We start from the raw sequence: 115,343 nt of genomic DNA, 5'->3' as shown, positions 1-115,343 counted from the left end.
ATTTTCAATGCCGTAGCATAGTTTATATCCTTTTCGTCTTCCACATCAGTTTTTCCAAACCATTTGTCAACAAACAAAAGGATAACGCCGCCAACAAAAAGCGTTATACCAACGGTAAGCGCGCTTTCCATCAGCTCATCAATTTTTTTGCTGAACAGTAAACCAAAAACGGCCGCCGGTATAAAGGCAACTATCAGTTTATAATAGAAATCTAACGATTTAAAAAACCGTTTAAAGTATAATACTACTACCGAAAGTATAGCACCTAATTGAATGGCAACAGTAAACAGCTTTACAAAGTCATTACTGGCAATGCCCATGGCCGATGAGGCAATAATCATGTGCCCGGTTGATGACACTGGCAAAAACTCGGTAAGGCCTTCAATAATGGCCAAAATAATAGCTTGTATTATAGTCATGCGTTAGGCAACAGGCTTTTTCATGATGGCATAAAAAGCAAGGCCAAAACCTGCTAATACAACCAGCGGCGCAATCACAATTTTGGTTGTGCTGTATATATCAGTTGTGCCAGACATAAGTATAAAGCCTAAAGTTACAATAAGCACGCTAACTGCCAGTATTTGATAATTGGCTTTGCCAAACACAAACTGAACAGGCGCAGCAGCCGGCTTGCTATTACCTAAAATAGAAGGCCTTACTGGTGTGCCTGCAGGCTTTTCAAATTTTTGAGCCATATTGTACTATCTATATAATTGATAAATTTTTAAACGAAGGAAACGGTTAACTGCCAAAAAGGTACTAAAGCCCGATATGAATATGCCAAGCAGCACAATGGCAACAAATATAATGGCAAACTCATAGTAGTTTTGCAGCACTATTAAATCAGGAATTTGATTATAGGCAAGGTAAAGCGTACCCACTAAAATAATGGTTGCAATTAATGCACCTAACAGCCCGTGCCATATACCGTACAACAAAAATGGCTTACGTATAAAAGCTTTTGTTGCACCCACCAACTGCATTGATTTGATCAAAAACCGCTGTGAGTATATAGCCAAACGGATAGTATTGTTAATTAGCGCTACCGATAGAATAACAAATATGCCTGTAAACGCAAGTATAACCAAGCTAATGTTGGTTATATTTTTATTCATCTGCTCAACCAACGATTGCTGATATTTCACCTCTTTAACCAAAGGGTTTTGACGCAGTTCATTAGCAAAGCGTGTTAAATCGGCATTGTTAGCATAATCGGCCCGCATGTAAACATCTATAGATTGTGAAAGTGGGTTTACACCCAAAAACTTTACAAAATCTTCGCCTAAATCTTTTTGTAGGTTCCGTGCAGCGAGTTCTTTACTTACATACTGCGTGCGTTTTACCAGTGGGTTTCCATCCAGCTGACGCTGAAATTGCAACACATCGGTTTCACGCGCACCTTCATCAACAAAAACGTTCACCACCATATTTTCTTTAATATAGCGTGATAAATTGTTGGCATGTACCAGTATCAACCCCAGCATACCCACCATAAGCAACACCATGGCAATACCAAAAACCGTTGAAATGTAAATGGTTTTGGTTTTTTTGGCGGCCGTACTTGCTTCAAATTCTTCCATATAGTACCTGTTGGGATGCGAAATTAAAAAATCGCTTGGTTAAAGGTAAAACTTTATTAATTATTAATGCCATTTGCAGGCGTTAAGCGTTGGCTTTTAACAAACTTTAACGCTTAACGTTTGCCCTCTATTGGCTCAAATAAACAAACATTAAGGCCGGCTGTTAAGCTTAATATACCAAAAAACTCAATGTTATGATGCCCCAACCAGCAAACGAACACGATAAACCATCTCCATCTGATACACCAACCGACAGGCCGGATGACAACGGTGGCAAAGCCGTAAAAAAGCCCGAAGATGAAGATTATGATAAAGACAACGCCAATTTTGGCAACGTAGCCATAACACGTGAAAACAGCGAAGAGCCGGTTAACCCGATAAAAACTCCGCCCGATGAATTTCAGGACCCGGAGAAGGATAATCCACCGGTGAAAAAATAGAAGCAGGAACCAAGGGCCAAGGATATTGATAGAATTAAAAATATCTCTTGGCTCTTGATTCTTAGCTCCTGGCTCTATTACCCCCTATCTATCCCCGCTGAATTGAACTGCAGGTCGTATAGTTTGCGGTAATAACCATCCTCTATACGCAACAATTCCTGGTGACTGCCCATTTCTTTGATTTCGCCGTGATCGAGAACAATAATTTTATCAGCCTTTTGTATGGTTGACAAACGGTGAGCAATTACAATAGCTGTCCGGTCCTGCATCAACTTATCAATAGCGTTTTGAATGAGTATCTCCGTTTCGGTGTCAACAGATGAGGTGGCTTCATCCAAAACTAAAATAGCAGGATTATACACCAGCGCGCGCACAAAAGATATTAACTGCGCTTGCCCTGCTGATAAGGTTGCCCCGCGCTCCATTACATTATAATCGTACCCGCCTGGCAGGCGTTCAATAAATTCATGTGCGCCTACTTCGGTTGCTGCTTTTACAATTTGCTCGCGTGTTATAGCCGGATTATTTAGGCTTATATTATTAGCAATAGTATCTGAAAACAAAAATACATCCTGTATTACCGTTGCTATTTGTGAGCGCAAAAATCTCAGTTCATAATCCTGAATATCTACCCCGTCAACCTTCACATTACCTTTTCCAATTTCGTAAAACCGGTTTAATATATTTATGGTTGATGATTTACCCGCCCCGGTTGCGCCAACCAAAGCCAGCGTTTCGCCGGGCTTAATGCTGAACGTAAGATTTTTAAGTACCCAATTATCATCATTGTAGGCAAACCAAACGTTGTTAAAATCAATTTGGCCTTTTAAGGTAACGTTGTTGATTTTACCGTTATTAGGTGCTACTTCATCAGTATCAAGCACTTTGAATATTCGATCGGCACCTACCATACCCATTTGCAGGGTGTTAAACTTATCTGCCAGTTGACGTATGGGCCTGAAAAGCAAGTTAAGCAAAGTAATAAATGCCAATATTTTACCAGGCGTAATGCCCTGCCCTTCGGCAGTAATTGAGGCCATAGTTTGATCGCTTAAAATACGTTTGCAACCATACCAAACCAGCAACCCTATTGAGCAGGCCATAAAAATTTCTACTACCGGAAAAAATATAGAGTAATACCAGTTTGACCTGATATTGGCATCACGGTATTTTTCATTCACTGCATTAAACTTACGCATTTCCTGCGCCTCGCGCGAGAAGTATTGAATAATACTGATTCCTGAAATATGCTCCTGTAAAAAAGTATTCAGTTGAGCCACATGCGTACGCACATCCTGAAATGAAGATTTAATAGCTTCTTTGAAAATGTATGTAGCTCCCAGTAAAAAAGGTAATGGAATAAGGGTAATTAACGTAAGCTTCCAGTCTTGCACCAGCATATAAGTAATGATGGATATAACCAAAAGCAAATCGCCTGCTATTGATATTAAACCTTCTGAAAATATATCGGCAATGGTTTCCAGGTCTGACACCGTGCGGGTAATGAGCATGCCAATGGGCGTACGATCAAAATACTTTAACCTCAGGCTCATTACATGGTTAAATACATCTATACGTAAATCGCGGATAACTGACTGCCCCAACGCATTTGTTAAATACGTTTGATAGTACTGCGCAATGGTTTGCACAATTAATTGCGCAATCATTAGGGTTACTATAAAAACTAAACCGTTATAGTTACCTGCTAAAATATATTTGTCTAACCCAATTTCCATCAGCATGGGTTGAGCCAGGGTAATTACGGCTAAAAATATGGTTAAAAATGCAGCAATGACAAACGTGCGGTTATATGGCTTAACGTAAACCATAATACGTTTAAGCAGCTGTACATCAAGTGCCTTTCCTGTTACTTTAGACATGTTTTTTTATTTCGGATTTCGAATGTTCGATTCCAGATTTTTACTTCTTGCAAAAGTAGACATACAATTTCGTATGAATTTAAATCCAAAATCGAACCTCCACAATCCGCTATTTACAAATACGGATACCTTACCTCTGTTAAGTATAAACCACAGGCAGGCACTGATGTTCCGGCGTTACTACGATTTTTACTCTCGATGATGGAACGAATGCCTTCGGGCTCGATTTCGTTGCGGCCAACCATCATACAAGTGCCCACAATAGCGCGCACCATATTGCGCAAAAACCTATCGGCCGATATATGAAACACAAGTCCATTATCATTATGCAGCCATTGCGCCCTTACAACCTTACAGTTGTTGGTAAACACCTGCGTGTTTGATTTGCTGAAGCAACTAAAATCAGTGTACTCCATTATAATCGCTGCTGCGCAGTTCATGGCCTCTACATCTAATTCGCCCTTTACCTGCCACGAATAATTTTGCTTAAACGGATCTTTATGAAAATGCATGTGGTATTCATAAGACCGTTGTGTGGCGTCAAACCGGGCATGTGCGTTGGCATGAACGGGGATTATCTGTTTAACAGCAATATCATGAGGAAGTAAGGCATTCAAACTTTCAATGCGAAGCTTGTGCTGCCCTTTCGCATCATGCTTAAAAACTACCTTTCCAGCCGCTTCTTCGGGCAATTCAAGTACCGGAACATCCAAATGAGCAAATAATTGCTTTGCATGTACGCCCGTATCGGTACGGCCTGCACCAGTAGTTTCAACCGGCTGGCGAAGTAAAACAGTTAAAGCTTCATTTAATTTTTGCTGTACACTTATGGCGTTGGGCTGCACCTGCCACCCGTGATAGCGGGTACCATCATAAGCCAGTTCTAAATAATAGCGTTGTAATTGGGCCACGATGCAAAGGTAGCAAACCTTGCCGCAAGCTTAAGTCATTATTTAAGCAAACAATTTTATATTTGCCTTGCTATAAACACTAATTATGATACAACGCGTACAAAGCATATACTTGTTTTTGGCCAGCCTGGCCATATTTGCCCTTTACTTATTTACACTTGCAAACAACGTTTACATTAACAATATACCAACAAGCATAAAGGTTACCGGCCTTATACAGGATGTTAACGGACAACAGCAGCAAATTCAATCATTCGTGGCCTTAACCGCTGCCACCGCAGTAGTTGGTTTGTTACCTTTAGTCACTATATTTTTGTTTCGCAACCGCAAACAGCAAATTGTGCTTGCATACATAACTATACTTGTGATCATTGGTCATAGCTTTTGGGTGGCTCAAACTGTTAAAGGCGCGGTTGGATCCGTTACACTTAACACCAGCAACTTTGGCATAGGGCTTTTCCTTGCACCAATTGCAATCTTGTTAACGCTGTTGGCAATTAAGGCAATTAAAAGAGATAACGCGCTGGTACGCTCGGCCGACCGTTTACGGTAAGCTAAAAATGAATTTTAGCTCACAGCAGTAAATCACTGTCAGTCAAAAAATTATCTACACATAGTCATTACTGTCTCATTTTAAAACGGGGGTTTGTAAAGGCATTTATTTTTCATACCTTTGCACCCGATTTGGCGATGTTGCCAAATTCGTTATTTTAATTCATGAACAACCCATTTTTAGAACTGGGAATCCGTCATGATATTGTTAATGCCATTAGTGATTTAGGATTTCAAAGTCCTACGCCTATTCAGGAAGCTTCTATTCCTGTACTATTGTCTGGCAGCAACGATTTTGTCGGATTAGCCCAAACCGGGACCGGAAAAACGGCTGCATTCGGACTACCTCTTTTAGAATTAGTCGATTTTACAGAAAACACACCACAGGCTTTAGTGCTTTGCCCAACTCGCGAGTTGTGTTTGCAAATCACCAACGACCTTAAAAACTTCTCGAAAAACGTTAAAAACGTACACGTTGTGGCCGTTTATGGCGGCGCCAGCATTGGCGATCAGTTGCGCCAGATTAAACGCGGTGTGCAAATTGTGGTGGCTACCCCCGGCCGTATGCTTGACATTATTGGCCGCGACGCTATCGACTTCTCAAACATCCGCTACGTGGTGTTAGACGAGGCTGACGAGATGCTGAACATGGGTTTTCAGGAAGATATCAATGAGATTCTTTCTACTACCCCTGACGAGAAAAAAACCTGGTTATTTTCAGCCACCATGCCGCCTGAGGTTAGGCGTATAGCTAAAAACTATATGACCGATCCGCATGAGCTTACCATGGGCAAGCAAAATACCGGTAATGCCAACATTGAGCACGAGTACTATGTAGTACGCGCCCGTGATAAGTATGCGGCATTTAAGCGTATTGTTGATTTTAACCCCGAAATTTTTGGTATTGTATTTTGCCGTACCAAAATTGAAACACAGGAGATTGCCGAGGCTTTAGTAAAAGACGGATATAACGCCGACTCGCTTCACGGTGACCTTTCGCAACAACAACGTGATAAGGTAATGAAACGTTACCGTGAACGCAGCCTGCAATTACTTATTGCTACTGACGTTGCTGCACGTGGCATTGACGTTAATGATGTTACTCACGTAATTAACTACTCACTACCCGACGAAATTGAGAATTACACCCACCGTAGCGGCCGTACTGCCCGTGCAGGTAAAACTGGTGTATCAATTGCAATTGTTAACTCAAAAGAGGTTGGCAAAATCCGTCAGATTGAGCGTGTAATTGGTAAGAAATTTACCAAAGCTGAAATTCCTACAGGATTTGATGTGTGTGAAAAACAGCTGTTTGGTTTAATACATAAAGTTCATAATGTAGAGATAAACGAAGGCCAGATTGAGCCTTATTTACCACGCATTATGGATGAGTTTGCCGATATGACCAAAGAGGAGATCATCAAACGTTTTGCATCTATTGAGTTTAACAGCTTCTTAGAGTATTACAAAAATGCTCCTGATTTGAACGTATCTGAAGAAGTACGTGCAAGCCGTGATAACGGTGAGAAATACCCGCGCACAGGCATGAGAGGCGACTTTACCCGTTTGTTTATCAACCTGGGTTCGGTAGATGGCTTTACCCGCGGCGATTTGTTAGGTTATTTTTGTAACCAAACCGGTATTGTTGGCCGCACTATTGGCAAAATTGATATTAAGGGTGTTTACTCATTCCTTGAAGTTGCTAACGGTGACGTTGACCAGGCTTTCAACGCATTTAAATCGGCCGAGTACAAAGGCCGTCAGGTGCGTATTGAAGTATCTGCTGATGGTGACCGCGAACGCGGTGGTGACCGTGGCGGATATGGTGGCGGTGGCTACAAAAAACGTGAGGGTGGCGGCTATGGCGGCAACCGTCGTGATGGTGGTAACCGCAGCGGTGAGCGTAAAGAAGGTGGCGGTTTCCGCGACTTTTCAGGAAAACGCCGCGAAGACAGAGGTGAACGCCGTAAAAGATATTAGCATTTAGTTTATGCTTTGGTTCAGCAAGTTTGAACGTAAAGCAGTTAGTTTTAGTTTGACAAAGCCTTTCCTTAATTGGGGAGGCTTTTGTTTTTAGCGTACAAATGCAACTGAAAGCGAATCGGGGTAAAGAAGTTTAAGATTCTTGTTATCCAATTGCTGTATCACAAACTTTGTTGGCGCGCTGCCCTCAAACGATGTAAATATGGTATCTCCTTTAACAAAGTAATCTTCTGCAACAGGCTCAGCCTCTTCGCTCAGTATAAACTGCTTACCTGTAATTTGAAGCTGTGTTTTGCCATCGGTAGAACGCCACTTACCTTTTAAGCTGCTATTACCCGTTTCAGAGCAAGCAGCAGAAATAAGAACAAGCGCACATATAACGTGGACTAAAATGAGTAGATAGTTTTTCATGCAGGGAAGGTTGCAAAAGCAAGCATGCCCGCAATGCAGGCATGCTGTAATATATATTAGTTATTTGGTTTAGTCACCAAAGCTGATTCTCTTACATAAACATGGCGGCCTTTTTTGTTTACGTAGTAGTATGCTGAATTTTTATCGATGTAAATAGTTTGTCCTTGTGGGCCAACCTTGCCATCATATTTTTTATCAACCACAGCCGATTTTCCTTTAACGGCTAATTCAGCAGTTTTTTGTCCGGTTTTTTTACCGGCTCTGCCTACGGCTTTGGCACCTTTACCAACTGCACGGCCTGTTTTGGTTGCACCGCTGTCAATGGCTTGGCCTGTTTTTTTTAAGATTTGAGCTTGAGTATCGGCAGCAATAAATATTCCGGCTGCCAGTAAAGCAACTTTAAGTACGTTTTTCATGGTATCAATTAAGTTAATTTAAAAAACTAACTCAATTGTTCGGCCAAACGCTTCATTTCCAGTACGGGAGATTGTTTTTTGTACAAAACGCGGTATACAGCCTCACATATAGGCATACTAACTGTATACTGTTTGTTAACCTGGTGTAGGCAATTTACTGCATAATAACCTTCAGCAACCATATTCATTTCCAACTGCGCTGATGTAACCGTATAACCCTTACCTATCATATTACCAAAGGTACGGTTACGGCTAAACTGCGAGTAAGCTGTTACCAGCAAATCGCCCAGGTAAGCGGTCTCTTTTATATCCCGGTCAATAGGGTGAACGGCATCTACAAAGTCTTTCATCTCGCGCAGGGCGTTAGAGATAAGCACTGCCTGAAAGTTATCACCATAACCAACACCGTGGCAAATACCACTGGCTACGGCGTAAATGTTTTTAAGAACGGCGGCATATTCGGTACCATATATATCGTCTGACACGATGGTTTTAAGGTAGCGAGTACTCAGCATACCGGCAAATTCGGCTGCCAGGTTAGTATCGGCAGAGGCTATGGTAAGATAAGAAAGTTTCTCAAGTGCAACCTCTTCAGCATGGCAAGGGCCGCTGATTACTAAAAAGCGCTCGAAAGGGATGTTATAATATTTATGCAAAAATTCACCTATAATCAGGTTCTCATCAGGCACTATTCCTTTAATAGCCGATATGATGTTTTTACCCTCCAAATCGGCTGGTGCAATACCCGAAAGTGCATTTTTTAAAAATGCAGCCGGCACGTTAAGCAGTATGAAATTGGCTTGCGCAATAAGGCCTTTAAGGTCTGTTGAAATGTTTTGTTCCGGAACCTTAATTTCAACCGAGCTAAGGTAGTTAGGATTGTGCTTAATATTCTGCACATGCTCAACAGCCTGCTGATTACGCATCCACCAAAAAATTTCTTTTTTGGTAGTGTTATCAGTAAGCATCTTTATGTTAGCAGTGGCCCAGCTGCCACCACCAACTACCAGAATTTTATTTGGCTTATGTTGCATTCTAAACTTGCGGCGGTTTATATGTTGAATAACCGGAATTTGCAAAGGTATGTTTTTTTGAACGCTGATTTCAAATGTCACGCTTAAAATTGCTTATCCTCGTCAAAAATAAATTTCGTTTCAATACCTCATTTAGTATCCGACGTTATCAACGGCACCACTATTCATAATGCCGCAAATGATTACAGAATTGAGTCGCTGACATTTATCTGCAGCAACAAATTAACAACAATGCATCACAACAAGAGTTAAAACACGCGAAAGATGCTATACCCGAGGTTTAGTAATTGAGCCACATGCTTGCAGATACTGATTTTTATCAAATTTTTGATTGTTGTAACCTTTTGAAAGCTTAAATAATCAAACAGGTAAATAAAAATTTATACAACATGGAAAAAGCATTAGTAGTATGTGTAGCTACTGTAACCATAACAGTTTGCTTATTTTTAACCTGGTTTTTTTGGCACAGGGCCAATTCGAAAGAACGCTTGTTTTTATTGGAAAAAGGCCTCGACCCTAAAGAAACGGTTGATAAGATGACCAGTGTTTCACTACTCAAAATGGGCATCATCATTATAGGCTTAAGTACTGGCTTATTGCTAATTTACATCATTGATCAATTTACCAATGTAAACGGAACGCTGGCTCTTCCTATATTAGGTCTTTCGGGGGGTATTTCTATGTTGATTGCTAACAAGGCAGGAAAGGAAAATGCTTAACAGCACATTTACAGAAGGCATTTATATTGAAAAGCTTGTTAATGGAGATGAGAGCGCCTATCGCTATTTTATCAGAACTTATAAAGACATGGCCTTTACTTTGGCTGTATCAATTGTGAAGGATAACTTCATGGCTGAGGAAGTGGCACAAGACGCCTTTATTAAAGCTTTCAACAACATCAAATCATTTAACGGTAGGGCTGCGTTTAAAACATGGATTTATCGTATAATCGTTAACGAAGCTTTTTTGCGCCTCAAAAAGGAAAAAAAACACCAGTTGGTTTATTTCGAGGACTATCAAGCAGATATAGCGGATGCTAACGATTTAGAAAACCTGAATGAAAGCGAACGCTTTGAAACCATAAACCGGGCTTTTAAATTAATGCCGCCAAATGAAGCACTTGCTTTGCGCCTGTTTTATTTGGAAGAAAGTAGTATAAAAGAAATTGAGGTGATTACCGGATACACAGAAAGCAATATTAAAGTGTTGTTACACCGTGGCCGTAAACGTATGCTTACTATCATTAAAAACCAAAAGCTAGAAACAGTATGAATGAGTTTAATGACGATGAACTTTGTTTAGGTAAAGCAATTAGCAAAAGCAAATTAACCATGCCTGACAATAACTTTGAGCAGCGGGTTTTAGTGCGTATGGGTCAGCAGGCTGAGTACAAAAAAAATGTCAAGTATATACGCTACTCTATGCTTTGCTTTGCATTTTTCCTGGTTGCAGGGGTTGCAGCCAGCTATTGTTTGCCGGGCTACTTAGCATTATTATCAGGCATCTCGGCTGAGCTGTTGAAGCTTATATTTTTAGCGGTGTTTGTATTTTGCTTGCTTATAGGAACAGACTATTATATAAAATACTTCCAGGCAAAAGAAGCACAAGCAAACTAGGTTTGCTTATTAAGGTATAACAGCTCTCAATAAAAATAGCTTTATTTGTACATGTACCTGGTAAAAACGCCCTGGCTGCTCAAAAAGCTGTACCCGCAATTATGCTGGAATGCTGCGCGCGATAAACCTGTTATTTACCTTACGTTTGATGATGGCCCTATACCTATAGTTACGCCGTTTGTGCTTAAAACACTAAAGGATTTTAACGCCAAGGCTACCTTTTTTTGCATAGGTGATAATGTACGCAAACACCCTGATGTTTTTGAAGAAGTAAAAGCCGGAGGGCACGCAATAGGTAACCATACTTACAATCATCTTAAAGGCTGGAAAACCGACGACGACACGTACATAAACAATTTTTTGCAAGCCGACGAGCAATTAAAAACTACGCTTTTCAGGCCACCTTACGGCCGTATACGCCGCACGCAAATAAGCCGTCTTCAACAGCTTAAACCAGGCATTCAAATTATAATGTGGGATGTACTTAGCGGAGACTTTGATATGAGTTTAAAGCCCGAAGATTGTTTAAAAGGCGTACTGAAGCACACCGAAAATGGATCAATAGTAGTGTTTCATGACAGCCTTAAAGCATTTAACCGTTTAAAGTATACGCTACCACGGGCGTTGGAGATATGGCAAAAGCAGGGTTACTCCTTCGAGGCCTTGGCCTTGTAATTGCATTCACTCCAACAACTATCACTGCTGGAATTAGACCAAGGCTTAGCGTATTTTATATTATATATTTTTAAGCTATCGTAAGTTTTACAAAGCCGGTTATTATAATAACTTAAGTTTGTAACTACTTCTAAACGCTAATTAAACCGGCATTTTATGAAAACTCTGTTCTTCGTTGCCCTGCTCGCTTTAGGTGCGCTACACTTGTCATCATTCAAAGCAAAGCCTGTTGACGCAAATGTTCCTGACAGCGCCTTGGTTGCTTTCCCGGGAGCGGAAGGCTTTGGCAAGTATACAACAGGCGGCCGCGGAGGTAAAATTGCCGAAGTTACAAACCTGAATGATTCAGGTGCCGGTAGTTTTAGGGATGCACTTAATGCCTACCCCAACGAACCACTTACTGTTGTGTTTAAGGTAGGTGGAATAATAGATTTAAAGTCGGAAATTAAGGTGAGCCGCTCAAACCTTACCATTGCCGGGCAAACAGCCCCTGGCGACGGCATTTGTTTAAAAGGCAATTCATTTATACTTAACGGAAGGGGTAAAAACGGCAACATCATTATACGTTACCTGCGCTCAAGGCCCGGCGGTAAGGTAGCGTCGGGCTTATATGGTTTGGATATGGAAAACATGAGTAATGTAATTATAGATCATTGCTCGTTTAGCTGGGCTAACGAAGAGTGTGCCGCTATGTACGATATTAAAAACGTTACGGTGCAATGGTGCATTGTAAGTGAAGGCCTTTATAACGCTGGTCATTTAAAAGGAAAGCGCAGTTACGGCGGTGTTTGGGGAGGCCAACATGTTACTTACCACCATAATCTTATTTCCAACAATTTTAGCCGCACCGTGCGCTTCAATGGGGCCCGGGCCCATGATACCGTTGCCGTAATTGATTACCGCAATAACGTAATTTATAACTGGGGGCGTACCGGATCATGCTATGGCGGCGACATAAAAATACCCGGAGGCAGATCGGAGATTAACATGGTTAACAATTATTACAAGCCCGGGCCAGCCACGCAGGGTTTCAAAAAGATTTTTTGTGAAGCTCTGTATGAAAAAGGCACCGGCCAGTGGTACATAAACGGCAACACCATGGAAGGCGATGCCGCCTTAACCGCTGATAATAACACTGGTTTGGATCTTAATAGGGTACCTCAAGAAAAACGCGCCGCTGTGATTCTAAACGCACCCTTCCCGGTTGAAAAAACAACAACCCAAACTGCGCCCGATGCTTACAAATTAGTTTTGCAAAAAGCCGGGGCAATGCTCCCAAAGCGTGATGTCGTTGATGCACGAATAGTAAGCGAAGTAAAAAATAACAATCCCAAAGGAATGGGATCGCTTCAAAAAGCCGGTATAATTGATGATGCCACTAGTGTAGGTGGTTGGCCGGCCTATCAAACAGGCAAAACGTTAACCGATAGTGATCATGACGGTATCCCCGACGGTTGGGAATTAGCCAATGGTCTTGATAAAAACAATGCGGCCGATGGTAATAAGCTTCATAAAAGCGGTTACACTATGTTGGAGGTTTATTTGAACAGTATTAAATAATACCGTACATCAGGCATTTTTCACAATAATGCTTTCTATAATATCGGTAGTATCTTCACACTTATCAGTTGCTCTTTCGAGTGCGGCTAATATTTCAGTGTATTTAATGAGTTCAATGCAGTTGGTTTCATTGTGAATGAGTGAAGAAAGTGCTTTGTTGTAAACCTGGTCGGCATAGGTTTCCAGCTGGCGTATTTTTTTACAGCATGTGCTTACATCATGTGTTAAAGTTAAATTACCAAGGCTCTGCACCCCTTTCTCCAGCTCAATACTTGCTTCAATAATAAGGCCTGCAATATCTTTCATGGCAGGCTCAACAAATTTTAACTGGTAAAGATTAAGCCTGCGTGCGGCCACATGTATGGTATCACATACCTGGTTTATGCCCGATGCCAAAGCATACATATCATTGCGTTCAAACGGCGATACCAACGCACGTGAAGAAGCCGTATATACCTGGTGCTTTAATTCATTGCCTGTTGATTTAAGGCGTGCAATTTGGTTAAAATGCATTTTTTCCTCGTGTGGCGTATCACTGCTCACGGTTTTGTATAACAGCTCGGCCATGCGTACGTTATTTGTAGCCGATTGATTGAACAGATTAAAGAAAACGGTATTTTTTGGAACAAAGAACTTAAACATAGGCGTGTATCGGTATACTGTAAATCTATGTCCGCATTGTTAAGCCTATGTTGACAAAAGTTTATGCTTTTGCCAGTAATTTATGATGGATTAGTTAATTAATAACGCTTAAAAACATAAAAAGGCGCTCTTGCGCCTTTTTATTAAATATTTATAGTTGGTTAAAACTTATGGATATCGCCACTACCAGCTTTTGACGTTGATATTTGCTTAACAGCACCCGTATAACGTACATCGCCTGAGCCAGCAACAGAGGCGTCAAGCTTTTGACTTACGTTAACTGCAGCATCTCCAGAACCTACAACCCTTACCGCAGTAACAGCCGTAACTAATGAGCGACCGTTATAATCGCCCGAACCTGATACTTTAACGTTTGAGGTTTCGGCATTACCTGTAAGGCTTATATCTCCTGAGCCTACGATAGATACATCAAGCTTTTTAACGTCCAGTTTTCCGCTAATATCGCCAGATCCGCTAAGGCTAACTACCATATCCTGAGTACGGAAGCCATCTTTGAAAAACACATCGCCAGAACCTGCGAGACCTATCTTATTCAAATCTTTGGCCACTACTCTAACTATACGCTTTTTATTGCTCCCTCCCCAGTTCCAGCCCGAATTATTATTGCGTTTGGTGTAGATTTTTAAAACACCGTTTTCAACAACGGTAATAATTTTATCTATCTCATCGGCATCGGCCTCAACTTTAACCGATTCGTTGGCTCCCTGCGTTAAATAAACATCAAAAGAACCGGAAACACTTACCGAAGAGAACCCTGACAGGTGACGGTCCTGCTCATCGGCAAAATTAGTTATGTTAATACTTGGCTTAGCATTACTTTGTGCAACCCCTGTTACAAGGGCAGCAGCTAATAAAATTCTGGCTATAGTTATCATAGTAATAAGTTTGTTGTTCTGAACATAAGATGTTACCAAACGCTCATTGGTTACAGTAAAAATAAATTATTTACTGTAACCATAATATTCAGGGCAAACCCATCACTTTTTACCACACTATTTTTGTTGTAACTGCAGTAACGCGCCGTATTTCTTTTCTTTTATTTCGGTATCAGATAAAATATCAAATTCAAAGGTTTCATTGCCCGATTTAACTCTTAACAACGATCCTTTAATTTCATAACGTCCCGGGTAAACTATATCACCACCGGGCACAACGTTGCCGCTACCATCAGGATTTAGCGTAACCTGCCAGGTACTTATATAATCGGGGGTAGTATCTGATGTAATTTTATTATGCCTCTGCTCGTAAATTTTGGTTTCGTTTACTTCAATTTTATCCTTCTTACAGGAGTTTAAAAGTATCATGCCAAAAACTGTAAGCAGTATGAGTTTTAAATTTTTCATAACAATGGTTTATTAAGGTTTAGAGCCATTACGTGTGCCTTAGCAGTTATGCTACAAATGATAACAAAAAAAGCCCCTGCATAATTCATATGCAGGGGCGTTATATTTTGCTTGGGCAAGTTTAGTATTTACCCATTTTGTAGTAAGCGTCGTTCCAGGCAATTTCTTTCTGGAATTCGCGCAGCTTGGTTTCTTTACCAATAAGCAGGTACTCTATGCCTGCCATTTCGGCAAAGGCATGCAAGTGCTCGTCGGTTAGGTTTTGGCTGTAGCAGGTATGGTGAGCACCACCGGCATAAATCCAGGCAGCACATCCGTCTTTCATGTTCGGGTATGGTTTCCAAAGCACGCGGGCCACAGGCAGTTTAGGCAAGTCGTTAGTTGGCTCAACGGCTTCAACCTCATTTACTATCATACGGAAACGGTTGCCCATGTCTACAATTGAAGCATTTAAGGCAGCACCACCGGCTACGTTGAATACCAAACGAACCGGATCGGCTTTACCACCAATACCTAACGGATGTACTTCTACCTTTGGTTTACCGGTTGCAATGGCAGGGTCAACCTCCAACATGTGCGAACCTAAAACCATTGAGTTAGCACCATCAAAATGGTAAGTATAATCTTCCATAAAGGCGTTACCACCCGGTAGGCCGGCACCCATCACTTTCATGGCACGTACCAACGCAGCAGTTTTCCAGTCACCTTCGCCGGCAAAACCATAACCTTCGGCCATTAAGCGCTGTGCGCCAATACCAGGTAATTGTACCATGCCGTGCAAGTCTTCAAACGTATCGCTGAAGCCTTTAAAGCCTCCCTGTTTTAAGAAGGTGCGTAAACCCACCTCAATTTTAGCAGCTTCAATTAATGACTGATGTTGCGCACCACCTTTTTGCAGGTCGGCAGCTACGTCATATAAATCATGGTATTCAGCAATTTGCTGATCAATCAAAGCATAATCTAATGAATTGATTACCTGCACCAAATCACCAATACCGTATGAGTTAACCGAGAAACCAAATTGCAATTCGGCTTCTACCTTATCGCCATCGGTAACGGCAACATAGCGCATGTTATCGCCAAAGCGGGCAAATTTGGCACCTTGCCAATCATGCCAGCCTGCAGCAGCACGTGCCCAAACGCTAATTTGGTTGGCTACTTCTTCCTCTTGCCAATGACCAACAACCACTTTACGGCGTAGGCGCATACGGCTCATCATAAACCCAAACTCACGGTCGCCATGGGCGCTCTGGTTGAGGTTCATAAAGTCCATATCCATAGTGCTCCATGGAATTTGGGCATTAAACTGGGTATGCAGGTGAAGCACTGGCTTTTTAAGGATGCTCAAACCGCGAATCCACATTTTAGCGGGCGAGAAAGTGTGCATCCAGGTAATTAAGCCAATACAGCTAGGCGTTACGTTAGCCTCCTGAATAAGGCTATATATCTCGTCGGATGATTTTACAGTTGGTTTAAATACCACTTTCACCGGAACGGTTGCGTTGGCATCTAAACCGCGTGCAATTTCCTGCGAGTGCTCGGCAACCTGTTTCAGCGTTTCCTCGCCGTAAAGGTCCTGGCTGCCGGTTACAAACCAAACTTCAAGTTCTTTTAAGTTGATCATAATATCAATGAGTGAATTATTGATTGAGTGAATGTGTGAATTAATATAAACGAATGACAATAAGTAAGAGTATGGACGAGTAAAACATTCACTCATTCATCCCTCACTCATTATTAGCTTTGTCCATAATACGAATCAGGGCCGTGCTTGCGCTCGTAATGTTTGCGTATCAACGCATCTTTTAAGCGTGGTGCCTGCGGATTAATTTGTTCTGTTAGCAGTGCCATTTTAGCGATAGCCTCTAGCACGGCACTATTGTGTACGGCTTTAGCAGCGGTTTTACCCCAGCTAAATGGCGCGTGGTTGCCTACCAATACCATTTCAACTTCTTTATAATCCAAACCTTTGTCCTGGAACACATCCATAATTTGGAAACCGGTTTTGTATTCGTAATCGCCGGCAATGTACTCGTCAATCATTGGCGGAGCACAAGGAATGTCAACCGTATTATAGTCGGCATGTGTGGTACCAAAAATTGGTATATCACGCTGTGATTGCGCCCAGGCGGTGCCGTAGGTAGAGTGCGTGTGGCAAACGCCACCAACCGAACGCCCCCAGTGCTTATATAATACAGCGTGGGTTTTGGTGTCGGATGACGGACGCAGGTCGCCCTCAATGGTGTTGCCTTCAAAGTCAACAATTACCATTTTTTCGGGCGAAAGATCTTCGTAAGGCACGCCGCTTGGTTTAATGGCAAAAACGCCTAAGTCATGATCGGCAGCGCTCACATTGCCAAACGTGAAAATAACCAGCCCCAACTTAGGCAGTTCCATGTTGGCGGCGTAGGCAGCCTGTTTTATATGATCGTATTTCATTTCGGATATTATTTTTGAACCGGAATTTGGATATTTGTGAAAAAACAGAATTCTAAAAATTCTACTAATTACTTAAATTCCGGTTCAATAGATTATACAGTTGTTTCAGTAAACTTACCCAAGGTATTATATTGCGTATAGCGCTTGTTATAAAACTCTGCGTTGCCAGCCTCAGGGAAGTACTCTACGTCAAAGCCGCCTCCCATAGCTTCCATAGCCTCTTCAACTTTAGGGTAGATGCCTGCAACCGTAGCTGCAAACATGGCTGCACCTAAGGCACAAGTATGCTCAAACTGGTGTATGCGGATAGGCATTTGAAGTACATCGGCCATCATTTGCATAATGTACGGCGATTTTTTGGCCACACCACCAATACCAATGATGCCTTCAACAGGTACGCCTTCGCTACGGAAACGCTCTACAATGCTACGAGCGCCAAAGCAAGTGGCCTCGGCCAGTGCACGGAATACGCGCGGAGCATCGCTACCCAAACCTAAACCGGTAATGGTGCCTTTTAACAACTGGTTGGCATCAGGCGTACGGCGTCCGTTAAACCAATCGGTTGCCAGTTCGGCTTTTTCGTCTAAAGGTAAAGCTGCTGCTGCTTTGCTCAGTTCAGGAATGATCTTACCAATCATTTCTTCTTTCAAAGCTTCGGCAGTTTGAACATCAACAACTGTTGAATTGTTGAGCAGGTTTTGAATTGGCCAGGCCACCAGGTTTTTAAACCAGGCGTAAGTATCGCCAAAGGCCGACTGGCCGGCTTCTAAGCCTGCCATACCCGGGATAACCGAACCATCAACCTGTCCGCAAATACCTTTAACCAGTTTACCATCCATATCGCGGTTAGGGGCAACCAAAATGTCGCAGGTTGACGTTCCCATTACCTTGCTCAGGTGATAGGGCTCAATTTGTCCACCTACAGCACCCATATGCGCATCAAAAGCACCAACGCCAATAACCACATCGGTTGAAAGGCCTAAACGCTCTGCCCATTCGGCGCTCAGCTTTCCGGCTGATACGTCTGAAGTGTAAGTATCTTTATATAAACGCTCGGTAAATCCTTTCAAAAGCGGATCGAGTGATGAGAAGAACTCATCGGGCGGCAAACCGCCAAACTCTTCGGCCCAAAGTGCTTTATGGCCTGATGAACAACGGCCGCGCATAATATCATCGGCATTGGTACCACCGGTTAACAAGAACGGAATCCAGTCGCAGTGTTCAACCCATGAGTAGATGTTGTTGCGTACAATTTCGTCTGTACGTAAAATGTGCAGTAATTTTGCCCAAAACCACTCTGATGAGTATATGCCACCTACATACTGCAGATAATTAGTATCAAATTTGGTAGCGTGCTCGTTAATTTCGGCAGCCTCCTTAACCGAGGTATGGTCTTTCCAAAGCACAAACATGGCAGCCGGGTGGTGCTCAAATTCGGGCAGTAAGGCTAGGGGCACACCGGCTTTATTTACCGCAACCGGGGTAGAGCCTGTAGTATCAACCGCAATGGCTTTTACCTGTGCAGCAACTTCAGGTCCGGCTTTGGTTATACAAGCTTTAATGGTACTCTCCAAGCCTTCGATATAATCTAAAGGATGCTGGCGAAACTGGTTTTTGGCAGCATCGCAATACTGTTGTTTTTGCCAGCGCGGGTAATAAAATACCGAAGTAGCAAGCTCTTTACCATCGGCAGCGTTAACAATAACGGAACGCACCGAGTCCGAGCCGTAATCAACGCCAATTACATATTGAGGTTTATCAGTCATGGTTATTTGTTAATTAAACGTAGTTTTGACGTTTAATATTTTAGGATGTAAATGTAGGGGTAATCTTGTGCCTCTGCAAAAATATTTTGTTACAAAAACTGCAGGTGATCGGGGGTAATAATGAGGCTGAAAATCTTGTATAAATTCTCATTGTACTTAGCCTTATCAAGCGTATAATAAAATGCGCCTTTTTTTGAGCCCAGCTTATCTTTTTCGTTCAGTTTTATCAATAAATCAGTTGATAATAACTTACGGCTAAAATTGCGTTTGTCGAAGTTAACCTCGTAAATGGCGTCATACATACTTTGTATTTGCGGGAGAGTAAACTTTTCGGGCAGTAACTCAAATACTACGGGGTGCAGGGCTGCTTTGTATTGCAGACGTTTTTTAGCCATTTCAACCATTTCATTATGATCAAAAATAAGCTTGGGGATGTTGTTCACCGGAAACCATTCTGCATGGTAATCAGCGCTTAGCTGTTGCTTGTATCTGGCAATATCAATGAGCGCAAAGTAGGCAACGCTTATGGTGCGTTCATTAGTATCGCGCTTTACGTTACCAAACGTATGCAATTGCTCCAAATACACCCCGCGTAAACCTGTCAGGCTTTCCAGTATGCGGTTTGAGGCATCGTCTACGCTTTCATCATCATTAACATACCCGCCCATGAGGCTCCACTTGTTACGCTCGGGGTCAAAGCCGCGCTGTATAAGCAAAAGCTTCATATCTGAACCATCAAAACCGAAAACAATACAATCAATTGCTACTGTAATGTGCGGTGCTTTCCTTTTAACCATGCAACGTTTAATACAAAGACAGCGAATGTAACATTTTAGTTAATAAAATTAAATACAAGGTTGTCAAATGTATGTTACAACCTGTTTAGAGGAAATTGCTCTAAAGATTAAACCTAATCCTAATGAATTCTTAATAAGGGATAGATAATTTGGCATGATTTTGCCGTTAATGGGATGATGCAGCCCTAATTGCTCCTGTTATTAAGCGGCTATTGATTGAATATGAAAATTGCGCATTTAGTTCTTACCTATACTAATCCCCAATTAACCGAAAGACTGATTAAGGTATTAAGTCACCCGCAATTTGATTTTTATATTCACGTTGATAAAAAATTCCCAATTGAGCCCTACTTGTACCTGCGTAAATATCCTAATGTTTTCTTTATAAATGACAGGGAAGATGTACGCTGGGCGGGCTACAATACTATTAAGGCAACTTTCAAGTGCATCAAAGAAATTGCCGCCTCAAAAATAAACTACGAGTACATTAACTTTTTAAGCGGACAGGACTACCCTCTTAAACCGGCCGAATACATGCTTGCCTTTTTTGAAAAAAACAAAGGAAAGCAATTTATTGAATTTCAAAGCATTGAACGCGAATGGGTTGAAGCACAGCCCCGTATAACCAAGTATCATTTTACAAACTTCACCTTTAAGGGTCGCCACCGTGTAGAATGGCTGGTAAATTTACTTACCCCCAAACGCAGCTTACCGTTTGAACTTGAGCCTTATGGGAAAGCTATGTTTTGGATGTTGAACCCCGAACGGGCAATGTATGTGGTGAATTATGTAGAAAGCAATCCCCAGCTTGAACGATTTTTTCTACTAACCTGGGGCAGCGACGAATTTGTTTTTCAAACCGTATTAATGAATTCGCCATACAGAGATGAACTGGTGAATAATGACTATCGATACATTGACTGGTCGGCAGGGGGTGCGCACCCAAAGATTTTGACTATAAAAGATTTTGATGCTTTACGCAATACAGATGATCTCTTTGCACGTAAACTTAATGTTGAAAAAAGCGGTAAGCTTTTAGATGCACTTGATAAGCTTATTTTACCAGCGGCGGAGGCAACAACAATTTAATGGCATACCTTATAAACATTCCAACTTTTACCGATGCACGTGGTAACCTTACCGTATTAGACGAAGCTATTCCATTTCAAATTAAACGCCTGTTTTATATTTATGGTGTTGATAATTCGGCCCGGGGCGGTCATCGTCATCATCAAACCGTACAGGCTGCCATATGCATACAAGGAAGCTGCACTATTATCAATGACGATGGTGAGCATACCGAGCACATTGAGTTAGATACACCGCGCAAATGCCTCATTTTAGAAACTAAAGACTGGCATGTAATGACTAATTTTAGCCCCGATGCAATTTTGCTGGTTTTAGCCAGCACCGCATTTGATGCCGCCGATTATATTTTTGATCCTTACCCACACGAACAACAATCCTCATGATAGCATACGAAAACTTGCTGGAATCAAACAAACCCTTTACAGCACGTTTTAAAGAACAATTTGATGAGTTTTTAGCAAGTGGCTGGTATATACTGGGCAACTCAGTTAAAAGGTTTGAACAAGAATATGCAGCATGGAACCAATCAACCTACTGTATTGGATTAGCCAATGGTTTGGATGCACTTACGCTAGCACTTAAGGCTTATAACTTTGAGCCTGGCAGCGAGGTTATTGTTCCTTCAAATACTTACATAGCTACCATTTTAGCCATCCTCAACAATAACTTGAAACCGGTATTAGTTGAGCCGGATATTCGCACCTATAATATAAACCCTCAATTAATTGAAGAGGCCATTACAACGCGGACACGGGCAATTATGGTTGTGCATCTGTATGGCAAATGCTGTGCAATGGATGCTATACTTGCAATTAAAAATAAACACAATCTTGTGCTGATTGAAGATTGTGCACAAGCACATGGTGCAATGTTCAACGGCACTAAAACAGGCACATTTGGCGAGTTCGGAGCATTTAGCTTTTACCCCACCAAAAATCTGGGCGCACTTGGTGATGCCGGAGCAATAACCACAAATGATAATGAATTAGCCGGCATAATAAGGCAGTTGCGTAATTACGGTTCAGACAAAAAATATTATAACGAACGTATTGGCACCAATTCAAGGCTTGACGAATTGCAGGCAGCATTTCTAAGTGTTAAGCTGCAGGCACTAAACGATATTAACGACCACAAACGCAACCTGGCAAATCTTTACCTGCAAAACCTTAAGAGAGATTACATTTTGCCCGTTGTGGAGGATGGCTACCATGACGTTTACCACATTTTTAATGTAAGGCATGAGCGGCGCGATGCGCTTAAAGCTTATCTACTTGAACATGGTATAGGAACTGAAATACACTATCCCATTGCGCCGCATGAGCAAAAGGCAATGCGGGAGGCACTGAAGGGGCAAACGTTCCCTGTTGCAAAGGAAATTCATGACACTACATTAAGTCTGCCATGTTCATACTGGCATACACCAGCGCAGGTAATGCAGGTGGTTGACGTTATGAACAAATTTGTTTAAATACGTTTCACTCGTTTTAACTACTGTAAGATTCTCCCTTACAATTAATGCTTCTTTAATTTTGCCGATTGCAGATTTTTTAAAGAATGCCACTAAAATTTAAACCACTTTAATAATTTTGACGTATAAAGGTATTTTGAGTACTTTTCCCGTTAGAAAGAATTGGGTAGCATATACCAAAACAGATACTGAATGAGCAAAATATATACTCTTGTTATTGTTTTACTGCTTACTGTTGTTGCGGCTCCCAATAGCGCCATAGCCCAAAGTTCTATTATACCTGAAATTTCAGAGCCGTATCTTGAAAAGTTAATAGCTACTGCAAAGGCTAACTATCCGCGGGTAAAATCATTGGATGAACGGCTTAACATTGCTAAAAATAACGTTAGCAGGCAAAGGCTCTCCTATCTTGACGCTTTAACGTTTTCGTACGTGTATCAACCCAACACCACCTTAAACTTAAACGCACTGCAACCCGGTAACACCGATGGTTCGGCCATAGGGAATAACAACCGTACAAGCATATTCAGCGGCACGCAGTTTGGCTTGTTTTTTAACCTGGGTTCATATTTGCAAAAGCCTTTCGCAGTTAAGCAGTCAAAACGAGAGCTAAATATTGCCAATAATGATGTGCAGGAGTATATGCTAACGCTTACCACTCTGGTAAAAAAGAGATATTATACTTACCTGCAACGCTTAGCATCACTTAAATTACAAACACAGGCCTCAACCGATGCCGAAAGTGTAATGAAAGATGTGAAATACCGCTTTGAAAAAGGCGAAGTTACTGTAGAGAGTTACAACCAGGCCCGAATAAGCGTAACGCAACAAACACAAGCAAAAATTACCGCCGAAACAGATCTTTTTACAGCTAAAGCTGACTTAGAAGAGCTTGTGGGCGAAAAATTAGAAAATATCAGATAATGGATTTAGGCAGCTTTTTAAAGGTCTTATTACGGCACAAATACACGCTGATCTTAGTTCCGTTAGTAACTGTAATCATCACCTTTTTCCTGGTACGCAACCAGCCCGACAGCTATCTGTCAGGTACCCAAATTGCCACCGGTATTGTTGACCAAACACAAAAAACGCTTAGCGCAAGTTCTGAATTTTTGCAGGATGCCCAGGTAAGCCAGGAGTTTGGCAATCTCACGGCCATAATGAGGTCAAAAAAGACGTTAGATCAGGTATCATACCTGCTCATGATACATGACCTTACCACTACTAAGCCTTTTAGAAAGCCGAGCAAGGAATTGCAGGGCATGAACGCCAGCGCACGCAAGCATGCGGTTGAAATGTTCAGCAGCTTTTATAAAAGCCGCCGAACGCTGTCATTATTTAACCCCGATCAGCGTGGCCTGCACGACTTGCTTAGCTCAATGAAGTATGATGATCAGTCGTTACTGCAAAAGCTAACCATTTACCGCGACGGTAACAGCGATTTTATTGTCGTTCAATTTGAATCAGAAGACCCAAATCTTTCTGCCAAGGTGGTTAACGACCTGTGCCGTGAGTTTATCAATTATTATAGCCTGCAGGTTAAGCAAAACCAGTTAAAAGCCGTAAACTTTTATGCCGATTTGTTAAAGGCAAAAGAAGACACATTAAATAGTCGTCTTGAACGCCTGAAAGATTATAAAATCAGGAACCGTGTATTGAGCCTTAGCGAACAGGCTAAAGCTTTGTACGCCCAGTTATCTGACTTTGAAACACGCAGGCAACAAGCTTCCAAAGACGCCATTGCTTACAAAGCGGCCATGAACGACATTGACCAGCAGTTTGACCCTGCCGACCGCCGTTATGTAGAAAGCTCTATGATACGCCTTAACCAACGGCTTATAGCAACGCGTTCGCAGTTGGAGAGTGCAAATAATGATTATATACAAAGCGGTTTCAAGCCGGAATACAAGCAACAGGTAGACTCGTTAACTAATGTATTAAGCAGCCAGATCAGCCGGTCGAGCGATAAGTATATTGCTAACCCTATGGTTAGTAAGCAAAACCTTATTGAACAAAAGCTAACCATGCAAATTCAGTATGATTTGGCAAAAAGCAGCAACAAGTCAATTGAAAATGAACTTGCCCGTTTAAACGTAAGACTTACCGAACTGGTACCACATGAGGCCATTGTACAGGCCAATGAAAATGCCATACAAATTGCCCAGGACGAATACATGGATATTTTGGGCAAGTACAATCAAAAGCAACTGGAGTCGAGCTTTTCGGTATTACTGCGCCAAATTGAAACAGCAATGCCAGGTGCAGCGCAACCTTCTAAAAAAATGCTGCTGGTTATTATAAGCGGTGTGGTAAGCTTTATATTTTGCTTGCTGGTACTGTTTGTACTTTTCTATATTGATAATACTATTAAAAACCCGCGTGAGCTGGCCAACGCCACCAAAATTTCCGTTTTGGGGTATCTGTTTAAATTAAGTGGGGCATCATTTGATTTAGGTCAAATTTGGAACGGTAACAACATAACTGATGAGCATCGCAAGTTTCGCAATCTCATACAGGCTTTACGCTTTGAGGTTGATAATGAAATGAACGGCAGTAAGATATTGCTTGTTAACAGTATGGCTCAGGATGAAGGCAAAACCTTTGTAGCGCTTAACCTTGCCTATGCATACGCGCAGGTCAATAAAAAAGTGTTGCTCATTGATGGTGACTTCACCCGTCCTGATATTACAAAAGCGGTTAATTCAACTTACTACCTTGAGGATTTCCTGTCACGCAACATTAATGATTACAACTTTGCGCCCACAGGAAAAATAACAACCATGGGTAACTATGGCGGCGATATGTCACTGCTGCAGGTAGACACTGAAGGAGACATCAGGCATAAGCTTAACCATTTAAAGTCGGTATTTGATATTATTATCATTGAATCGCCGGCGCTTAATTCATTGAATAAAGCAAAAGAATGGGTAGTGGCGTCAGATAAAGTGCTTACCGTTATAAAGGCGGGACAATCTTTAAAAGAACACCGCAGATTACACATCAGCTACTTAAAAAGCTTAAACAACCAGTTTATAGGTTGGGTATTGAATGAGGTGGATAAAAGTCAGCTTACAGCTGAAGAACGGGCATAACGGCAAATTCAATGGTAGTAATTAAGGTGATATGGCTAGCATTTCAGATACTTATAGGGTATAACCTTATATTACCTATACTGCTGTATTTGCTATACAAGCTAAAAAAGAAACCTCAAATATTAGCGTCGGCACCGGCGGAGGCAGATTATGCCATCATTGTTACAGCTTATGAGTGGGTTACCGCTATACCTGACGTAGTTGCTTCTATTTTAAAGCTTAACTATAGTAACTACATAATTTATGTAGTTGCCGATAAGTGCGACATCAGTAGCTTACATTTTACAGACGAGCGCGTGGTTATTTTACGCCCCGAGGAAACTTTGGCAGGCAACGTACGCTCACACTTTTACGCAATAAACCGCTTTAAGCGGGTACACGAGCGCCTTACCATTATTGATAGCGATAACCTTGTTGAACCCGAATACCTGAACGAACTTAACAAGCTTTTTAACCAGGGCTTTGAGGCAGTGCAAGGTATCCGCGAAGCAAAAAATCTGGATAGCACTTATGCCTGCCTGGATGCTGCGCGTGACATTTATTACCATTTTTACGATGGTAAAATTTTATTTCAGGTAGGTTCATCGGCTACACTGGCGGGCTCGGGTATGGCATTTACCACGCAGCTTTACCGCCAGTCGCTTGAGCACCGTGATGTAAGCGGTGCCGGGTTTGACAAAGTATTACAGGCGGCAATAATTGGCGCCAACAAACGCATTGCATTTACTGATAAAGCAATTGTTTGGGACGAGAAAACCACCCACTCTGATCAATTAGTCAAGCAACGCGCCCGGTGGATTAATACCTGGTTTAAATACTTTAAATACGGCTTTACTTTGCTTGGAAAATCGGTAAGCAACTTTAGTTTCAATCAGTTTTTATTTGGGTTGATACTGTTACGTCCGCCGTTGTTTATCTTTCTCATTCTGTCGGCATTTTGTATGCTGGCCAACTTTTTTATAAGCTGGATTGCTGTAGCGTTATGGTTGCTTGCATTCATGTTTTTTGTACTTGGCTTCTATATATCGCTGGCAAAGTCTGACACTGATAAGCGCATATACCAGTCGTTGGTTAACATTCCTAAATTTATTTATTTTCAAATACTTTCATTACTTAAAGCACGCCGTGCAAATCAGCATTCGGTAGCTACACGTGGCACAGGTGCCGAACCTGTTAAAAATGGAAAATCATGAGAATAAATCCATCAGAAAAAGCACTCCGTAACGGCAAGGTTGATCCGGAGGTTCAGCAAAAAATAAATGCTGTTACACGTATTGTGGCAATAGTCGTAGCTTTTGTAAGTACCTTTTTTTTATTTATTAAAATACTGTTTTTATAATAACAATGGCCATGCATTGCGGCAACCCAATAGCAGCAACGTAATGATTATTTATACATGAACAACTTACAGGTAACCATAACCGGCAATAACAAAGGCGGCAGCTTTAAACAGCGCCTGGTTAACCTGTTTTTGATTCAAAAATTAAAAACGCCTGCAGGTATAGTTATGCTGCTTGCCGCCTCGGCAGTTATTGCAGCCGGCACAGTTAAAATGGGTTTGCCCTTCGGCATTTTATTAATGCTTGCAATTGGCGTTTTACCACTATTGCATGCTATTACCAGCTATCCCAAATTTGGCATTACGCTACAGCTAATAATGGCCTACTTTCTATTTATGCTGGGCCGTATTGGTGTACCCGGGCCAATTGGTACGCTTATGGATGGCATACAGTTTTTACTGTTGCTAGGCCTGGCCGTAAGGGTAAAAAACGACGATAATAACTGGGCATATTTCAAAAGCCCTATAACCACCGTACTATTAGTTTGGCTGGGTTACAACATACTTGAATTTGGCAATCCCTTCGCCGAATCGCGCCTGGCCTGGGTATACACCATACGTACTGTTGCCATAGTGCTGTTGGGCTATTTTGTGCACCTATACAGTATACGGTCGGTAACGTTTATACGCTTTATTTTTAAGCTATGGTTGCTTATGGCACTAATTGCTGCCTTATACGCCTATAAGCAAGAATATATCGGGTTTTCAGACGCTGAGGAAGCCTATCTCCATTCTGATCCGGCTATTGCCTCGTTGCTGTTTATAGCCGGCCATTGGCGTAAGTTCTCTACCTTTTCAGACCCGGTTTCGTTTTCTTACAACATGGTAATGCCTACCATTTTATGTATATGTATTATAGCCGGTAAATATAAGCTTTGGAAGAAGCTGGTGCTAGTAGTGTGTGCGTTTTTGTACATGTCATCCATGCTGTTTTCGGGCACACGTGGGGCCAACGTACTGCTACCGGCGGCGCTGCTGTTGTTTGCCATACTAAACTACAGCCAACGGGTATTAATTTTTACTTGTGTAGCTGCAGTATTTTTGCTGGTTCTTATTAACATACCTACGGGTAACGCCAACATTCAACGCTTTCAAACTGCTTTCAGGCCCAATAACGATGATTCGTATAACCTGCGTAAGCAAAATCAAAAGCGTATACAGCCTTACATACTTACCCACCCTATGGGCGGCGGCCTGGGTGCTACCGGTGACTGGGGCAAAAAATTTGCGCCCGGGTCATTCCTTGCCAGTTTCCCGCCCGATAGTGGTTATATACGCGTAGCTGTTGAGGAAGGATGGATTGGCCTGTTGTTATTTTGCCTAATGATGTTTACCATCATGAAAAAGGGCATAAACAACTATTACCAAATGAAAGATCCTGAGCTTAAAACGTACTGTTTGGCCATGACTTTGGTTGTATTTGCCTATAATATTGCTAACTTTCCGCAGGAGGCATTGGTTCAATACCCATCAAACGTGTTCTTTTACCTTGAAGTTGCGCTTATTGAAGTCACCTTCAGACTTGATCAGGCTAAACAAAAAGAAGCGGCAGGCGTATCTTCTTTTGATTCTTTAACTGTATAACACCTTACATTTTATATGAGCAGCGGCGCAATCATCAAAAATAAAGACATCATTATTGTTGGTCAGCAACCATGGGATGTTGAAATTGGCAGCAACTGTAAAAATATTGCGCTTGAATTTGCCAGGCACAACCGCGTGTTATATGTTAACTCACCGCTTGATCGTATTACACTGCTTAAGTATAAGGATAGCCCAAACGTAAAAAAGCGCCGTGAGGTTATAAAGGGCAAAGTAAACGGGCTTATACACCTGCAGGAAAACCTATGGAACTACTATCCTGATGAAATGATAGAATCGGTAAACTGGATTAAGAACGATTCGGTTTATACCTTTTTAAACAAGATAAACAATAAACGATTTGCCCGCTCCATACAAAGAGCTGTAAAGCAACTTGGGTTTAAAGATTACATATTGTTTAATGATAACGATATGTTCAGAAGCTATTATTTAAAAGAGCTTTTAAAGCCGGCCGTTAGCATTTACTACTCACGTGATTTTATGCTGGCTGTTGACTACTGGAAGTTGCACGGCACCACAATGGAGCCTGCCCTCATTGCCAAAAGTGATTTATGCGTAGCCAACTCCACCTACCTGGCCGACTATTGCAAACAGTACAATCCTAACTCGTTTTACGTAGGTCAGGGTTGTGATTTAGATACTTTTACAGGGTATAACCAGGAAAAGCCCGCTCCGAAAGACATTTTACATGTACCCAAACCTGTTATTGGTTACGTTGGAGCGCTGCAGAGTATAAGGCTTGATATGGAAATTTTACGCTATGTAGCCAGGCAACGCCCTCAATGGAACATAGTGCTGGTTGGTCCTGAGGATGGTGAGTTTCAAAAAAGCGATTTACATAAAATACCTAACGTACATTTTTTAGGTGCCAAAAATCCTGATATGCTTCCGGCTTACATAAGTGCATTTGATGTATGCCTTAACCCTCAAATTGTCAATCAGGTAACCATTGGTAATTATCCGCGTAAAATTGACGAGTATTTAGCAATGGGCAAACCAACCGTAGCTACCCGTACCGAAGCCATGAGCGCGTTTGACGGCTATGTTTATCTGGCCGACACCAAGGAAGATTACGTACGTTTAATTGACCAGGCACTTGCCGAAAACACCGTTGATAAGCAGGATGAGCGCATACGCTTTGCAGGCTCACACACCTGGGAAAACAACGTAGCCGAAATTTACAAGGCCATTAAAAAAGTACTTCCCACGTATGCTTAACATTGCGGTATATAGCACGTGCTAATGCAATAAACGGGTTATTGCTTTGGCGCAGGTCGCTGCGTGTCATGGTGCTTGGCTCGTCGCTTGAATTTACCTGGTCAAATACGCCCTTATAATTTTCATAAAACATGGCTTTGCCCTTCTTTTTAATGAATGACAAGTTCATCAAAAACTCCGTTCGGTCACCTTTAATTCCTTCAGCATAACGGCCAAATTTGGCAAAAAATGAGCTTCGGCGCAGGTGCGGATGATCACTGTAAACGTGGAATTTTTTATATCCCGGATACCATATTTTGAAAACCATTTCTGAGAAACCATTGCGGTAAGGTTTCAGGTATGGGTATTTGAAGTAAGCATAAAACCTTACCATGTCTACATCAGGCCGCTCATCCATAATACTTAAAGCGTCAGTTAGCCTTGTAGCATAATCAGCAAACGGATCAAAATCTTCCTGTACGTACAACGTATAAGCAGTGTTGACGGCATCCTGCCCTTTATTAATGTTATTACCTAAACCACCATTCTTAGGTGTAGTAATTAACCTGAAATTGTAAAGTGGGGCTATCTCTTTCAGTTTAGTAAGATGTTCAGGCTTACTACCGTCATCAGAAACAACAATATCTCCAAAAACAATATTTTGCTTTTGAAAGGCAAGCAACAGCCTTTCTAATGATTGGCTACGGTTGTAGTGTGTTATTAAAAGCGTTACAGATGGATATTGATTTGCCATAGCTTTTAGTTGATGCTCTTATATGTAGCGGATTGAAATAGATTCTTAATTAAGAAATCTAAGATTAGTACTTCTAAATTATTTCCGTTTACTTTTTTCCCAGGCAGCGCTTTGTCCACCTGCCATGTACCTGAATATTCCCCTGATTACCGCATAATTCATCATGCAAAAATAATAAGGTATAAAAAGTGCCTTAACTTTTATTTCGCGGCGCTCCAACAACCAGCCTGCTAATGATGCGCCATAAAACAGTACCTGCCCTGCAAGCATTAACTGGTAAATTACTCCTCCACATGCAGCTACAATCACGGCGTTAAATATCAATGAAAGTATCATTAAAAAAGGCACTACCGTCCACCTTAAAACGCGGTGACTGATATACTGAAATGACAAAAGCGGCTGCGGAAACGGGTTGAGTAAGCTTTTTAACCAAACAATGGATTGAATACCCCCGGCGGCAATGCGTATTTTACGTTTAAGTTCTTCCTTTACGTTTTCTGATGAAGTTTCGGTAGCGTAAGCCTCCGGTTCGTATAGTACACGGAACCCTTCTTCGGCCACCAGTAATGATATCATAAAATCGTCCAAAATAGCATTGGGAGATATAGGCCGGTACAGTGCGGTACGTATACTAAATAATTCGCCTGCGGCGCCCACAACAGTAAGCAATTCAGAATCCCAGGTTTTAAGTTTGGATTCGTACTTCCAGTAAAAACCCTCGCCTGCGGTGGCATCGGCAGTAGCGTCAACATGTATGCGCTTTTCGCCGGCAACTGCACCCACTTTAGGGTCGGCGTAGTGGCGGCAAATTTTCAGCAATGCATCGGGGTTTAAAAAAGTATTGGCATCAGTAAACACCACTACATCAGTAGCAATAGTTTCCATAGCACGATGAATGGCAGCAATTTTACCCCTACGCTCGGGCGAGTGCATTAAACGTATTTGTGGATAGGTGGCTATCAAATCCGGTGTGCGGTCGCTTGAGCCATCAGTTATAAAAACCAGTTCGAGTTTACCAGCAGGATATTGCAGTTCAAGGGTGTTCTTTATTTTTTCGATAATAAAACCTTCTTCGTTGTAAGCTGCAATTACCAAACTACAAGTAGGCATATAGGCATCGGCAACTATGGGTGCAACGGGTTTTCCGCGCAGCACACGTTTTATTTTAATGATGATGAACAGCAAAATACCGTACCCAAAAAAGGCATAAAAAACAATGAAGAGGCTAAGCCAAAGTGCAATTTTCATAGGTTAGTTGAGCTTGTAGCCTAAATTGGTAATGTTTTTTGAGTGCGTAAAATTCCACCATATAGCTTTAAGCAGCAGGCTGGTGAAACCTTTATATTCATTGCCTTTACGCATATAGTTAATAATGTTGCGCGGGGTAACCAATAGTATGAAGTATATATAAAATATTATAACCGTTAAGGCAGATGGCGCATTACGCCTGATAAAGAGAATACGGTTGCGGTTCATAAAGTATTCCTTTAGCCCACTAACACGACCTACCGATACAGATTCTTTGTGGTAAATTAATGCCCGCGGCTCAACCCATATTTGGTAACCGGCACGTTTGATATGATCGTTCCAGTCCATCTCCTCATAATACAGGAAGAAGTTCTCGGCCATTACGCCTGCCTTTTCAATGGCCTCGCGACGCACCATCATGGCTGCGCCGTGTATATAACCGGTTGGCCCTGTGGTTTGGTCATACTGCCCTTTATCTTCCTCAAACTGCCCTATGGTACTGTTACGCATAAAATAGTAGTTCATTTGCGTGTAGCCTGCATACTGCAGCATAGTTGGCTCATCAAAGTAGCGTATTTTAGGTGATACCATGCCTATTTGAGGTTGCTCATCAAGCAGCTTCACCAGTGTTTCAACCAGGCCGGGGGTAAACTCAGTGTCGTTGTTTACAAAAAACAGGTAATCGCCTTTGGCTTGTTTTATACCCAAGTTGTTACCACCGGCAAAACCAAGGTTAACTTCCGAACGTATAAAGGTAACATCAGGATATTGCGGTATCCATGCCGGTACAGGGTTGTCTTTGCTGGCATTGTCAACTACAATAATTTCGATAGCCGGATAACTATTATTTGCCGCAATAGAGGCAAGCAATTGCTCGGTGATGTAACTTTGATTGTAATTTACCGTAATGATGGAAACCAATTTCATTATTGCAGTTTACGGTTTTTGAACCGCAAAAGTTTGTGATGAAATTATCACTTTAATTTGAGTAAGCACGAAAATATAAAAAAAGAGGTTGAGCAGCTGCAGCAGGCAGCAGGCAACAATGCTGCTATTGATGCCAAGCTCGATGAATTGCTGGCCTTGCTTGCTCAAAGTGATATTGACAGCGAAAAGGCCAAGCAGGTTAAGCAACGTGTAAACGATGCCCTACCATCTACTATAAACTTCAGAGACAATATTGATGCATTTAAGCATATAAGGGTTAACACATCCAATGACCGCGCTAATATGCTGGATGAATTCAGTGTTATGCTGGCCAGCCACGAGGTTGACAGTACCATGTCAAAAAAATACCTGCGTGGCGAACGTATTGCCAAAACGGTACTTTTTTTAATTGGGCTGGTGCTCATAACACTAGGCTTTGCCATGATTATAATGCCGGCACCGCCATATTTTGAAATGTTCACCATTTTTTACTTTAACCCCGATGATGGAGTTACCTTAATGGATGTTATTTCATTATTAATTATTCTTTCGGGCGTATATTTACTGGTCAAATCTATCTATAAAAAACTCAGTACTGATAAGTAATGGCTGCAGGCGCATCAAAATCTGTTTTCCTGGTTGATGATAACCCTCTGTTTTTAAAACTGTTGGTTAAAGCATTTACCAAATCGGGCTTTACCTGCAGCTCGTCGCCTGATGCTCCGCACGCGCTTGAATACCTTAAAGATAAATCGCCAGACGTCATTGTATCTGATTATGAAATGCCGGGCATGAACGGCCTCGAGTTCAGACAGCAGGTACTAGCCGATGAGCGACTACGCGACATTCCGTTTATGTTTTTAACCGGCTTTGAGGGTGATGATGTAATGTATAAAAGCTTTGGCTTACAAGCTATTGACTACGTATCAAAAGGAACACCGGTTGATGTTATTGTTGCTAAGATAAACAACCTGTTACATACCGTAAGCAAGCAGCGCGAATTATCAGAACTTGAAATTAAGAAGACCGTTGCGGCGTTAAACATTAAGGCTGTGCCCGATAAGGCACCTGTTATTAACGGCCTGCACATTGATTTTTGGCACCGCGATTATCAGGATATACCGGGCGGAGACTTTATAGATTTTATTGATACACCCAATTCTGTGTTCATCATTTTGGGTGATATTATGGGTAAAAAATGGAAAGCCTGGTTTTACACATTCACCTACCTTAGTTATATAAGGGCAGCCGTACGCTTTGGCGTATCAGGGCATGAGGAATCGGGGGCGGCTATTTTAAGTAAAATAAATGAAGTAATTTGCGACGATGACGGCCTGCGCGATATCTTATCGGGCGTATCGCTCATCAAGGTAAATAAACACACCGGTGTGCTCAACTATTCGGGTGCGGGCGATTTGCCTTTGCTCCATTACCATGCTCAAACCCGCCAATTAAGTCAAATTAGCTCATCCGGGTTTTTATTAGGCTTAATGCCGCACAACAGCTACTCCAACACTGAAATTATTTTGGCAGAAGGCGATCAGTTATTTGTTTTTACAGATGGGCTGATTGATTTCGCTACTGATGAAAGCAAAAAAAGCGATTATGCGTTATTTGCTAAAGAACTTGAAACCTTGCTTAACAACGGCAAATCTTTCGGCGATCTGAAAAACCGTTTACAACAATCAACTACATTGGTTGATGATAGCAGCATTATACAAATAAGTAAATCTACCAAATATGTTTAACATTGTTAAAGAAGAGCCAGCCCATGTATTGGTGCAGCTTAACCTTACCGAAGCCAACCTTAGCCATGCCGATGAGTTTAAAGACGAGTTGATAACACTCCTGAACCTCAAAAAAAAGAGCGTGTGGTTTGATTTGGGAAAGGTTACTTATGTTGACAGTTCATTTTTAGGTGCATTGGTTGCTGGCCTTAAGCATGCCATTGCCATGCAGTGTGATGTGGTATTACTTGCACTGCAAAAAGATATTGAAGATTTATTAAAACTCATTAGGCTCGACAAGGTTTTTAAGTTATATAACAACGAGCAGGAAGCCAAAGCTTCACTATTGTAAACCTTTTTATGACAGCCTCGCAGTCGTTCATATTTAATAATCAGGCATCGGGTATAAGTGCTTGCTCAAAGCAAATGCTTGATTACCTTGACAGCCTGCTTGCAACGCATGGTTTATCAAGAGCTGTAAAACTGAGGGCTAAGTTTATCATAGCCGAATTACTCAACAACGCAGTAAAGCATTCAGGTACTGAAGAAAGCGCCTTAGAGGTTGGCTTAAAAGACAATCACTTATACATCAGCAAAAAAGATGATGGCAAGCCGTTTGATTTGGTTACGGAGATTGAAAAGAAGAACACGCAACTTATGGTAAGTTCTGATGCTATGCACTTACTTTATGCCGTAAAAAAAGAGGATCACACGGTAAGCTTTTACTGCAAAGAAAACTTAACATTTCAACTGGATGTAAACCAGCTCGCCGAGCATTTGGGTTTGCTTATAATTACAAAAGCAGCCGATGAGTTTACTTATCATTACCATAAACCCACCAACTTATTTTGTGCCCGTATTAAGCTAAGCTGATATTACTGATAGTTGCTCTCCCTTATTGTCTAACTGAGCATCAATTGCCTGTATAACGTTGCCGTGGTTTGCTACATCAAACTTACGGGCAAACAGCTTATCACAGCAAAGCAGCTTTTCCTTATCAGCAATAGTAAACGTTTTAGGGCTAGGCTTCCCTTCGGACCAATCGATGTAACGCAAATTATCATTTACCATTTGCGCACGGTATGGTGAGTTATATAAAATTGTTTGAAATACAAACTCATCCGGTGCCCAGGTATGTTCAATAAAGCGCTTAAAGCCCGGGGTACTATCCATAAAATCAACTAAATATTTGATACACTCGGCCGGGGCGGTAAACCACTGCGACCTACCCACAGGCACCATACCACCAGGCAGGCGGCGCTTCGGCAAAATTCTGTTTAATATATTTTGGAGCGCATACTTACCCTTAAACTCGTAGTTGGTTAAATGATAACGTTCAATACGGCACAATGCTTCCTTCCAGTTAGAATGCATCAGCTCAAACTCCATAAAAATTTTACCCTTATTGCTTTGCAAAAACTGGTGGTAAAGCTCGGGCGTTTTTAACGGGTAATCGCAGCCGCTAAGCAAATTAACCACATCAAAGTTTAAGTTAGCAGCCAAAATTTCTTTAAATCCACTTAAGGTAGCTTCAACAATACTGTAGGCGCCCCACCCAACTTTGATACGGTTTTTTATAAAAACCACATTGGGGTATGCTTCAAGATGTTTAAAGGCAATTAAATCGGCCTTTTTATCAATATGAATAAAAATAACATCATCGCCATAACTCAACCGCTTAACAAGCAGCTCAAGATGCTGTGGATTGTTATGAGCCAATATCAAATGTGCTATTCTCATGGAACTTTCTGTCCGTTGGTTGATATATCTTACAAACACGATTTATGGGAGTTCAACTAATTATAACAATTGTATTGATCGCTTACTTCCTGTAATTAAACTAATCCAGCTTTTTACCTGCCGGTAACCTGCAGAATAAACACTCCATATATTAAACGGGCAATATTTGTTCAGAGCTTTATAGCCAATTACAGTTCCTACAAGTACAGGCACCACTGTTGCAATAGCAATACCGTATATGCTGCCTAAAAGTCTTACGCCTAACCAGTCGAAAGTTAAGTTTGCTGCAAGCATTACCAATACCTTGTAAAAGTTCACTTTAGGTAAATGAATAACATCAAGTGTAAGCGCAAAAAAGCGATCTAGGGGGTACAACAACGCAAACGTTAAAAAGATTCGGAATACATTTGCAGCATCGGTGCCCATATACTTATGGCCGCCAATAAGGTTTATAGGCCAATCGGCTACTAAACAACCGGCAATAACCAGTGGTACAAGAACCACGCTTATAGTTCCGGTGTATTTCTTCATAGTGCTTATTACGGAAATTGGATTGTTTTGGTTATAAGCAACTGATAATTCGGGCATTGCAGTAGCCGCAAAACTGCGAAGAGGTATTTCAACCAATTGCATAAGCGTTTGGCCAAGGTTATAAATAGCTACCGCCTGTTTGTTAAGCAAAAAGTTAATCACGAAGGTATCTGACGTACGAAAAAGGTTTGAACTAAGCGTTGTACCTAAACTGTATTTGCCAAAATTGGCTATTTGTGAAATTATGGTGTTTGTGCGGTGGGTGATGCTGCGCAGGCGTGTCCACCCCATAGCAAACACATAAACGCTGGTAACCAGGTTTGATGCCAGATATGCATATAACACACCGGTTACCGTTATATTTCCACTCCAGTATAATATGAGTACCCCGGCAACAAAACTAAGCTGGTTAACCAGGCGCAGATACAAAAGCTTATCAAAGCGCTGTTCACCTTGTAACACACATGTTGCCATAAACCAGGGTAATGATAACAGGTAACTTATACCAAACCACTTACAAAATAAAACAATGCTATAGTCACCTATGTAAGGAGCAACGAAGTATGCCGGAACGTTAGCGAGTAATAAAATACCTGTAATGAGTATTCCAATCCACCATGCCGAACCCGCCACCTCCACCTTGCGGCCGGGTGTGGCACCTGCATAAAACTTAATAAACGCAGTGGTAAGAAACCCGGAGCGAAACGTATCAACCAGTATTAATACCGACTGAAAAAACACCCAAATACCTGCATCTGTTACTGATAGGGCATGGTAGATGAGCACCATGGTAACGAGCGCAAGGCCCGACATGATGACATTACCCGCCAGCGACAGGAAGTGTTTGTTTTTAATCAGGGTAATAACTTTTAGCCACATATAACGTACAATGCACTAAGCAAAGCAAACAAAGTGCCTGTAACAACAGAACATTATTAGCATATTAGCTTAATTTATGGATGTAAACGTAAAACACTTCGCGGAAGTTACCTTAATGATTACACATTACAGCCGAAGCCAATCACTTGAGCGGCTGCTCAGCACTTTTCGCAAGCAGCAAATAAGCTTTGGAGGCATAGTGGTATCTGACGATTGCAGCAAGCCCGAACATTTGGAGCGCTTACATCAAATGCAACCCGAGTATGGTTACAACCTGGTAACTACGCCCGTTAACAAAGGGCTGGGTAATAATATTAATAAAGGGCAAGACGCCGTTACTACACCATATACGCTTTACGTTCAGGAAGATTTTGAACCAAAGCCCGGCTTTGCCGACCATTTACGGGATGCATTTAATTATATGGAAGCCGACAAGGGCCTGGATATAGCCCGCTTTTACGCTTACTTTAGTTACCCATACACCAAGCCATATGGTAAGGGATTTGTTGAAATGTTATTTAAACCTCAATTGTGGTTTAATAATCACCTAAAGTTTTACGTTTACAGTGACCACCCACATTTGCGCCGGAGCAGCTTTTTTGAAAAATTTGGCCGCTATGCTGAAGGTGTTAAAGGTGATATAACAGAATACCGTATGGCTAAGTCGTTTATTCAAAACAAGGGGAGAGGCTTGTTTTTTGAAAAGTTCAACGACTTATTTTACCAGAAAAATTCGGCTGATGAGCCAAGCACTATGAACAGGGCTAGCTGGCGTGAAAGCAAAAATCCTGTGGCACTTGCGCTGCGTTACGTATACCTGCAGGTTAAACTTGCCCGGTGGACTTACGATGTGCTTTATAAGAAATAGCCATACCCGTTCATTAAATTAACGCTGATATAAAACGTAAAAAAGCGTATGTCGCTTAAAGATAAAATAAAAGACAATCCATCGCTTAAAAAAGCGGTACACCGCATGCTTATACCTAAAGGAGAAGCCACGCCCAGGTTATGGGTTAAGTGGTTTGTAAATCCGTTTCTGCATAAAAAAGGAAGCGGCTCTAAAATAAGGCGGCGTACCCGTATTGATGTATTGCCTTTTAACAAGTTTGAAATGGGCAAAAACTCAACCATTGAAGATTTTTGCACCATCAACAACGGTGTAGGCGATGTAATTATTGGCGATAACAGCCTGGTAGGTATGAGCAATGTGATAATTGGGCCGGTAAACATCGGCAACAATGTAATTATGGCTCAAAACATAGTTGTAAGCGCACTCAACCACGAGTATAGGGACGTAACCATGCCTATACACGCTCAAAAAATACTTACCAACCCAATAGTTATTGAAGATGATTGCTGGATTGCAGCCAACGCGGTAATTACATCAGGAGTTACCATTGGCAAGCACAGTGTGGTAGCGGCCAACGCTGTGGTTACCAAAAGTGTTCCGCCGTTTTCTGTTGCTGCGGGTAACCCTGCCAAAATCATTAAACAATATGATTTTGAAAAGCAAGACTGGATAAGGGTACCGTAATTGATATACATCCTTATCCTCTCTATTTATACCTTTACTTCCCCTTTGGCTTGTTCAATATAGCCGATGTATCTCTTAGCGCTCTTTTCCTTGTACTATCTGCCGGCGAATTTACCGGTTGAGTTACGGCAGGCTTGCTTTTAATTACCGTATCAGGCACCGACGGTGTGTTTGACGTATCGGCACGCATTGGCCTGCCATTTACGGCAGAAGAATCAGGTATAACTTTCCGGTTTGCAGCTGAATCAGGTTGAGCTGCCTTTTTAGCACTAACAGCTAATGCCGGTTTCTTACCAGCTGGTGATGGTTTAGCGGCACTCTTATTTACAGGTGAAACAGCCTTTACTTTAGGTGGCGATATAATGGCCTCCTTGCTTGCCGGCCGTTCCTTCGGCTTCCATAAAAAGCCTTTTAAGATTTTATCATCTTCAGTGGCTTTCTCAATTGGGTAAATATCCTGGCCAACTTTGGTAAACAGTGTAACGTTTTGTGCCTTATTATCTTTGAAATTAACCCTTATACGGCTGCTTACCGAGCGCATCATTTCGGTAACCTGCTTGGTGCTATCTCGGTTAAAATAAATTGTTTCGGCATTGCCATCCACAAATAGCCGCTGTAGTTTATTGCTTACAAAATAGCCCCTCATCTTCTTACCCGCCACCTGGTTAAAGTAAGCCGAATCAGTGCCTTCCACATTTACAGTTAATGCGCGGGGCCAAACGTCCATATTGTCGAGCTTTTTATTTTTAAGCTGGAAATATATGGTGTCACCCGAAATTTGAGAACCCTGCGTCCATATAATAGGCTCAACAAACATGCGCATGGTCGAGTCGGCATAACTGTAAAACATAGAATCGGCTTTAGCCTGCAAATCGGACTTGAATATTTTTGCGTTATGATGTGCCGTAAGAATGCGTATACGTGCTGTATCCTTCAAATCAAACTTGCGTTGCAGGTAAACCGAATCGAGGCGTACAACCTTTGGCGGTGACGCCACCTTTTTTGCGCTGGTATCTTTAGCGGCTTTCTTTGCTAATGAATCGGCTAAGGCTTTTTTCAGTTTGGCACTGTCAACGCGCGGCGCTTTAGGATTTCCAAAATAGTTAGATCTGAAAAAGCTCGTATCCATCTTCAAACCCGCCGGAGGCATAGGAATAAGATTTTTTACGGTTGATAACTTAAGCGGAGCTTTCCGTACAGCTGCCGGCTTATCTGCGGTTGATGTATCTTTAATTCCGGCCAAACGCATTTTTTCCTGCAACTGCCGCAGCGTTTTGTACGTAACAATTCGTGTTTCCAGGGTGTCTGCTCCCCAGTAAAGTGTATCCCGTTTAATTTTTGGTGCAGGCTTTATGGTTACAGAATCGCCAGCAGCGGTGATGGCAGCACTTCCGCTCTCGGCTTTGGCATCAACAGCTTTGGCTTTCAAAACAACTGTGTCTTTCTTTGCAACTGCCGTTTTATCCTTTTTGGCTACAACGGCCTGTGGGGCAACGGTATCGGTTTTAGAAGTGTCTTTATCTTCCGTAACCATTATTACGTACGGGTTTTGTGTAACTACGGCCCTGTCTTCGGCTCGGTAAAAAGTGCCCAGTTGACCTTTTATGGTTACTTTTTGTTCATTATCATTAAATGTTACCCTGCGTACTGCACGCCCGTAACCTTTTAATCTATCATAAAATAAGCTATCGCCCTTTAAATACTTGGATGTTTGGGTATATATGTTGTTTTTACTAAAAAAGGCCTGTTCGGTAATGGTGTGGTACTCGCCTCGCTCGGTGTACAAGGTATCTTTATCTTTACCGTAAATGTGTGTTGGCCCGTAAAAATAGGATATACGGGTACCCGAGTTATAGCGCAAGGTATCCGTTTTTATCAGCGCATCAACCGTGGTAAGCACCACATCGTACCTAAAGTAAGCATCACGTGATCCTGAAAAATAGTATCCGTTTTTACTGGTAAGCGTATTGTCTTTGTTAACCAGTTTTCCTCCGCCTGTATAGGTGCCTATTTTTGTGGCGGTATTATAAGTAAGATAATTGGTGGTAAGGGTAGCATCACGATCTACCATACGTACGTTGTTGGTAACCAAGGCCACGTGTGTATTACCATTGTAATATAACTTATCGCCGTAAACGTTAAGCGTATCACCCTGGTTAATGTTTACATTACCAAAAGCATCAAACGAGTTACGGGTTTTGTACAGGTAAGAACTATCTGACCTGAGCGTGGTACCTTCATGTAAAAAAACGCCGTTATATATCTTTACTACATCCTCGCCATTAATTTTTACACCAACGGTTCCGGTTGAACTTAATATTCTGACAATTGAAGGTTTAGCTCTTCGCTGTGCAGTTGCAGCAACAGCCAGCAATAAGAGGATGTATGTAAAGAGATATTTTCTCACGCTACAAAATTAGCTGTTTGGATGCGCTTATTAAATTAATAATTTTGGCTATGCTGCCGGTACAACGTTTATGTGCTTTTATTGATCAAAACCAGCTTTTTACCGCCAATAGCCGTATACTGGCTGCTGTAAGCGGCGGTATGGACTCGGTGCTGCTTGTACATATGCTTAAGCAGGCCGGCTTTACGTTTGCTATTGCACATTGCAATTTTCAACTGCGTGGGGCTGAGGCCGAGGCCGATCAGCAATTTTGCAGGCAGCTGGCGTTACACCTTGGCGTGCAATTTCATACCGTAAACTTTGATACGGAGACCTACGCCAATCATCAAAAGCTGTCTATTCAAATGGCAGCCCGCGAGCTTCGTTATCAATGGTTTGAGCAAGTGCGTCAACAGTTTGGCTATGATGCCATTGCGCTGGCACACCACCAAAACGATACAATTGAAACTATATTGTTGAACCTTACACGCGGTACCGGTATTGCCGGCCTCCATGGAATTTTACCGCGGAATAATTACCTGGTAAGGCCTATGTTATTCCTTAACCGGGCCGAAATAACCGCCTTTGTTGGGCAAAATGATTTGCAGTATGTTGAAGACAGTTCAAACGCATCAACCAAGTATGCCCGTAACAAAATAAGGCATGAGGTTGTGCCCAAGTTGCGGGAACTCAACCCCAGCCTCGAACAAACCTTTGAGCGCAATGTGACTTACTTTCGCGAATTAGAACAGCTGCTTAATCAGCAGGTTGATATTTTTAAAAAGCAATACTATGAACTAAACGGAACAGATGTTCATATTGCCATTGATGCTGTAAAGCAATTATTACCTCAAAAGCTTTTGCTATCGGCTTTGTTAAAAGATTACAACTTTAATGACACCGCCGTTGATAACATCATCAGTTCATTGGATAAACATAGCGGGCGCATTTTTGAATCGGCATCTCACTTTATGATTTTAAATCGTAATGAACTGATTATATCGCCTCAAAAAAAGGTGGCAAATGATTTAGTGTTAATTCACGAAGAAGATGAGGAAGTAAGCTATAATACAAATACAGTGAAAATTACTTACGATACTTATAAGGATCGATTTCCATTGAGTAAAACCATTACGCTTACAGATGCCGGGCTTCTCGTTTATCCGCTTATCATAAGACACTGGCATGAGGGTGATTATTTTTATCCGCTGGGTATGAAAGGGCGCAAAAAGCTCAGTGATTTTTTCATCAACCAAAAAGTGCCGCTTCATCAAAAACAGGCTATACCCGTTTTAATTAACGGCAACGGCGATTTGATATGGATAGTCGGTTACAGGCTTGACGACCGTTATAAAGTAACGCCTCAAACTAAAAAAGTTGCTATCTTCGAACTATTATAAAGTAAAATGACAGAAGTAAAACCGGTTTATATTGAAAAGCAGTACCTGGGGCGCGAATGGATACCGGTAAGCATTAGACTGGTATTGGCTATGCTGTGCTTTGCCATTTTCTTTTTTACCGATACCAATGAGCGTAATGCCGATTTACTGGTTGTGGTTGGGTTTGCCATCGTAATTATATCAGTAATTTTAGGCTTTGTTGTACACTTTACTACAAGGGTACAAAACGGCAGTATATTGCTTAACGGCCTATGGACCACCAAACTTGTAAAAATAGACCTCAACAGTATAGTTAAGGCCGAAAAGGGCCAGTACAGTCGCTACCTGGTTAACAACCCGGTTTACAACCTGCACAGCAAAGGCACCATACGCTTTTACACGGCAGGCAGCGAGGCCATCCACTTAACCGATCGTGATGGGCTTATATACATAATAGGCTCACAGCATGGCAATGATTTTTTGCGTGCTATTGATAATGAAATGGCCAAAACAAAGGCAAGGTAAACGGCGCATGCAAAAATCTGAGGCTGTAGTTATTGGTGCGGGCATTGCCGGTATTGGCACGGCTATAAGGCTGGCTTTAAAAGGATTTAACGTAAAGGTGTTTGAAGCTAATGCCTATGCGGGTGGCAAACTATCGGAGTTTGAGCAAAATGGCTACCGCTTTGATGCCGGGCCAAGCTTGTTCACTATGCCACAATATGTTGATGAGCTTTTTAAACTGGCAGGTAAAAACCCGGCCAATTACTTCACGTACCAAAAGCTTGATGCTGTTTGCCGTTACTTTTACCCCGATGGCACGCATATTAACGCATATGCCGATCAGGATAAGTTTGCTGCCGAGATAAATCAAAAAACCGGTGAGCCTAAAGAAGCCGTGTACCGCTACAACCGTAACAGTGCGCGTATATACAAGGTTACAAATCATGTTTTTCTCGAGCAGTCGTTGCACCGTTTGCAAACCTATCTCAACAGCAAAACACTTCAATCAATTTTAAGGCTGTTTCAAATAGATGCGCTGCGCAGTATGAGCAAAGCCAACGAGCATTTTTTTAATGACGAGCGGATGGTGCAATTTTACAACCGCTACGCAACTTATAATGGTTCAAACCCTTACGAGGCACCCGCTACGCTAAACGTAATTCCGCACTTAGAACAGCATTTTGGTGCCTACTTTCCAAAGGGTGGCATGTACAGTATTACGGCAAGCCTTGTGAAATTGGCTCTGGACCTTGGCGTTCAATTCAACTACAACTCTCCTGTTGATGAGATTGTACTTAAGAACAATAAAGCAACAGGCGTAATTATAAATGGCAGCTTTGTTGCCGCAAATATAGTGATATCAAACATGGATGTTTGGTTTACCTACCGTAAGTTGCTTAAACAACACCCTCAGCTGTTTCCATCAAATATTTTAAGTCAGGAACGCAGCAGCTCGGCCTTGATTTTTTATTGGGGCATTCAAAAGAATTTTGAGCAGCTTGATTTGCATAACATTTTTTTCAGTGCCAATTACAAAGCCGAATTTGATGCCATATGGAAACAACAAACCATTTGTAATGATCCTACCGTTTACGTTAACATCAGTTCAAAGTATGAAACCGTTGATGCACCGGCAGGATGCGAAAACTGGTTTGTGATGATCAATGTGCCGGCTAATACGGGCCAGGATTGGGATAAGCTTATTGCTGAGGCGCGCAGCAACATCGTACGAAAACTATCAACACAATTGGGCCAGAATATTGAAGAGCTTATTGCCACCGAAAGCATACTTGATCCACGGCTTATTGAAAGCCGCACATCTTCTTATCAAGGCTCTTTATATGGCACCAGCTCTAATAACCGCTTCGCTGCTTTTTTGCGTCATGCCAATCGTTCATCTAAAATAAGCAACCTGTATTTTTGCGGAGGCAGCGTGCACCCGGGCGGTGGTATACCCCTGGCCTTGCTATCCGCAAAAATTGTAAGTGAATGGGTAAATTAAGGTCCACTTACAAGTTATTGAATTGCTTTAACCAGTAACCGAAAGACAAACAACCAGCAAAATCCAAAATTATATTTAATATTGCCTGTTTATGGCATTTTTAAATCTACCTGGATTAGGGCAAGTTCATTACCACGAGTACGGCACCGGAGCCAAACCAATGCTGGCTTTTCATGGCTATGGCATGACCGGACGGCAGTTCGAAGTGCTACAAAAATCAATTTTAACCGACTACCGTGTTTATAGCTTCGATCATTTTTTTCATGGTAAAACCCAAATAAGCGGTTGGAGCGAACAGCAAATTTTGGCGGGTATGCCCAAAGCCATGATGCGCGCCTATCTTGAGGAGTGGTTTAAACAACATGGTACCCAGCGTATAAGCCTTATGGCCTACTCCATAGGCGCTAATTTGGCATTGGTGCTTATTGAAGAGTTTGCAGAATGGATTGATGAAGTAATACTGATGGCTCCTGACGGCCTTTCGGTATACAAGGGATTTAATTTTTTGATGCATAACGCGGCAGGGAAGCTCCTGTTTAAAACGGTAACTAAAAGCAACTGGCTGGCACCGGGAGTACTTAAAAGTTTACGCAGGATACGTTTTATAGATGACAGCCTTTATAAGATAGCCTATAGTGAAATGGATACGCCCCAAAAAAGGCTTGATGTATATTACACGCTAAACCTTATAAAACAGTTGCAGCCTAACATAGTTAAAGTTACAGATGAAATTAACCGGCATAATATAAAGTGCCACCTGATATTTGGCAAGCACGATATGTTGTTTCCGAAAAGTTCGGCGGCTAACTTTATACAAAGGCTAAACAACCCTTTGGTGCACGAGGTGCCGTTGGGCCACTGGCTGGTTACCTCTCAATTAGACGAATATCTGGTAAATTACAAATTATGATACCTGCAAGGCGCGTAAATTTATTCAGCAACTGGTTTGCCAGGTATATGCGTTACCGTATGCACAAGGCATTTAACCGGGTGGTGGTTTTACCGTTTGAGCCCAAGCCCGGCCACTCTGTTTTACTGCTATGCAACCACTTTAGCTGGTGGGATGGCTTTTTTGGCAACTACCTGGCGTACTATCACCTCAAACGTAAGCTGTACATTATGATGCAGCATGATCATTTAGAGAAACGGATGCTCTTTAATTTTTTTGGTGGTTTTTCCATTGAGAAAGGCACCCGTGAAATGCTTAAATCATTACACTATGCTGCCGATTTACTGAACACGCCCGAAAACCTGGTGGTGGTATTTCCACAAGGCGAGCTTGTATCTAATCATGCCACAAGCATTTCAATTGAAAAGGGGATTGAACGTTTGATAAAGCATGTTAAAGGTCCATGTCAAATTGTATACTCCTGCGTGCTTATTGATTATTTTGAAAGTTTGAAACCATCAGCCTTTATACACCTGTTTGATTGCGGTGTTGCCGGCGAAGTACCGTTTAATCAATTGGTTGAAAACATCAATGCTTTTCATAAACAGGCTTTAGCTAATCAAATAAATGTAGCGCATTAGTACGGCAATCATATTGCATATAAAAACCATGCATAAGTTTGATATGCTGCATGGCGTTGCTATATTGCCGCAACCATGATATATCCTAAGAAAAACAAATTAATAACCGGTTTTTTTCACCGTTATATTGGGCATATCATTAGCCGTAACTTTAATGCATTCAACTTTAACGAGGTTAGTATTGATGCCAACAAATCGGTGCTTTTGCTTGCAAATCACTTTGGTTGGTGGGACGGTTTTTTGCTGTACTGGCTTAATCACCTCCTCATCAAAAAAAAGTTTCACATCATGATACTGGAGGATACGGTAAAAAAGGTTTTCTTTTTAAAGTACATGGGTGCATTTTCAGTTGTTAAAAACTCCAGGTCAATGCTGGAGTCGCTGCAATTTACAGCCGACTTGCTAAATGATCCCGGCAACCTTGTACTGGTATTTCCGCAGGCAAGGCTTTACTCAAACTTTGTAGATGATATTCACTTTGAACGGGGCTTAGGCCGGGTAATAAAGCAGGCAGCAGGTAAGTTTCAGTATGTGTTTGCTGCAACATTTATTGAATATTTTTCGCACAAAAAGCCATCTGTAAACGTTTATGTTCAACGCCATGACGAAGATATTGACCAGATTGATGACTTAAAACAAGTATTTCAACAACATTATCAGCAGGCTAAAGCGCAACAAACTCAAATTATAGTATAAAGTGATTATTGTTCTTTCCATCATCTTCATCTTTTTGATACTGCGCTTTGTTGTTACCTTGTTCAATTTTATTTCCGATCCTAAACTCAGGCGCGTAAACCGTTTACAAACCGACCTTGTCTCAATTTTGATACCTGCCCGGAACGAAGAAAACAACATTATTACGCTATTAAAATCAATTGAGCAGCAGGAGTATACCAACTACGAAGTGATTGTTTTGGATGATGACTCCACCGACCGTACTTTTGAGCTATGCGAGCAGTTTGCAGCCAATCACCCAAAATTCAGGGTAGTAAAAGGGCGAGCTTTACCACAGGGTTGGTTAGGAAAAAACTTTGCATGCCACCAGTTAGCAAAATTGGCCCGCGGCCGCTTTTTGCTTTTTTTAGATGCTGATGAAAAGGTATATGACGATTTAATAAACAGCGCCGTTCACAGGATAAAAGCTAAGAACCTTGCTCTATTCAGCCTGTTTACTAACCAGGAGATGCTATCACTTGGTGAATATTGCACGGTCCCGTTAATGCATTATTTGCTGCTTAACCTGTTGCCGGTACGTTTAATTTATATATCAAAAAACCCGTCGTTTGCAGCCGCAAGCGGACAATTTATGATGTTTAATGCTGATACATACCGCCAAAACCAATGGCATGAAGTTGTAAAAGACCGCGTAGTAGAAGACGTTGAATTAATGAAGTACATTAAGGCTGCCAAATACAAAGGCGAGAGTTTGCTGGCAAACGGCCTGATCACCTGCCGTATGTATACTAATTATACTGATGCGGTTAAAGGCTTCAGCAAAAACTTCCTGGCCCCGTTTAATTACAGTATTATAGGTTTTATATTCTACTTGCTATTCGTAATTGGTGGTCCTTTGGTAATAATATCAACCCTTAACCTGCCATTGATTATTTTTATGTGCGGCTTAATCATTTTGAGCCGCATGATGATCTCCTTATCATCCGGTCAGAATGCCATTTACAACATATTGCTCCACCCTATTCAAATGTTAACGCTGCTCATCATAGGCATTAATGCCATACAAACTCATTTAACCCGAAAAACAGTTTGGAAAGGCCGCAATGTATGAAAATGAGTAAAAGCTCGGCTTCGGTTGCTGTAATCATATTATTTCATGCGGTAGGCTCACTTGGTTTTTTTATTATCCCGTTCAGATCTATGTTTCTGCGGCTTGTGCCGTTCCATTTGCTACTTATGCTGGCTGTAGTAATCATTAACCATGAAAATTGGCGCGACGGCAAATTCTGGGCTTTTGCCGCGCTCATATCTACAGGTGGCTTTACTGCCGAGTGGATTGGCGTACACACCAATATTATTTTCGGAGACTATGATTATGGTCAAACCTTAGGCACTAAGGTTTTCGACATACCGTTAATGATTGGCGTAAACTGGTTTTTGCTGATTTATGCAACCGGGGTTATACTAAAGCATTTAAAAATTCCTACCGTGGCTTTACGTATGCTCATTGGTGCAATTGTACTTGTATGTTTAGACCTGCTCATTGAACCCGTAGCTATTAAATTTGATTACTGGAGCTGGGTAGATCTTAACCCGCCATTAAAAAACTATTTAGGGTGGTTTGGAGTAAGCGCCTTATTCCTGGGTATATTTGAGCTTTTCAAATTTAAACATCAGAACATTACGGCTCCAGCCTTATTAGTTGTACAATTTATTTTCTTTGCCTTGCTACAGCTTGCATAGCTTTTTCAATAAGCAATAGCTCATCGTCAAAAACACCGGCATCAAACTAACTCAACGGTAACGTGTTGTATTTACGCTATGCCATTACTTGAGTTTACAGATAAAGGTATTTACTGTGCTGCCGGAAGGTTCTATGTAGATCCGTGGCTGCCTGTAGACGATGCTGTAATTACCCATGCCCATGCCGACCATGCTTACACCGGGCATAAGCGTTATCTCGCACACCATCTATCGCGCGAGGTGCTCTTATATCGCCTGGGCGATATTACGCTGCAAACAGTTGAGTACGGGGAAACCGTCTTTAAAAACGGCGTAGCAATTACCTTATTTCCGGCCGGACATGTTATCGGGTCGGCACAAATTAAAATTGAGCATAAAGGCGAAATTTGGGTAGTATCGGGTGATTATAAGGTAGAAGATGATGGTGTATGCACACCTTTTGAGCCTGTGCAATGTCATCACTTCATTTCTGAGTGTACCTTTGGTATGCCTGTTTACAAGTGGAAGCCTCAGCCGGAGGTATTTGCCGAAGTAAACTCGTGGTGGCAAAATAATGTTCAAAATAACCTTGCTACTGTTATTGTAGGCTACTCGCTAGGTAAGGCGCAACGCATACTCCAAAACCTTAATCTTGATATTGGCAATGTTTATACTCACGGGGTTATTGAAAACACCAATGAGGCTTTACGCAGAAACGGAATTGTGCTTAACCCAACGCACCGTATTACCCAGGAATCGGTAAAAGAAGAGGTAAGAAAGGGTATCATCATAGCTCCGCCATCATCAGTAGGTACGCCATGGATGCGTAAGTTTGCTCCATACAGCTTTGGGTATTGCTCGGGGTGGATGACCATACGGGGCGCTAAACGTCGCCGGGCTGCCGACCGCGGCTTTGTACTATCAGACCACGCCGACTGGACCGGGTTGATAAGCGCCATAGATGCTACACGCTGCGAATCTGTTTACTTAACTCATGGGTCAACGGCCACTTTTTCGAAATACTTAAGCGAAATTGGTTTTGATGCGCATGAGGTGCATACATTATATGGCACCGATGAAGATGATGCGCCTGCACAAACCACAGAAACCAAAATAGCTGATAATAACTCGCAAGAGCCTGCAGAAAGTATGGCAAATGAAGGAGGCGAGGCATGAAGTCATTTGCTCAACTTTTCACTTCGTTAGATGAAACCAACAAAACCAACGAAAAGGTTAAGGTTTTAAAAGAATACTTTGCCTGTGTGCCAGATACTGATAAAATGCACATGCTGGCCTTATTTACCGGCCGCAGGCCTAAACGGCAAATAAACTCTACCCAGTTCAGGCTTTGGGCTATTGAGGCATCAGGAATACCTGCATGGCTGTTTGAAGAAAGCTACCATGTGGTAGGAGATTTATCTGAAACCGTTGCCTTGCTGTTGCCAGATCATAAGAACACCAGCAGTAAAACCCTAACCGAATGGATTGCCGACATTAACTCTTTGACAACTAAAACTGAAGAAGAAAAACATGCCTGGCTGCTGCAATCATGGGCCGAGCTGAGCGCACAGGAGCGTTTTGTGTTTAACAAAATATTGATGGGAAGCTTCAGAGTAGGTGTTTCCCAAAATTTGGTAATAAAGGCTTTGGCTGATGTTGCCGAACTTGATGCAGCTACGCTTACCCATAGGCTTATGGGCAACTGGACGGCCGAAACTTACCAGTTTGCCGAACTTTCACATGCTGATACCGCTTTGGAAGATGTATCGCGCCCTTACCCATTCTTTTTAGCGTATCCGGTGCAGGAAACATCTGAAAAGCAAAAAACACCGGATGCTATGCAAGACCTGCTTGGTGATGCCAGTGTGTGGCAGGCCGAGTGGAAATGGGACGGTATACGGGCACAACTTATAAAACGCAAAGGAGAAATTTTTATATGGAGCCGCGGCGAAGACCTGGCAACAGACAAATTTCCGGAGCTGCATCCTTTTTTAAACGAATTGCCTGACGGAACCGTTATTGATGGCGAAATACTATCATTCAGGAATGGTTTGCCGTTACCATTTGCTATTTTACAAACACGTATTGGCCGCAAAACGCTTAGCAAGAAGATACTGGAGGATAGTCCGGTTGCGCTTATAGCATATGATTGCCTTGAGTTCAATGGCGAGGATATCAGAAGCAAAACGCAAACAGAGCGCCGGCAGTTACTTCAGCAACTACAAGCAGCTTCATCTTTCCAAACTGTCTTCAATATATCGGCACTTATTAATTTTAGTAGCTGGCAGGAGTTGAGTGAAATACGTGAGCAATCCCGCGCTATGATAGCCGAAGGTATTATGCTCAAACGCAAGGATGCACACTACCAGGTTGGGCGCAGGCGAGGCGATTGGTGGAAATGGAAAATTGATCCGTTATCTGTTGATGCCGTAATGATTTATGCGCAAAAAGGACACGGGCGACGGGCTGACCTGTATACCGATTATACGTTTGCCGTTTGGGACGGCGATAAGCTTGTCCCATTTGCTAAAGCATACTCCGGGTTAACTGATGCAGAAATAAATAAGGTTGATGCCTTTGTAAAACGTAACACACTTGAAAAGTTTGGCCCGGTACGTACCGTTAAGCCACAATTGGTGTTTGAAATTGGCTTTGAAGGAATTAACAAGTCAACACGGCATAAATCGGGAGTAGCGCTGAGGTTTCCACGCATATTGCGCTGGCGACATGATAAGCCAAAAGAAGAGGCAGATACCATTGAAACACTCAAAGCCCTGCTTAACGATAACGAATAAATTTGAATTTATTTGAAAGTGTACTGAACTTAAAAGCCTGTTTATTCATCATAAATCAGAATTGCTTGAGCATATAGTAATATAGATTTTATATTTTTAAGCCACTAAACACACATATGGATATATTACACACTTTATTGGGCGATGACATACAAGCCGGCCTGCTCATTATTTTAAACCTTATAGTTATTGAAAGTTTACTTTCTGTAGATAACGCTGCAGTACTGGCAACTATGGTACTTGATTTACCTAAAGAACAACGCGAGAAAGCTTTGCGCTACGGTATTATAGGTGCTTACGTATTTAGGGGTATATGTTTGTTTTTAGCAGCCTGGCTGGTAAAAATATGGTGGCTTAAACCTTTGGGGGGCTTATACCTGCTTTACCTTGCATTTGATTACTTTAAAGGCAAGGCTAGCAATAAAGATGAAGAAGATGAATCGGTAAACAAAAATGAGAGCTGGATTTATAAATCAACCGTGGGCCTTGTTGGTAACTTTTGGGCTACTGTTGCCTTGGTTGAGGTAATGGACCTTGCTTTTTCTATTGACAACGTTTTTGCGGCAGTTGCCTTTACCGATCATGTGTTTTTGATTTACGTAGGTGTTTTCATAGGCATACTGGCCATGCGCTTTGTAGCACAGGCCTTTGTTAAATTAATGGAAAAATTTACCTTTTTGGAAACCATTGCTTTTATTGTGATTGGCGTTTTAGGCATCAAACTATCATCATCAGTATACACACATTTTGCACCCGAGAGTGAAATAGCCAGGTTTATTGAAGGAGAGAAAATGGATTTGTTCGTATCCATCTTTACTGTTGCCATCTTTATACTACCTGTGCTCAGCTCATTATTGTTTAATTTTCCAAAAAGGCATGTAGTGGAACCTGAAGTATCAGAAAAAGCAGATGATGTTTTAGATAAAAGTTAAACTCTACTAAAATAACAACAAAGCCCGACGTGACTACACATCGGGCTTTGTTGTTAATATGAATATTATTGAAGTTATTTTTTTGATGAACGAGGGTTTCATTCAGCCTTCATCATCATCTTATTTATCCTCCAATTATAAGTATCTTACTTCTCTAGCAATGCAACTGTACACCATAAGTATGGCGCCTGACCATGATAATCTCCCGTATGTCTTGGCCTGTCAAAATAATATTGCTTATCGTTTTTCTTATTGGTTCCAACGCACACTTCGCTAACATTGCCACTTTCATTTACATAAGGTACCATAGCCATCCAGGCTTTACGTGCAACCGGACCATACTCCTTTTCATTCAACCAGCCTTGTTTTACACCAGTTATCATAGCAAATGCAAACATTGCGGTGCCAGATGTTTCGGGCCAAAATGTTGGCTCATCAATTAACTGGTTCCACATGCCCGACTTTGCTTGGTAGTTTTTAAGGCTTTGCATCATAGTACGGTAACCCTTTAATATACGCGGACGATACTGGCTGTTTTTAGGCAAATCATGCAAAAGCTCTGTCATACCGGCGGCCATCCAGCCGTTACCCCGTCCCCAATAAAATGGAACGTCAGGTGCATGATAGAAAAGACCATTGGGTTTTTGCAACGAATCAAGATATAAAACCATCTGTTTGGCGGCCCTGTCAATGTATTTCTTATCACCTGTTTGCCTATAAGCTTGTGTTTGCACAATGGTAATCATGTACATATCGTCAATCCACAGGCGGGTTTGCCAGGAATATCCTTTATCGGCCCAGGCTTTCTCCTGCGGCGAAGCGCTTTCCGGTACCGACCATTGTGTACCAGCATATGGAAGCGCAAGTTCGAGGTAGCGCTTGTCTTTGGTAATTTTGTAGAGTTCAAATGGTAAACTGCCAAACATATTCACGTCAACATGATTCATGATGGGTAGCAGCTGCTTTTCAGTGGTAAATAGCGGCTCAAATCTATCCTGCAGCTTTTTTATCAATACATCATCTTTTGTAAGTGCTGCAAATTTCAAAGCACCCATCCAGTTAAAAACTTCGGGATACCCAATCCATTTGCCCATATGTAGAGCATGCTTACCTACTACAAAGCGTTCAGCTAGCTTTTTGCCAACCGTTTCGGGCTCGTATCCTTTGGGAAAATTTTTTAATTCTTTGGTTTGGCTAAACCCAAATTGTGCTGATAATAAAAAAAGCACAACAACAGCATTTCTTATAAACATGATGCAGGTAATTAAACGTTGATGCAATGAAGCTGTTGATATGGTACAACACGCGCACATATTATTAACACAACTCATCCTATCAACTAATTGGTTATTTAAACCAAAGTAACTCAACCGGCTCTTATTTTTTGTATCAATTGATTGTCGATTCGTATCAGCCTTAAAATTGAACTCCAGGAAGCTATCTCCTCACATGGTAAAAGAATAACGCTGATACATTTGTGCTGCGTTACAAGACTTATATTAACTTTACTAAATGAAGCAATTTTCCGTCTTTATATTTTTCTGCTTTAATGTTATTGTGACTTACGCTCAACTATCTAATCCCAGCTTTGAGACCGTTTCTGACACGCTGAATATTCAGCCAATGTTTTGGGATGTTAATTTGGAGCAAGGTTACAGTGTGAAGGTAACTTCTGAAGAACACAACACCGGCGCTAAATCTTTAAGAATCAGCGGTAAAGAAAGCTTACGGGGACGGCAGTCAATAATGCAAAACACCGTTATTAATGCTAATCAATTAAAGCAAATTTTGCTAAGCTGTTATGTTAAAACCAAAGATGTAAGCGGTAGTGTTCAGCTTTTTTGCCAGGTTAGGGACAGTAAAAATAGAATTATTAGCATTAGAACCTCTCAAATGCAGGATGCGGGCTTAAGCGGCACAAATGATTGGAAACAACTAACGCTAAAGTTTTTGGCAGATACAAACGCAAAGAAAATAACAGTAGGTGCCTATTTAATCGGAAACGGTACGGTTTGGTTGGATGATTATTCTGTACAGGAACTACCTGAAGCAGGTGTTAAACCATCTAAAGAACTAACCAAGTTTTCACAAGAGATTACCAACCTTATAAAAAAACGTGCCATTTATGCCGATTCATTAAACTGGCAGGCTGTTGATCAAGGCATTGCATATTTGACTACCAGTGGACTTACTATGAAAGAAAGTCCGCTTATATTAGACTTTCTTATATCGAGACTCCGTTTGGCAGGTGACAAACATTCGAATTACAAGACTAAAACCAGTGCACAAAATTACGCCACAGCCAAAAATGTCGTTCAGCAGCCGCAAGGCAAACTGCTAAAAGGCGACATTGGTTATATCAATATACCTGGATTTGGATCAATAAATGATACGGCAAGCGTAAACTTTGCCACTCGCATACAAGATATCATCTCAGAAATAGACACCAAAAATGACATTAAAGGGTGGGTGGTTGATATGCGTAAAAACGGTGGCGGCAACATGGCTCCAATGATTGCCGGCTTAGGACCATTAATAGGTGAGGGTACGGTGGGCTACTTTGTGTATCCAGATAGCAAAGCTAGTGCGAAAAATGAATGGACGTATTATAATGGACGTTTCGATGTTGGCGGTCGTAAACAGGTTGCTGCAAAAAGATCATATACCTTACGTAAACAAGATACTAAAGTTGCAGTATTAATAGGGCCAAACACAGGCAGCAGCGGCGAGATGGCCACACTAAGCTTAATAGGCAAACCCAGTACCAAGCTATTTGGCGAGCCTTCAGCCGGCTATATGACGACTAACCAAAGCATCAAGTTATCAACCGGAGCTTATTTATATTTAGCCACTGGCTATGCCGCTGATAGAAACGGAAAGAATTATCTATTGAACATTCAGCCTGATGTAAAGGTTGCGGCTGGTGAAGATAAGCAAACAGATAAAGTACTTGATGCAGCAGTCACCTGGCTGAAAAACTAAGGTTCTAAAAGTAAGGCTAAACTGCAATTATGGTGATTGCTTTACGAATGATGATAAGTAGATTTCAGATTATTGATTACCGTTTTATAGAATCAAGCCATATCATGCATAGTGTAACTGACATGAATTTAATGGTTTGGAGAATTTGTCGTTGAGTTTTTCACTAAAAAACGCAGCCTTCATATAAGAAGGCTGCGTTTTTTGTACCCCCGACGAATATTTAACGTGTATCGCCAAACCCAACCTTGAGCAATAAATCGATTTAATCACTCATTTAAAGTCAGTTTGATATCATTGATTCTTGCCCGGTAATTGCTCCCTCAGACGATAACCTATTTTGACCTTGACAAGTAACTTAAAATACCTAAATTTTATAGTTTTTATTTTATCCACTTAATTTGTCTAATTTGCTTTAAATGAATTCCACCTATGACTTTATTATCTAACTACTTAGAACTTAGAAACTTTTCTCCAACGTTAGTTGATGAAATTGTCTATGTTAAAGGATGTCTTACTTCTGGAGACGGGGGAGAGGGCACGTTCTATTGGAATAGTCTCGACGATTCTTTTGATGACGGCGGAACAATATTTCAAGTATCCGGCGTAAACATAGGGCGCTGGCGTAGAAGCTATTCTGGATTCGCTAGTATCGCTTGGTTTGGAGCTAAGCCAAATTCAACAGTTGATGCAGCGACCAATGTAACGGCGATTATCAATGCCATCACAGCTTGTCATCAAGTAATTATCCCTCAGAATGTATTTTACATTAATAATTTAATAGCCTTAAGTGAATTAAGCGATAGGGTTATTGTTGCCGATGGAGCTACAGTTATTAATCAGAACCACTTAGTGGGAACAATTCAGTTTTTTAGAGGGAGCAATATAACAATACAAGGAGGTCTTTGGACTCGAGAATTGCCCGTTAGTGAGGGAGTGGCAGATGAACATACCTTTAGATTTATCGGTTCTAAATGCGTAAGGGTAGATAGAGTACATATTAAATGGTCCCCAGAGATGGGAATTTGTTTAATGAGTATAATCGATGCAGTAATTAGCAACTGTCGTATAGAAAATTGTTTTAGAGATGGTATTTACTCCCATTATTCCGCAAATCTTACATACATTGGCAATCACTTAGAAAATATAAAGGACGATGCCATGTCAATACATGACTATGGGATTACATCAGAAAAGGCGGAGCTGTTGGCTGCTGGTTTTGAACAGGCGGGGCACTCAATTGTAATTGGAAATACAGTGAGATATGCAATTGAAGGTTTTGCTTCGATAGGTTGTACAGACATTCTTGTATCAAACAATCAAATTGAGCGAACGGTCAATGCTGGAATTAACGTCTTTAACTCCGTCGTTCTTAGCCTTGGAAGTACTGCTACTGTAAAAAGAATCACTATTACTGACAATCTTTTAAATGAGAACGGAGGCTCTCAAATAATTAATGGCCTCAGTTTCTCAAATGGTGGCCAATTGTCAAGTGGCAGAGCAGCCATTTTTATAGGCTCTTTAAATAGTTCAAATCAGATTGATAATCCTGTCCCTACCAAGCGCTTATCAGCTATTACGATATCAAACAATCAGATTACAAATAGTTTTGTAAATGGAATTTTCATTGCCCAAGTTGATAGCTTAACTTTCACATCTAACTCGTTTATTGATTGTGATATTGATAGAAGTCAGTTTTGCGGGCAAATTGTGGAAGTGAGATATAGTTCTGATGTAGCGATCTATAATAATAAAGTTATTGATACGCGTCCTCAAATTAAACATGATCATGGCTATGAGATTAGAGAAGTCACTGGTAGTATGGGAGGCTGGGAGATTCGTGGCTGGAACAATGGACCAAGATTGTTCGCAACCCCACCGTTTCCATCCCAAGCAACTGAACGATTTAAAGAGTACAATTTGCTTATTGACCCTCCAAATTTAGAAGTGGGTAAATTTGCAATAATTTATAACTACATAGATGGCAATGCCTCTGTTGGAGACTTTGTATCAGTCTCACCACCTTATGACACTGTAGGCATATCATTCAATGGATATATATCTAATATTAATCAAATAGCACTGTTGTTAAAAAATGAACGGGACGATCTAGCGATTAACTTACCATCGGGAATTTGGCGATTTAAAATATACAACTCAGTGCCATAGTTTTAAACAAACCGAATTTTAGAAAACTTACATAAATTGTATTAAGTAAGATAGCTAAGCGATATAATCATGAAGCAAAAACGCAGCCCTAATATACGAAAACTGCGTCTTTAATTTCCCAAAGGCATTTAACGTGTATCGATAACTCGGCTTTTGAACATCATATCCACTCAAGTGAAGTCACATGATGGCAATTGATGCCGTTTTTGCTTGCTCGGTTATTCGACCCGAAAATTAACGGTATTTAAGTTTTAGCTTGAGCGTTGCCATCAAATGATTAGCTTATTGACATTTTTACCCTTTTTGAGCCTTAATATAAGCGTCAAAGCACCAGCATGTTCGGCATCAAATTAACTCATTTTTCACCCTTTCGGGTTCATAAAAACTTTCCCTAATAATTTTACCCATCAAGCAAAAAACGCAGCTCTCATATATGAAAACTGCGTTTTTAGTACCCCCGACGAGAATCGAACTCATATCTAAAGTTTAGGAAACTTCTATTCTATCCGTTGAACTACAGGGGCTGGGATTTTCTGCAAATGTGCAAAAATTTTTATGTTCCCTGTAAAATTCGTCAAAATTATTGTACCTGCTCAATTACTTACCCGGATTATCAGATGCGTAAATAGCCAGCCCGGCAACTGCAATTGCACCTACGGTTATACCACCAACAACACCTTGATATTTTGTAGCCTTTTTATTAAAAAAATAGTCGCCGCGCTCATTTTTGAAGAGCAACAGATTTTTGGGATTATCGATGGTAGTATATGTTTTTGAAACAAAAAACTCTTGTGAATACGCTACCGGATGTGCCTCAGTACCATTAACCATATACAGGGTTAAATAGCTTTTGAAGAGTAATGGTGTATTTGATTTATCAAACGTGGCTGCCTTAATACTTATTTGCTTGTAAAGGTAATTATCTTTATAGTCCAGCATTTCCTGTGTGAATTTTTCCTGTGGGATATTTAAAAACGCTTTGGTTAGCACAAGCGCTGTATTAGTGCTTTGTGTATGTGGAGGTAAAAAGCTAACATCTTTGGGCAAGTTCGCAACGGCGTTAATTTGTCCTGTTGTATAGCTAGGGTTAGAAAATATTACGCCACGATTGCCGTAATTATAATTATCAGTACGAGCATCTATAGTTCCGCTTATATCAATTTTACCCGGAGTATAGCTTATAGCTTTATCGCCGATGATTAAAGCAGAACGTTGCCAGTCAACATATATGGGTCTATCAAGTTTGTTATAAACTTTTATAGATACAGGTGCATTTGAACCATAAAAGGAGTAGGAGATTTTAACCGAGTCATTTTCAAAATTAAAAATGCCTGTATCTTCTTCTTTTATTGTGTTGGTGCTACTTATTAAATTGATTTGATAACGGCTGCATGAAGAAAATATAACACAAACAGCTAGTACGGCGGGCAGGATAAGACTTTTCATTGGTTAGCTTGGGTTGAAGTTTACGGATTAGTTAAACCTATGACTTATTCAATAGCACAAGGTTTAACTAATCCGCAATCTTTTACCGCACTACCGAACCGTTGTGCATGCCATCGCTTACAGGCGAAACAAAGCTCAACACACCTTCGGCATTCTCAGCCATCAAGATCATACCTTGCGATGTGATACCTTTTATTTCCCTTGGTTCAAGATTTACCAGTATACTAACCTTTTGTCCAATAATGGTCTCCGGCTCAAAGTATTCTGCAATACCCGATACTACTGTGCGTTCATCCAAACCTGTATCAATGGTAAGCTTTAACAGTTTTTTGGTTTTAGCAACCTTTTCAGCAGTTAAAATGGTGCCGGTACGTATGTCCATAGCAGCAAATTGCTCGTAGTTAATGTTGGACTTAGCAGGCACCAGTGCTGATTCCGCCTCAACTGCAGGTTGCTCTATCGACTGCTTTTTGCTGATGAGCTTTTGCACTTGCCTTTCAATAACTTCATCCTCAATTTTCTCAAATAAAAGTGATGCTGCATGTAACTGATGACCGCTTGTAAATGCTATTTCCTCGTTAAAGTAAATAGTATCTGCAGGCCAGTTAAGCATGGTTAATATTTTGCTAGCAGTGCCCGGTAAAAAGGGTTGTATGCATGTTGCAATGTGACCAATAAGCACCAAACAATTATGTAAGGCTTCGCGTGCGCCTTCCGGGTTAGTTTTTATGGTTTTCCAAGGCTCCTGCTCGGTAAGGTAACGGTTACCCAAACGGGCAATTTCCATAACCGTTTGCTGCGCCTGGCGGAACTTATAGCTTTCAAAACTTTGCTCTAAGTCATCATAGAGCTTACCCAATTCTGTATTTAACGCATTGTCTTTAAGTGTAATTTGGCCTGATGCATCTTCAATTTTGCCATCAAAGAATTTGTGCATCAATATCATCACCCGGTTAACCAGGTTTCCTAAAATGGCAACTAGTTCATTATTAACACGGGCCTGGTAATCTTTCCAGGTAAACTCGCTATCTGCAGTTTCGGGAGCGATGGCAGTAAGGTAATAGCGCAACTCATCAACCTTGGTAGGAAAGTCTTCCAGATAGTCATGCATTTCAATGCTCCAACCACGGCTGGTAGACATTTTATCACCTTCAAGATTCATAAATTCGTTGGCCGGCACATTATCAGGCAAAATGTATTCTCCATGAGCCTTAAGCATAGCCGGGAACACGATACAATGGAAAACAATGTTGTCTTTGCCAATAAAGTGCACCAGCTTGGTTTCATCATCCTGCCAGTATAACTTCCAGTCTTTATTATTATCTAATGCCCATTGTTTTGTGGCCGATATGTAGCCAATAGGCGCATCAAACCAAACGTAAAGCACTTTGCCGTCGGCGCCTTCAACCGGAACTTTAATGCCCCAGTCCAAGTCGCGTGTTACGGCGCGGGGGTGCAGTCCTCCGTCAATCCAGCTTTTGCACTGGCCGTAAACGTTGGTTTTCCAATCGCTGGCATGGCCTTTCAATATCCACTCGCTTAACCAGCTTTCATATTTATTTAAGGGCAGATACCAATGCTTGGTTGGGCGCTTAACCGGTTTATCACCACTTAAGGTTGAACGTGGATCAATCAAATCATCAGGACTTAAAGAGCTTCCACACTTTTCACACTGATCGCCATAGGCATTCTCATTAGCGCATACCGGACAAGTTCCTACAATATAGCGGTCGGCCAAAAAGGCGCCTGCCTGCTCATCATAGTACTGCTCCGATTCCTTAACTTCAAAGTCGCCGTTATCATTCATCACTTTAAAAAACTCCTGAGCTGTTTCATGATGAATGGGCTCACTTGTGCGATGATAGATATCAAAAGAAATGTTCAGCTTATTAAAGCAATATTTAATCAGCTCGTGATACTTGTCAATAATTGCACGTGGTGTGGTGCCTTCCTTCATGGCCTGGTTGGCAATGGCGGTACCGTGCTCGTCTGATCCGCATACAAAAACCACATCGCGCTTTTTTAGGCGCAGGTACCGGGCGTACAAATCGGCCGGAATGTAAGCGCCTGCCAAATGACCAATATGTTTAGGACCATTAGCATAGGGCAATGCCGCAGTAATGGTATAACGTTTATATTTTTGAGCTTCCAAAATTGTAATTCTCTTTCTTTATTTTGCAAAGATAACATTATGAGCATAACTCCCCCATATCTACAAAAAGGCGACCGTGTGGCCATTATTTGTCCGGCTAAAAAGCTACCAAAGCCAATGGACGATGCCGTAAAACTTTTAAAATCATGGGGGCTGGAAGTGGAGCTGGGCCAAACCGTTTCGGCAAGCTATAATCAATTTGCCGGCGATGATAATTTACGTGCTGCCGACCTGCAACAATACATAAACGACACCAGCATTAAAGCCATTTTTGCCGCGCGCGGAGGCTATGGAACTGTACGCATTATTGATATGGTTGATTTCAGCAAATTGTTAATACATCCAAAATGGATTATTGGCTTTAGTGACATTACTGTGCTGCACGCTCACTTATCTCGTCAACTGGGCTTAACAACACTCCACGGGCAAATGCCCATAAATATTCCTGATGCAACAGCAACATCGGTTGAAACGTTAAAAAAAGCGCTTTTTGGTGAAGAGTTAACTTACAATGTAAGCGCGCATACGCTTAACCGCATTGGTGAAGGCAAAGGCAAGCTTATTGGTGGTAATTTGGCCATACTAATTTCGGTGCTCGGATCGGTTTCAGACTATGATTATGAGGGCAAGATTTTGTTTATTGAAGATGTTGGCGAATACCTATATTCCATTGACCGCATGATGTATACGCTAAAGAGGGCCGGTAAACTCAAAAATTTGGCAGGTTTAATAGTGGGCGGGTTTACAGATTTGAAAGATAATGATATTCCATTTGGGCAAACTGCGGCGCAAATAATTAAGGCCACGGTAGAGGAATATGACTTCCCGGTTTGCTTTGACTTTCCGGCAGGGCATGTGAATGACAATTACGCGTTAAAGTTGGAGGCAGATGTTAGCCTTGCAGTTATTTTAGCGGGGGCTTCAATCAGGTTTGATTAAACAAAAAAAGTCGGAAATCTTGCACTTCCGACTTGTGTTTTGAAAACGAATTAACTGAACAATTATAGATTCTTCTTAGTTCGCTACTATTGGCGCCGAACTTGGATCAGGTACATTATAGCTGAATTCTGTAACCGGCACATCCCAATAGTCCATATAGTTGTACTCAATTAAACACGGTAATAATGTCCAGCCGGCAGCAGGCGTTGTACCTATTACGCTGTTAGGTACTACTACGTTTGCATTAGCGCGGCCGCCACCAGCGCTTACCGGTGCAGTAATATTCCATCGGCGGGCGTCATAGAATGCAAGACCTCTGTATGTTAAAGCAATTCTGCGCTCGCTCCTTAACTCTTCCAGCGCCTGTGCCTGGCTCAAACCGGCTCCCGCAACTGCTGATAAGCCTGCACCATTTGCAGTACGTACCTGATCTATAAGCGCTAAACCACCGCTTAAATCGCCAGTGCGTATATTAGCTTCGGCCAACATCAATGCATTTTCTTCATAAGAACCTGCAAATTGAACCTGCCCAGACCTGTTGTTAGTTGACCAATAACCACCATTTTCAATTGCAGTTAAATAGTAACGTGTTCCGTATTGCAAACCACGCGATGAACGGTTTTGAACAACCTCATTAGCAGCAAAGGCTGTTACACCTTTAGTAAACCGTTGATCACCGGCTTTAAAATCCTGAATCCAGCGCTCGCTTGGAAAAACCCAACCCGGATTGTTCTTATTTGAATTCCATCCGTAAGGGTGTTGTTGTGAATTTGGTGTCAAGTCGTTTACACCGCCCGGATCCATTCCCAAAACAAACGTCCTGTCGCCGGCAATTAAACCAGCACTGGTCAGGGTTTTTACAGTGGCCCAATCGGCAGCCGTCATTTGAGAAACTTTCTTATTTACCATCAGGTTGCGGGCCTTCAACGTATTTATACCTCTTACCCACATTGCCGGACTAACCATAGGGTTAGTGCGGTTAAATGTTGGAATAATAATATTCATGGTTGTAGCGTACACTGCATCACTTGCAGCTATTGGCGTTAATGCAGCAGCAGCTTTATCAAAGTTACTGTTAGCTTCGTTGATTATGGCATTACGGTCAACATATACCGGGCTGGTTGATCCGTCAGTGCTGTTAGTAATAACACCTGATACATACATCGAGCCTATTCTTGAGTAAGCAAAACCCTTCCACCAGTAAGCCCAGGCAGTTAACACCGCCTTTTCGGTTGCAGGCAAAGTAACAACGCCCGCATTTAAAGTTTGCAGCAACAAGTTAGCTTGGCCATTAACATAATAAGCCATGTTCCACTCGTAAACAATGGCGTTGGTTGCAGAGCCGTTAGTTGCAGGCAAGGTATTTAAAGCCTTTAACTGCGCAGGCTGACTTAGTTCCAAAGGGTTACGGATTTTGCGGTTGTATGGTGCTGGTATGGTTATATAATCAGTTTGGTTTACGTAGCGCCAGCCAAAGTTTCCAACTGATGAAAACTGCTCGTCGCCCATAATGCTATGCATTACCAAAGTATGCGCCAGCAGGTTGTTACCCACATAAAGCTTATTCCACATACCAAGCGCAAAGTTTTCTATTCCCTTTTGTGCCGTTAATGCTTCTGTAGGCGTAGGCGAGTTAGGGTTATTAAGTTGTAGATCTGATTTTTTGCAACTGCTTATGGTTACAGCAGCTAAAGCAAAAAGTGCGACAATTTTTTTCATTTTCCTGAGATTATTATCTGTTGATAGAACAATTCATTGGTTTAGGCAAACCTATGAGCACGTCAATGACTAAAATCCTATGTTTAAACTAAATTGATATGACTTTACGTTTGGAGCGCCATAACGGTCAACACCTCTAAATGAGCCTAATCCGTTTACAGCACCGCCCTGATTGTTTTGAGAGCTGGTTGCCTCCGGATCCAGGCCTTTGTAATTAGTCCAGGTAGCAAGGTTGCGGCCGGTTAAGGTTACCACAAGGCTTCTCAGCCATTTTTGCTTTACCAAACTGGTTACATCGTAACTTATTGATAAGTCTCTGAAACGAACGAAGCTACCATCTTCTACAAAGTATGAAAGTGCTGAGTTGGTGTTATAGAAGCTGTTGTAGTAAGCTACAAACGCACCCTCCTGACCGTTGATATTTACCGGCTTATCAAAATCGGCATGTAAACGGTCGCGGTATAACCATTGGCGGGTTGAGTTGTAAATACTTGCACCCTTAATCCAGTCAAATTGTAAACCTACGCTCAGATTTTTATACACAGTGAAGCGGTTAATTAATGAGCTGGTAAAATCGGGGTTAACGTTACCTACAACTTTTTGGTCATCGGTTGCTGTTAATACTACGTTGTAATTAGCCAGGTTAACCACATTACCATTTACAATAGTGTAATTACCAACATTTGCAGCAGGAATGTAGCGGGTGCCGTCAGGCCTTAACTGGTCAACGCTGGTAAGTGGGGTTTGCATGTACAATTCGCCTAAATCTCCGCCTGGTGCAATAGTGAAAAAGCTATTGGTGATAGGTAAGTTATTTGATATTTTGGTGATGTATGTATTGGCATTAGCCCACCTTACACCCAAGTTCCAGGTAAAGTTTTCTGAGCGGTATGCTGTTGCGTCTAAAGTAAGGTCAACACCATTACTTTTTAACGATACCAAGTTGTCAATAATGCCCGATGCTCCGGTTGACGTTGCGGCAGGTGCATTTTGTAATACATCTTCTGATGTACGTCTCCAGTAAGTACCGCTTAAGCTGATGCTGCTTAACCAAGGGCTGTCCTTCATAGGTGTTAAAGTAACATCAGTACCAAACTCTAATTCTTTAGTTACCTGAACATTCAAATTTGGGTTAGGCAACGTAGACCGGTTGTACAGTGCAGAACCTTCTGTTCCAAGCGCGCCTGCAACAAGGGTTGGCTGCCTGTCATAAGCGCCGGGCTGTACACCTGCCTCACCATACGCAGCACGTAATTTCCAGTTTGGTACCAACGATTTAGAAGAAAAGAACTCAGACGGGTTGATATACACCGTACCACGAGGGAAAGTGAATGGTTTTGACTGCCCGCCAAAGGCTGAAGAATAATCAGAACGGAAACCTGCCGAAATACCAAATAAGCTACCGTAGTCTATAGTTTGATTTACCAAAATACCATATAGCAATGTTTCGCTATAATCATCGCCCGAGGTTTTGGTTGTAGCTACGTTAATGTTAGCCGGAGGGAATGGCGGCAATATGCTTCCCTGTGCGTAATAGTAGCGGTAATTTGTTTTACGCGCTTCGTAAGTTACCTGAGTTGTGGTTTTTATAGGTAGCTTCGATTTAAAATCGTTTTGAAAATCTGTGCGGAAAAATAAGCTTGCATTTGCAGTTTGCAACCTGGTTTGCTCAAACTCATTAGTAATGCTACCGTTTATATTTCCACCAAAAAATACGGTTTGAGGACGTCCGCTTTGATTGTAGTAGTAGTCATAGTAATCACCGTTTCTTTGGTCAATTGAATACTTGGCATCAAGCTCAACAAACTTTGGAAATTTATAATTGACGTTGAAGTTTTGCAGCAAACGTGGTGTTTTAGCGTTGCGGGTACGTGCCTCGCGCTCTGCAAGCGGGTTGTTGCCGTCAATAAGCGTACTTGGCTTTACTACGTGCATGCCTGTTGCCGGGTTAATGTAGTTAAAGTCAATCCACTGAAATGAATTTACTAGGTTAAACCTGTTGCTAGATAATAAGTTCTCGTAAGTATAAAAGAACTGAGTATTACTTCTTAACGTTAAACCAGCAACCGGGTTAAAGCCAATATTCATATTCATATTGGTACGGCTAAAATCATTACTGTAAACGTCCTGTTGCTTAAGGTTTGAAAAGCCAAATGCATAATCAACCTTTTCAGAACCTCCACGTATGTTTAAAGCATTACTTAGTGTGGTAGCAACCCTGTTACCCTGGTCAATATGATCATATGTAGGTAACAAAAATGGCTTGTTATTTTGAACCGTTTTATCAGTTGCGTATGGCAGCGCAACCGGATCAGGCCAAACACCAATAGCGTTAGGAGCTAAAACTGCACCGCCCGATGCTAATATTGCACCATCAGCGTTAGTAACCCAGTGGTGGTTTGATGCTACCAAGTCATTCTTTTTGATCACCTGGTCTCTGCTGTATCTTGATGATATATCAATGGTAAACCTGCCATTTTTAGCACCTTTTTTAGTAAACACCTGTATAACACCGTTACCACCTACTGCACCGTAAAGCATACCACCGGCGGCACCTTTAACAACCTCAATACGATCAATTATATTAGGATCAATAGATGTTAAGATGTTGTTATCGGCCTGTACACCATCAACTAATATTAATGGTGACGTGCTACCCAGGTTGGTAAAACCGCGTAATTGAATAAGCGGACTAGCACCCGGCTGACCGCTGCGCTGAACAATTTGCGCACCGGCAATTTGCCCCTGTAATGCCTGGGTTGCATTAGTGGTTGCACTTTTAGGGAAGTCTTTTGATGAAAGGGTTGCTACATCAATAGGTACCTGCCTTTTTGATGTTGCAGCACCAACACCCGTAACAACCACCTCATTCAATTGCCCCGAACTTTGTACCAACGCTACATCAACCGCCGCTTTGCCTGCAATAGGAACACTTTGTGATGTAAAGCCGATAAACGAAAATATCAAAGTAGCATTTTCGGGAACTTTAAGGCTGAATTTACCATCGCTTCCGGTTTGGGTACCCACCTGGTTGCCTTCAGCTCTGACACTTACGCCTGGAAGAGGGAGACCATCACTTTTGGCTGTTACCGTTCCGGTTACTGTACGGGTTTGCGCATAGGCTTGGGAACCTACGAATACCAGCAAACCCCACAAAAATCTTTGTAGAATTTTTTTCATCAGTTAATAGTTTAATAGTTGACCGTAAGGTAAGCACAAAAAAATTACAAATCAAAATAGATTTAGCAATTTTTCACTATTAAAACTATTTCTATATGAATTATTCAGAAATTAGGGCAAATTTTTTTACAAATTAGATTATTTCACATATAAAAATCTTAATATCTAGATTTTTATATGTTAATTTTTAAATTCCATGTAAAAACCATTTACTATCTGCATACAAAAACAATCAAACTCAATTTTTACAACGCGTTTAAATACAGAATCACAGTAAATTCGACTAAATCACACACATAAAGGTAAGTTTTAAAGAATTAAATGCATCAATAAAGATTTTCTGATATAAAAATGAAATCTTCATTGAATCTCAAACTGAAGAACCCGTCGTTGGTGGTGAAATAGGTGCCAACGCTTACTTTAGTAAGCCCGGTTAGCTGCAGTTCGCTTTCCGTTAACACAGATATCTCTTCGCCGGCAGGTTTCCATTTAGTAAAACCCGATGTGATAGCGTAAGTCTTTTTCCGGTTGTAAAATATTACGATATTAATTTGTGATGCGAATTTGAAATATTGCACTGCATAAAAATCGTCAGTAACAATATTTACGGCGGGGTAGCCATTTATAATTAAAAAGTTCAGTGCGGTTTCAACAACGTTATCATTAACCATTGCTATTAAACGCGTATTTGCCTGCAATCTCAATTCATCATTTCCCACCACATAATCTACTTTAATACCATAAGCAATTAGTTGTTCGGCTGTGTATGCATCAGCAATAACAGTAGGACTCCATTCCAGCAGTTGCCCTAGTTCATCATCATTAAAATTATTTAAACCCAGTACAAGCAATGCGGGCTCCTGCTTTTCGCGAACTATATGGTGTGATGACATACTTTTTTAACTAAAGGCCAAAGCTTATGTTTGCAAGGCAATTTCTGATGCAAAAATATAAAAATGAATAGTGTGCAAACCCAACCTTTGAATGTTGCCCTTTTGGTTCATACCTGCGACCGGTATGGGTTTTTGTATGAAGGTTTTGGCTATTTTTTTAATAAGTACTGGGACTTTAACATTGATTGCAAGCTATATTTTGCAACAGAAGAGCTGGATGCTGCAGTTCCGGGCTTCACAAATATCAAATCAGGAAAAGGGGAATGGGCCGACCGGCTCCACTATTTACTAACTAACGTGTTACACGAGGAGTACGTTATATACATGCAGGAAGATATGTGGTTAAACAAAGCCGTAAGCGCTCAGTTTATGAACCAACTATTTGTACTGGCTAATAAAAACCATTTGAAGCAGGTTAAGTTAACCAGCTCAAATGTTTACAAAACCCATACTACCGATTTATTCATTGAAGGCTTCCAAATTGCCAGGCTTAATAACAGCGCCTCGGGTTATTTAATGTCGCACCAGGTAACACTTTGGGAGCGGAAGTTTCTGGCCGAACAAATGCGCAAGGGTGAACACCCCTGGCGTAACGAGCGCAAAGGCACCAAACGCCTTAAAAAACTTAACCCTGAGATTTACCAGGTTGATTACTTTGCCGAAAATGGACAACCGGCAATTAACAACAACATGCCGCAAGCGGCATATAGTGAATACCATACGGTATCGGCAAACAGCATGCTTCAGGCTAACACATTACCGTACATTAACGAATTAAACAAAGGGACTGCTGCCGAACGCACTTACGCCAATGAACTACTAAGGCATTATCAACAACAGCTTACGCATGACGGCAAAGCCAAGCCACGCAAAGAAGACTTATTTAAGAAGATAAAAAAGCTGTTTATTAAATAAAGGCTCAAATCATGTACCTTTGAAGCATGGCTACCATACAAGCATTTGCAAACAATCCTTACCAGGAAAATACCTATCTGTTATATGATGATACGGGCGAATGCGCAATTATAGATCCGGGAATGTACACCGCTGCCGAACAAAATGCAGTAGTAAACTTTATTAAGCTTAATAACTTAATACCTGTTCTGTTACTTAACACACATTGCCATATTGACCATGTACTGGGCAATAAATTTGTTTTTGATCAGTATGGTTTAAAGCCACAGTTTCATGAGGGCGAACTTGTAATACTTGAAGCTATGCCGGTATGGAGTCAGCAATCAGGCATACGATATGAGCTTTCTCCCCTGCCTGATACGTTTTTGCCCGAGAGCGGTACGATCACTTTTGGTAACACTACTCTTGAGCTCATATATGCACCCGGCCATTCTCCGGCGCACTTATGCTTTTATAGTGAAGCAGATAGTTTGCTGGTTGGCGGTGATGTGTTATTTAGAGGGAGCATTGGCCGCACTGATTTGCCCGGAGGCAACCATGCGCAACTGATTGATAACATAAAAATCAAGTTATTTACATTACCAGATGAGTGCACGGTTTACCCGGGCCACGGACCTGAAACCACAATTGGTTTCGAAAAAGCAACTAATCCTTTCTTTTAGTAACAATCAGCAGAACTTTTACAACCTGTAAAAGTTTACATTAAACACCCGTAAGTAACTTCACTTCAAATTGAATACATCCATATATATTGCAAAAAGGTATCTCTTCTCCAGAAAGAAGATGCATGCCATCAATATAATTTCGGGCATTTCCATGCTGGGTGTATTTGTTGGCAGTGCTGCATTGATAATTATTTTATCGGTATTTAATGGCTTTGAAAAGGTAATTCTTGCACTCTATAATAACTTTACGCCCGAGCTGAAAATTGAGCCGGCAACAGGCAAAACGTTTGACCCAAACACGCCATACCTGAAACAACTTGCACGTGACCCTGCATTGTTTTCATACACACAGGCACTTGAAGAGAAAGCACTGATAAGATATGGCGACCGCCAGTTCATTGGGACTGTAAGAGGTGTAAGCAATGATTTTTTGAAGAACAAACAGTTAGACAGTACCATACAAAACGGCTCTTTTACGCTGAATGCAGGCACGGTGCCTTATGCTGTAATTGGGGCTACGGTACAAAACAGTCTTGGTGTAAACATTAATGATCAGCTTTCGCATCTGCAAATTTACTCTCCACGCAGAAAAACCGTAAACTCTATAAACCCTGAGGATGAATTCATAAGATTACCTATCAGCGTATCGGGCATATTTGCCATTCAGCAGGATTTTGATGGTTTAGTAATTGCGCCCCTAAGCTTTACCCGTGATTTACTTGACGAGCCGTTAGAAATATCTTCATTGGAGCTCAACTTCAAACCGCGCACAAATATTGACAAACAACAGCAGGAAATACAAAACAAGCTAGGTAAAAACTTTTTGGTTAAAAACCGTTATGAGCAAAATACCGAGCTATACAAAACACTCAATTACGAGCGCTGGTTCACCTTTCTGATACTTACGTTTGTACTCATCATTGCCATTTTTAACATCATTGGTTCGTTAACCATGCTGGTGCTCGATAAAAGGAAAGATATTGCCATACTTACAAGTTTAGGCGCCGGCAAGCCGCTAATACAAGGCATTTTCTTTTTTGAGGGTATGCTTATATCAATTACCGGTTGCATTGCCGGTATAATAGTTGGGCTTGTATTTTGTGTGCTGCAACAGCAATTTGGGCTTATAAAAATGGGCAGTGCCTTAATGGTAATTGATGCCTACCCGGTTGATATAAAGTTTACCGACTTTATTTTGGTTTTTTTAACGGTGACAGGTATAGCCGTTATAGCATCGGGCATTAGCGCACGCTTAAGTGTAAAAGGATTAGACGAAATTAAACAGGATTTATAAATTTGCGTTATGCGGTACAAGCTGTTAATATTTGGATTTGTGGCAATGGCAATAGCGGTATTGTGTTCATGCAATGGTAACAAAGGCAGCCAGGGCAAGCTGCATACCTTTAAGGGATTATACAGTTTTGGACCCGAAGTAAAATCATTTAAAAACTGCGATGATACCCATGAATATTGGGTAACTGATAGTTCAGCACAATTAGAGCTTAAGTATTCGCAAATGAACTTTGAGAAGCCTTACGAGCCCGTTTATGTTGAAGTAGAGGGCGTAAGTATAAAATCGGGCAGCGAAGGTATGGGCTCTGATTATGACAGCACGCTTGTGGTGAAAAAAGTTATCAAAATCACAAAAGAAATACCGCAGGATTTGTGTAATTGAACCAGGCGGATTTAGACATTTTTTCTTTTTAAAACCGCTTCGCCAATCCTATTAAAACTAATTACCTGTTTTTGCCTTTTACATTTAACCTCTATTCTTTCACCTAAATAAAATTATCATGGAATCAAAACGTCAACAAAAATTTGCCGGAGTTTTACAGCAAGACCTGGCAGCAATATTTCAGCGTGAAGGAATGAACTTTTTACCAAACACGCTGGTAACTATTACCAAAGTTAGGGTAACGCCCGATTTGGCTATAGCACGTGTATTTTTAAGCTTTTTTAATAACACCAATACACAACAGGCGCTTCAGCTTGTTAAATCTCACTCGTCTGAAATCCGTTACAAATTAGGTGCACGCATAAAAGACCAAGTAAGGGTAATTCCTCAACTTGAGTTTTTTGTAGATGATACTAATGAATACGTTGAACGTATGGATAAAATTTTTGAGAAGATAAGCAAAGAGCCCCGCCAGCCAGACGACGAACAGCAATAATTAAACTTCACAGTCTAAACTCATGGATAAACATCTGCAATTAGCTGAATATTGCAGCAAGCATCCACACGCCCTATCAAGCGTGGTTGATATTGACTTTTTGCATGACCGCCTGTATAAATTCAATTTCACTAGCAGCAATAAGGACTTATCACCAGCAACCATTGCCAATACTGGTGAATTTAGCCAGTGGATTGTACAGACGCTAAGCCGTAACGATTGCAGGTACGGCATTGGCGGCTACATGGAACACCGCACGCTTTACAGCCGTAGCCCACTGTTTGATACACCCAACCAGGAACCACGTAGGCTACATTTAGGTATTGATATATGGTCACCCGCCGGTACTCCTGTATATGCACCATTAGCCGGAACGGTACATAGCTTTAAAGACAATAACTCCTTTGGCGATTATGGCGCTACCATTATACTTGAGCACAAACTTGATGGCCTGACTTTATATTCATTATACGGGCATTTGAATACCCAAAGCCTCGATGGGTTAGAAAGAAATAAGTGGGTAAACCAAGGTGAGCAGATTGCGTGCTTCGGCTTGGCAGCCGAAAATGGCAACTGGCCGCCACACCTGCATTTTCAATTGATGTTTGACATGCAAGGCCTTGAAGGTGACTATCCCGGAGTTTGCAAGCTGTCAGACAAGGATAGCTACATGCAAAACGTTCCTGATCCTGAAATAATTTTACAACTTAACAGGGCAACCATAATTTGATTTATGCGTTAGTATTATATAAGTAATTGATTTATATAATGCTTAAGTATTTCCTCCCACTCATTTTTATAATGGCTTTAGCACCGGCTAAAGCTCAACCAACTTTTAAAGGCGGCCCGGCTGCGCTTGATGCCTTCTTGCAAAGCAAAATTGTTTACCCTGAGTTTTCGAGCCAAAATTGTATTGCGGCTGCAGTGCAGGTGAGTTTTATGATTCAAACAGACGGGCGGGTTACCGATGCAATGATACAACAAGGACCAGGCATTGACCTTGACGACGAAGCTTTGAGGGTTATTAAGCTAACTTCAGGTAAATGGAATATTCCTGCCGATTACAAGCGCGCTGTAAGGGTTGTGCTGCCTATCAGCTTCAGGCCCGATTATGTACGTTGTCAGCGTAATAACGGAACCTCCGTACCACAAATGAGCATGGGCCAGGCCATAGCAGCTTATCAAAAACGCCAGGAGTTGGAAAACGCTATAACCAATTACTACATCAATAAACGAAGTGGCAAGGCCGATGAGCGAAATGAATCAACCATTGAGCGTTTAAAGCAACAGCTTGGTATTAATGAGGAGCTTTGGAAAGATGTGCTTGATCAGGCTAATGAGAAATTAAAGCAAGGCGACAAAGACGGTGCATGTAAAGACTGGAACTTCATAAAAAATACAGGCAGTAGCCTGGCTGACGATTACCTGGCCAGGTACTGCAAGTAAGTATTATTTTTTCACCTCAAAAACAAATTGTTTACTGCCTGCTTCTCCATCGGCATTTAAACCTTGTATAACAACGGCATATTTACCTGGCTGGTCTGACGTATAGAACGACAAGTTAGCGTTGCCGGCAGCATCTGTATAAACATCCGGAGACCAGTACAGCGCAGTCCTAAAATCGGGTGTGCGACTGGCGCGCTGCAAATCCGTATCATACACCGGCGAATAAAACTTACGCTGAAGCTGTAAGCCTTCATAATCAAGCACAGCAGCGCGCGGATCTATCTCAAAACCGGCCAAATCATCTTTATAAGTTGTGAAACTTAATACACCATCAAAGCGTGCAGCGCCATATAAATAGCGGTCGGGCATTACTTCAAGTTTTCTTAGCTTTAGTGGGTCAAGCGCAAACACTTTATTCATATCAAAGACAGGAATACCATTATAGAGCACCAAAGGATTATCATCCAATAGTTTAGTTTGGTTATACATGGTTACCTTGAATTTACCCCTACGCTTTGCCACAACAAGCGAAAAGTGCTACAAATAGATTCCTTTTAACGCAAAAAAGGCCGCTATATAAAATAACGGCCTTCAAAAAATATTCAACTATATTATAGTTTTCTTTTCACTTCTACATTTTCGTAAGCTTCAACTATATCGCCTACTTCAATGTTGTTAAAGTTTTGGATGTTCAAACCACACTCGTAGCCTTGGTTAACTTCTTTAACATCGTCTTTGTAACGTTTTAAAGAGGCAAGCTCACCAGTGTATATTACTACACCTTCGCGTATAACGCGTATTTTGCTGTTACGTGTAATTTTACCATCCAATACCATACAACCGGCAATAGTACCAACCTTACTGATTTTGAAGGTTTCACGTATTTCAACGTTAGCCACAATCTTCTCTTCAAAGGTTGGCGCAAGCATGCCTTCCATTGCAGTTTTTATCTCATTGATGGCATCGTAGATTATTGAGTACAGGCGAATATCAATTTGCTCCTGCTCTGCCAGTTTACGTGCACTGCTTGACGGACGCACCTGGAAACCGATAATGATCGCATCAGAAGCTGTTGCCAATAATACGTCTGACTCAGAAATCTGACCTACGCCTTTAGAGATAATATTAACCTGAATCTGATCAGTAGATTGCTTCAATAAAGAGTCTGATAACGCTTCGATTGAGCCATCCACGTCACCTTTAACAATGATATTAAGCTCTTTAAAGTTACCAATTGCCAAACGACGGCCAATTTCATCAAGAGTGATATGTTTCTGCGTACGTAAGCCCTGCTCACGTTGCAATTGCAAACGTTTGTTGGCTATGTCGCGTGCTTCGCTTTCACTTTCAAGAGCATTAAAGCGGTCACCTGCGGTAGGTGCACCTTGCATACCCAGTACCTGTACAGGGGTGCTTGGTCCGGCTTCGTTTACACGCATACCACGCTCGTTTGTTAACGCTTTAACGCGGCCACTATAGCTACCGGCTAATATAGGATCACCCACGCGTAAGGTACCTGCTTGTACTAATACAGTGGTTACAATACCACGGCCTTTATCTAAAGCAGCCTCAATTACTGTACCTACTGCACGTTTTTTAGGATTAGCTTTAAGCTCTAATAACTCAGCTTCAAGCAATACTTTTTCTAACAATAGGTTTACATTTAAACCTGATTTAGCTGAGATTTCCTGTGATTGGTATTTACCACCCCAGTCCTCAACCAAAATATTCATACCCGCAAGTTGCTCACGCACCCTGTCGGCGTTAGCGCCAGGCTTGTCGATTTTATTGAAGGCAAAAATGATTGGTGCACCGGCAGCCTGCGCGTGGTTTATAGCCTCGCGGGTTTGCGGCATCACAGCATCATCAGCCGCAATTACTATAATAACAATATCTGTCACCTGGGCACCGCGTGCACGCATGGCGGTAAACGCCTCGTGACCCGGAGTATCCAAGAATGTAATCTTGCCTTTGTCTTCAAGCGTTACCTCGTATGCACCAATGTGCTGGGTAATACCACCTGCTTCGCCGCCAATAACGTTAGTTTTACGTATGAAATCGAGCAATGAAGTTTTACCGTGGTCAACGTGACCCATAATGGTAACAATTGGCGCACGCGGGATTAAATCAGCTTCATCGTCTTCTTCCTCAAGATTAATTTCTTCTTCGTCAGGCTTAACAAACTCAATCTGGTAACCAAATTCTTCGGCAACAATGCTTAGTGTCTCTGCATCCAAACGCTGGTTAATGGATACGAACATACCCAAGCTCATACAGGTAGAGATAATTTGCGTTACTGAAACATCCATCAACGATGCCAGCTCATTGGCTGTTACAAACTCAGTAACTTTTAATACTCTCGACTGCAGTTCTTGTTCCAGTGCTGCTTCCTCTGCTGATGCAGCTACATCATCACGTTTTTGACGACGGAATTTAGCACGCTGAGCAAATTTGCCCGACTTACCTGCACCGCTCAAACGGGCAAGTGTAGCCTTAATCTGGTCTTGTATTTCTTTTTCTGAAGGTTCTTCTTTAGGAGCGCCCGCCGGTGCATTACGGTTGAATCCACCCTGGCGATTGCCACCCTGGTTTGGTCCACCCGGACGGTTACCAAAACCCGGACGACCGCCTTGCTGGAAACCACCACCCTGACGATTGCCACCTTGCTGGCCACCTCCACCTTGTTGTCCTTGCTGACCTCCTTGCGGAGCATTAGGATTAGGTCCGTTCTCTTTACGCTTACGCTTGCGCTTATGATCGGCAGAGTTTGCGTTAGATGATGAGGCAACTGGTCCGCCACGACGGCTGTTATCAACCGGTAATGTAATTTTACCTACCACGTTAGGGCCGGTAAGGCGTTCAGCTTTCGCTCTTATTACCTCGTTCTCACGTGCAGGCTCTTCGGCAGGTGCAGGTGTTGGTGCTGCAGGCGTTGAAGCAGGCGGAGTTGATGGTGTTACAGGTGCAGCAGGCTTTTCGGCCGCTGGTGCAACTGCTGGCTTTTCAACTACAGGCTCAGGCTTAGCTACTGGCTCCACTGGAGTTGCCGAAGTCACAGGCGCAGCTGGCTTTTCGGCCACTGGTGCAACTCCTGGCTTTTCAGCTACAGGCTCAGCCTTAGGCTCTGGTTTCGCCACAGGCTCAGGAACAGGTGCCGGCTTCGCAGGCTCTGCTGCTTTAGCTACAGGCTCTTCCTTAACCTCTGCACGAGGAGCAGGCTTGTTCAAGTTATCTAAATCAATTTTACCTACTACTTTCACCCCAGGCAATGAACCCTCAGGTTTTTCGGCTTCTTTTGGTTTAGACGGGGCAGCAAACGTTCCTGCGTTTTTGATCAGGATCTCATCCTTTTCAAATTCGTTCGAACGGCTTTCAGCCGGCTTTTCAGGGGCAGCACCAGGCTCATCACGGCGTATTTTACCAATGTTGATCTGCTTGGCTTCCTCCTTAATAATCTTATCGGCTGCAAACTGCTTTACCAGTGTACTGTACATTTCACCGTTAAGAGCGGTCATAGGGTTACGGTCAACTTTATATCCTTTTGATGATAAAAAATCGACAATAGTGCCTATACCAATGTTAAGCTCTTTTGCTGCCTTTATTAACTTTATACTTTTGTCTTCTGACATTTAATAATTCTTTCTCTGCTTATTATATGCAAATTTACTATTTTTTATTGGCATATGGGAGCTTATTCAAACTCGGCCTGCAGAATTGATAAAACTTCTTTAACCGTTTCTTCCTCAAGGTCGGTACGTTTAACTAATTCGCCCACACCCAGTGCCAATATTGATTTTGCGGTATCTAAACCAACACGCTTGAACTCGTCAATAATCCAGCTGTCAATTTCGTCCGAAAACTCTTCTATATCCACATCTTCCTCTTCTTCATCCGCTTCGCGGTACACATCAACCTCATAACCGGTTAACTTACCGGCAAGTTTAATGTTATGTCCACCACGGCCAATAGCTAAAGAAACCTGATCAGGCTTTAAATAAACGGCCGCTGTTTTGCGCTCATCATCAAGCTTGATAGTGGTTATTTTAGCCGGAGACAATGCACGCTGAATGTATAACTGAATATTGTTGGTATAGTTTATTACATCTATGTTTTCGTTCTTCAACTCACGCACAATACCATGAATACGCGAACCTTTCATACCTACACAGGCACCTACAGGGTCGATACGGTCATCATATGATTCCACCGCTACTTTAGCACGCTCGCCTGGTTCACGTACAATTTTCTTAATGGTAATTAAGCCATCAAAAATTTCTGGCACTTCCAGCTCAAATAAACGCTGTAAAAACTCAGGAGCGGTACGCGAAATAATGATTTTAGGGTTGCTATTCATCATATCAACCTTGTGTACCACCGCTTTTACGCTATCACCTTTTTTAAAGTAATCCGCAGGTATCTGCTCGCTTTTTGGGAGTAACAATTCATTACCCTCATCGTCAAGCACCAGGGTTTCTTTTTTCCAAACCTGGTAAACTTCACCGGTAATCAATTCACCTACACGATCTTTATACTTCTTAAATATTTCGTCTTTTTCAAGCTCTAAAATTTTAGAAACCAGTGTTTGACGGGCAGCTAATATGGCACGACGACCAAAGCTTTCCAAGGTAATCTGCTCAATAAATTCATCACCAACTTCCAAATCAGGATCATGCTTGTGTGCTTCAGCAAGCTCAATCTCCAGGTCATCATCCTCCGAAAAACCGTCTTCCATTACGGTACGTGTGCGCCAAATTTCCAAGTCACCGTTATCGGTATTTACAATGACGTCACAATTTTCGTCGGTGCCATATTTTTTCCTAATCATGCTGCGGAATACATCCTCCAGCACGCTCATCATTGTTGGGCGGTCAATGTTTTTAAAATCCTTGAACTCCTGAAAAGAGTCAATTAAATTAATATTGCTCATGTTATTTAAACGATATTAAAACTTTAGTTTCTGCTATATTCTCAGTCGGGATGGCACTTTCAACCAGCTCCGCCTTCTTTCCTTTTTCTTTGATGGTTTCTTCAATAATTACGCTACCATCAGCATAGGCAAGCAACTTACCTTCGCGCTTGGTTCCGTCAGTTGTTTTGACTGATACCCTACGCCCAATATTTTTTGTATACTGCCTGGGCAGTTCAAGCGGTGTATCAATCCCTGGCGACGAAACTTCGAGGTTGTAAGCGTCTTCAACCACGTTTTCCTCTTCCAGATGAAACCCTACATGGCGGCTCACATCAACACAATCACTAATACCAAGCCCATTATCGCCATCAATTAAAATAATGAGCTTGCCGTTGCTATGCATCTTTACACTCACTAAAAATATCCCGGGCTTCTCGGCCAGTTTTTCTTCAACCAGTTCTGCCGCCCTCTTTTCAACGTTAGTCATTTGCAAAAAATTGATTGATAATAAAAAGAGGGGACATAAGGTCCCCTCTTCCGATATGCAAATATAAGTGTTTTATTTTGAAAGTCAATAGGGTAGTAAACACATATTGACAGCGTTTAAAATCGAATCAGTAAAACAAACAGTCCGTAACCGTTGATAAAAGTCCTGTTTCGTTCAAATTCAATAAAATGGTTTCCTATTTCACCCTAATCAGGTAATCTCTTCCGAAGGTTGACGCACGGGTACGAGGGTTGAGAAATGCGGGTGTAAGTCTTGAAATTCCGTAATCAGCGTCAGAACACACCAAATCAAAACCAATATGGTTATCCTTCAGTAAGTAAAGATAATCTTTGGAGGTAAAAATCCATACCTGTTCGCCATTAGCTCTTTTAGCCTTAATTTCGTTAATCTCAATAAACGGCGTTAAGTTTCGTGTGTAAAAGTTAAAGCCCGAGCTATGATCGATGTAGTTGTATATTTTGCTTTTAGGAATATTATTGCGGTTAACTATCTGTGCTAAACCAATACCACCCTGGTAGCGCAACAATTCCTGGTACACATGCCCGTTAAGCAAAACATTGGTTAGCGATGCCAACAGAACCGATAATGTAACCAGTTTAACAAGCACACCCTGCTCTTTGGCAAATACATATATCATTGCGGCCACTACTATAAGTGATGTTGCAATTACTGCAACCCGGTTAAGCGGGAAGCACCAAAAGTTTAGTAATATCAACAAAATAGCCACTATAAAAATCACCAGATATTGAACTTTGAGGAAAGCGCTTAACGCTTTAAACTGGTGCATCTCAAACTTCTGCATTAAAAACCCGGCTGTTATAATTGCAAAAACTGGGAACAACACATTTAAATAGTGTGGCAACTGGTAGCCTGATGATGATATAATGGCAAAAATTACAATGATGGTTCCTGTGGTTAAAAGCTCATAGTTTTTAAAGTACTGAAACTTTGTTTTTACAAAGAAGGCAACCCTGTCAAAAAACGCAATGTAGGTGAGTAAACAAAAAGGCAGAAAAGCCCATAAAGTGGTATGAAAGAAGAAAAAATAATCTTTATTTCCTTTGCCCCAGCTTTTGCCTTCTAAGCGCTCAAAGTTTTGCTGCCAGAGTATAAACTTAACACCCGACACGTTTTTCATCCCACGCACCACCTTCTCGGGGTGTAAATCATATTGTAAATAGTAGCAGTAAACACATGGGGCAATAAAAATAGCCCAAAACACAAATATGGCCAGCCAGCGCCAGCTGAACATTACGCGCCAGTTACGCTGATATAGTAAAAAGAAAAATAAGGCAATACAAGGCATAACAAACCCAATCATACCCTTGGTTGTAAAAGCCATGGCCAGCCCCAAACCGGCAAGCACATAATTGTACCAGCGCGCTGTAATTGCCGACTCAACCAGTTGCCATGTGGCAAAGGCAATTCCTGCGGCCAGCAAGGCATCCATTCGTACATCATTATTAGCCAAAAACTGGGCCTGCGCGCTTGCGTAAATGATAGCCGCCAGCATCCCCGCATTACGGTTATAAAGTCTGCTGCCTAATTTAAATGTCGAAAATAATCCTAAAATGGTAGCCAGTAAAGACGGTATCTTGTAAGCTATTGTATTTACACCAAATATGTTGAATGATAACGCCGCGAGCCAGAAGTGCAGGTGAGGCTTATCTAAATAATCCTTTCCCATATCATCAACTAAATCAACATAGTTATGGTGCTGAACCATGTGTAAGGCAATGTTGGCATGATGAGAGGCGTCCTCATTCATCAAGGGCACAAAAAGCCCGAACACATAAGCCACCAAAAGCGAAAAGAACAGCCAGAACCAAGTTTGATTATTTATAGGATTGTGCGTCATGAACTGAATATTGGGCATGATGTTGGCGCATACAAACACCACATTAGTGGCAAAACTACTGATTTTATATATAAGACAAACTTGAACAACAAACTATAAAAAACATATGCCGAACCGCAATGTTACCTTTATATAACTAATAGTAAAATTATGAAACTTATTCGCAACATTTTAGGCGTAACGGCAATTGCCCTTTCACTGGCAGCTTGCGGCAACAGCCAGGACAAATCGGTAGGCGGCAGCTCTGACACCACCGAAAACACATCTGACGTAGGCGCTACCAGCGTTGGCGGTTTAGATTCAACCCGTACCGACTCAACCACCATGGATTCGAGCCAGGCAGAAGGTAACGCTACACCAACAGGCAGACCGTAAAACTAAAAACCATGCAGCTTCTATTATTTTACATCAACGGCCTGCATCAGCAATCCATTTTGGGTTTAGAAACTTTAAGCCCTCGCGAAGAAGACATGGCCGATGACGACGATGAAGCGTTTGACGACGAAATGCAGGACGAAGAAGACTTGCATCAACTCCGAACAAATGATGACGAACGCGAACTGACTCCGGAAGATGATGATCATTTACCGGATGAGGAGTTACAATAAGTATATTACAGAGCAATCTTATTCAAAGGTTGCTCTTTTTGCATTTGATAAAATTTTTAGCAATTTGCCATTAATAAATCACCACTAATGGCTGTTAAAAAATCAACTAAACCTACAACCGACAACCTTAAAAGATGCTCCTGGTGTGGCACCGATCCTCTTTACACAAAATATCATGATGAAGAATGGGGCAAAACCGTACACGATGATGATGTGCTTTTTGAGTTCCTTGTGCTTGAATCGGCACAGGCAGGTTTAAGCTGGATTACTATCCTTCGCCGCCGCGAAAACTATCGTAAGGCATTTGCAAACTTCAATGTAACAAAGGTAGCCGCCATGACTGCCCATGATGTAGAGCGCTTAATGCAGGATGAAGGCATTATACGCAACCGTTTAAAAATAACCACCACCATTAGCAACGCCCAACTCTTTATAGCTATACAAAAGGAGTTTGGATCATTTAACAAATACCTGTACAGCTTTATGCCTGATGGCAAACCTATTAATAACCAACCCGGCACAATCCCGGTAAGCACACCCATATCTGATGCCATTGCCAAAGACATGAAAAAGCGGGGGTTTAAATTTTTCGGCACTACTATATGCTATGCCTATATGCAGGCAGTAGGCATGGTGAACGATCATGTAGTGGATTGTGCTTTTAAATAAATTGTCCGAATCAGAATTTCTGAATTATAGAATTTACAGAATAATTCTGGTTGTTATTTGTTTATACCAAGCCATCGATAGGAAATCTTATTTTTGTGGCGTTAGGATGCTATTTTAATTCTGGCAATTCTTAAATTCTGTAAATTCTGATTATGAAGAAGTTATTCCTTTTAGATGGTATGGCCCTGATGTACCGGGCGCATTTTGCGTTGAGTAAAAACCCGCGCTTTACATCAGGCGGCTTAAATACATCGGCAGTAATGGGCTTTACCAACACGCTGCTTGATGTGTTAAAAAAGGAAAAACCTACCCACATGGCAGTAGTATTTGATACCGACGCGCCAACAGAACGCCATAACGACTTTGCCGACTACAAGGGTCATCGTGAGGCCATGCCCGAGGATCTTTCAGCCGCTATGCCTTATGTAATTAAGCTTATTTTAGGTTTTAACATACCGGTTATTACATCAGACGGCTATGAAGCCGATGATATTATAGGCACGCTGGCAAAAAAAGCTGAACAACAAGGCTACCAGGTGTACTGCATGACGCCCGATAAAGATTTTGCCCAGCTAGTATCACCCAACATTTTCATTTACAAACCTGCCCGCATGGGTAACGATATGGAAATACTGGGCGTGGAAGAAGTAAAGAAAAAGTGGGAGGTTGATGACGTTTGCCAGGTGATTGACATACTGGGTTTATGGGGCGATGCTGTAGATAATATACCCGGCATACCCGGCATTGGCGAAAAAACCGCCAAGGCACTCATTAAGCAGTATGGTTCAATGGAAAATATTATTGCCCACAGCCATGAGCTTAAAGGCAAAATGCGCGAAAACGTTGAGAACTTTGCAGAGCAAGGTTTGCTTTCAAAAAAACTGGCTACCATATTATTAAATGTGCCGGTTGATTTGGATGAGCAAGGTTTGGAAATTTGCAACCCAAGCAGGGAGCTTTTAGAGCCCTTGTTTGCCGAACTGGAATTCAGAACGCTTGGCCGCCGGGTATTTGGCGACGACTTTAGCATTACCGAAATTAAAGCAGTTGGTGGCCAGCAAGACTTATTTGGTGATCCTGCCCCCGGTGCGGGCCGTACGCTTACCGTTGAGTTAAAAGACATATCGGAGCCCGAGGTGCAAATTGCTGCCAAAAACATTAACAACGTTGAGCACAATTACCATTTGGTAACTACTGCAGAAGAGCGTGCAGAATTAATTGTCAACCTGCTTAAAGAGGCTGAAATTACTTTTGACACCGAAACCACAGGACTTGATGCCAACAACTGCGAACTGGTAGGTTTATCATTTGCCATTAAGCCAGGCGAGGCTTGGTACATTCCGCTTCCGGCAAGTTTTGAGGAGGCCCGGGTTATTGCACACGAATTTAAACCCGTGCTCGAAAACGAGGCCATTAATAAGGTAGGGCAAAACGTTAAGTATGATATACTGGTACTCAAATGGTACGGCATTGAAGTAAAAGGCCAGCTGTTTGATACCCTTTTGGCGCATTACGTACTAGACCCTGATACCCGCCACAATATGGATATACTGGCCGAAAATTACCTGGGCTACAAAACAGTATCCATTACAGAACTTATTGGTGCTAAAGGTAAAAACCAGCTAACCATGCGTGATGTACCTGTAGAAAAGGTAAAGGAATATGCCGGAGAAGATGCCGACGTTACCCTGCAATTAAAACAGGTTTTTGAGCCTAAACTAAAACAGGTAGAAGCAGAGGATTTGCTAAATAAAATTGAGCATCCGTTAATATATGTATTGAGCGATGTTGAGTTTGAAGGCGTAAAGGTTGATGAGCAAACACTTAGTGAGTTTTCAAAAGAGCTTACCACAGACTTAAGCCGCCTTGAGCAAACTGTTTACGAAAAGGCAGGGGTAAGGTTCAACATATCATCGCCTAAACAGTTGGGTGAGGTATTGTTTGAAAAACTGATGCTTGATCCTAAAGCAAAGAAAACCAAAACCGGCCAATACCAAACGGGCGAGGATGTATTGCTTGCCTTGGCTACCAAAAGTGATATTGTGCGCGATATATTGGATTTTCGCCAGTTGCTTAAATTAAAATCAACCTACGTTGATGCGCTGCCGCTAATGATTAATTCGAAAACCGGCCGCATACACACTTCATACAACCAGGCCGTGGCGGCAACCGGGCGTTTAAGTTCGCAAAACCCTAACCTGCAAAATATCCCTATACGTACTGAGCGTGGCCGTGAGGTGCGCAAGGCATTTATTCCGCGCGATGAAAATCATGTGTTACTTTCTGCGGATTATTCACAGATTGAACTGCGCATTATTGCTGAAATAAGCAAAGACCCTAACATGCTCGATGCTTTTGCCAAAAATCTGGACATTCACACGGCAACCGCAGCAAACGTGTATGGTGTAACGTTAGAGCAAGTAACCAGTGAGCAGCGCCGCAATGCAAAGGCGGTGAACTTTGGTATTATTTATGGGCAATCGGCCTTTGGCTTGTCGCAAAGTCTGGGTATTCCGCGTAAAGAGGCAAGCGATATCATTGAACAGTACTTTGTTCAGTTTGCCGGCATTAAAAATTACATGAGCGATACCATGAATTTTGCCCGTGAAAACGGCTATGTAAAAACGCTTATGGGTCGGCGCCGTTACCTGCGTGATATTAATTCGGCCAATGCTACCGTACGTGGCTTTGCCGAACGAAATGCGATTAACGCTCCAATACAAGGTTCGGCGGCAGATATGATTAAGATTGCCATGATTAATATTCATCAGGAATTTAAAGCGCAAAACCTGGCAACACGCATGACCATGCAGGTGCATGACGAGTTAGTATTTGATATTCCTAAACATGAAATAGAAATTGTAAAACCTATAATTGCTCACCATATGAAAACCGCCATTAAAACCGAAGTGCCAATTATGGTAGAAATGGGCATAGGTACAAACTGGCTTGAAGCGCATTAATAAACACATTCTTTTCAATCATTATTTTAAGCAAACTACTTATAACGTCGTTATTACTTATACGTAGTTTGCTTTTATAGTGAATAAGCAGTTACAAAAACATATCCCTGTGTAACTTTCACTTTTTATTGCACTTTTTTCATATTAATTAACAGCAACTGCAAACACATTTTATACTTACAGGTTGTAATTTTGTAAGTAAACTTTTGCTTACATTGGAGCCAACATTACCTGTAAAATGAGAGTTTATCACCTTGCCGCCGAATGTTACCCGGTGGCCAAAGTTGGCGGCCTTGCCGATGTGGTTGGCGCCTTACCCAAATACCAAACCGAGGCTGGTTTGCAGGCCGCTGTTGTATTACCTTTTTATAACCGCAAATTTGTACAAGAAAACGAATTTGATGTAGTTTTTGAAGCGTCGACACTGCTGGGTAAAAAACGCTATGAGTTTGAGATATGGAAAGAACGGGCTGATACGCTTGGCTTTGAACTATACCTCATATATGTACCCGGCCTGTTAGACCGCCAGGAAGTATACATGTACCCTGATGAACGTGAACAGTTCATTATCTTTCAACTTGCTTTTTTAGATTGGATAAACTGGTCGCAACAACGGCCTGATGTTATTCATTGCCATGATCATCATGTTGGGTTAATTCCGTTTCTGATGAAGCACTCGGCCTTGTACAGTAAAAAATACGCTAAAACAAAGACGGTATTCACCATCCATAACGGACAGTATCATGGAGCCTTTAACTATGATAAGTTTGATTACCTACCTGAAGTTGACATGAACTTTGCCGGTTTGTTAGACTGGCAAGGAGCTATAAACCCACTGGCCTGTGCTATTAAATGCGTTGACAAGTATACTGCAGTTTCGCCAAGTTATTTAGAAGAGCTTACCCATAGCTCAAACGGCCTGGAGTATTTATTTTGGCTTGAACATGCAAAAGGTAAAGGCATTATAAATGGTATAGATACGGAGGTTTGGAATCCATTCACAGACCCGATGATTAAGGCCAAAATTGACGCTAAGAAACCCGAAAGTGGTAAACTGGCCAATAAAAAAGTTCTTTGCGAACGCTTTGGCCTCTCGGCCGATCAACCTTTAATTGCTTTTATTGGCAGGTTAGTTGGTGAAAAGGGTGCCGATTTATTACCCGAAGCATTTTCGCGCAGTTTGCAAAAGCATGCCGGCAAGGTAAATATCATCATGCTTGGTGCAGGTGATAAAGAAACCGAGACTGCACTTACAAAGCTCAATGAAATTTATCCTGATAATTATAAAACCTATATAGGTTACAACGAAGAACTCGCGCATCAGATTTATGCCGGTTCAGACTTTTTACTAATGCCATCGCGCGTGGAACCATGCGGGTTAAATCAATTATACTCCTTACGTTACGGAACGCTGCCCATAGTACGCCGTACCGGAGGCTTAATTGATACCGTAATTGATTTTGGCGACGCCGATGGATACGGTATCTGCTTTAACAACAGCAGTGTAAACGATATTTGTTATTCTATTGACCGGGCTGTTACACTTTATGAGAACACCGAGCAACTTGATTTGTTACGTAAACGTATGATGGCGCTCGATTTCTCGTGGACCAAGTCGGCCAAAGAGTACATAATGTTATATGAAAGCTTAACATCAATTATATGAATTCTAAAGTAATAAGCATTGTACTTGGCGGTGGCCAGGGAACACGGTTATACCCGCTTACAGCAACCCGTTCAAAGCCCGCAGTGCCTGTTGCGGGTAAATATCGTTTAGTTGATATTCCTATTTCAAACTGCTTGCATTCAGGCTTCGAGCGTATTTTTGTACTTACGCAATTCAATTCGGCCTCGTTAAATAAGCACATAAAAAACACCTATCATTTCAGCAGCTTCAGCGATTCTTTTGTTGATATACTGGCTGCCGAGCAAACACCATCAAACGTAGGATGGTTTCAGGGCACTGCCGATGCGGTACGCCAGAGCTTACACCACCTATCGGTACATGAGTTTGAGTATGTGCTTATATTATCAGGCGACCAGCTTTACCAGCTTGATTTTAAGCACATGGTTGAAGAGCACATTAAAAGTAACGCCGAAATTTCAATAGCTACCATTCCGGTACATGCTAATGATGTACCCAGCTTTGGTATTTTAAAAACCAATGAAGAGAGCCTGATTACCGACTTTATTGAGAAACCTAAAAGCGGTTTTGAAAGCTGGGCTTCTGAGGTTAGTGAAGAGATGGCTGCCAAAGGCCGCTTTTACCTGGCTTCAATGGGTATATACATTTTCAACCGTCAAACTTTGTATGATTTGCTGCAAGGCAATGACCATCCTGATTTTGGTAAAGAAATTATTCCGCAATCAATACAAACCAACCGCGTGGTAAGCTATCAATACGAAGGTTACTGGGAAGATATTGGTACCATACCATCATTCTTTGAGGCTAACCTTGGCCTTACGGATGATATTCCTGCATTTAACCTGTTCGATAAAAAGCATATATTCACCAGGGCACGCATGTTGCCACCCTCAAAAGTGTCAGGCACCTTGTTGGAGTGCTCCATTATATCAGACGGCTGTATCATCAATGCAAAACTTATAAAGCGTTCAATAATTGGTATACGTACCCGCATAGGTGCTAATACTGAAATAGAGAACTGTTATATAATGGGTGGTGATAATTATCAAACTCTGGAACAAATTGAGCAATCAAAAGCTGATAACACACCAATAATGGGTATTGGCGACCGATGCAAAATAAAGAATGCAATCATCGATAAAAATGCTTTCATCGGAAACGATGTTTGTATCAACTGCGGAGAAAAACTTGAAGACGGCGACTATGGTGCTTACACCGTACAGGGCGGCATTGTAGTTGTAAAAAAACGCGCAATAATTCCGCACGGAACCGTGATATAATTTCACCTAAAATTGTTGAAAGGCCCGGATACACGGGCCTTTTTTTGTTGGCTCGAAGGCAATAGCTTTTATTGATATAACTTATATTTGCCTATAGCTTTGCACTATATCTAAATATCTCTGTTATATGACCATCACCCAACTTGAATATATTGTAGCTGTTGACACTTACAAAAGCTTTGTGCTTGCGGCCGAAAAATGCTTTGTAACGCAACCTACACTAAGTATGCAAGTACAAAAGTTAGAAGATATTTTAGGCGTTAAAATATTTGACCGCACAAGGCAGCCAATTGCTCCAACTGAGGTAGGTACCGAAATTATTGCACAGGCTAGGCTTATGCTGGCAGAAAGCTATAAGATAAAAGAGATTATATCTGATCGTCAAAAAGAGCTTTCAGGCGAGTTAAAGGTGGGAATTATACCAACTATTGCGCCCTACCTGCTTCCAAGGATAATTGCACGCTTTGTTGACCAGCACCCGCAGGTAAAACTGGTTGTGTGGGAACAAAACACCGAAAATATAATACAGCAACTAAAACTTGGCACCATTGATTGCGGCATTTTATCAACCCCGCTGCATGAGCCCGGGCTGAGTGAGATACCTGTTTTTTATGAGAACTTTGTGGCCTACGCATCAAAATCAAGTAAGCTTTATAAAAAGAAAACCATCACACCCGATGATATAGACGTTGAAGAACTTTGGGTACTTGATGAAGGACATTGCATGCGCGAACAGGTGCTTAACATATGCCAGCGCCGAAAATCAACCAAAGGATTTCAGCACTTTGAGTACAATACAGGCAGCGTTGATACGCTTAAACGCATGGTTGATCAAAACAATGGTGCCACCATTTTGCCTGAGCTGGCGCTTGATGATCTGAGCGATAAGCAGCTGGACAGGATACGTTACTTCAAATCGCCTGAACCGGCAAGGGAGGTAAGCATAGTTATACAACGTAACTTTATTAAGCGGCGACTTATCGAAGCATTAAAAAATGAGATCCTTCATTTCATTCCAAAAAAGCTCAAGACCAAAAAGAAGAAAGAGGTGATGGACTTTTAAAGACAATCTCAACTTGCAATACCCTTATTTAGAATAATTAAAAATAACTTTTGATTTAGGTAAGATAATCATACTTTTGGGGCGTTATTTATACTAAGTCCAAATAAATGAACAAACTTTACCACTTCATCCTATCAATCTGCATTATAACCTTTAGCGCTGCCGGCGCATTTGCCCAACAAAACCGGGGAACTGTAAAAGGTAAAGTGCTTACATCTGACAATAAACCTGCTGATTATGTTACTGTAGGCTTAAAAGGCACCAAGCATGGTACCATGACTAATGAAAATGGTGATTATACATTCAGAGCGCCAGCAGGCAATTATACCCTTGTAATATCATCGGTTGGCGTGCAGCCTACCGAAACAACGGTAACGGTTGTAGCTAATCAAACCGTCACTGTAGGCACTTTAAATATAAACACCAGCATGTCGCAGTTATCAGAGGTAAATGTAACAGGCAACAAAGCTCGTTTTACACGTAAATCAAGCGTTGATGCCGCTAAAATTCCATTAACCGCACTTGAAAACTCGCAAACTTATTCAACCATAACTACCGAACTGATTAAAGAGCAGCAAGTGTTTTCAATTGATGACGCGTTAAGAAATGCATCAGGCATACAAAAGCTGTGGGATGCAACCGGCCGTGGCGGCGATGGCGGCTCTTACTTTACTTTAAGAGGCTTTGTTGTACAAAGCAGCTTGCGCAACGGCGTTGCAGGTTTGGTAACCAACACGGTTGATGCTGCTAATACTGAAAAAGTTGAGGTAATTAAAGGCCCTTCGGGTACGTTATACGGCAGTACGCTACCGTCTTTTGGCGGTTTGGTTAACCGTGTTACCAAAAAGCCATTTGAAACCTTTGGCGGCGAAATAACTCAAAGTGTAGGCGGCTTCGATTTTAATAAACTGGGCCTTGTTCGCACATCAATTGATATTAACACGCCGGTTACTGAAAGCAAAGATGTATTGTTTCGCCTTAATGCTGCGTTTAACAAGCGCAACAGTTTTCAAAACTATGGTAAGAACAATACTTTTACCTTAGCTCCAAGTTTGTCAATCAAAGCAAATGATAAACTTTCATTTTTGGTTGAGTCAGAAATATTTTTTGGCCGCAGCTCATCAATGCGTCCATTCTTCTTTTTCCTGAATACGCCTAACCAGTTAGGTGTAAGCAAAGTGAGCGACCTTAACATTGATTACAACCAGGCTTATGTAAATGATGATATTAGTCAGCGTTCACGCAGCATTAACAACTTTGTACAGGCCAACTTTAAAATAAGCGATAAAATTACATCGCAAACTATATTTACTTCGGCAAATAGTTTCTCTAACGGCGCAAGCCCTTACTTTTACCTGGTTACTGATGAAACTGCTATAGATGGCACTACGCTGCCTAACCCACCCGGCAATAACAACTTTATTTCGGTAAGAGATCAATCAACTTCAAACAGCAACTTTACTGCTATACAGGTACAACAAAACTTCAATGGCGATTTTAACATTGGCCAGTTCCGCAACCGCTTTGTAGTTGGTCTTGATTACCAGCATGTAAACTCCAATCAAAGATATTACGGGTCCGATTATGGCTACGCACCAATAAACAGCTCAACATTTAATTATGGCAGCTTTAACAGGGAGGCGCAACTCAAGCAAATACCGTCTGTTTTTACTGATGCCAACACATTCCCGTACATATACAAAACAAGCACTTACAGCGCCTACGTTTCTGACGTATTCAACATTACCGAGCAGTTACTGGCATCGGCAGGTGTACGTATTGACCGTTTTGAAAACGGTGGAAGCTACAGCCTTGCAAATACCCAAACAGCTGCACCATTTAAACAAACCGTATTTTCGCCTAAGTTTGGTTTGGTATACCAAGCTATTAAAGAGCAGCTCTCAATATTTGCGAACTACCAAAACGGCTTTATCAACCCTCAGCCTTTTCAGGATATTACCGGCACACTTGTTAACCCAAAACCACAAAATGCCAACCAAATTGAGGGTGGTGTAAAAGTGGCTTTGTTTAATGGTAAATTAAATGGTAGTGTAAGTTACTATAATATAAAGCTAACCAACATGCTACGCAGTTTACCACCAACCTCAACAGTACCGAACCCTTCGGTACAGGATGGCACACAAAAATCTGAAGGCTTTGAGGCTGAGTTTGTAGCCAGCCCAGTTACCGGCTTAAGCGTAGTAGCAGGCTTTGCTTACAACAATTCAAAAATAACCAAAGCAGCAGCCGATGTGGGTTTTCGCCCAAACACTGCCGGCTCACCTTACCTGGGTAACTTTTATGTAAGCTACCGCTTGCCTCAAACGGCTGTGAAAGGGCTAGGTATAGGCTTCGGTGGCAATTACGCAAGCGAAAACAAGATTATCAACAGCGAATTTTCAGGCACTTTCTCATTACCGTCATACACTGTACTGAATGCAAACATATTTTACGACCGTGCTAAATACCGTTTGGGTTTAACTGCAAATAACATAGGTAACAAACGTTACTATACAGGTTACACTACTATCAATCCGCAAGATTTACGTCAATTGGTATTGAGTGCGTCGTACAAGTTTTAATTTAACTCCGTAATATGACTGCTTTTAAAAAAGCTGTACTATTTATTCACCGCTGGCTCGGATTTACATCCGGGCTTGTGGTTTTTATAGTGAGCATTACCGGCTGCCTCTTTTGCTTTCAGGATGAACTGCAGGACATGATGCATGATTACCGTAAAGTACAAGTAATGTATAAGCCTGCTTTAAAGCCATCTGAGTTACAGGGCATCGTATTAAAGCAGTTCCCTAAGTCGGTCTATGCCGGCATGGCTTATATTGCTCCAGACAGGGCTGCCCAGGTACGCGTTACCGACAAAGCCGGCTACCATAACGTTTACATTAACCAGTACACCGGCAAAATTCAGGGCGACGATATTATGGAGAAGAACTTCTTTGTAATTGTTGAATTTATTCACCTGTACCTGCTTTTACCTCCCGAAACAGGTAAAGTTGTTGTAGGCGTGGCAGTGCTCATTTTTGTTGCGCTTATGGTTACCGGCATCGTTCTTTGGTGGCCCAAACGCAAAAGTGACCGCAAACGCAGTTTCACTGTTAAATGGAATGGCCGCTGGCGCCGGGTAAATTATGACCTGCACAACGTGCTTGGATTTTATGCTACTTCGGTTGCTATTGTATTAGCCATAACCGGGCTTTCCATGAGCTTTCAATGGATGGAGCGGGCCATTTATAATACTGCAAATATTGGCCGTAACATTAACCACGATGATGAGGAGAAAGCAATGCAGTCTGACACATTAAACATTCCATCAACTATTGCTGTACCCGCAATGGACGTAGCGTATCAAACCATCCGCACCAAATCGCCCGATGCTTCAATGATTGTATTTTACGGCGGTGAAAAGAAAAGCGATGTGTTGAACGCCATGTCATATCCAAAGCCTTTATATTTCAGTTACAGCGATTCTTATCAATTTGACAAGCACACCGGAAAATTACTCAGCTATTTACCAAATACCCAGAAAAGCCCGGGTAGGAAACTGAACGATATGAATTATGATATTCATGTTGGTCAAATTGCCGGCTTGCCGGGCAAAATAATTGCTTTCCTGGCCAGCTTAATTTGCGCAAGTCTACCAGTTACTGGGTTCATCATTTGGCTTGGAAAACGCAACAAAAAACCAAAAGCAAAAAAAATCAGGGCAATTACGCACAAAAAATCACACAGGCATTTAGTAGCATCAACTGCCGAAAAAAGTTAAGTGATCAAGGCTGTGTATTGGGCCTTAATTATTTCACCCCTATTTCATAACAAAAAAATCACACGCTGTTTGGGTATCATTGCTGATATTTGGCGTTTAATTTTGCCCAAAATGAAGATAAAACATTTGTTTTTAGCCGCATTGGCATCATTGCCTATAGTTACATCGGCCCAAAAAACTAAGAACACTGCAACACCGGGTACACTTAGCCGCCCAAAACTGGTAGTTGGCATTGTGGTTGACCAAATGCGTTGGGACTACTTATACCGCTTTAACGACCGTTACGTAGCAGGAGGTTTTAAACGAATGCTTAGTGAAGGCTTTACCTGTGAAAATACACACATAGATTATTTACCAACCGAAACCGGACCGGGCCATAGCTGTATTTACACCGGATCGGTTCCGGCCATACATGGCATTGCAGCAAATAACTTTATTATACAAGCTACAGGCAAACCTATGTACTGTGCCGAAGACACTACCGTGCGTGGTGTAGGTTCAACATCCGTAGCCGGTAAAATGTCTCCGCGTAACTTACAAGCCAGCACAATTACTGATGAGCTTAAACTTGCCACTAATTTCCGCTCAAAAGTTATAGGTATTGCTTTAAAAGACAGGGGAAGCATATTGCCTGCCGGCCACACGCCTAACGGCGCATATTGGTTTGATGATGCAACAGGCAATTGGATTACCAGCACCTATTACACCAATGATTTACCTGCCTGGGTTAAGCATTTTAATGATAAAAAGCTGCCAACTGCTTACCTTGCTAAGACCTGGGAAACACTTTACTCTATAAATACCTACAAACAGAGTACTGCCGATAAAAGTCCTTACGAAGGTGCTTATAGTGGCGAGGCAGCGCCTGTTTTCCCGCACAACTTTCCGGCTATAAAGGGTGCCGATTTTGCCGCAATACGCAGTAACCCGCTTGGCAACACCTTTACGTTAGACTTTGCTAAAACTGCGCTTGATGCGGAACAACTAGGCAAGGGCGAGCAAACAGATTTTCTTGCGGTGAGCCTATCATCAACAGACTACATTGGCCATCAGTTTGGGCCCAACTCTATTGAAGCGGAGGACACCTACCTGCGTTTAGACCGCGATTTGGCAGCCTTTTTTGCTTACCTGGATGCCAAAGTAGGTAAAGGCAATTACACTGCATTTTTAACTGCCGACCACGGCGCTGCTCATAATGCCCAGTTTTTGAAAGACAATAACATACCAGGTGGAACCTGGGATGGCTATGCAGCTGCAACACAGTTAAACAATATGTTTGAAAAAGAGTTGAACGTGAAACGCGCCATTTTGTCTATTGATAATTATGAGGTTAACTTAAATTACGCCGCTATCAATAACGCTAAAGCTGATGCTGAGAAAATCAAAGATTTAAGTATTGCCTATTTACGTAAACAGCCCGGAGTATTATATGTGGTTGATATGCAAAAAGTTCAATCGGCAAGCATACCGGCCGATTTACGCGAACGCATAATTAACGGCTATAATGCTGAGCGTAGTGGTGCAATTCAGGTAATATTGAAGCCCGGCTATTTTGCCGGTCATGGTAAAACCGGAACCTCTCACGGTGTAAGCTCTCCTTACGATACACACATTCCGTTGTTGTTTATGGGCTGGGGAATTAAACAGGGCAGCTTAAACCGCGACACGCACATGACCGACATATCGGCCACGCTTGCAGCATTATTGCATATTCAAATGCCAAGCGGCTGTGTGGGCAAAGTTATACCAGAAGCACTAAAAAAATAGATTGGAAGTTTAACGGCTGATTCAACATTTTTATAAGCAAAAGCCCTTAAGCTAATTAGCCTGAGGGCTTTTCCATTTAAAGCTTTTTATAAGTACGGCCATATCTTTCTTAACAAAGTCAAGCACGGGTTGTATTGAGTCCAGTCGGGGTTGTGTGTTGAAGTACAAAGCGCCTCTAAGGTAATGCTGTGTACTATCGGTTAAAAAAAACTGGGCCGAAGATGCAGCGTTACCATCAATTGAGTAGTAAATGCCATATACTTTTTTGTTGGGATATTGTATCACTCCTTCATCAATAGATGTTGCTTTAACGGTATGTTTAAAAGCAAATGTGTGCGCATCCTCAATCAGCTCGTTGAACACCTTTTTTGAGGTTACCGGCTGATAACTTAAATGTAAAGTACCGTTAAATTGTGGCATTTGAAGGTTTATCCAACAGGCTTTGGCGCCGGGTGAACGATCTGGCTCAATAACTGCATAAGTAGGATAAGTAAACGTATAATTACATCCTTCATTAAATTCAGCATACTTACGCTGTGGGAAATAAATACGGGAATACGCCCGGGGCTTGGGCGAATAATCAGGCTCATTACTACAGCCTGAAGCAGCAGCAACAAGCAGTAACAAAGCAATTATTCCTCTTCGGGCTTTATTTCTCTTGAATTCCATATTTCCCATGATTTTTCGGCCTGAAGCAATAACATCTCGTAACCGTTTTTTGTTGCGGCTCCCTGTTCCCGTCCTTTTTGCAAAAACAGTGTTTCTTCAGGATTATAAATCAAGTCATACAGCAAATGTTCGGAGGTTAATGCCTCATAAGGAATATCCGGGCATTTATCAACATTGGGCGACATGCCAAGCGGCGTAGTGTTGATTATAAGCTTATACTTACTAAGCAACTCGGGAGTTACGTCGGCATAGCCAATGCGATCTGCACTTGCCTCGCGCGAAACAAATTTGGCGTAGATATTAAGCTTGTTAAGCACATACTTAACAGCGCGGGACGCACCACCTGTGCCCAACACTAAAGCCTGTGTATGCTGAGCATTTAGCAATGGCTTAAGTGACATTTCAAAACCGTATACATCAGTATTAAAGCCTTCCAACCTGAACTCATGGTCTTTGATACCAACCTCGCCCGAGAAAGCTGCCGCCACCGGACTTTCGGCCGTAATACGGATACAGTTTACCGCATCTACCTCCCTGGCATCAGGATGCACCCAATCAAGGTAAAACATCACGCCAATTTTGTGCGGAACAGTAACGTTAAGTCCGCACAGTTTTGGATTAGCTCGTAAAAGCTCCGGGAAATCACTCAGATTTTGAATTTCGTACAGGTCATACACGTGGTTTTCAATTCCCTCACGCTCAAACTTTGCTGTAAAATACTTTTTTGAAAAGGAGTGCGTAAGCGGATAACCTATTAACCCGTACTTTTTCATGGCTTTTAATGATCAATTGTTTGGCTAATTTGCCTATTTATTTACAAACAGGCAACAGCCGTTTATTGATTTAAAAAATGATCAAAAGTATCGCTCCGTAAGCCTAAACGTAAAGTTTCCAGTGGAATCATATCAGCAGGTGCAATATTACCCAAGTTAACATTAGTACCTATAAGCTTTATAAACCAGGTTTGCTGCGCCTTTTGCGGTGCTTCCCATATAATTGTTTCGGCCGGTATTTGTGTAAGTATTTCATCAACCAAACCCTGGCGCACCTCGCCTGAGTCCCGGTAGATGCCTACATTACCGCTTTCACGAGCCTCAGCTATAACCTTCCATGATCCTGCCTCAAGCTCAGCCTTCATCAACTGTATCCACTTGTACGGCGCAAAAATCTTTTGAACATCTTTTGAGCCAACCTCTGATATTACCGTAACCTGCTTGCTCAGTTTGCTTATAAACTCGCATTTTAAAGCATGATCAATAGTTATAGACCCGTCAGACACTTCGGCATACTCCAACCCAAACGTGTCGAGCATGCGGCAGTAATCGTCATATTGGTTACGTATAATAAATGCTTCGAAAAGCGTACCGCCAAAGTAAACAGGTATTCCGGCTTGCTTATATAATGAAAGTTTTTCTTTCAGATTAGGGGTTACATATGAGGTAGCCCATCCCAGCTTTACAATATCTGTATAAGATCCGGCAACTTCCAAAAAGTCTTCAACTTGCCGAAGGCTTAAGCCTTTGTCCATAACCATGGTCATGCCACTGCTGCGGGGTTTTTCAGTTCGTTGCGGAATATTGTTTAAAGCGTAATTCATAAAACTTTACAATTGGTTATAGACTATAACAAAAAGTATTAACGCCGCAAAGATGAAAAAAATCTGTTAGCCAATCATCATATCAATCTTAAAAATTGATACCCCAATTAAACAACAAAAGCCGGAGTGTAATACCTCCGGCTTATCATAGCAAATTATTATTAAACTTTAATGCTGTCTATTGCCTTTTGCAGGGCGTTTTCTTGTAAAGCTGGCATTTTCAATCCTTCGGCACGGTAAAACGTTATGTCCGTCATTCCTAAAAAGCCAAGTACAGCGCGCAGATAAGGCTCTATAAAGTCATAAGCTTTCATTGGTCCTTCTGAGTACACCCCACCAGATGATATAGCCACGTAAACTTTTTTTCCTTTAATTAATCCTTCGGGCCCGGCGTCTGTATACCTGAAAGTTTTGCCGGCCCTGGCCATATGATCTATCCAGGCCTTTAATGTTGATGGTATATTAAAGTTATAAAAAGGCGCACCAATTACAATGGCATCTGCTTCCTCTACCTCGGCAATGGCATCATCAGAATGCTTTATAGCCAGCTTATACTCAGGCGTATGATTCTCGAGCGGTGTAAAAAAGGAGTTGATATGAACCTCTTCAAGGTGAGGGAATTGGGCGTTAGCCAAATCATGTACTTTAACAGTGCTACCAGGGTTTGCAGCTTGCAATTTTTCAACAACAGCGTTACCTAATTTCAGGCTGTAAGATTCATTGCCGCGCGGGCTTGATATTAAATGCAGTATTTTCATGTTCAAACAATTATTTGAAACAAACATAAATAATGCTACTATTAAAAAGATACTACTATCTTAAAGGATAGCGGTATCGTACAGGATATCAAGACTACTCAAAAGAAAAAAGCCTGCTCGTTGAGCAGGCTTTTAATATCTATTAAAGTAAAATTACTTTTTAGCGTACATAACGTCTTTTACTGCTTTAACAACGCGGTCGGCATTTGGCAGGTACTCCTGAATTAGAGTAGGAGCGTAAGGAAGTGGAACGTCTCCACCGGTAATACGTAAGATAGGAGCATCAAGGTAATCAAACGCATCTTTTTGCACTTTGAATGCAATTTCAGTAGCAATTGAACCTAAAGGCCAGCTTTCTTCAACAATTACCAAACGGTTTGTTTTCTTAACCGACTCAATAATTGCAGGATAATCAATAGGGCGAACGGAACGTAGGTCAATAACTTCTGCGCTTACACCTTCTTTTTCAAGTTCGGCAGCTGCTGCATTAACTACTTTCATAATTTTACCAAAACCAACTAAAGTTACATCAGTACCTTCTTTTACTATGTTGGCTTTACCAATTTCAAGGTAGTATTCCTCTTCAGGAACCTGGCCTTTATCACCGTACATTAATTCTGATTCCATGAAAATAACCGGATCAGGATCTAATATTGCAGATTTTAATAAGCCTTTTGCATCATATGGAGTTGATGGAACAACTACTTTTAAACCCGGGCAGTTTGCGTACCAGTTTTCAAAACACTGGCTGTGCTGTGAACTCAACATACCTGCGTTACCGGTAGGACCACGGAACACCGCAGGAACTGAGAACTGACCACCACTCATACTCATCATTTTGGCAGCACCATTAATGATTTGATCTATAGCAACCAACGAGAAGTTAAACGTCATAAACTCGATGATAGGACGTAAACCATTCATTGCCGAACCAATACCTATACCGGCAAAACCCAGCTCAGAGATAGGAGTATCGATAACACGCTTAGCGCCAAATTCATCTAACATACCCTGGCTTACTTTATAAGCACCGTTATACTCGGCAACTTCTTCACCCATAAGGTATATGTTTTCGTCCTTGCGCATTTCCTCGTTCATCGCTTCACGAAGCGCTTCTCTGAATTGTATTTCTCTCATTTTATTATTAAGAATGAAAATTTTCCGTCGCAAATATAGCTAATGGCGCGGTAAAAACAACCTGCCGCCGCAAAAGATGAAACGGTAAATTTATTTTTATAAAAATTTGATTTTGCAGCAGGTTAACCGGCCTTTGTTTATAAAATCATTAAACAACAATAACACTCATAATGAGCAAACTTTGCTACCTTTCAGGCTTAACTTAGTCTTATTGCTTAAACCATGAAATTCATATCGTTAAAAAACCTCATTTACGGGGCAGCTGCCGTGCTCAAACGCTTTCCGCTGGAGGTTTTATTTGCGCTTACAGGCACAGTTGCTGCAATTGCTAATATAGAGTTAAACTCAATTAATTATGATGGTCAAGGCTTATGTTGGCAGCTAATTACCGGCGCAAACCTTGGGCTGTTGTTATCACTTTCGGCTACCCTGTATAGCGAAAGCCGCGCATTAAGCAAAGGCCAGTTGTGGTTATTACGATTGCTGGCAGTATTGTTGACATGTGCAATTACCTGGAGCATTAATCCATTTGAGCAGACAACCGATATTTTAAAATTCCTGTTGCTCAGTTTTGCATTTCACCTGCTTGTTGCTTTTGCGGCATTTACAAAAGGCAATTCTGTACAAAGCTTTTGGCAATTCAACGAAACGCTCTTTTTACGCTTTTTAACCAGCGCATTGTACAGCGCTGTTTTGTTTATTGGCCTAACGGCTGCTATAGGTGCAATTAATTTTTTGTTTAACGCAAACTTTGAGTGGGATACATTTGCCACCCTATGGGTGTTAATTGTGGGCCTTTTTAGCACAACGTTCTTTTTAGCGGGCGTGCCTGCAAGCACCCAAGCACTCAACCAAGACTACAGCTACCCCAAAGGTTTAAAAATTTTCACCCAATACGTTTTAATACCGCTTGCATCAGTTTACGTAATAATTCTATTAGCCTATGAGGGTAAGATATTAATTAGCTGGCAATTACCAAAAGGGCTGGTATCAAGCCTGATATTAGGCTATGCAGTTTTCGGCATCTTGTCGAACTTACTGGTTTACCCCATCCGCAATCAAGACGATAACAGGTGGATTAAAACTTTTTCCAAAAGCTTCTACTTACTACTCCTTCCGCTTATTGTACTGCTGTTTGTAGCTACCGGCACCAGGGTTTTTACGTACGGCATAACGGAGCTAAGGTACTTTTTGGTTGTACTGGCCTTTTGGCTTTTGTTCATCAGCATTTACTTCCTGGTTTCAAAAAAGCAAAACATAAAGTTAATTCCCATATCATTATGTTTATTAACACTCGTATCGGTATACGGGCCCTTAAGTGCTTTTAACGTGGCAAAGATGTCTCAGCTACGTATTTTAAAAGAAATATTTATTAAGAATAAAGCCTTCAGCAATTCAAAACTCCAACCTGTAAGTAAGAGCATTTCAAAAAGAGACGGTAATCATGCCGTAGCTGTTATTGACTACCTGATTAGCCAGCATGACATTACAGCACTACAACCTTACTTTACAAAAGACCTTAAAAAGGTATCAGATTCACTTATTCATAAAAACAACTCAAAAACTGCAAAGCTTCATCGGTATGAAGCCATATCGCTGAAGCTTGAGTGGGTAAAAAAACAATTAAACCTTGAAGAGTACTGGGGTTATTGGCGTGATGAAGATACAGAAGGCAACACTTATATAGAAAACGAACGCATTGGATTCACTATCGAAGAGATGAGCGTGATTGATATTAAAGGGTATGATTACCTCATTAATGATCTTACTTTGAACGGATCGCCCGATACATTGAAACCTACAACCATTGAATATAAGATTAACAATACGGAGGTTAAGCACATTGATACTTTCAGAAGCACACAGGTTATACAAATTGGCAATGAGAGCGCCAGTTTTGAGCTTGAAAAGTGGGCAAATGAAATACTTGCCGACACAGCAAGCCTTAAAAAGCTGGAGAACACCAAGGGGTCAAGCTCCAACTTTTCGAGCTATACACTGCCTCAAAGTAAACTTACCATGACCCGGAACTGCGGCAAGCATGTAGTTACATTAAGGCTAACCCAGGTAAACCTTAACAAACCAGCCAAGGGCAAACGGTTTGAGATAACCTACGCGTTAGGGGCAATACTTATTAAATGGTAATCATTTAAAACAAAAAAAAGCGGGTTTAATGCCCGCTTTTTTCATATACAATTAACTGAAGCAAGTTTAGTTTTTACGATCGCCTTTGGTTTTCGCAGCTATTTGAACCGCATCAAAAGCGTTAACAACACCTCCTGTTTTACTAAGGGTTGTAAAGTCAACACGCTCATCACTGCCAGGTTTTTTAACCATAACACCTGTTAAAGGCTTTGCCGACTGCATAATGATTTGCTTAAGCTGGCGTGCACTCAAATTTGGATAGTATTCTAAAAGCAATGCAGCAACACCTGCAGTAATAGGAGAAGCAAAGCTGGTACCATCGGCGGTGTTAAACTCCGCATCTTTATCAACTGATGTTACTTTTACACCCGGTGCAAACACGTCAACGTTGTTTTTTCCATAATTACTGAAATCGCCCGGCAGGTTCTCGCCTTTTTTTGCTGATGAAGCGCCCACGCAAAGCAGGTTGGCAGCATCAGTTGCCGAGCCATCCTCAAACTGATCATTAGGGTAAGTTGGTTTAGCATCAACATCCTGATGATCATTACCTGCGGCCTGTACAAGCAATACATCTTTTTCGGCAGCATACTTAAACGCATCATCAACCCATTTTTTATGCGGCGATAGTTTTTTGCCAAAACTCATATTTATGATTTTGGCTCCGTTATCAACAGCATAACGTATTGCCTTGGCAATATCTTTATCATACTCATCACCGTTTGGAACGGCTTTGATAGCCATAATGCGCACATTGTCGGCCACACCATTTATACCATATTTATTATCACGCACTGCGCCTATTAAACCGGCAACACCTGTACCATGTGATGCATCATCAAATTTTATAAGATGACTGCCGTATGGCTTAGAGTCCCAAACATTGGGGTCATCACCCACAATACGGGCGCGCGCTTCAAGGTCGGGGTTTAAATCGTTGTTGAATTTGGCAAGGGCTTCGCTTATTTCTTTTAATACATCACTGTTTGTTGAGTTGGGTTCTTCGGCAAAAATATAGCCCCAAACTCCTTTGCTTTGCACTACCGTATCATTAGTTGATTTTATCTTTTCCAGATCGGCTGCTTTAAAAGTACCGTTTGCAGGCAACTTAAGCTCACGCTTTATGTAACCACTGGTTCCCATCAGCACGTTCATCATTTGGCCATACTGCTGGGTTTGTCTTGATGACTGGGCAATAGTAGAGTCATAAGTAACCTTTACCTTTTGCCAGTAATTAAACTCTTTTTTATCGGTAGCTGTGACTTCAGTGGCCTGCAGGTATTTTCCTTTCAGGCGGTTGTATTCACGTACCTCTTCTGTAGTTTCGGTAAAGTCGCACTTTCCGCCCGGGCCGCCTAAAAAGTTCCAGCCGTGTACATCATCAATGTAACCGTTACCATCATCATCTTTACCGTTACCTGCCTTTTCTTTAGTATTAACCCATAACACTGGTTTTAAATCGGCCTGGGCAGTATCAATACCGCTATCAATAGTGGCAACAACAACAGTCTTGCTTTTTTTACCTTTTAAAGCCTGGTAAGCTTTATTGAGGCTTATGCCAAAGTACCCATCGGCTGTCAAGTCCATAGTGTGCCAGTTTTGAGGCGGTGCAGGTACCGGCGCAGGTGCGGTTTGGGCATTTACGTTAGCCGAAGTAAGTAACGCGCCACATAATGCCAGTGCGGGTATAAAGTTTTTATATGTATTCATCATGTTTAATAATGTAGCCAAGTTAAAAATTTGAGCTGTTTAGTTAACGGTTATTTTAGGCAATAATTGCCAACTGTGACGCTAAACCGGTGCAACAACAATTTGAGGGCAAAAAACGTTTATATTAGTATAATAAATTCCAATTCATACCAAGAGTGCTGACCAACCCCAAGGCGGGTACCAAACCCTTTTTAATAGCATGAATTAATCCGGATCAAGTTTGTGTTAATAATCAATTCTTTAACCAATAAAATATCCACAATAGCTGTATGTTGAAAACTTAATTACCCGGCATCGGCTTATTATAGTAACTTAAACTGAAAGTTATTACCTGTGCAGGCCAGTTTGTGGCCGGTACAGGTAATGTATAAACCAGATAAGATGGAAGATGAATATGAATTTGGTTTTACTGAAGATCCAAAGTTCTCGGTAGAACGCTACGAAGAAATGATTCGTAATCATGACCAGTACTTTTTTGATGCTCAGGCATTTGAGAATATAATTGATTACTACATTGAAAGAAACGACCCTGCGAAGGCTTTACAGGTTGTAGAGTATGCCAAAAGCCAGCATCCTTTTGCAGCGGTATTTTTAATTAAACAAGCACAGTTACTGGTAGTAACTAATAAAGTTACAGAGGCCTTTGCCGCACTTGATAAAGCTGCGTTGCTTGAAGCCTCAGACGCCGACATTTATATTATAAGAGGAAACCTTTACGAAAGCATGGACCGCTATACCGAGGCACTCGAAAACTACGAGAAAGCACTTGGCATGGCCGAAGAAACCGACGATATTTTGTTGCATATGGCCTATGTTCATCAAAATATGGGCGATTATGAAATGGCTATTCATTACTTAAAAGAGTGCCTTAAGCAAAACATGGAAAACCAGGATGCGCTTTATGAATTGGCATTTTGTTATGATGTAATAGACAACCAGGAAGAGAGTATTCAATTCTATCAGCAATACATTGATAACGAACCCTACAGTTACGCTGCATGGTATAACCTAGGTAATGCTTATACAAAATTAGGTTTGTTTGAAAAAGCCATTGATGCCTATGACTATGCTATACTTATAAAAGACAGTTTTGCATCTGCCTACTTTAATAAAGGTAATGCATTAGTAAACCTTGAAAAATACGCTGAAGCCATTGAAGTTTACCGGCAAACTTTTGAGTACGAGCAACCAAATGCCGATACCTATTGCGCCATAGGTGAATGCTACGAAAAGTTGGAGCAGATGGATGAAGCACGCGGTTTTTACAAAAAAGCCGTGCGCATGGACAGCAAACTGGCCGATGCCTGGTTTGGCATAGGCGTAACGCTTGATTTTGAAGAGCGGTACTTTGAGGCCTTGCACTTTTACCGTAAAGCTCTTGATCTTGACATTATGAATGCAGACTATTGGTTTGCAATTGCTGATGCAGAATATAAGTTAGGCCATTTGCCTGAGGCCGAACTGGCCTACGAAAAGGTGGTAGAGCTAAACCCGCTTGATGTTGATGCATGGCTCGACTATTCATCAATAATGTATGAACAGGAAAGACTGATTGATGCTATTGAGGTAATTGCTAACGCCATAAAAAATAATCCTGAGGCAGCAGAACTTTACTATCGGATGGTTGCTTACCTGTTTGCTAAAGGTGATTATAATGAAGCCTTGGCTAACCTTGAGCTTGCTTTAACCTCAGACCCCGATAAGCATTATATTTTATTTGATTACCTTCCACAGCTACAAAAAAACAAGGTAATTCTTGATATAATAAATCGTTACACTCGCTAATTAATAAGTTCAAACAATAGTTTTAAGTAGGGCTTCGGAATTAAACTTCCGGAGCTTTTTTATTTGCTTAAAATTTGAATAAAAAAAAGAGAGCTACTTTCGAAGCTCCCTTTCCCCTAATTAATTTAAACTATTGATTAAACCCAAAACAAAGAACAAAATCATCTCAACTTGGGTGCCTGAGAATTCTCTTTCATAAATGTTGTAACATAGGTAGATGTTACTTTATTTTGTTTTTCACTTAGATGCAGAGTCGTAATGTTATTTACAAAAGTGAAGCCAAACTTTTTGAACCACCCAAAAAAATAAGCCTTGAATCCATTTACCTCCTAGTCATCTAGTTCTCACAACACATTAATAACCATTGAAAATATACTTATAAGTTATTGCTTTTCAATGCTTTATTAACAAATAGCAAGAATTATTATCAATTGGAGCTGTATTCGTCAATTATCATTTTCATAATAAATCTACCAATTCGAGCATTTTATATAGGAGATTTATAATTTCAAACACTTACCAATTTATACTGAGTTATAATCAAAAGTGAATAATTTAATAGATAAATGATTAATAAAACCCCCGAAAGTTGTATCAATTAAACTACAATTCCTTTATAACATACACACAACTTTAGATTGTGTATGATAATTACTACAAGAATGTTAACAGTTACTAACATTTTATGATAATGCGTGTTCTTGTCTTACTTAATATTGAAAAGTATATTTGACAATGCATCTCCTGAGCGAAATTGTCAACTGGCTTAAACACCAAAGTATACTCGAATTGACAGGTGTTTGCTGCGGCTTGCTATGTGTGTACCTTGCAGCCCGCAACAATATTTGGAACTGGCCCTTTGCCATAGTAAGCACCGGCATTTACATTTACATTTTTGCTCAAAACGGCCTTTACGCCGATATGCTACAAAACGCTTACTTGTTTTGTATAAATATTTACGGCTGGTATTACTGGAGCAAACAGCCGGATAATAGTGCCAAAGTGCCTGTGGTGCATATAACTATCAATCAAGTAGAAACAGCAATACTTATAACGGCTGCAATTACGCCGTTACTGGGCTTTACCCTGGTTTATTTAAGCAACATTTTAAACTATAGTCCGGCCGCCTACCCATTCCTGGATAGCTTTTGCACGGTATTGAGCCTTACAGCGCAGGTTTACATGGCTCGTAAGGTTTTAGAGAATTGGTTGATATGGATTTTTGTTGACATCATATACGTTTTAATATATGCATCGAAACAGCTTGAACCAACAGCTATCATGTTTGCCATTTACGCGCTGCTTGCAGCTAAGGGGTATTATGATTGGCGCAAAGAGCTGCGTTTACAAAAACAGCAACATTAAAAAATGCTCCGGTTTGCCCCGCCATCAACCTGAATGGTGGTTCCTGTAATATACGAGGCTTGTTCAGATGCCAGGAACGCCACAAGGGCGGCAAGTTCTTCGGGCTTACCAATTCGCCTTAATGGTATATTTTCAGCTCTTTGCTTTAAAGCTTCATTTAAATCGACACCCTTGGGTAACGTATGCTTTATACGATCTGTTAAAATTAAACCGGGCGCAACGTTATTTACTGTAATGTTATAGGGCCCTAATTCATCGGCCATCATTTTGGCCATGCCCACTACTCCCATACGCATACTGGTTGACAATACAGAATTAGCAAGCACCGATTTGACCGACCCGCTGATAATATTTATGATTCGGCCACTGCCTGTTTGCATCATATAGGGCAGTACCAAGCGACTCGTTCGGGCAAAACTTAACAAATTAAGTTCAAATGCCCTTTGCCAATCGTTATCGTTAAAGTCTTCAAAGCCGGCAAAAGGTGGCCCTCCGGCATTATTAATTAAGATATCGACACTTTGGAACCGGCTTGCAACGTGGCCTATCAGTTGTTCAACTTCTTCTGCCTTTGATACATCAGCAGCTATGCAAGTAACTGCACTTCCGGTTAATTCTTCAATTTCTTTAGCTGCTGCTTTAAGGTCATCACTGTTACGAGAGGCTATTATGATGCGGCACCCTTCGGCAGCCAATGTTTTTGCAACAGCCTTGCCAAGCCCCTTACTTGAGGCAAGTACTAAAGCAACTTTGTCTTTAAGTTTCAAATTCATAATGTTGCAAAATAGCGGGTATAATGGTAAGCTCAACTATATTCATGATAAAATTAATTGCCGGGCAACACAATGCTTACTTTTGCAGCTTACTAAGAAAGATTAGCCTTATAAATCTTTCATACAAAAGCACGGCAATCATCATATGCTTCATAAAACCCGAGCAATAGTTTTAAAAGTTACCGATTATGGGGAGGCTAGTGTTATTGTGCAACTGTTTACCGAAAAACTGGGCGTACAATCATACATCATTAACGGAGTAAATAAACCTAAGGCTAAAGTTTCGCGCAATATGCTCCAGCCACTTCACCTGCTCGATTTGGTAGTTTACCATAAATCAACAGGCTCAATTCAACGAATTAAAGAAATTAAGGCTGCGGTAATTTTAAAGCATATTCCTTACGATATTGCCAAAAGCAGCATCACCATGTTTCTTAACGAAATATTGTACAAGGCCATAAAACAGCAGGTGCCTGATGAACAAATGTTTGATTACATTTTTGGAAGTATTGAGCTGCTGGATAACCTTGACGCTGGCATAGCTAACTTTCACCTGGTGTTTATGATTGGCCTAACGCGCTTCCTTGGTTTTTTCCCTAGTGACGTTAATGCCGTTAACACTGCTTACTTTGATTTGCACAATGGCGTTTTCAGCAATACCCGACCAGAAAGCAACTTCTATTTATCTCCACCCCATACAGCTCACTTTAAGCAATTGCTTATATACGGCTACAATAATCTTTCAACCATAGTGCTTACCAATACAGAACGCCGATATTTACTTAGCAGGCTGCTGGAGTATTATGCGCTTCACGTTGAAGGCTTTGGCAACATCCGATCGCAAGATGTTTTGGAAGAAATTTTAAGTTAAACCTTAATTGTCATCCTTATCGCCAAAGTATTTTTTAAAAAAGCTTTTATCTTCCTTTGCATTCTGGTTGCCAATTAAATAACCGTACGGTTTAAGTGGCTCTACATGATCACACAATGCCTTAAACATACCTAAAAGTGGTATGGCAAGCACCATACCTGAAATACCCCAAACTGCCTCGCCTATAACTATTATTAAAATAGTAAATAAAGGGTTTAAGTTTACCTGATTGCCAACAACCAACGGCTCCAGCACATAGGTTTGCGTAAACTGCACAATTGCATAGGTTACGAGCACGCCAATTACCATATCAATGCTTCCGCCCTGGGCAAACGCAATAAGCACTGTAATTGAAGTTCCGGTAATGTTACCCGCAAAGGGTACAATTTCAAGTATTCCGCAAAGGATGGCAAAGAATATGGCGTTTTTAATACCCACAATTGAAAAACCAATTCCGTACATAAACCAAAGCATAACAATCATAATTCCTAAGCCGGTTATGTATTGCTGGGTAACACGGCTGGCCTTATGCATAACCTTTTGGGCAGTTGCATGATTAGGTGTATCAACCAATCGCAGTACAAAGTTTTTAAAATGCCCACGGAAGTATAAAAACAGGAATACGTACACCATCACCAGTACTGAGCTAACCAAAATGCTCATGGTAGATGTTAACGTTCCGATAGCTATGCCTGCAACCTTTTCCATTCCGCCTGATTGCTGCTCCTGAAGTATTTTTTCCTGCTGACGGGTTGTAATGCCAAACTGCGAACGTACATAGTCTTTAATTTGCTCAAACAGCTTCATTAATTGGTCTTGCAGCTTCGAAAAGTCTTTAAGCAAGTCGCCAATTTGCCAGTTAAGCAAAAGAACCAAGCCGGCAAGCACGGCTGCAAAAACAAAAAGACTGATAAATGAGGAGACACCTCGGTTCAATCCCATTCGTTCCATCCAATTGCTTAAAGGCATTAATAACATAGCCAGCACACCGCCAAACGTAAGCGGAATAAGCACAGAACTCGAATAGTAAAGTATAATTACCGAGAGGATAAATAACAGAAGAAGGCGAAGCGTTTTGGATAATTGTAGCATAGGCGCAATTTTAAAAAAAAGGCAAGGTTTAAAACCCTGCCTTTACAAAACTTACAGAATATAACAGATTAAAAACCCGATCCGCGTCCCGGATCCATATCGTTTTCAATAACCTGCTTTTTAATGAACTCAACACTTGAAGCAGGCAACTCATCACCTGAGATTTGAACGGCTGAACCATCAGGCTGCAGTTCAATTTCGGCGTTTATGTTATTATCAATGTGTACCCGCAAAATATCACCTTCGCGCTGTACGTGACATGTTAACTCTCGCTCTGAGTAATTAATGGTAAATTCGTAATTACCGTCGGTTGTATTTTTGAAGCTATCAGTCATGGTAGTGTGTTTAAGTATATAACACGCCATGCGTCAAGTATGTTTCGACTGAGTATATAACACGACAAAAAATTAATTGCAAGACTTTCAGATACTTCCAATTTTTTTGAAAAATTATTTTGATAATATAAATGAAGTTCCTATGTTTGCAGTCCCAAAACAAAGGAACAAAAATTAAAAAAGTAACTTTGAAATACGGGAGCATAGCTCAGCTGGTTCAGAGCATCTGCCTTACAAGCAGAGGGTCACAGGTTCGAATCCTGTTGCTCCCACTAAAAGAAAGCCCTTCAGATTAGTTTCTGAGGGGTTTTTTGTTTTTGGTGCTGATCGCAACTCTGCAATCTTAGCACAATCTGATAGTACAGTGTTAGTACAGCGATAGTACAAACAAGTAACCACAATGCCCATCATTATGGTTTATTTTAAAATCATCCTTAACGACAAAAGACAGAAAGAGGACAACATCTATCCGGTAGCTATAAGAGTTACCTTCAACCGAAACAACACCACATTCAACACAGGAATCCGTCTAAAGCCCGAGCAATGGGACTTAAAGTCGCTTTGTGTTAAACATAGTCACCCAAATGCGCAGGCATACAACAAGACCATCACTGACTTCTATAGCAAAGTGCAAAATATTGCTTTCCAGCTTATACACGAGCAAGAGTTTTCTTTTCAGACATTGAAGGAAAGGCTGACCGAAACAACCCCGCTACAGAAGAAGGTAAGCAAAGCTTACTTCATCGACTTTGCAAATCAATTAGTGGAAGATATGCTATCTATAAATCAAACAGGCAACGCCATTGTTTATCGAACCGCAATTAATAGGTTCATGGGATATGTAGCAAACCCAAAATTGAAGTTCTCCGATATTGATTATAAGTTATTGGAAGGATTTAAGCATAAACTAACAAAGGAGAAAGTTAAGGTTAACTCCGTTAGTAATTACTTCAGGACATTAAGAGCCATATACAACAAGGCCATTAAGGCGAAGGTCATAGACCGGGGCAGTTATCCCTTCCTTGACATTTCTATTAAAACAGAACGAACTACTAAGCGAGCAATAACAGTTGATGATTTGACAGCACTAGCCCAAGTTGATTTGAAACCCAAGTCGCGTAAATGGCATGCCAGGAACTTTTTTTTCTTAAGCTTTGCACTAATTGGAGCATCCTTTACCGACCTTGCTTATCTCACTTCTCAAAATATCAGGAAGGGGCGATTAACCTATCGACGTAGAAAAACTGGTAAAGAATTAAGCATAAAGCTACAGCCTCTTACTGAAAAACTACTTGCTTACTACACTGGCTCCAATGCAAAGTATCTACTGCCAGTTGTTCAAACGAATGTTGACGAAGATAGCATTAGAGCGAAAGCATTGATAACCCAATGGATTAAAACGACCAATAAGTGGCTACGTAGCATTGTGGAAGATTGTAAGCTGGATTGCGATGTTACTACTTATGTTGCAAGACACTCATGGGCCACCACAGCAAAGAGGTTAGGCTTCTCTGTGGAGATTATAGCTGAAGCTATGGGGCATGAACACGGCAATCGCATTACAAATATTTACCTTGATAGCTTTGACCAAGGATTAATTGATGAAGTTAACCTAAAAGTCAATCAGTCTATTGAATGGCTATAATATAACTGGGTAGCGGAGTGGAAGGCTTCGCTACCTTTTTTATTTTCGCCCTATGTTATACTTCAATCCAAATCCAAACTTCACCCGGCTTAGCAAATACTATAAATTTTCAACAGCGCCTGAAATATTGCATCAACAATACCCCAATGGCTATCCTATTCAAATTGATTGGTATTATACAGATGAAATGGTTGAGGATATATTGAAACGCTTTTGGGCTATTATCGAAAAGTATAACCTTTTAAAGGATGGCGATAACTTGATGTACTTAATTCTCAATCAGGTTAATGAAATTGAAAATATTATAACAGCAGCCATAGAACAAAACAATGCGCTTTTAAGAGCTAAGGAGCTCGCTGGACTGCTCATTGCATACCACGACGTTGACTCGGAAAAAACACCAACTATTTCCATTAAAGGACAAAGGGAAACTTACAAAATATCTGACCAACCGCTATCTCAATGGATTGGTTCATTGATAAGTGAGAAAGTGCTAAACGGGAATTTGCCAATTCAGTTGATGCATATGTTCAGCGACTTTCTATTCATTGACAAAGTACACGGCGAACGCAGTATAAATTTTAACAAAGTACTTGAGATATATAACCGGAAAGTTCAAAACACCAATACTTATATAAAGCAGCTTCAAAATAGATTAAGAGCAGAGTTTTGCTTTTACTTACGACCGTATTTAAACGGAGAAACCATATTAAAGAAAGCCGAGAGAACAAATTTTTCTGATGAGCAGCTTACCTTCTTTTATGAAGTATTAGTTCTTTTCGAACTATTAAATGCTCAGGGTTTTGATAAGTCAATGGGTTACGAGGCAAAAGACTTTATGAGGAATACACTTACCAAATACGCCAAAATGTACGGAATTAAGGAAACCAAAAAAGTTTAAATTAGAAAAAACGGTTCCCAGCGTAACTTGGCAGCTATCCACAACTTTGTATCGTCATCAAAACAAATGACATACAAAACATGGTTAATTTAACAATTAGATCAGCGCAAAAAGTTAAAGAACAATTTAACCAAGCGCAAATTCAAGGTGCAAACAAGCTAGCAGCACGAAATGGATTTTACCACATAAAAGCGTTTGAGTACCGCAACGTACAAAACCGCATTGATGTTCCAATAATAACAGCATACTGGAAAGCATCACGTGAAGATAATTTTATTGAAGATGCAATTATTGAAATTGCAGTCGGCTCTCTCCAATATGTTGGCCCATTATCTACAACCAACGGCTTTGCCTCCGCAATTGGTTATACAATACAGGTATTTGATGTGGCATTATCTTCAACCATCAACAAGGGAGAAGTCAAAAATATTGTTATCGGAAAATGGATGTACGAAGTCGCCCACCATGAAGTTCTTAAAGAAACCAAATTTCTTGACTTGGTTGCAATGCTAAAAACTCCTATGAACGCTGCCGACCTGGAGAACGTTCACAGCTACATTGAAGAGCATGATGAAGAATTTTATGTAGAAGATCCTGAAGATTATAACATTGACGATTTGGATGAAGAGCAAGAATAACTTGCTCTTCCAAACTTCCCAATGGCATTAATGAACTCAATAAAAAATCACTTGTGAAACAATACATGGACTCATGCACTCATCAAATAAAACTCCCGACATCACAAACGTGATATTTGACCAAGAAATATTTTACGGAGAGGATGTCAAATACTTCACAGATATACTTGAAATGACGCCTATACCCTCAAAATCAATTATTTATAAAACGGTAACAGGTATCGGTGCAACATACAGTGAACTTGTCTCAAAGCGTCACAGTATAATAGTACTGCCTCACATATCCATTATAACCAATAAGATTAAAGATTGTCAGGAAAACCAAATCCAGGCTTTAGGTGTACATGGAGGTATCAGCAAAGATGATATTTTTAATTATCTCTCAACATGTGTAGGATTTGCAAAAATACTTACTACACCAAAAGGCCTAAGTAAGATTATTCAACTTTTGAAATCGTGTCATTTAAATGGTGAGCCAGTAGGATATAAAAGCCTGTTCTTTCTTTTAATAGATGAGTGTCATAAGCTTGTTCAGGACGCATCATACCGCGCTGATATGGTTGAAATGATGGACCTCTTCTTTGAGTTTGATCGTAAAGCTATGATTTCGGCAACGCCAATTCCACCAAGTGATCCCAGATTTTCCAAAGCTGAATTTAAGCATATCAAAGTATGCCCGGATTATTCTTATCAAATGCCAATTTCGATTTTAGCAACAGACAGCATAATCAATACTTTGGACGAATATTTCAAGAGTTATCAAGCTGAGTGTTATTGTATATTCTTTAATTCAGTAGAAGGAATTAAGAGTATAATTAAGCAATTAAATATTCAGAGTGATTATATAATATACTGCTCTAAAGAAAGTAGTGACCTTTTAAAGCTTGCAGAGGAGCCTAATGTATCCAATGAAATAGGAAAGTTTAAACGCTACAACTTTTTCACCAGCAGCTTTTTTAATGGGTTAGATATTCATATGACGGTGAAGCCAGACATACTTATTGTTACTGACTATGGGTATCGTGATCATACACTGCTTGACCCATTCACCGATGTTCTACAAATCCTGGGTAGATTTAGAAGAACGAAGCAGCAAAAGGATAACAAAGAGCAAGCATATCGTATGGCAACCCATATCAATAACGCCAAACATTTTACAAAACCTGTTAGTAAAGAAGCTGCGTTACTTCAAATAGAATATAGCAAATTCTATTATGAGCACCAACTTACGTTAAAAGCGTCGCAATATGACCACACGTTTAACGACTATATTAATCAACAATTAAAAACGATAAAACCATATTCAAGGCTTTTAAAGGCGAATGGTGACTTCTCCCATTTTTTAAAAGATAACTATCTGGATGATGAACGTGTGAAAGCTTACTATAAAAACACATCAACGCTATTGAACGCTTACACGAAAACGAAACTTTATATTGTCACTCCCATGCAGCCTAAAAAATATGACAAGGAGGGTTTGATTAAATTACAAAAGAAAAGTATTCGTTATTCGGCCAATATGAACCTTCGCATGGCTAATGACTTGCGAGACATTGAAGCATATAAGGGCACTGAAGCTTATTATGTCGTAAGAAAAGAAATTGAAAAACTTTCCCCTGTAATTACCGACGCATATGATAGATTAGGATTTGACCGCATCAGGTCGCTTGATTTTAAAATTCGCCCTATCCGAATTGACCTTTTAAAGCTTGATATTGAAAGTAAATTAAATCATTTCCCACTTATCAACTTGGTTTATATGACGTTCCGGCTTAATACTAAGTATACGGTTAATCAGGTGAAAGAAAAGCTAATTAAAATTTTTAAGAAATTTAACATTGAGTATAAAGCGAAAAGTACGGATGTTCTTCGATACTTTGAATACAAAGAAACCAAGAAAGATGAAGAGCGTGCGTATATCTTTCTTTCGAAAAAGTTGTATCAGGTGTCTCCAAGACAACATATCTAAGCGGACATTTTAAATTAGTAACCTATAATCATAATACCAAAAAATAAAAATTGTGCAACACGTCAAATGCCTGACAGCAGTAGTTGTCAGGCTACTTTTAAAGTAATATTAGCTGTATTCAGTGTCTGTAAATTATAACTTTGATACTGATCAAATGACCAATCGATTTTATCAGTCAACTTGTAATACCTCCTTAAATTATCGCTAAACTTACTTATTGTATATCTTTCTTTAATGTAGTCTTTTGAGATCAATCCTGAAAACTGCTTTCTTACTTGATTTTCAGTTAGTCCAAGATATTTTGCAAAGAACTTTATTGGTTTAGGCTCATGACATTCATATTTGACGTTATTAAAGAACTGACGAATACATAGCAACATTGCACGTTCATGAGAAGATAAATCCTTTGTTGTTTCAAAGAAATCTTTCGGTATTTTTTCAAGCCTATTATTCCAACGCGGTGCAGTAAAGTAATAATAATTCGATTCCCGTATTTTGTTGCTACGCTTGACTGAAATAAGTCCGGCTTCCTCTAAGCGCTTGACTGACGCAATCACTGTATTTTTGGAAACACCAGCTTTAATACCAATTGTTTCGTGTTTGGGAAAACATTCATCACTTTCAATTCTATTAAACCATCTAAGGGCTGTATAAACTAAAACATCTAAATATTGAAGGTTATCTCGATCTAAAAATAAAAAGTCGGGTAAAGCCACGTAAGGCCTTAGGGCAGAATCATTATACATCATTATATATAAGTGGGATGGATTCAATTACAGGGCAGGAATTGAATTTTGATTTAAATCGCTGTAAATAAGCGGACTATAATCTTAAATATACGAAAAAAGTATGACTTCTGCAACTTTAACTTGGATTAAGTAATGTAGTCAGCAAATGAAAATGCATAAAGAAAAAATTCTTGTTTTTTTCTGTGCTGGACACTATTACATAAATAATATAATCCTTATTGTTAGTGTCCAAATTGGAACAAAGCTCAGAAAATCAATTGTTTAACTTTTAAAAAAGCCGGATTTTTGGTATATTTGTGTTAACATGTTAGGCAGATTACATATTGCATAACATCATTATATATTAAGGGCATGAGAGAGCTAAGTTCAAAAGACTTAGCTTTTTTTTATGGCAAAAATCTTGACTTTTTGATCCGTCTTATAGGTCACTTTATGCAAATCTTGACCTTTTAAAGCCCGTAGAGCATATAAAACGCTTTTTGCATCCGCACATCCACTAGGAAATAATATCTGGTCAAATCTTCTTAAAACCAATTTTGTGGTTTAAGCTTCAAGTATATAGGTGAATTTAATTTCCAGACGCCCCCCGCCCTTTGTTTTAAAAAGTCGTTTCTATATATAGCTGTTTGCTGCGAATAACATTTTGAGTGTATTGAGATCGAAATACCCGCTCTGATTTTACCCCCTCACCATCATCCGAATCAAAAACAAAATAATATGTGTGGTAAGGCAGCAAAAGCAGTCTTACCAATCGAAAAAGCACATCGGATAAAAAAGTTCAAAAAAACATCCAAAATCCACAAAGAATAGTGCTCATGCACCTGCACTCTTTAAACGGAAAATTCTCTAATCACTCTCAAAATCA

At 41.1% G+C, this 115,343-nt stretch carries 104 protein-coding genes and 2 tRNA genes (1 of these 106 running past the window's edge); 63 read left to right on the top strand and 43 right to left on the bottom strand.

All coding sequences use genetic code 11. From position 1 onward, the window contains the following. The 3 genes in view from QZ407_RS01905 to QZ407_RS01895 are tightly spaced (at most 6 nt apart) and all read right to left on the bottom strand, a layout consistent with a single transcriptional unit that may run on beyond the window. Positions 1–419 carry the 5' portion of an undecaprenyl-diphosphate phosphatase gene (locus QZ407_RS01905; protein WP_295767369.1) on the bottom strand. It extends 376 nt beyond the left edge of the window, so the window shows 419 of its 795 coding nt (coding positions 1–419); it begins with the start codon at positions 417–419; its stop codon lies beyond the left edge, outside the window. 3 nt (positions 420–422) lie between these two features. Continuing rightward, positions 423–695, bottom strand: a complete 273-nt coding sequence (locus QZ407_RS01900; RefSeq protein ID WP_295767368.1) for a DUF3098 domain-containing protein — start codon at positions 693–695, stop codon at positions 423–425. Positions 696–701: 6 nt separating this feature from the next. Further along, the gene (locus QZ407_RS01895; RefSeq protein WP_157540531.1) at positions 702–1,580 is read right to left on the bottom strand and encodes a permease-like cell division protein FtsX; all 879 of its coding nucleotides are present in this window, start codon (positions 1,578–1,580) and stop codon (positions 702–704) included. Positions 1,581–1,774: 194 nt separating this feature from the next. Here QZ407_RS01895 and QZ407_RS01890 point away from each other — a divergent pair, with 194 nt between their 5' ends. Next, entirely contained in the window at positions 1,775–2,020 is a 246-nt protein-coding gene (locus QZ407_RS01890) for a hypothetical protein (protein ID WP_295767367.1), read from the top strand. Positions 2,021–2,097: 77 nt separating this feature from the next. On the opposite strand, the gene QZ407_RS01885 is transcribed toward QZ407_RS01890, so the two are convergent. Together QZ407_RS01885 and truA are read right to left on the bottom strand one after the other, a co-directional pair. Continuing rightward, on the bottom strand, positions 2,098–3,900 hold the full coding sequence (locus QZ407_RS01885; RefSeq protein WP_295767366.1) for an ABC transporter ATP-binding protein: 1,803 nt from the start codon (positions 3,898–3,900) through the stop codon (positions 2,098–2,100). A gap of 113 nt (positions 3,901–4,013) precedes the next feature. Further along, positions 4,014–4,814: a tRNA pseudouridine(38-40) synthase TruA gene (truA, locus tag QZ407_RS01880; RefSeq protein WP_295767646.1), complete on the bottom strand. Its 801-nt coding sequence runs from the start codon at positions 4,812–4,814 to the stop codon at positions 4,014–4,016. A gap of 82 nt (positions 4,815–4,896) precedes the next feature. Between truA and QZ407_RS01875 the strand changes: the two genes are divergently transcribed. Further along, the gene (locus QZ407_RS01875) at positions 4,897–5,364 is read left to right on the top strand and encodes a DUF4293 domain-containing protein (protein ID WP_295767365.1); all 468 of its coding nucleotides are present in this window, start codon (positions 4,897–4,899) and stop codon (positions 5,362–5,364) included. Between the two features lie 164 nt (positions 5,365–5,528). Beyond that, positions 5,529–7,343 (top strand): DEAD/DEAH box helicase, encoded by a 1,815-nt coding sequence (locus tag QZ407_RS01870; RefSeq protein WP_295767364.1) that lies wholly within the window; start codon positions 5,529–5,531, stop codon positions 7,341–7,343. A gap of 93 nt (positions 7,344–7,436) precedes the next feature. Here QZ407_RS01870 and QZ407_RS01865 read toward each other — a convergent pair whose 3' ends face one another. From QZ407_RS01865 to QZ407_RS01855, 3 genes are read right to left on the bottom strand one after another with little or no spacing between them, the layout of a single operon-like run. Continuing rightward, positions 7,437–7,757, bottom strand: a complete 321-nt coding sequence (locus tag QZ407_RS01865; RefSeq protein WP_295767363.1) for a hypothetical protein — start codon at positions 7,755–7,757, stop codon at positions 7,437–7,439. A gap of 56 nt (positions 7,758–7,813) precedes the next feature. After that, complete coding sequence (locus tag QZ407_RS01860; RefSeq protein ID WP_295767362.1) at positions 7,814–8,173, bottom strand: hypothetical protein; 360 nt, start codon at positions 8,171–8,173, stop codon at positions 7,814–7,816. A 26-nt stretch (positions 8,174–8,199) separates the two neighbouring features. Then, positions 8,200–9,207, bottom strand: coding sequence for an NAD(P)H-dependent glycerol-3-phosphate dehydrogenase (locus QZ407_RS01855; protein ID WP_295767361.1), 1,008 nt, complete (start codon positions 9,205–9,207; stop codon positions 8,200–8,202). Between the two features lie 389 nt (positions 9,208–9,596). Here QZ407_RS01855 and QZ407_RS01850 point away from each other — a divergent pair, with 389 nt between their 5' ends. From QZ407_RS01850 to QZ407_RS01830, 5 genes are all read left to right on the top strand, one after another. After that, positions 9,597–9,926 carry a DUF6249 domain-containing protein gene (locus tag QZ407_RS01850; protein ID WP_295767360.1) on the top strand — a complete coding sequence of 110 codons (330 nt, stop codon included), beginning with the start codon at positions 9,597–9,599 and terminating at the stop codon, positions 9,924–9,926. Next, a complete protein-coding gene (locus QZ407_RS01845) occupies positions 9,919–10,479 on the top strand; it encodes a sigma-70 family RNA polymerase sigma factor (RefSeq protein ID WP_295767359.1) in 561 nt (186 codons plus the stop codon). Before QZ407_RS01850 ends, QZ407_RS01845 begins: the two co-directional genes overlap by 8 nt. Then, positions 10,476–10,823, top strand: a complete 348-nt coding sequence (locus tag QZ407_RS01840; protein WP_295767358.1) for a hypothetical protein — start codon at positions 10,476–10,478, stop codon at positions 10,821–10,823. Before QZ407_RS01845 ends, QZ407_RS01840 begins: the two co-directional genes overlap by 4 nt. 51 nt (positions 10,824–10,874) lie before the next feature. Beyond that, entirely contained in the window at positions 10,875–11,498 is a 624-nt protein-coding gene (locus QZ407_RS01835; protein ID WP_295767357.1) for a polysaccharide deacetylase family protein, read from the top strand. Between the two features lie 156 nt (positions 11,499–11,654). After that, positions 11,655–13,058 carry a pectate lyase gene (locus QZ407_RS01830; protein WP_295767356.1) on the top strand — a complete coding sequence of 468 codons (1,404 nt, stop codon included), beginning with the start codon at positions 11,655–11,657 and terminating at the stop codon, positions 13,056–13,058. A gap of 9 nt (positions 13,059–13,067) precedes the next feature. On the opposite strand, the gene QZ407_RS01825 is transcribed toward QZ407_RS01830, so the two are convergent. The 7 genes from QZ407_RS01825 to QZ407_RS01795 form a co-directional block, all read right to left on the bottom strand. Then, positions 13,068–13,700, bottom strand: a complete 633-nt coding sequence (locus tag QZ407_RS01825; RefSeq protein WP_295767355.1) for a DUF47 family protein — start codon at positions 13,698–13,700, stop codon at positions 13,068–13,070. A 161-nt stretch (positions 13,701–13,861) separates the two neighbouring features. Then, positions 13,862–14,596 carry a head GIN domain-containing protein gene (locus QZ407_RS01820; RefSeq protein ID WP_295767354.1) on the bottom strand — a complete coding sequence of 245 codons (735 nt, stop codon included), beginning with the start codon at positions 14,594–14,596 and terminating at the stop codon, positions 13,862–13,864. 117 nt (positions 14,597–14,713) lie between these two features. Further along, the gene (locus tag QZ407_RS01815; protein WP_295767353.1) at positions 14,714–15,064 is read right to left on the bottom strand and encodes a hypothetical protein; all 351 of its coding nucleotides are present in this window, start codon (positions 15,062–15,064) and stop codon (positions 14,714–14,716) included. A gap of 121 nt (positions 15,065–15,185) precedes the next feature. After that, positions 15,186–16,688, bottom strand: a complete 1,503-nt coding sequence (gene araA / locus QZ407_RS01810) for an L-arabinose isomerase (RefSeq protein WP_295767352.1) — start codon at positions 16,686–16,688, stop codon at positions 15,186–15,188. A 113-nt stretch (positions 16,689–16,801) separates the two neighbouring features. Next, on the bottom strand, positions 16,802–17,503 hold the full coding sequence (locus tag QZ407_RS01805; protein WP_295767351.1) for an L-ribulose-5-phosphate 4-epimerase: 702 nt from the start codon (positions 17,501–17,503) through the stop codon (positions 16,802–16,804). A 92-nt stretch (positions 17,504–17,595) separates the two neighbouring features. Then, positions 17,596–19,269, bottom strand: a complete 1,674-nt coding sequence (locus QZ407_RS01800; protein WP_295767350.1) for a ribulokinase — start codon at positions 19,267–19,269, stop codon at positions 17,596–17,598. A gap of 89 nt (positions 19,270–19,358) precedes the next feature. Continuing rightward, positions 19,359–20,066, bottom strand: coding sequence for an NUDIX domain-containing protein (locus QZ407_RS01795; protein WP_295767349.1), 708 nt, complete (start codon positions 20,064–20,066; stop codon positions 19,359–19,361). A gap of 222 nt (positions 20,067–20,288) precedes the next feature. On the opposite strand from QZ407_RS01795, the gene QZ407_RS01790 reads away from it, so the two are divergent. From QZ407_RS01790 to QZ407_RS01750, 9 genes are all read left to right on the top strand, one after another. After that, positions 20,289–21,155, top strand: a complete 867-nt coding sequence (locus tag QZ407_RS01790) for a beta-1,6-N-acetylglucosaminyltransferase (protein ID WP_295767348.1) — start codon at positions 20,289–20,291, stop codon at positions 21,153–21,155. Continuing rightward, positions 21,155–21,538 (top strand): FdtA/QdtA family cupin domain-containing protein, encoded by a 384-nt coding sequence (locus QZ407_RS01785; RefSeq protein WP_295767347.1) that lies wholly within the window; start codon positions 21,155–21,157, stop codon positions 21,536–21,538. Before QZ407_RS01790 ends, QZ407_RS01785 begins: the two co-directional genes overlap by 1 nt. Next, positions 21,535–22,623 (top strand): DegT/DnrJ/EryC1/StrS family aminotransferase, encoded by a 1,089-nt coding sequence (locus QZ407_RS01780; protein ID WP_295767346.1) that lies wholly within the window; start codon positions 21,535–21,537, stop codon positions 22,621–22,623. The genes QZ407_RS01785 and QZ407_RS01780 overlap by 4 nt, the downstream gene beginning before the upstream one ends. A gap of 192 nt (positions 22,624–22,815) precedes the next feature. Continuing rightward, positions 22,816–23,547 (top strand): TolC family protein, encoded by a 732-nt coding sequence (locus tag QZ407_RS01775; protein WP_295767345.1) that lies wholly within the window; start codon positions 22,816–22,818, stop codon positions 23,545–23,547. Beyond that, entirely contained in the window at positions 23,547–25,715 is a 2,169-nt protein-coding gene (locus tag QZ407_RS01770) for an AAA family ATPase (RefSeq protein ID WP_295767344.1), read from the top strand. The genes QZ407_RS01775 and QZ407_RS01770 overlap by 1 nt, the downstream gene beginning before the upstream one ends. 11 nt (positions 25,716–25,726) lie before the next feature. After that, positions 25,727–26,908 carry a glycosyltransferase gene (locus QZ407_RS01765; RefSeq protein ID WP_295767343.1) on the top strand — a complete coding sequence of 394 codons (1,182 nt, stop codon included), beginning with the start codon at positions 25,727–25,729 and terminating at the stop codon, positions 26,906–26,908. Next, positions 26,905–27,054, top strand: a complete 150-nt coding sequence (locus QZ407_RS01760) for a hypothetical protein (RefSeq protein WP_295767342.1) — start codon at positions 26,905–26,907, stop codon at positions 27,052–27,054. The genes QZ407_RS01765 and QZ407_RS01760 overlap by 4 nt, the downstream gene beginning before the upstream one ends. Before the next feature lie 57 nt (positions 27,055–27,111). Continuing rightward, the gene (locus tag QZ407_RS01755) at positions 27,112–28,638 is read left to right on the top strand and encodes an O-antigen ligase family protein (RefSeq protein WP_295767341.1); all 1,527 of its coding nucleotides are present in this window, start codon (positions 27,112–27,114) and stop codon (positions 28,636–28,638) included. Between the two features lie 15 nt (positions 28,639–28,653). Next, complete coding sequence (locus tag QZ407_RS01750; protein ID WP_295767340.1) at positions 28,654–29,874, top strand: glycosyltransferase; 1,221 nt, start codon at positions 28,654–28,656, stop codon at positions 29,872–29,874. On the opposite strand, the gene QZ407_RS01745 is transcribed toward QZ407_RS01750, so the two are convergent. The 3 genes from QZ407_RS01745 to QZ407_RS01735 form a co-directional block, all read right to left on the bottom strand. Then, positions 29,846–30,607 (bottom strand): glycosyltransferase, encoded by a 762-nt coding sequence (locus tag QZ407_RS01745; protein ID WP_295767339.1) that lies wholly within the window; start codon positions 30,605–30,607, stop codon positions 29,846–29,848. The genes QZ407_RS01750 and QZ407_RS01745 overlap by 29 nt on opposite strands. 78 nt (positions 30,608–30,685) lie before the next feature. Next, positions 30,686–31,855 carry a glycosyltransferase family 2 protein gene (locus QZ407_RS01740; protein WP_295767338.1) on the bottom strand — a complete coding sequence of 390 codons (1,170 nt, stop codon included), beginning with the start codon at positions 31,853–31,855 and terminating at the stop codon, positions 30,686–30,688. A gap of 3 nt (positions 31,856–31,858) precedes the next feature. Next, a complete protein-coding gene (locus QZ407_RS01735) occupies positions 31,859–32,782 on the bottom strand; it encodes a glycosyltransferase family 2 protein (RefSeq protein ID WP_295767337.1) in 924 nt (307 codons plus the stop codon). 57 nt (positions 32,783–32,839) lie between these two features. Between QZ407_RS01735 and QZ407_RS01730 the strand changes: the two genes are divergently transcribed. The 4 genes from QZ407_RS01730 to QZ407_RS01715 are packed head-to-tail and all read left to right on the top strand — an operon-like array spanning position 32,840 to position 35,382. Next, positions 32,840–33,388 carry a hypothetical protein gene (locus tag QZ407_RS01730; protein WP_295767336.1) on the top strand — a complete coding sequence of 183 codons (549 nt, stop codon included), beginning with the start codon at positions 32,840–32,842 and terminating at the stop codon, positions 33,386–33,388. Next, the gene (locus QZ407_RS01725) at positions 33,388–34,530 is read left to right on the top strand and encodes a fused response regulator/phosphatase (protein WP_295767335.1); all 1,143 of its coding nucleotides are present in this window, start codon (positions 33,388–33,390) and stop codon (positions 34,528–34,530) included. The genes QZ407_RS01730 and QZ407_RS01725 overlap by 1 nt, the downstream gene beginning before the upstream one ends. Then, entirely contained in the window at positions 34,523–34,861 is a 339-nt protein-coding gene (locus tag QZ407_RS01720; protein ID WP_295767334.1) for an STAS domain-containing protein, read from the top strand. Before QZ407_RS01725 ends, QZ407_RS01720 begins: the two co-directional genes overlap by 8 nt. A gap of 8 nt (positions 34,862–34,869) precedes the next feature. Then, positions 34,870–35,382 (top strand): ATP-binding protein, encoded by a 513-nt coding sequence (locus QZ407_RS01715; protein ID WP_157540499.1) that lies wholly within the window; start codon positions 34,870–34,872, stop codon positions 35,380–35,382. Here the strand turns inward: QZ407_RS01715 and QZ407_RS01710 are convergent. Continuing rightward, on the bottom strand, positions 35,374–36,249 hold the full coding sequence (locus QZ407_RS01710; RefSeq protein ID WP_295767333.1) for a beta-1,6-N-acetylglucosaminyltransferase: 876 nt from the start codon (positions 36,247–36,249) through the stop codon (positions 35,374–35,376). The genes QZ407_RS01715 and QZ407_RS01710 overlap by 9 nt on opposite strands. 60 nt (positions 36,250–36,309) lie before the next feature. After that, positions 36,310–37,659, bottom strand: coding sequence for an oligosaccharide flippase family protein (locus QZ407_RS01705; RefSeq protein WP_295767332.1), 1,350 nt, complete (start codon positions 37,657–37,659; stop codon positions 36,310–36,312). A gap of 115 nt (positions 37,660–37,774) precedes the next feature. Between QZ407_RS01705 and QZ407_RS01700 the strand changes: the two genes are divergently transcribed. Continuing rightward, complete coding sequence (locus tag QZ407_RS01700; protein WP_295767331.1) at positions 37,775–38,527, top strand: glycosyltransferase; 753 nt, start codon at positions 37,775–37,777, stop codon at positions 38,525–38,527. 48 nt (positions 38,528–38,575) lie between these two features. Continuing rightward, on the top strand, positions 38,576–39,193 hold the full coding sequence (locus QZ407_RS01695; RefSeq protein ID WP_295767330.1) for an acyltransferase: 618 nt from the start codon (positions 38,576–38,578) through the stop codon (positions 39,191–39,193). A gap of 34 nt (positions 39,194–39,227) precedes the next feature. Here the strand turns inward: QZ407_RS01695 and QZ407_RS01690 are convergent, their stop codons facing one another. Continuing rightward, the gene (locus QZ407_RS01690) at positions 39,228–41,600 is read right to left on the bottom strand and encodes an OstA-like protein (RefSeq protein ID WP_295767329.1); all 2,373 of its coding nucleotides are present in this window, start codon (positions 41,598–41,600) and stop codon (positions 39,228–39,230) included. A gap of 17 nt (positions 41,601–41,617) precedes the next feature. Between QZ407_RS01690 and tilS the strand changes: the two genes are divergently transcribed. From tilS to QZ407_RS01635, 11 genes are all read left to right on the top strand, one after another. After that, a complete protein-coding gene (gene tilS, locus QZ407_RS01685) occupies positions 41,618–42,979 on the top strand; it encodes a tRNA lysidine(34) synthetase TilS (RefSeq protein WP_295767328.1) in 1,362 nt (453 codons plus the stop codon). A gap of 6 nt (positions 42,980–42,985) precedes the next feature. Further along, on the top strand, positions 42,986–43,483 hold the full coding sequence (locus QZ407_RS01680) for a hypothetical protein (protein ID WP_295767327.1): 498 nt from the start codon (positions 42,986–42,988) through the stop codon (positions 43,481–43,483). After that, the gene (gene crtD, locus QZ407_RS01675) at positions 43,455–44,963 is read left to right on the top strand and encodes a 1-hydroxycarotenoid 3,4-desaturase CrtD (RefSeq protein ID WP_295767326.1); all 1,509 of its coding nucleotides are present in this window, start codon (positions 43,455–43,457) and stop codon (positions 44,961–44,963) included. The genes QZ407_RS01680 and crtD overlap by 29 nt, the downstream gene beginning before the upstream one ends. Positions 44,964–45,054: 91 nt before the next feature. Next, entirely contained in the window at positions 45,055–45,873 is an 819-nt protein-coding gene (locus QZ407_RS01670; RefSeq protein WP_295767325.1) for an alpha/beta hydrolase, read from the top strand. Continuing rightward, a complete protein-coding gene (locus QZ407_RS01665) occupies positions 45,870–46,493 on the top strand; it encodes a lysophospholipid acyltransferase family protein (RefSeq protein ID WP_295767324.1) in 624 nt (207 codons plus the stop codon). The genes QZ407_RS01670 and QZ407_RS01665 overlap by 4 nt, the downstream gene beginning before the upstream one ends. Positions 46,494–46,568: 75 nt before the next feature. Next, positions 46,569–47,189, top strand: coding sequence for a 1-acyl-sn-glycerol-3-phosphate acyltransferase (locus QZ407_RS01660; RefSeq protein ID WP_295767323.1), 621 nt, complete (start codon positions 46,569–46,571; stop codon positions 47,187–47,189). 1 nt (position 47,190) lies between these two features. Next, positions 47,191–48,279 carry a glycosyltransferase family 2 protein gene (locus QZ407_RS01655; RefSeq protein WP_295767322.1) on the top strand — a complete coding sequence of 363 codons (1,089 nt, stop codon included), beginning with the start codon at positions 47,191–47,193 and terminating at the stop codon, positions 48,277–48,279. Continuing rightward, positions 48,276–48,911 carry a carotenoid biosynthesis protein gene (locus QZ407_RS01650; protein WP_295767321.1) on the top strand — a complete coding sequence of 212 codons (636 nt, stop codon included), beginning with the start codon at positions 48,276–48,278 and terminating at the stop codon, positions 48,909–48,911. Before QZ407_RS01655 ends, QZ407_RS01650 begins: the two co-directional genes overlap by 4 nt. A 78-nt stretch (positions 48,912–48,989) precedes the next feature. Continuing rightward, the gene (locus tag QZ407_RS01645) at positions 48,990–50,066 is read left to right on the top strand and encodes a ligase-associated DNA damage response exonuclease (protein WP_295767320.1); all 1,077 of its coding nucleotides are present in this window, start codon (positions 48,990–48,992) and stop codon (positions 50,064–50,066) included. Next, on the top strand, positions 50,063–51,685 hold the full coding sequence (locus QZ407_RS01640) for an ATP-dependent DNA ligase (protein ID WP_295767319.1): 1,623 nt from the start codon (positions 50,063–50,065) through the stop codon (positions 51,683–51,685). Before QZ407_RS01645 ends, QZ407_RS01640 begins: the two co-directional genes overlap by 4 nt. Positions 51,686–51,801: 116 nt before the next feature. Continuing rightward, entirely contained in the window at positions 51,802–52,617 is an 816-nt protein-coding gene (locus QZ407_RS01635) for a DUF475 domain-containing protein (protein ID WP_295767318.1), read from the top strand. A gap of 146 nt (positions 52,618–52,763) precedes the next feature. Here QZ407_RS01635 and QZ407_RS01630 read toward each other — a convergent pair whose 3' ends face one another. After that, entirely contained in the window at positions 52,764–53,870 is a 1,107-nt protein-coding gene (locus QZ407_RS01630; RefSeq protein WP_295767317.1) for a glycoside hydrolase family 88 protein, read from the bottom strand. 259 nt (positions 53,871–54,129) lie between these two features. Here QZ407_RS01630 and QZ407_RS01625 point away from each other — a divergent pair, with 259 nt between their 5' ends. Next, the gene (locus tag QZ407_RS01625; protein ID WP_295767316.1) at positions 54,130–55,599 is read left to right on the top strand and encodes a S41 family peptidase; all 1,470 of its coding nucleotides are present in this window, start codon (positions 54,130–54,132) and stop codon (positions 55,597–55,599) included. Positions 55,600–56,028: 429 nt separating this feature from the next. Beyond that, positions 56,029–57,765, top strand: coding sequence for a right-handed parallel beta-helix repeat-containing protein (locus QZ407_RS01620; protein ID WP_295767315.1), 1,737 nt, complete (start codon positions 56,029–56,031; stop codon positions 57,763–57,765). A gap of 452 nt (positions 57,766–58,217) precedes the next feature. Here the strand turns inward: QZ407_RS01620 and QZ407_RS01615 are convergent. The 3 genes from QZ407_RS01615 to metG all read right to left on the bottom strand — a co-directional run bounded on the left by QZ407_RS01615 (position 58,218) and on the right by metG (position 61,363). Continuing rightward, a tRNA-Arg gene (locus QZ407_RS01615) sits at positions 58,218–58,289 on the bottom strand. A 73-nt stretch (positions 58,290–58,362) separates the two neighbouring features. Beyond that, a complete protein-coding gene (locus QZ407_RS01610; RefSeq protein ID WP_295767314.1) occupies positions 58,363–59,211 on the bottom strand; it encodes a hypothetical protein in 849 nt (282 codons plus the stop codon). A gap of 82 nt (positions 59,212–59,293) precedes the next feature. After that, complete coding sequence (gene metG, locus QZ407_RS01605) at positions 59,294–61,363, bottom strand: methionine--tRNA ligase (protein ID WP_295767313.1); 2,070 nt, start codon at positions 61,361–61,363, stop codon at positions 59,294–59,296. Positions 61,364–61,402: 39 nt separating this feature from the next. Between metG and QZ407_RS01600 the strand changes: the two genes are divergently transcribed. Then, on the top strand, positions 61,403–62,302 hold the full coding sequence (locus QZ407_RS01600; protein WP_295767312.1) for an LD-carboxypeptidase: 900 nt from the start codon (positions 61,403–61,405) through the stop codon (positions 62,300–62,302). A gap of 75 nt (positions 62,303–62,377) precedes the next feature. Here the strand turns inward: QZ407_RS01600 and QZ407_RS01595 are convergent, their stop codons facing one another. The 3 genes from QZ407_RS01595 to QZ407_RS01585 form a co-directional block, all read right to left on the bottom strand. Further along, positions 62,378–64,021, bottom strand: a complete 1,644-nt coding sequence (locus QZ407_RS01595) for a RagB/SusD family nutrient uptake outer membrane protein (protein ID WP_295767311.1) — start codon at positions 64,019–64,021, stop codon at positions 62,378–62,380. A gap of 69 nt (positions 64,022–64,090) precedes the next feature. Beyond that, positions 64,091–67,201: a SusC/RagA family TonB-linked outer membrane protein gene (locus tag QZ407_RS01590; protein WP_295767310.1), complete on the bottom strand. Its 3,111-nt coding sequence runs from the start codon at positions 67,199–67,201 to the stop codon at positions 64,091–64,093. 326 nt (positions 67,202–67,527) lie between these two features. After that, complete coding sequence (locus QZ407_RS01585) at positions 67,528–68,094, bottom strand: thiamine pyrophosphokinase (RefSeq protein WP_295767309.1); 567 nt, start codon at positions 68,092–68,094, stop codon at positions 67,528–67,530. Between the two features lie 63 nt (positions 68,095–68,157). Between QZ407_RS01585 and QZ407_RS01580 the strand changes: the two genes are divergently transcribed. From QZ407_RS01580 to QZ407_RS01550, 7 genes are all read left to right on the top strand, one after another. Then, entirely contained in the window at positions 68,158–69,009 is an 852-nt protein-coding gene (locus tag QZ407_RS01580) for a hypothetical protein (protein WP_295767308.1), read from the top strand. A gap of 26 nt (positions 69,010–69,035) precedes the next feature. Then, positions 69,036–69,671: an MBL fold metallo-hydrolase gene (locus QZ407_RS01575; RefSeq protein WP_295767307.1), complete on the top strand. Its 636-nt coding sequence runs from the start codon at positions 69,036–69,038 to the stop codon at positions 69,669–69,671. Between the two features lie 121 nt (positions 69,672–69,792). Next, the gene (locus tag QZ407_RS01570) at positions 69,793–70,968 is read left to right on the top strand and encodes an FtsX-like permease family protein (protein ID WP_295767306.1); all 1,176 of its coding nucleotides are present in this window, start codon (positions 69,793–69,795) and stop codon (positions 70,966–70,968) included. A gap of 9 nt (positions 70,969–70,977) precedes the next feature. After that, positions 70,978–71,349 (top strand): hypothetical protein, encoded by a 372-nt coding sequence (locus tag QZ407_RS01565; RefSeq protein WP_295767305.1) that lies wholly within the window; start codon positions 70,978–70,980, stop codon positions 71,347–71,349. Between the two features lie 118 nt (positions 71,350–71,467). Beyond that, positions 71,468–71,845 carry a 30S ribosome-binding factor RbfA gene (gene rbfA, locus QZ407_RS01560; RefSeq protein WP_157540471.1) on the top strand — a complete coding sequence of 126 codons (378 nt, stop codon included), beginning with the start codon at positions 71,468–71,470 and terminating at the stop codon, positions 71,843–71,845. A gap of 22 nt (positions 71,846–71,867) precedes the next feature. After that, complete coding sequence (locus QZ407_RS01555; RefSeq protein WP_295767304.1) at positions 71,868–72,575, top strand: peptidoglycan DD-metalloendopeptidase family protein; 708 nt, start codon at positions 71,868–71,870, stop codon at positions 72,573–72,575. A gap of 71 nt (positions 72,576–72,646) precedes the next feature. Next, entirely contained in the window at positions 72,647–73,291 is a 645-nt protein-coding gene (locus QZ407_RS01550; protein WP_295767303.1) for an energy transducer TonB, read from the top strand. A 3-nt stretch (positions 73,292–73,294) separates the two neighbouring features. Here the strand turns inward: QZ407_RS01550 and QZ407_RS01545 are convergent, their stop codons facing one another. The 5 genes from QZ407_RS01545 to QZ407_RS01525 all read right to left on the bottom strand — a co-directional run bounded on the left by QZ407_RS01545 (position 73,295) and on the right by QZ407_RS01525 (position 80,584). Continuing rightward, positions 73,295–73,813 carry a hypothetical protein gene (locus QZ407_RS01545; RefSeq protein WP_295767302.1) on the bottom strand — a complete coding sequence of 173 codons (519 nt, stop codon included), beginning with the start codon at positions 73,811–73,813 and terminating at the stop codon, positions 73,295–73,297. Between the two features lie 89 nt (positions 73,814–73,902). Further along, positions 73,903–76,920 carry a translation initiation factor IF-2 gene (gene infB / locus QZ407_RS01540; RefSeq protein ID WP_295767301.1) on the bottom strand — a complete coding sequence of 1,006 codons (3,018 nt, stop codon included), beginning with the start codon at positions 76,918–76,920 and terminating at the stop codon, positions 73,903–73,905. A 62-nt stretch (positions 76,921–76,982) separates the two neighbouring features. After that, positions 76,983–78,218: a transcription termination factor NusA gene (gene nusA / locus QZ407_RS01535; protein ID WP_295767300.1), complete on the bottom strand. Its 1,236-nt coding sequence runs from the start codon at positions 78,216–78,218 to the stop codon at positions 76,983–76,985. Position 78,219: 1 nt separating this feature from the next. Beyond that, positions 78,220–78,687 (bottom strand): ribosome assembly cofactor RimP, encoded by a 468-nt coding sequence (rimP, locus tag QZ407_RS01530; protein WP_295767299.1) that lies wholly within the window; start codon positions 78,685–78,687, stop codon positions 78,220–78,222. 196 nt (positions 78,688–78,883) lie between these two features. After that, entirely contained in the window at positions 78,884–80,584 is a 1,701-nt protein-coding gene (locus QZ407_RS01525; protein ID WP_295767298.1) for a glycosyltransferase family 39 protein, read from the bottom strand. Positions 80,585–80,716: 132 nt separating this feature from the next. On the opposite strand from QZ407_RS01525, the gene QZ407_RS01520 reads away from it, so the two are divergent. The 10 genes from QZ407_RS01520 to pafA all read left to right on the top strand — a co-directional run bounded on the left by QZ407_RS01520 (position 80,717) and on the right by pafA (position 94,342). Further along, positions 80,717–80,941, top strand: a complete 225-nt coding sequence (locus tag QZ407_RS01520) for a hypothetical protein (RefSeq protein WP_295767297.1) — start codon at positions 80,717–80,719, stop codon at positions 80,939–80,941. 11 nt (positions 80,942–80,952) lie between these two features. Further along, a complete protein-coding gene (locus QZ407_RS01515) occupies positions 80,953–81,174 on the top strand; it encodes a hypothetical protein (protein WP_295767296.1) in 222 nt (73 codons plus the stop codon). Between the two features lie 87 nt (positions 81,175–81,261). Then, positions 81,262–81,843 carry a DNA-3-methyladenine glycosylase I gene (locus tag QZ407_RS01510; RefSeq protein WP_295767295.1) on the top strand — a complete coding sequence of 194 codons (582 nt, stop codon included), beginning with the start codon at positions 81,262–81,264 and terminating at the stop codon, positions 81,841–81,843. 152 nt (positions 81,844–81,995) lie between these two features. After that, the gene (gene polA, locus QZ407_RS01505; protein ID WP_295767294.1) at positions 81,996–84,806 is read left to right on the top strand and encodes a DNA polymerase I; all 2,811 of its coding nucleotides are present in this window, start codon (positions 81,996–81,998) and stop codon (positions 84,804–84,806) included. 238 nt (positions 84,807–85,044) lie between these two features. Then, entirely contained in the window at positions 85,045–86,472 is a 1,428-nt protein-coding gene (locus tag QZ407_RS01500; protein ID WP_295767293.1) for a glycogen/starch synthase, read from the top strand. Then, entirely contained in the window at positions 86,469–87,731 is a 1,263-nt protein-coding gene (locus tag QZ407_RS01495) for a glucose-1-phosphate adenylyltransferase (protein WP_295767292.1), read from the top strand. The genes QZ407_RS01500 and QZ407_RS01495 overlap by 4 nt, the downstream gene beginning before the upstream one ends. A 127-nt stretch (positions 87,732–87,858) precedes the next feature. Next, entirely contained in the window at positions 87,859–88,794 is a 936-nt protein-coding gene (locus QZ407_RS01490) for a hydrogen peroxide-inducible genes activator (protein ID WP_295767291.1), read from the top strand. 107 nt (positions 88,795–88,901) lie between these two features. Continuing rightward, positions 88,902–91,376: a TonB-dependent receptor gene (locus QZ407_RS01485; protein ID WP_295767290.1), complete on the top strand. Its 2,475-nt coding sequence runs from the start codon at positions 88,902–88,904 to the stop codon at positions 91,374–91,376. A 14-nt stretch (positions 91,377–91,390) separates the two neighbouring features. Then, positions 91,391–92,575 (top strand): PepSY-associated TM helix domain-containing protein, encoded by a 1,185-nt coding sequence (locus tag QZ407_RS01480; RefSeq protein WP_295767289.1) that lies wholly within the window; start codon positions 91,391–91,393, stop codon positions 92,573–92,575. Between the two features lie 111 nt (positions 92,576–92,686). Beyond that, positions 92,687–94,342: an alkaline phosphatase PafA gene (pafA, locus tag QZ407_RS01475; RefSeq protein ID WP_295767288.1), complete on the top strand. Its 1,656-nt coding sequence runs from the start codon at positions 92,687–92,689 to the stop codon at positions 94,340–94,342. Between the two features lie 51 nt (positions 94,343–94,393). Here the strand turns inward: pafA and gldD are convergent, their stop codons facing one another. The 5 genes from gldD to QZ407_RS01450 all read right to left on the bottom strand — a co-directional run bounded on the left by gldD (position 94,394) and on the right by QZ407_RS01450 (position 98,503). Further along, complete coding sequence (gene gldD / locus QZ407_RS01470; RefSeq protein ID WP_295767287.1) at positions 94,394–95,011, bottom strand: gliding motility lipoprotein GldD; 618 nt, start codon at positions 95,009–95,011, stop codon at positions 94,394–94,396. After that, positions 94,975–95,784 carry a shikimate dehydrogenase gene (locus tag QZ407_RS01465; RefSeq protein WP_295767286.1) on the bottom strand — a complete coding sequence of 270 codons (810 nt, stop codon included), beginning with the start codon at positions 95,782–95,784 and terminating at the stop codon, positions 94,975–94,977. The genes gldD and QZ407_RS01465 overlap by 37 nt, the downstream gene beginning before the upstream one ends. A 62-nt stretch (positions 95,785–95,846) precedes the next feature. Beyond that, positions 95,847–96,608: a phosphosulfolactate synthase gene (locus tag QZ407_RS01460; RefSeq protein WP_295767285.1), complete on the bottom strand. Its 762-nt coding sequence runs from the start codon at positions 96,606–96,608 to the stop codon at positions 95,847–95,849. Positions 96,609–96,769: 161 nt separating this feature from the next. Further along, positions 96,770–97,366 carry an FMN-dependent NADH-azoreductase gene (locus QZ407_RS01455; RefSeq protein WP_295767284.1) on the bottom strand — a complete coding sequence of 199 codons (597 nt, stop codon included), beginning with the start codon at positions 97,364–97,366 and terminating at the stop codon, positions 96,770–96,772. Between the two features lie 153 nt (positions 97,367–97,519). Beyond that, a complete protein-coding gene (locus tag QZ407_RS01450; RefSeq protein WP_157540446.1) occupies positions 97,520–98,503 on the bottom strand; it encodes a pyruvate dehydrogenase complex E1 component subunit beta in 984 nt (327 codons plus the stop codon). A 222-nt stretch (positions 98,504–98,725) separates the two neighbouring features. Here QZ407_RS01450 and QZ407_RS01445 point away from each other — a divergent pair, with 222 nt between their 5' ends. Further along, positions 98,726–100,648: a DUF4153 domain-containing protein gene (locus QZ407_RS01445; RefSeq protein WP_295767283.1), complete on the top strand. Its 1,923-nt coding sequence runs from the start codon at positions 98,726–98,728 to the stop codon at positions 100,646–100,648. 66 nt (positions 100,649–100,714) lie between these two features. Here QZ407_RS01445 and QZ407_RS01440 read toward each other — a convergent pair whose 3' ends face one another. Next, entirely contained in the window at positions 100,715–102,358 is a 1,644-nt protein-coding gene (locus tag QZ407_RS01440) for a S8 family serine peptidase (RefSeq protein WP_295767282.1), read from the bottom strand. A gap of 378 nt (positions 102,359–102,736) precedes the next feature. On the opposite strand from QZ407_RS01440, the gene QZ407_RS01435 reads away from it, so the two are divergent. After that, on the top strand, positions 102,737–104,140 hold the full coding sequence (locus tag QZ407_RS01435; protein WP_295767645.1) for a tetratricopeptide repeat protein: 1,404 nt from the start codon (positions 102,737–102,739) through the stop codon (positions 104,138–104,140). Between the two features lie 735 nt (positions 104,141–104,875). Then, the gene (gene pnuC, locus QZ407_RS01430; protein ID WP_295767644.1) at positions 104,876–105,505 is read left to right on the top strand and encodes a nicotinamide riboside transporter PnuC; all 630 of its coding nucleotides are present in this window, start codon (positions 104,876–104,878) and stop codon (positions 105,503–105,505) included. Here pnuC and QZ407_RS01425 read toward each other — a convergent pair. Continuing rightward, positions 105,502–106,278 carry an SDR family oxidoreductase gene (locus QZ407_RS01425; protein ID WP_295767281.1) on the bottom strand — a complete coding sequence of 259 codons (777 nt, stop codon included), beginning with the start codon at positions 106,276–106,278 and terminating at the stop codon, positions 105,502–105,504. The genes pnuC and QZ407_RS01425 overlap by 4 nt on opposite strands. Before the next feature lie 145 nt (positions 106,279–106,423). Between QZ407_RS01425 and recO the strand changes: the two genes are divergently transcribed. Next, positions 106,424–107,149, top strand: coding sequence for a DNA repair protein RecO (recO, locus tag QZ407_RS01420; RefSeq protein WP_295767280.1), 726 nt, complete (start codon positions 106,424–106,426; stop codon positions 107,147–107,149). Positions 107,150–107,152: 3 nt separating this feature from the next. On the opposite strand, the gene QZ407_RS01415 is transcribed toward recO, so the two are convergent. Next, positions 107,153–108,241, bottom strand: coding sequence for an AI-2E family transporter (locus QZ407_RS01415; protein ID WP_295767279.1), 1,089 nt, complete (start codon positions 108,239–108,241; stop codon positions 107,153–107,155). Between the two features lie 68 nt (positions 108,242–108,309). Then, positions 108,310–108,576: a hypothetical protein gene (locus QZ407_RS01410; RefSeq protein ID WP_295767278.1), complete on the bottom strand. Its 267-nt coding sequence runs from the start codon at positions 108,574–108,576 to the stop codon at positions 108,310–108,312. Between the two features lie 197 nt (positions 108,577–108,773). Between QZ407_RS01410 and QZ407_RS01405 the strand changes: the two genes are divergently transcribed. The 5 genes from QZ407_RS01405 to QZ407_RS01385 all read left to right on the top strand — a co-directional run bounded on the left by QZ407_RS01405 (position 108,774) and on the right by QZ407_RS01385 (position 113,729). Beyond that, positions 108,774–108,848 (top strand) — tRNA-Val (locus QZ407_RS01405). 128 nt (positions 108,849–108,976) lie between these two features. Continuing rightward, complete coding sequence (locus QZ407_RS01400; protein WP_295767277.1) at positions 108,977–110,221, top strand: site-specific integrase; 1,245 nt, start codon at positions 108,977–108,979, stop codon at positions 110,219–110,221. A 52-nt stretch (positions 110,222–110,273) separates the two neighbouring features. Next, the gene (locus QZ407_RS01395) at positions 110,274–111,122 is read left to right on the top strand and encodes a hypothetical protein (RefSeq protein ID WP_295767276.1); all 849 of its coding nucleotides are present in this window, start codon (positions 110,274–110,276) and stop codon (positions 111,120–111,122) included. 80 nt (positions 111,123–111,202) lie between these two features. Next, positions 111,203–111,760: a hypothetical protein gene (locus QZ407_RS01390; protein ID WP_295767275.1), complete on the top strand. Its 558-nt coding sequence runs from the start codon at positions 111,203–111,205 to the stop codon at positions 111,758–111,760. A gap of 73 nt (positions 111,761–111,833) precedes the next feature. Continuing rightward, positions 111,834–113,729, top strand: coding sequence for a DEAD/DEAH box helicase (locus QZ407_RS01385; protein WP_295767274.1), 1,896 nt, complete (start codon positions 111,834–111,836; stop codon positions 113,727–113,729). Positions 113,730–113,815: 86 nt separating this feature from the next. On the opposite strand, the gene QZ407_RS01380 is transcribed toward QZ407_RS01385, so the two are convergent. Continuing rightward, positions 113,816–114,445 (bottom strand): helix-turn-helix domain-containing protein, encoded by a 630-nt coding sequence (locus tag QZ407_RS01380; RefSeq protein ID WP_295767273.1) that lies wholly within the window; start codon positions 114,443–114,445, stop codon positions 113,816–113,818. Between the last annotated feature and the right edge of the window lie 898 nt (positions 114,446–115,343).

This window comes from uncultured Mucilaginibacter sp., assembly GCF_913773635.1.
GTDB lineage: Bacteria > Bacteroidota > Bacteroidia > Sphingobacteriales > Sphingobacteriaceae > Mucilaginibacter.
This window is presented reverse-complemented; position numbering and strand designations above follow the sequence as displayed.

What these genes read in the sequence shown, in the direction of transcription:
- QZ407_RS01825 (WP_295767355.1), bottom strand. Translation starts at nt 13,700, where the DNA reads ATGTTTAAGTTCTTTGTTCCAAAAAATACCGTTTTCTTTAATCTGTTC.
- QZ407_RS01550 (WP_295767303.1), top strand. Translation starts at nt 72,647, where the DNA reads ATGGCTTTAGCACCGGCTAAAGCTCAACCAACTTTTAAAGGCGGCCCG.
- QZ407_RS01425 (WP_295767281.1), bottom strand. Translation starts at nt 106,278, where the DNA reads ATGAATTTGAAACTTAAAGACAAAGTTGCTTTAGTACTTGCCTCAAGT.
- QZ407_RS01875 (WP_295767365.1), top strand. Translation starts at nt 4,897, where the DNA reads ATGATACAACGCGTACAAAGCATATACTTGTTTTTGGCCAGCCTGGCC.
- QZ407_RS01480 (WP_295767289.1), top strand. Translation starts at nt 91,391, where the DNA reads ATGACTGCTTTTAAAAAAGCTGTACTATTTATTCACCGCTGGCTCGGA.
- QZ407_RS01725 (WP_295767335.1), top strand. Translation starts at nt 33,388, where the DNA reads ATGGCTGCAGGCGCATCAAAATCTGTTTTCCTGGTTGATGATAACCCT.
- QZ407_RS01700 (WP_295767331.1), top strand. Translation starts at nt 37,775, where the DNA reads ATGATTACACATTACAGCCGAAGCCAATCACTTGAGCGGCTGCTCAGC.
- QZ407_RS01440 (WP_295767282.1), bottom strand. Translation starts at nt 102,358, where the DNA reads ATGATGAATACATATAAAAACTTTATACCCGCACTGGCATTATGTGGC.
- QZ407_RS01815 (WP_295767353.1), bottom strand. Translation starts at nt 15,064, where the DNA reads ATGAAAAATTTAAAACTCATACTGCTTACAGTTTTTGGCATGATACTT.
- QZ407_RS01745 (WP_295767339.1), bottom strand. Translation starts at nt 30,607, where the DNA reads ATGGCAAATCAATATCCATCTGTAACGCTTTTAATAACACACTACAAC.
- QZ407_RS01595 (WP_295767311.1), bottom strand. Translation starts at nt 64,021, where the DNA reads ATGAAAAAAATTGTCGCACTTTTTGCTTTAGCTGCTGTAACCATAAGC.
- QZ407_RS01450 (WP_157540446.1), bottom strand. Translation starts at nt 98,503, where the DNA reads ATGAGAGAAATACAATTCAGAGAAGCGCTTCGTGAAGCGATGAACGAG.
- rimP (WP_295767299.1), bottom strand. Translation starts at nt 78,687, where the DNA reads ATGACTAACGTTGAAAAGAGGGCGGCAGAACTGGTTGAAGAAAAACTG.
- QZ407_RS01390 (WP_295767275.1), top strand. Translation starts at nt 111,203, where the DNA reads ATGGTTAATTTAACAATTAGATCAGCGCAAAAAGTTAAAGAACAATTT.
- QZ407_RS01465 (WP_295767286.1), bottom strand. Translation starts at nt 95,784, where the DNA reads ATGAAAAAGTACGGGTTAATAGGTTATCCGCTTACGCACTCCTTTTCA.
- QZ407_RS01805 (WP_295767351.1), bottom strand. Translation starts at nt 17,503, where the DNA reads ATGAAATACGATCATATAAAACAGGCTGCCTACGCCGCCAACATGGAA.
- QZ407_RS01860 (WP_295767362.1), bottom strand. Translation starts at nt 8,173, where the DNA reads ATGAAAAACGTACTTAAAGTTGCTTTACTGGCAGCCGGAATATTTATT.
- polA (WP_295767294.1), top strand. Translation starts at nt 81,996, where the DNA reads ATGAAGAAGTTATTCCTTTTAGATGGTATGGCCCTGATGTACCGGGCG.
- QZ407_RS01590 (WP_295767310.1), bottom strand. Translation starts at nt 67,201, where the DNA reads ATGAAAAAAATTCTACAAAGATTTTTGTGGGGTTTGCTGGTATTCGTA.
- QZ407_RS01630 (WP_295767317.1), bottom strand. Translation starts at nt 53,870, where the DNA reads ATGTTTATAAGAAATGCTGTTGTTGTGCTTTTTTTATTATCAGCACAA.
- QZ407_RS01640 (WP_295767319.1), top strand. Translation starts at nt 50,063, where the DNA reads ATGAAGTCATTTGCTCAACTTTTCACTTCGTTAGATGAAACCAACAAA.
- QZ407_RS01885 (WP_295767366.1), bottom strand. Translation starts at nt 3,900, where the DNA reads ATGTCTAAAGTAACAGGAAAGGCACTTGATGTACAGCTGCTTAAACGT.
- QZ407_RS01775 (WP_295767345.1), top strand. Translation starts at nt 22,816, where the DNA reads ATGAGCAAAATATATACTCTTGTTATTGTTTTACTGCTTACTGTTGTT.
- QZ407_RS01895 (WP_157540531.1), bottom strand. Translation starts at nt 1,580, where the DNA reads ATGGAAGAATTTGAAGCAAGTACGGCCGCCAAAAAAACCAAAACCATT.
- QZ407_RS01780 (WP_295767346.1), top strand. Translation starts at nt 21,535, where the DNA reads ATGATAGCATACGAAAACTTGCTGGAATCAAACAAACCCTTTACAGCA.
- pafA (WP_295767288.1), top strand. Translation starts at nt 92,687, where the DNA reads ATGAAGATAAAACATTTGTTTTTAGCCGCATTGGCATCATTGCCTATA.
- QZ407_RS01710 (WP_295767333.1), bottom strand. Translation starts at nt 36,249, where the DNA reads ATGAGAATAGCACATTTGATATTGGCTCATAACAATCCACAGCATCTT.
- QZ407_RS01485 (WP_295767290.1), top strand. Translation starts at nt 88,902, where the DNA reads ATGAACAAACTTTACCACTTCATCCTATCAATCTGCATTATAACCTTT.
- QZ407_RS01610 (WP_295767314.1), bottom strand. Translation starts at nt 59,211, where the DNA reads ATGAAAAGTCTTATCCTGCCCGCCGTACTAGCTGTTTGTGTTATATTT.
- pnuC (WP_295767644.1), top strand. Translation starts at nt 104,876, where the DNA reads ATGCATCTCCTGAGCGAAATTGTCAACTGGCTTAAACACCAAAGTATA.
- QZ407_RS01620 (WP_295767315.1), top strand. Translation starts at nt 56,029, where the DNA reads ATGACTTTATTATCTAACTACTTAGAACTTAGAAACTTTTCTCCAACG.
- QZ407_RS01510 (WP_295767295.1), top strand. Translation starts at nt 81,262, where the DNA reads ATGGCTGTTAAAAAATCAACTAAACCTACAACCGACAACCTTAAAAGA.
- QZ407_RS01795 (WP_295767349.1), bottom strand. Translation starts at nt 20,066, where the DNA reads ATGGTTAAAAGGAAAGCACCGCACATTACAGTAGCAATTGATTGTATT.
- araA (WP_295767352.1), bottom strand. Translation starts at nt 16,688, where the DNA reads ATGATCAACTTAAAAGAACTTGAAGTTTGGTTTGTAACCGGCAGCCAG.
- QZ407_RS01760 (WP_295767342.1), top strand. Translation starts at nt 26,905, where the DNA reads ATGAGAATAAATCCATCAGAAAAAGCACTCCGTAACGGCAAGGTTGAT.
- QZ407_RS01870 (WP_295767364.1), top strand. Translation starts at nt 5,529, where the DNA reads ATGAACAACCCATTTTTAGAACTGGGAATCCGTCATGATATTGTTAAT.
- QZ407_RS01755 (WP_295767341.1), top strand. Translation starts at nt 27,112, where the DNA reads ATGAACAACTTACAGGTAACCATAACCGGCAATAACAAAGGCGGCAGC.
- QZ407_RS01735 (WP_295767337.1), bottom strand. Translation starts at nt 32,782, where the DNA reads ATGAAATTGGTTTCCATCATTACGGTAAATTACAATCAAAGTTACATC.
- QZ407_RS01570 (WP_295767306.1), top strand. Translation starts at nt 69,793, where the DNA reads ATGCATGCCATCAATATAATTTCGGGCATTTCCATGCTGGGTGTATTT.
- QZ407_RS01830 (WP_295767356.1), top strand. Translation starts at nt 11,655, where the DNA reads ATGAAAACTCTGTTCTTCGTTGCCCTGCTCGCTTTAGGTGCGCTACAC.
- QZ407_RS01740 (WP_295767338.1), bottom strand. Translation starts at nt 31,855, where the DNA reads ATGAAAATTGCACTTTGGCTTAGCCTCTTCATTGTTTTTTATGCCTTT.
- QZ407_RS01635 (WP_295767318.1), top strand. Translation starts at nt 51,802, where the DNA reads ATGGATATATTACACACTTTATTGGGCGATGACATACAAGCCGGCCTG.
- QZ407_RS01445 (WP_295767283.1), top strand. Translation starts at nt 98,726, where the DNA reads ATGAAATTCATATCGTTAAAAAACCTCATTTACGGGGCAGCTGCCGTG.
- QZ407_RS01865 (WP_295767363.1), bottom strand. Translation starts at nt 7,757, where the DNA reads ATGAAAAACTATCTACTCATTTTAGTCCACGTTATATGTGCGCTTGTT.
- QZ407_RS01460 (WP_295767285.1), bottom strand. Translation starts at nt 96,608, where the DNA reads ATGAATTACGCTTTAAACAATATTCCGCAACGAACTGAAAAACCCCGC.
- QZ407_RS01455 (WP_295767284.1), bottom strand. Translation starts at nt 97,366, where the DNA reads ATGAAAATACTGCATTTAATATCAAGCCCGCGCGGCAATGAATCTTAC.
- QZ407_RS01555 (WP_295767304.1), top strand. Translation starts at nt 71,868, where the DNA reads ATGGATAAACATCTGCAATTAGCTGAATATTGCAGCAAGCATCCACAC.
- QZ407_RS01695 (WP_295767330.1), top strand. Translation starts at nt 38,576, where the DNA reads ATGTCGCTTAAAGATAAAATAAAAGACAATCCATCGCTTAAAAAAGCG.
- QZ407_RS01495 (WP_295767292.1), top strand. Translation starts at nt 86,469, where the DNA reads ATGAATTCTAAAGTAATAAGCATTGTACTTGGCGGTGGCCAGGGAACA.
- QZ407_RS01645 (WP_295767320.1), top strand. Translation starts at nt 48,990, where the DNA reads ATGCCATTACTTGAGTTTACAGATAAAGGTATTTACTGTGCTGCCGGA.
- QZ407_RS01850 (WP_295767360.1), top strand. Translation starts at nt 9,597, where the DNA reads ATGGAAAAAGCATTAGTAGTATGTGTAGCTACTGTAACCATAACAGTT.
- QZ407_RS01490 (WP_295767291.1), top strand. Translation starts at nt 87,859, where the DNA reads ATGACCATCACCCAACTTGAATATATTGTAGCTGTTGACACTTACAAA.
- QZ407_RS01720 (WP_295767334.1), top strand. Translation starts at nt 34,523, where the DNA reads ATGTTTAACATTGTTAAAGAAGAGCCAGCCCATGTATTGGTGCAGCTT.
- QZ407_RS01650 (WP_295767321.1), top strand. Translation starts at nt 48,276, where the DNA reads ATGAAAATGAGTAAAAGCTCGGCTTCGGTTGCTGTAATCATATTATTT.
- QZ407_RS01800 (WP_295767350.1), bottom strand. Translation starts at nt 19,269, where the DNA reads ATGACTGATAAACCTCAATATGTAATTGGCGTTGATTACGGCTCGGAC.
- QZ407_RS01600 (WP_295767312.1), top strand. Translation starts at nt 61,403, where the DNA reads ATGAGCATAACTCCCCCATATCTACAAAAAGGCGACCGTGTGGCCATT.
- QZ407_RS01890 (WP_295767367.1), top strand. Translation starts at nt 1,775, where the DNA reads ATGATGCCCCAACCAGCAAACGAACACGATAAACCATCTCCATCTGAT.
- QZ407_RS01665 (WP_295767324.1), top strand. Translation starts at nt 45,870, where the DNA reads ATGATACCTGCAAGGCGCGTAAATTTATTCAGCAACTGGTTTGCCAGG.
- QZ407_RS01820 (WP_295767354.1), bottom strand. Translation starts at nt 14,596, where the DNA reads ATGATAACTATAGCCAGAATTTTATTAGCTGCTGCCCTTGTAACAGGG.
- QZ407_RS01410 (WP_295767278.1), bottom strand. Translation starts at nt 108,576, where the DNA reads ATGACTGATAGCTTCAAAAATACAACCGACGGTAATTACGAATTTACC.
- QZ407_RS01770 (WP_295767344.1), top strand. Translation starts at nt 23,547, where the DNA reads ATGGATTTAGGCAGCTTTTTAAAGGTCTTATTACGGCACAAATACACG.
- recO (WP_295767280.1), top strand. Translation starts at nt 106,424, where the DNA reads ATGCTTCATAAAACCCGAGCAATAGTTTTAAAAGTTACCGATTATGGG.
- QZ407_RS01785 (WP_295767347.1), top strand. Translation starts at nt 21,155, where the DNA reads ATGGCATACCTTATAAACATTCCAACTTTTACCGATGCACGTGGTAAC.
- crtD (WP_295767326.1), top strand. Translation starts at nt 43,455, where the DNA reads ATGAAATGGCCAAAACAAAGGCAAGGTAAACGGCGCATGCAAAAATCT.
- QZ407_RS01660 (WP_295767323.1), top strand. Translation starts at nt 46,569, where the DNA reads ATGATATATCCTAAGAAAAACAAATTAATAACCGGTTTTTTTCACCGT.
- nusA (WP_295767300.1), bottom strand. Translation starts at nt 78,218, where the DNA reads ATGAGCAATATTAATTTAATTGACTCTTTTCAGGAGTTCAAGGATTTT.
- QZ407_RS01855 (WP_295767361.1), bottom strand. Translation starts at nt 9,207, where the DNA reads ATGCAACATAAGCCAAATAAAATTCTGGTAGTTGGTGGTGGCAGCTGG.
- QZ407_RS01670 (WP_295767325.1), top strand. Translation starts at nt 45,055, where the DNA reads ATGGCATTTTTAAATCTACCTGGATTAGGGCAAGTTCATTACCACGAG.
- QZ407_RS01580 (WP_295767308.1), top strand. Translation starts at nt 68,158, where the DNA reads ATGAATAGTGTGCAAACCCAACCTTTGAATGTTGCCCTTTTGGTTCAT.
- QZ407_RS01845 (WP_295767359.1), top strand. Translation starts at nt 9,919, where the DNA reads ATGCTTAACAGCACATTTACAGAAGGCATTTATATTGAAAAGCTTGTT.
- QZ407_RS01765 (WP_295767343.1), top strand. Translation starts at nt 25,727, where the DNA reads ATGGTAGTAATTAAGGTGATATGGCTAGCATTTCAGATACTTATAGGG.
- QZ407_RS01400 (WP_295767277.1), top strand. Translation starts at nt 108,977, where the DNA reads ATGCCCATCATTATGGTTTATTTTAAAATCATCCTTAACGACAAAAGA.
- rbfA (WP_157540471.1), top strand. Translation starts at nt 71,468, where the DNA reads ATGGAATCAAAACGTCAACAAAAATTTGCCGGAGTTTTACAGCAAGAC.
- QZ407_RS01585 (WP_295767309.1), bottom strand. Translation starts at nt 68,094, where the DNA reads ATGTCATCACACCATATAGTTCGCGAAAAGCAGGAGCCCGCATTGCTT.
- QZ407_RS01520 (WP_295767297.1), top strand. Translation starts at nt 80,717, where the DNA reads ATGAAACTTATTCGCAACATTTTAGGCGTAACGGCAATTGCCCTTTCA.
- QZ407_RS01835 (WP_295767357.1), top strand. Translation starts at nt 10,875, where the DNA reads ATGTACCTGGTAAAAACGCCCTGGCTGCTCAAAAAGCTGTACCCGCAA.
- QZ407_RS01385 (WP_295767274.1), top strand. Translation starts at nt 111,834, where the DNA reads ATGCACTCATCAAATAAAACTCCCGACATCACAAACGTGATATTTGAC.
- QZ407_RS01900 (WP_295767368.1), bottom strand. Translation starts at nt 695, where the DNA reads ATGGCTCAAAAATTTGAAAAGCCTGCAGGCACACCAGTAAGGCCTTCT.
- QZ407_RS01565 (WP_295767305.1), top strand. Translation starts at nt 70,978, where the DNA reads ATGCGGTACAAGCTGTTAATATTTGGATTTGTGGCAATGGCAATAGCG.
- QZ407_RS01415 (WP_295767279.1), bottom strand. Translation starts at nt 108,241, where the DNA reads ATGCTACAATTATCCAAAACGCTTCGCCTTCTTCTGTTATTTATCCTC.
- QZ407_RS01790 (WP_295767348.1), top strand. Translation starts at nt 20,289, where the DNA reads ATGAAAATTGCGCATTTAGTTCTTACCTATACTAATCCCCAATTAACC.
- QZ407_RS01515 (WP_295767296.1), top strand. Translation starts at nt 80,953, where the DNA reads ATGCAGCTTCTATTATTTTACATCAACGGCCTGCATCAGCAATCCATT.
- infB (WP_295767301.1), bottom strand. Translation starts at nt 76,920, where the DNA reads ATGTCAGAAGACAAAAGTATAAAGTTAATAAAGGCAGCAAAAGAGCTT.
- QZ407_RS01705 (WP_295767332.1), bottom strand. Translation starts at nt 37,659, where the DNA reads ATGTGGCTAAAAGTTATTACCCTGATTAAAAACAAACACTTCCTGTCG.
- QZ407_RS01500 (WP_295767293.1), top strand. Translation starts at nt 85,045, where the DNA reads ATGAGAGTTTATCACCTTGCCGCCGAATGTTACCCGGTGGCCAAAGTT.
- QZ407_RS01435 (WP_295767645.1), top strand. Translation starts at nt 102,737, where the DNA reads ATGGAAGATGAATATGAATTTGGTTTTACTGAAGATCCAAAGTTCTCG.
- gldD (WP_295767287.1), bottom strand. Translation starts at nt 95,011, where the DNA reads ATGGAATTCAAGAGAAATAAAGCCCGAAGAGGAATAATTGCTTTGTTA.
- QZ407_RS01525 (WP_295767298.1), bottom strand. Translation starts at nt 80,584, where the DNA reads ATGCCCAATATTCAGTTCATGACGCACAATCCTATAAATAATCAAACT.
- QZ407_RS01680 (WP_295767327.1), top strand. Translation starts at nt 42,986, where the DNA reads ATGACAGAAGTAAAACCGGTTTATATTGAAAAGCAGTACCTGGGGCGC.
- QZ407_RS01750 (WP_295767340.1), top strand. Translation starts at nt 28,654, where the DNA reads ATGAGCAGCGGCGCAATCATCAAAAATAAAGACATCATTATTGTTGGT.
- QZ407_RS01575 (WP_295767307.1), top strand. Translation starts at nt 69,036, where the DNA reads ATGGCTACCATACAAGCATTTGCAAACAATCCTTACCAGGAAAATACC.
- QZ407_RS01625 (WP_295767316.1), top strand. Translation starts at nt 54,130, where the DNA reads ATGAAGCAATTTTCCGTCTTTATATTTTTCTGCTTTAATGTTATTGTG.
- QZ407_RS01840 (WP_295767358.1), top strand. Translation starts at nt 10,476, where the DNA reads ATGAATGAGTTTAATGACGATGAACTTTGTTTAGGTAAAGCAATTAGC.
- QZ407_RS01715 (WP_157540499.1), top strand. Translation starts at nt 34,870, where the DNA reads ATGACAGCCTCGCAGTCGTTCATATTTAATAATCAGGCATCGGGTATA.
- QZ407_RS01395 (WP_295767276.1), top strand. Translation starts at nt 110,274, where the DNA reads ATGTTATACTTCAATCCAAATCCAAACTTCACCCGGCTTAGCAAATAC.